Consider the following 115,343-nt stretch of genomic DNA (forward strand, 5'->3'; position numbering starts at 1 on the left):
GTAGGCGGGCGAACCTTTGTCTATGGCTACCACGTTCGAGAGTTTATTCATATCATAATTAATCCCGGTATAATTATAGGTACATTGCGTCACGATGAAACGCACGTTTTTCCGGCTGCGCAGATAGGGAAATTGCGTACACATAAGCGGGATGTGCATTTGTGCGTATTCTTTCAGGCCGAATGCCTCTTCCAGCATTTCGTTGGCTTCGCATTCCCACAAGACGCGTCCCGGCTGCAGCTTTTGGTCGATGAGGCGGAACCCCAGTTGCAATACGTAAGGGGCTTCCGACGATGAGGCACCTAATTCGAGGAACGGTACCTCTTCCATCCGGTTGCGGTTTGCGTTGTAGCGATAGACCGGTTCTTTCAATTTGATAGGATTCGGCCCTACGTAGTCGGGATTTTTGTCGAAGAAATAGAACGTTTGCACCAGCATGTCGGGGGCTTGCAGGTTTCGTTCATATCCTTTTTTTACCATTTCCCGTTCGATGATGCGGTTGAGGTCCATCTCCAGCTCTTGGTTGTTTTCATCTACTTCGGCAAACGAGAAGGTACGGAATTGGGCGAAGTTGACGGTATCGGTAGTGGCTGTATAGACAAATGGGCAGGTGAACGTCCGCGTACAGGTCGTTTCGAGGCTGTACATGTTAAATGCCATGGCAAGCTGGGCTTCTGTGATGGCATCGACCGGCTTGCATTCTTTGACCACGCGCACTGTGCGGGTCGCCCCTTGAGCCGATTGGAAAGTCAGTACCATGTCTGGCCGTGTAGCTGGGTTGAGCAAGATGGCGAGGTCGTCTGCCGTCAGCTCTACCGTTGGGATACCGTCGATTTGTTCGATAATGTCGTTAGGCTGCACGCCGGCCCGTTCAGCCGAGCTATAGGGAATGACTTGGGTCACGACGGGCCGTCCTTTTCCCCAGTTGGCTTTTTGGCTAATTTCATAAGTAAGTCCGATGCGGCACACCTGTGCATTTTCTTTCCCTTTCTGCGCCCAAGCGCTGGAAGCCATCCACAAAAGGAGGAGGCTATAGGATATTTTCTTCAATGGTCGAATCATTTTTTTCTGCTTTTATTTCATGGACGCAAAGATACAACAACCTGCGCCAACGACCAAATTTCCATTTATTTCAAATTTTCTTGACTATTTAATGGCCAGGGCCTCGGAGAGGTCCAATCCTCAGGTAGCTGCGGGTCGGAGCGAAGCGAGGCCTGCAGTAGTTTATACGTCGCGAAATGGATGTCCACGATACGCCGCAGGCCTCGCCGATGGCTTCGACCTACGGCTACCTGAGGATTGGACCTCTTTCGAGGCCCGTTTTTCTGGGGGATTGGGGCTTTTTCATGCTGTAAAGTGTGTTCGCCGAGCGAGATGGCAGCTTGAAAAACGTGGGAAATGCCGTTGCGTATAGCAAAAACACTTCCCACGCGATTGGAAGCCTATTGCGCGAACGCAATTCCATTTCCCACGTGATTGGAAGCCCATTGCGTGGACACAATTCCATTTCCCACGCGATTGGAAGTCCATTGTGTGGACGCAATTCCATTTTCAACGTGATTAGAAGCCCATTGCGTGGACGCAATTCCATTTCCCACGCGATTGGAAGCCCATTGCGCGGACGCAATGGCATTTCCCACGTTTTTGAAGGTCAAATCCTTTCATAAAATCTAAAAATAGAACCAAAAGGAGGGTGTTCAGCTGAAAATACATGCCTTCAAAACCATCCAATGAATGTCTAATCTTAAATTTCAACCGTTAGGAATACGATAGTAAAAGTGTTATTTATTCATTTGTTCCCTGTTTTTACGTATCTTTGTCGGCAACTAAAAAGTAGCATAATATGAAAATACTCTTTTATGATTTGGAAACGACGGGCATTCTCTATTGGCGGAATGGCATTCACCAGATAAGCGGCGAGGTGGTCATTGATGGTGAAACGAAGGAGGTGTTCAACTTCCGGGTGCGCCCCAATCCGCGCTGTGTGATTGATGAGGAAGCCTTAAAGGTATGCCACGTGACGCGCGAACAAATCGAGCAATATCCGCCCATGGAGGAGGTCTACCGGCAGTTGGTCGCGATGCTTTCCAAATATGTGGACAAATACGACAAGCAGGATAAGTTCTTCCTGGCAGGATACAACAATGCTTCGTTTGATAATTATTTCCTGAAGGCGTTCTTTGTGCAGAATGGAGATAATTATTTCTATTCGTGGTTTTGGGTCAATTCCATCGACGTGATGGTACTGGCCACGCAACACCTTCTGGCAGAGCGGCACCGGATGCCCGACTTTAAGCAAGAGACAGTCGCCCGCACGTTGGGCATTCCTTTGGAAACCGAGAAGCTCCACGACGCGTCGTACGATATTTACCTGACGAAGGAGATTTACAAACACATTCAATCAACAGCCCATGTATGTCCGTAGGTTGATATTCGTTGTCAGTTGCCTTCTCTTCTTGTGGGGACATCCCTTGTTGGCCCAAGAAAAAGCCTATCCGAAGAATGGAGAGGGCATTGAATTATTCCTGAAACGTTTCGGGCGGGTAGGATATAGTTACCAAAAGGAGTTCATCCGCCTCAATAAGTCGAAGTTAGGGCGGAATAATATGCTGATTAACGGTGTGCAATATACGTTGCCCCCGTTGCATGACGAGGAGGAGGTACAGACCACTTCCCGCCGGCGTACCCAAACGGAAAAGGCGGGGAAACGCAAGGGCTATGAACCGCTCTTTGGAAAGCAATATGCTGCCTACGAAACCATCTCGTCTGAATTGAAAGGCGCTACCTTTTATTTGGTGAGCGGACATGGCGGTCCCGACCCGGGGGCCATAGGGAAGATGGGAAACCATCGGCTCTGCGAAGATGAATATGCCTACGATATTATCCTCCGCGTAGCACGCAACCTGATGATGCGCGGGGCGAAAGTACATATTATTATACAAGACGCAAAAGATGGTATCCGCGACGGCATGTACCTGAACAATTCGAAACGGGAGACCTGCATGGGCAGCACGATTCCCCTCAACCAGGTAAAGCGGCTCAAGCAGCGGTGCGATAAAATCAACTCCCTCATGAAGCAAGACCCCTCGGCCTATAAACGTGCGCTCTTCATCCACGTAGATAGCCGAAGCCGCAACAAACAGATGGATGTCTTCTTTTATCATGCCGGAAGCCGGGCGGGAAAGAAACTGGCCAATACGGTCCGTGATACCTTCAAACGGAAGTACGCCCATCATCAGCCAGGCCGGGGATTCAAGGGGACCGTGAGCCAGCGCAATCTGTATGTTTTGCGGAATGCCCAGCCGGTGTCGTTGTTTATTGAGATTGGCAATATTCAAAACAAATATGACCTGCAGCGTATCGTTTTAAGCAATAATCGCCAGGCTTTGGCGAATTGGATATGCGAGGGTTTTATCCAAGATTATAAAAATTCGAAGTAATAAGGAAAAGAAAGACCATGAATATTTCTCCATTTGCATCGCCTGTGTATGTGATGCTGAAGCCGGTCGGCTCGGTTTGCAACCTGGCGTGTGATTATTGTTATTATTTAGAGAAGAAGAAATTGTATCCGGACGTGAAGAACTATATCCTCTCCGACGAGTTGTTGGAAAAGTTCATCCGCGAGTATATGGAATGCCAAACGATGCAGGAGGTGTTGTTCACCTGGCACGGGGGCGAGACGTTGATGCGTCCGATTAGTTTCTATAAGCGGGCTTTGGAATTGCAACGCAAGTATGCGGGCGGACGGCGGATTGATAATTGCATCCAGACGAATGGCACGCTCCTTACCGACGAGTGGTGCCGTTTCTTTCGGGAGAACAATTTCCTCGTCGGGATATCTATCGACGGGCCGCAGGAGTTCCACGACGAGTACCGGCGCAACCGGCAGGGCCAGCCTTCGTTCTACAAAGTGATGAAGGGGATTGATTTGCTCAAGAAGCATGGTGTGGAATACAACGCGATGGCGGTGGTGAACGATTACAACGTCGATTATCCGCACGAGTTCTACCAGTTCTTCAAAGATATGGATTGCCATTATATCCAGTTCGCGCCGATTGTGGAGCGCATGGGACGCCATGCCGACGGGACGGTGCTCGCCTCGCCGGAGCAGGGCGAGGAGGTGCAGTTGGCTCCCTTCTCGGTCGATGCGGAGAAGTGGGGTGATTTCCTTTGCGCCCTCTTCGACGAGTGGGTGCAGACGGACGTGGGCATTTATTTCATCCAGTTGTTTGATTCGACGTTGGCGAATTGGATGGGCGTGATGCCGGGTGTCTGCTCGTTGGCGCGGACCTGCGGTCATGCGGGTGTGATGGAGTTTAATGGCGACGTGTATGCGTGCGACCATTTCGTCTTCCCGGCGTATAAGCGGGGAAATATCCGCACGCAGACATTGACCGAGATGATGTACAGCCGGGAGCAGTTGCAGTTTGGTGTAGACAAGCAGGAGAAGCTCCCCGGACAGTGCAAGGCGTGCGAGTTCCTTTTCGCGTGCAACGGCGAATGCCCAAAGAATCGTTTCTTGCGGACGGCGGATGGCGAACCGGGTTTGAACTACCTTTGCCGAGGTTACAAGAAGTTTTTTGCGCATGTGGCTCCGTTCATGGATTTCATGAAGCAGGAGTTGCGAGCCGAGCGTCCGCCTGCCAATATCATGCAGCACGTTCGCAAAGAGAATGGGAAATTAATAATCACGGAATAGATGGAAAAAGTGAATAATAAACCGTGGCAAATGTGCCGCTGTCGGGTCGGGAATGTACTGGTGTCGCGGGAGAATCCGGCGGATTTCGTCGAGTATCCCCAGGGAATCCAAGCGGACTTGGCGCGGTTCTTCGGGGAATGGTTTTCCGACGCTCCGACACTCTCGGTGCATACTTCCGGCTCGACGGGCGAACCCAAAGTGTGGCGCGTGCGCAAGGAGCAGATGATGAACAGTGCCCGCATCACGTGCGAGGCGTTGGGACTTCGTGCAGGCGACCGCGCCCTGCTGTGTATGCCTCTGGATTACATCGCGGGGAAGATGGTGGTGGTGCGCGCGCTGGTTGCCGGGCTGGAGCTGGTGGTGCGCGAACCTTCGGGGCATCCGCTGGCGGATATCGTTGAACCGTTGCATTTTGCGGCGATGGTTCCGCTTCAGGTGTATGATTCGTTGCAAATAGAAGAGGAGGAAAAACGGTTGGCGGCGGTGGGCAACCTGATTATCGGGGGCGGCGCGATCGACCGGGCGCTGGAGGAGAGGCTCCGCGCGATGCCGAACCGCGTCTACTCCACGTATGGCATGACGGAGACGCTCTCCCACATCGCCCTGCGCCGGCTGAACGGACCGGAGGCATCCGCTTTTTACCGCCCTTTCCCCTCGGTGCGCCTTGCGTTGTCGGAGGAACAGACGTTGGTGATCGACGCGCCGTTGGTGTGCGACGAGCTGCTGCATACGAACGATGTGGCGGAGATTCGCGCGGACGGCTCGTTTCGCATCCTGGGGCGGCGGGACAATATCGTGAGCAGCGGCGGCATCAAAATCCAACTGGAGCAGGTGGAGGAGGCGTTGCGTCCCCTCATGCCCGTGCGTTTCGCCCTCACGTCGGTGCCCCATCCCAAGTTTGGCGAGGCGTTGGTGCTTCTGCACGAGGGCGATGCGTTGCCGCAAGAGGTTGTGGCGCGGATGCAGGCGTTGCTCCCGAAGTACCAGCAGCCGAAATACATTTTCGCGGTCGATGCCATCCCGCTGACGGGGACGGGGAAGATAAGCCGCGCCGCCTGCCGGGAGTTGGCCCGGTGCAGTTGGTCGTTGGAAGTCTTCAAAAAGGATTCTCTCCGGTGAGAGTGGTCGTTGAGGGCCTTCAAAAAGGATTCTCTCCGGAGAGCGTGTTCGTTGAAGGTCTTCAAAAGCGGACTTCGCCGGTGCAGTAGGATGAGGAAAAGATAAAATGACATATAAATGCAATGCAAATGAAAAATGTAGTATTACCCATGGCGGTTTGCGCCCTGTTTGCGTGCTTCCCGACGGAAGGAATGCAAGCGGCAGAGGGGCGCGAGGCCGCGTTTGAGCAGGCGGATTGTGTGACGCTGCTCGACAGTACGGCGGTATCGGTGCAGGAGACCGGCTCCGGCTCGTTTGCCGTCTACAAGAAGTTTAAAGTACAGACGATGGCGGGGGGCGTGGCGAACCACGTCATCAAGTATGATTACGATCCGCTCACGGCCTTTGCCGAGTTCAAGCAGGCGACGATTTACCGCGCCAGCGGCGATGTGGTGAACGTGGACGTGACGCAGGCGTGCGACTATGCCGCTCCGGCGCGTGCCATTTATTGGGGTGCCCGGCAGATTATGCTCGACTTGGGCCGTCTGGAGCCGGGTGATGTGGTGGAATATGAAATTGCGAAGAAGGGATTCACCTATGCCCTGTTGGCAGGGCCTGAAGAGGACGAATCGCGGTTCATCCCCCCGATGCGTGGCCAGTTCTACGACATCGTGCCCTTCTGGGTGAGCGAGCCGACGGTGCGCAAGGTCTATCAATTGAGTATTCCGCAGTCGAAAGAAATCCAGTTCCAGTTCTTCCAGGGCGAATGTGCTTCGTCGATGTATTACGACGAGGGACGGAAGGTCTATACCTTCGCGGTAGATGATGCCGTGCCCTTCCGCCGCGAACCGAACATGGTGGATTTGTTCGACTCTGCCCCGAAACTGATGCTCTCCTCTACGCCAGAGTGGAAAGACAAGTCGCTTTGGTTTAACAAAGTGAACGAGGATTACGGCAGCTTCGAACCAATACCTGAAGCGCAGGCAAAAGTGAACGATCTTATCAAGGGAAAGAAGACGGAAATGGAGAAAATCGCTGTCCTCACGCATTGGGTAGCCGACAATATCCGCTATTCCGGCATCTCGATGGGAAAAGGCGAGGGCTATACGCTCCACAACCTGAAGATGAACTACACCGACCGCTGCGGCGTCTGCAAGGACATCGCGAGCACGTTGATTTCCTTCCTGCGCATGGCGGGCTTCGAGGCTTACCCCGCGATGACGATGGCGGGGAGCCGCGTGGAGAAGATTCCGGCCGACCACTTCAATCATTGCGTGGCAGTGGTGAAACTCTCGAATGGGACCTATATCCCGCTCGACCCGACATGGGTTCCCTTCGTCCGCGAAGTATGGAGTAGTGCCGAACAGCAGCAGAATTACCTCCCCGGCGTGCCCGAAGGTTCAGACTTGTGCATTACACCGGTTTCCGCTCCGGAGAATCATTATTTGCGCTTGAAGGCGAAGAACCGGCTGGAGGCAGACGGGACGCTGAAGGGCGAACTCATCGTCGAGGCCGAAGGGCAGACGGATGCCAGCGTGCGCCGCGTGTTCACCTCCGGCTGGCTCTCCGACTGGAAGAACACGATGGAGCAGCAGCTCCTGAACGTATCGCCGAGCGCGAAGATGACGAGTATCGACTGGGGCAAGAATCCGAAAGATTACCAAGCCGCCCCGATACGCCTGGTGTTCCGCTACGAGATTCCGGACTATGCCGTGAAGACGGACGACGCCCTGCTCGTCAAACCAATGGTGATGAACAACCTTTACCATTCCGTGAAGAGCTTCCTGCGCATCGACACGAGCCTGGAAGAGCGCAAGTATGGCTTCAAGGATGCTTGCTCGCGCCTCGTGGAGCAGGAGGAGAGCATCCAGCTCCCGGCGGGATATGGCTGGGACGTTGCGGAAGCTAAGCGTTCGGATGTTTCATCTCCGGTAGCATCGTTTGAGGGTTCCATCCAAGAGGAAGATAATAAAATCCTCCTCAAGCAGAAATTGGAATTGAGGAAGCGGGTGTACGAAGCAGCCGATTGGGACGGGTTCCGCAAGCCGGTCGACGAATTTAAATCCTATGGCGATTATTTGGTAATTAAGAAGAAGTAAGGAGGAAATAATATGAAACATAAAATAGTATCGTATGCAATCGTACTCGTATGCTTGTTGGGTGGCCTCTTTTCTGCGCAAGCAGCCTCTGATGCGGAGTACAAAAAACTCTCGAAGGCCTGGACATGGAACGCCGACGGGAGCCAAGAGTTCCATTACAATATGGAGTTGACGATTTATACCCATACCGCGATGCGCAGCGCGTATGGCGAAACCTTCATCGTCTATAACCCCGAATACCAGACCCTGAAGATTAACGAATCCTATACGAAACAGGCCGATGGGACGATTGTCAAAACGCCCGACAATGCGTTCGTGGAGGTCTTGCCTCGTGCGGCAGCTAATGCACCGGCCTACAATCACCTCAAAGAGATGGTCATCGTGCATACGGGATTGGAATTGGGTGCGACGATTTATTTGGATTACACGCTGACCTCGAAAGCGGGTTATCTTCCGGCGTTGGACATCCTGGAACCGCTCCAGCAGAGCTCGCCGGTCAAGGAATATAACCTTTCTATTTCCGTACCGGAGGGCGATGACCTCTTTTATGGTATGAATCCAGCTCAAAAGGCGAACGTGCAAGTGAAAGAGGGAATGCGCACGGTCTCTTGGCGGTTGCGTAATGTGGAAGCTCGTCCGCATGTGGCAGGATTGAATCCCTTGTTCGACGGTTCCCCGCTTTTCTATGCTTCGAGTTATGATTCGGAAGCCGATGCGCTCCGTTCTTTATACGCGCAGTTCGAAACGAAAGAAAGCATGCCGCTTCTCTCCTTGGCCGAGACGCTGACGGAAGGCAAGACCGGCGAGCGCGAAAAACTGCAAGCTATCCTTTCGTTTGTACAAAAGGATTTCGCGCATTGTGCCCTTTCGTTGGCCGAGACGGGATACCGCATCCGCGATGTCGAAGAGGTGATTCGTTCAGCTTACGGAACGGAAACCGAGCTGCTCAACCTCTTGCAGGGACTGTTGAATGCGGCTCAGATTCGGACGGAAATCGGTGTGCTTTATCCGAAGGATGCTCCGGAGGATAGCTTTGGCCTGGCAGCGGCCCATCTTTTCCTGAAGGCGGAAGCAGACGGCGAAACTTATCTCCTGAATGCTTCGGATCCGACGATGGACCGCGCCGGATGGTTCGCACCTCGTGCACGTGTGGTCGATTTGAAATCGGATAAGCCTCTCGAGCTTCCGGCTGTTTCTCCGGCCTTGCATTATCAATACGCCCTTTCATGGGACGGAGACAAGGTCGTGGCGAAAACAACGTCTACCGTGCCGCCTTGTTTCATTTCCTATTTGGCTGCGTCTGATACGGTTCCGGCGCAAACCCTTCCTTTGGAGAAGGCGGGTGTTTATACCCTGATTGCTTTGCCCGATGCGGCAGACGGAGCATCTCATGCCGGTTATGCTTCGATGAATACGACGCGCCCCTGTAACCTCCTGTTGCCCTACGCGCCCGACGAGACATACACCTACACCCTGACGCTCCCCGAAGGATGCCGCGTGGCCACACCGGTAGGAGAGAAAATGTGCTCGAATGCGGCCGGGACGATGCAATTCATCCTCACTCAAAAAGGCAACGAGGTGACGGTGACACGCTCGCTGAAGGTGAACCAACCGCTCATCACACCGCGGCTCTATGCCGATTTCCACGCATTGATGGCTGCTTGGGTTAATCCGAACTATACGCACTTGCTCGTCCGGTAAGAAAATAGTTTCGAATTTGAAAACAAGAACGCGGAGACAGCTGGGAAATTTCAATTCCCGTGTTTCCGCGTCTTTTTTATAAAAATCATCAGACTGTCCGATGAGGAAAATTTGCATGAAGCTAGAAGCGCTGCATCTAGTTTGCCGCAACGCAGCGAGAAGCAAGAAGCGTTGCATCTAGTTTGCCGCAGCACAGCGAAAAGCAAGAAGCGTTGCATCTAGTTTGCCGCAGCACAGCGTGGAGCTAGAAGCGCTGCATCTAGTTTGCCGCAGCACAGCGAGAAGCTAGAAGCGTTGCATCTAGTTTGCCGCAGCACAGCGAGAAGCTAGAAGCGTTGCATCTAGTTTGCCGCAACGCAGCGAGAAGCTAGAAGCGTTGCATCTAGTTTGCCGCAACGCAGCGAGAAGCTAGAAGCGTTGCATCTAGTTTGCCGCAGCACAGCGAGAAGCTAGAAGCGCTGCATCTAGTTTGCCGCAGCGCAGCATGAAGCAAGAAGCGCTGCTTCTACCCGTTTCTATTATTATTATTTCAATAAAAAATCGTCGATTTGTTTGACAAATTCCTCTTTCGGCAAAGCCCCTTGCGCCATCATGGGCGTCCCTTTGGTGGGGATGAAGAGGATGGTGGGGATGCTGCGCACGCCGAAAGCGGCCGCCAGCTCTTTGTCGAGGTCTACATTTATCTTATAGATGAGAATCTTCCCTTTATATTGCGCCGCTAATTCCTCTAAGATAGGTGAGACGGCACGGCACGGTCCACACCAGTCGGCGTAGAAATCCACAATGCAGGGGAGCGTACCTTCGTATTTCCATTCGTTCGGATTCTTTTCGTAATTGAACACGCGCGTAAGAAATTCGGCTTTGTTCAGGTGGATAACTTTTCCTTCGGCCTCTGTAGCTATTGCGGTCGTTGCGTCTTTGTCCGTGAGTTCCTTCCCGTTGTTGGCTGATAAAGTACAGCTAAACGAAGCGCATAAGGCGAGAAGACATAGCAAATTTCGCGTCTTTTGCATACTAATTTTTTTGTTATAATGAATAGTGAAATGTTCGTTGCATAAATAATAGCGCAAAAATACGAAATCTTTTTGGTTAACTATTGCATAGCGTTTCTTTTTTTGTACCTTTGTTCAAAAATGTAAAATCAACAACATAACAAAAACACAGACAAGTATCATGAAAAAGAAGATTCTTTTTGCAATGACGTTGGCTACAGCGATGGCGTGGTCGACGAATGCCGAGACTTTCGATCCTGTAGAATATGTCAACCCGTTGGTAGGCAGCGAATCTACGTTCGAACTCTCAACAGGAAACACGTATCCTGCTACGGCTCGTCCGTGGGGTATGAATTTTTGGACGCCGCAAACCGGCAAGATGGGTGATGGATGGCAATATCAATACACTGCCACGAAAATCAATGGGTTTAAACAAACGCATCAGCCCAGTCCATGGATAAATGATTTTGGCCAGTTTGCGATTATGCCTGTAGTCGGCAAACCCGTATTCAGCCAGTCAGAACGTGCCAGTTGGTTTTCGCACAAGGCGGAGGTTTCCAAGCCTTATTATTATAAGGTATATCTGGCGGAACACGATGTGGTGACTGAATTTACGCCTACGGAACGTGCGGTAATGTTTCGTTTTACCTTCCCCGAGAATGATTCTTATGTGGTAGTTGATCCATTCGATAACGGTTCGTATGTAAAAGTGCTTCCTGAAGAGAATAAGATTATCGGTTATACGACAAAGAATAGCGGGGGCGTGCCGGAAGGATTCAAGAACTATTTTGTCATCCAATTTGATAAACCTTTTACCTACCAAGCGACCGTATCTGATGGTGTCTTGACTGAAAACAAACTGGAGCAAGAGGCCAAACATGCGGGAGCCATTATCGGATTCAAAACGAAAAAAGGTGAAGTAGTACATGCACGGATTGCCTCTTCATTCATTAGTTATGATCAAGCGGAATTAAACTTGAAAGAGCTGGGCGACGATTCTTTTGAAACCTTGAAAGAGAAAGGAAAGCAAGCCTGGAACGAACTTTTGACACGTGTAGAAGTAGAAGGTGGCAACTTGGAGCAGTATCGTACGTTCTATTCGTGCCTTTACCGCTCGTTACTTTTCCCGCATAAATTCTATGAAATCAACGAGAAGGGAGATATCGTACATTATAGTCCGACTACGGGTGAAGTTTTACCTGGTTATTATTATACAGGAACGGGGGTATGGGATACATTCCGCTGTCTCTTCCCGCTCTTGAACTTGCTTTATCCATCTGTGAATAAAGAAATGCAAGAGAGTTTTCTGAATGCTTACCGTGAGAGTGGTTTCTACCCGGAATGGTCAAGTCCTGGACATCGGGGATGTATGGTCGGAAACAATACGGCTTCGGTTTTGGCGGATGCTTATTTGAAGGGAGTGAAGGTAGAAGATACCGAAACACTCTGGAAAGGACTGATGGCATCTGTAAATGGCGTACATCCTACTGTGTCTTCTTCCGGTCGTTTGGGATATGAATATTATAATGAGTTAGGTTATGTGCCTTATGATGTGAAGATAAACGAGAATGTAGCGCGTACGTTAGAATATGCGTATGATGATTGGTGCATTTATGAATTGGCTAAAGCGTTAAAACGTCCGCAAAAAGAAATCGACTTGTTTGCAAAACGCGCCCTGAACTATCAAAACGTATTTGACCCGGAGCACAACTTGATGCGGGGGAAGAATAAAGACGGAAAATTCCAAACTCCCTTCTCGCCGTTGAAGTGGGGCGATGCTTTTACGGAAGGAAACAGTTGGCACTATTCATGGTCTGTCTTCCACGACCCGCAGGGTTTGATGGATTTGATGGGCGGACGTGAGGTCTTTGTGCAAATGTTGGATTCGGTTTTTGCTGTTCCACCTCTTTTCGATGATAGCTATTATGGACAAGTGATTCATGAAATTCGTGAAATGCAAGTAATGAATATGGGAAACTATGCACACGGGAATCAACCTATTCAACACATGATTTACCTCTACAATTATGCGGGCGAACCGTGGAAGGCCCAATATTGGTTGCGCCAAGTGATGGATCGCATGTACACACCGAATCCGGATGGTTATTGTGGAGATGAAGACAACGGACAGACTTCGGCTTGGTACGTCTTCTCGTCGTTAGGTTTCTATCCCGTATGCCCGGGTACGTCTCAGTACATTATTGGTGCGCCGCTCTTCAAGAAAGCGACATTGCATTTCGAGAATGGAAAGACGTTGGAGATTAATGCTCCACAAAACAGCGCAGAGAATATCTATATCGAATCGATGAAGCTGAACGGACAGACTTATACGAAGAATTACTTGGATTATAACGACTTGATGAAAGGGGGCGTATGGGATGTCGAGATGGGCGACACGCCTAACAAGACGCGCGGAACGCAAGCATCCGACTTACCTTATTCATTTTCAACACAACATTAATTGAATACCGTATCTAAAAGGAAGAAAAGAATGAATACGAAAATAAAATCTATCTGTGCGATATGTGTCTCTGCACTTTGGCTGCTATCTTGTGCTCCGAATACGGGGACACAGGTGCAGACACTATCGCCTATTGAATATGTGAATCCCTATATTGGGAATATTAGTCATTTATTGGTGCCTACCTATCCTACGGTTCATTTGCCCAATAGCATGATGCGTGTTTATCCGGAGCGGGCAGATTTTACAGGAGACCGTTTAGGTGGTTTGCCGTTAATCGTCACGAGCCATCGAGGAAGTTCGGCCTTTAATCTCAGTCCTTATCAAGGTGAAGAGGGTAAACTACTTCCTGTCATGCCGTTGAGTTACGACCAAGAGCAACTGACGCCCTACCGTTACCAAGTCTATTTGGATGAGGAGAATGTGGAGGTTGATTTTGCTCCTTCCCGCCAAAGTGCTGTATATAGTTTGACTTTCGAAGATCAAGATGCGCCGGCTTATTTGGTATTTAATTCTCGCAAGGGGGAAATGCAGGTAGAAGGAAATGTCGTGAGCAGTTATCAATATATAGATGGCAAAACGAGAGTTTATCTTTATGCTGAAATAGATAAAACGCCGGATAAAGCCGGTATGTTGGCAAACGGGGCAATCCAAGCGGCTCAGAAAGCTGAAGGGGAGAATGCAGCCGTAGCATTGGCTTTCCCAGCTCAGGTAGGAGAAGTGGGGATTCGTTATGGTATCTCTTACATTGATGTGGAGCAGGCTAAAAAGAACCTCCAGCGCGAAATTGCGGCCTACGATGTGAACGTGGTTGCCAAAGCCGCCAAGGATGCCTGGAATCGAGCGTTAGGTAAGATTGTCGTGGAAGGCGGAAGCGAGGACGACAAGACAGTCTTTTATACTTCACTTTATCGTTGCTACGAACGTCCTATCTGCATCAGCGAGGATGGCCGTTATTACAGCGCGTATGATGGGAAAGTTCACGACGACGAAGGGCGTCCTTTTTACGTGGATGATTGGATTTGGGATACCTATCGCGCGACTCATCCGCTTCGTTCGATGATCGAAACCGAGTTGGAAGGCAATATCATCCAATCTTATCTTCTCATGGCCGAACAGATGGGTACGAATTGGATGCCTACTTTTCCCGAAATCACAGGTGATTCGCGCCGCATGAATTCGAACCATGGCGTAGCAGCCGTCATCGATGCGTACCGCAAAGGCGTACGTGGTTTCGATTTGGAAAAAGCGTATGAGGCTTGCCGTGCGGGTATTGAAGAGAAGACCCTCATCCCTTGGTCGGCGAAACCGGCAGGTTGGCTGGACGATTTTTACAAAGAGCATGGTTACATCCCTGCGCTTCGTCCGGGCGAAAAAGAAACGGTTCCGAATGTTTCTATCTGGGAGAAACGTCAGCCCGTAGCTGTTACCTTGGGTACGGCCTACGACCAATGGTGTCTTAGCCAGATCGCACAAGAATTGGGAAAAGCCGACGAGGCGGCCCATTACCTGAAGTGCTCTTATAATTACCGCAATTTATTTAATCCGGAGACGCATTTCTTCCATCCGAAAGATAAGGACGGGAAGTTCATTACGCCGCTGGATTACCGTTACGATGGTGGCTTGGGTGCGCGGGATTATTACGACGAGAACAATGGGTATATCTATCGTTGGGACGTGCAGCATAATGTGGCCGATTTGATTGCCCTCATGGGGGGAAACGAAGCTTTTACTGCTGGGCTGGACTCGATGTTCAACACGCCGCTGGGCATGTCGAAATGGCAATTCTATTCCTTTTTGCCTGACCATACGGGGAATGTCGGGATGTTCTCGATGGCCAACGAACCTTCGATGCACATTCCTTACTTGTATAATTATGCCGGCAAGCCTTGGATGACGCAGAAGCGTGTCCGTATGTTGCTCGACCAGTGGTTCCGCAACGATTTGATGGGCGTGCCGGGCGACGAGGATGGTGGTGGTTTGGCTTCCTTCGTGGTATTTAGCCAGATGGGATTCTATCCAGTGACGCCAGGTATGCCGTCGTATAATATTGGCAGCCCGGTTTTCTCGCACGTGAAGATGACGTTGAGTAATGGCAAAGTGTTTGAAATCAAAGCAAATAATGCTTCCGACGAGAACAAATACATCCAGTCTGCCCGTCTGAATGGGAAGCCGCTCGACCAGGTTTGGTTCACGCACGAAGATATCCAAAACGGAGGCGTGCTCGAGCTTGAGATGGGTCCTCGCGCCAACAAGACTTGGGGCGTGGCGGTTCCGCCTCCTTCAGCCGATCCGATGCCATAAGCGTGTTGGTTTCTAATCCAGCCGGATATCCCTTCTCCTCTGCGCGAGGCAAGGGGTATCCGGTTTTCTTTTGCTTTTCTGCTTAAAGAAAAGTCGTTATATACGAAGAAAAATGGTAGAAGCCGGTCGAAAAAGTCGAAAGATACGGGGAATTCTCTATCTTTAGGCTAAAGATATATATCTGCAGCTTAAAGATACATATCTGCAACCTAAAGATATGTATCTTTAACCTAAAGATAGAACTTTCCTCGGAGGTATTTAACTTTTCCTTGGAGCTTAGGAAGTTTTCTTTGGATATATTGATTTATTTCGTAGGTAGATAGGCGGAAAAGTCGTATCTTTGTCAAAAACTTGAAAATATGATGAAAACTCGATTACGTCAATTTGCCGGAGCGGCCTTTTTACTTGTCTTGACAGGCTGCTCGTCTCCCACCGTGGAAGTAGGAAACCTGAAAGTAATCCCTTTGCCGCAAGAGGTATTTCAGCCCATGACGGAAAAACCGTTTGTAATGAATGCGCGGACCGTGGTTTATTGCCAGCCAGACAATGAAGCCTTGGTGCGTACGGCGCATTTCGTAGTCTCGTATGTGAAAGAGCTGACGGGCATCGAGATGGAGGTCGTAGACAAGCGTCCTTCGTCGAATGTGATTGTCCTTTCGGTCTCGAATAATGCCAAAGGGAAAGATGCTTACCGGATGGACGTAGCCGAAAATAGAGTCCTGATAGAGGGCGGAAGCGAAGCGGGCGTGTTCTATGGTGTACAGACTTTATACAAGGCGCTGCCCATCGTGAAAGGGACGGAAAAGGTGGCCGCGCTGCCTGCCGGTTTGATAGACGACGCGCCCCGTTTCCCGTATCGCGGATTTATGATTGACGTGGGCCGGCATTATTTCCCCGTCTCTTATTTGAAGGAGATGATCGACTTGATGGCGATGCACAACATCAATTATTTCCATTGGCATCTGACGGAAGACCAGGGTTGGCGTATCGAGATAAAGAAATACCCGAAGCTGACGGAAATTGGCTCTGTGCGCGATTCGACTCTCATCGACCCCGTTACGCGCGAGTACGACGGCGTTCCGCATAGTGGATTTTATACTCAAGACGAAGCACGGGAGATTGTGCGCTATGCAGCTGAACGCTTCATCACGGTGATACCGGAAATCGACATGCCGGGACACATGATGGCGGCGCTTGCTTCCTATCCAGAATTGGGGTGTACAGGTGGCCCTTATACGATACCAGGACGTTTTGGTGTCCACAAAGAGGTACTTTGCGCTGGTAATCCGAAAACCTTGCAGTTTGCGAAAGATGTGTTGGAGGAGATAATGGATATCTTCCCTTCTCCTTATATCCATATTGGCGGGGATGAGTGCCCGAAGAAGCGTTGGCGGGAATGCCCTAAGTGTCAGGCTAAAATCCGCGAGCTGGGTATAAAGGAGACACCCGAACATACGAAAGAGAACCAACTCCAGACCTATTTCATGGGTGAAATCGAGAAGTTTGTGAACGAACATGGTCGGCAGATATTAGGATGGGACGAGATATTGGAAGGCGGATTGACTCCTAATGCGACGGTGGTCTCCTGGCGAGGTACGGAAGGCGGCATCGCAGCTGCACGGCAACATCATCCGGTCATTATGGCTCCTATTCAATATCTCTATTTTAGCAATCCGCGGTGGAATAAGATACCGGGGGTAAATAGTGTGAAGCGAGTCTATTGTTTCGAGCCTGTTCCGAAAGAACTGACGCCGGATGAGCAGCAATTCGTGATAGGTGTGCAAGGATGTCTTTGGACGGAATGGACAAAAGATAGCCTCAAGATGGAATGGCAACTGTTGCCTCGCATGGCAGCCCTCTCAGAGATTCAATGGACAGAGCCAGATAAAAAAGACTTCGAAAGCTTCAAGAAGCGTTTGCCGGCGATGTTGGAGAAGTATACCGTACGCGGGTATCATTACCGGGAAGATATCCACGACACCACGATTGTAGAACTTCCAGTCGACTCGGTGCTGTATCATGATTGAAATAATAAAGTACATGTGGAGACAAATAGGAGCGGGGCTCCTCTTCATGGCAGGCGGGTGGATCAGCTCGCCTGTCTTGGCACAAGAGCATCCGGTGGATTCGGTCGTGCATTCGCGGGACACGCTTCCCCAACAGACGTTGATGATAGACGGAAAGCCTATGACGGAGAAGCAAATGCGTCGTTACTATAAGCAAATGCGGAAGGATTCCATTCGTGCTACGAAGGATGTCTGGTGGTCTGTCTTGGGTGGTCCGTCTTATACGCCCGAAGCCTCGGTTGGAGTAGGCGGTGCAGTCTTGGCGAGTTTCCGTTTCCATAAGAACGATACCATTACGAAGCGTTCCTTTATCCCGGCAGGCGTTAATTTATCTTTGAACGGGACTATCGTGGTAGCAGGAGCCGGTACTCTTTTCTTTAAGGAAAATCATTTCCGTATTTATTTGAATTATAGCTTCCGCAACGAACCCAGCCATTATTATGGCAAAGGTTACGAGACGATTGAACACGTCGAGCGTGGCGATTCGACCACCAAATACCATCGTACCTATTTCCAATTCTATCCTCGCTTCGTTTGGGAAGTGAAACCTCATTTTTTTGCGGGAACGCTCCTCGACTTGAATTATACCAAGGCGATGGATATCAATCCGGTCATGGCAGCGGATGCTTATTTCAGGAAGTTTAAGTCCAAATATGTAAATGTTGGCATAGGCGGCCTGTTGCAATACGATACGCGCGACGATGTGGCGACTCCTACTCGGGGGGTGCTTCTTAGCGCCATGGCGAAAGTGTATGGTAAATACTTAGGAGGGGCTTACAATTACGAAATGTTCGAGTTGGAATACCGTCAGTTCAAGAATGTGTTCCGTCCGCGAAGTACGTTGGCATGGGTGGCTCGCACGCAGATGAGTGTCGGAGACGTACCCTATTCGGAATTGCCCTCTTTTGGGTCGCCTTTCGACCTCCGTGGGTATTATATAGGCCAATATCGAGATAAGTCGATGGCGTATGCGATATTGGAATACCGCCACATGTTTGGTAGCCCGGCTCAATACCGTAGCGGGAATTTCTGGGCAAAGTGTGGATTTGTCGCTTGGGTCGGAACGGGTACCATTGGTAATGCTCCGCTTGTAGACTGGAATAAATGGAAGCTTAATTATGGAGTGGGTGTTCGTTTCCAAATCCAACCGGGGAAAAACTTCCGTCTTGATTTTGGTAAAGATCCTGACAACAAGGGAATCTCTTTTTATATGAATATGACAGAGGCTTTCTGACGCGTGTCTGGGCTTCCTGAAGTCGTCAGATGCCTATGAAAGTCCCTCGTAGAGCTGCAGGGCGGTTTCGTACATGAAAGCCGTGCGGCAGTTCCCGGTGTATTCAAGAAGTACCGGCAAGGCGAAAGAGACATGAAATGCCCCATCAAATAAGCTGGATTTATGAGATATTTCGTACCTTTGCACCGCGAAAAAGGAATCTATTAGGAAATACATAAAATATAAACATATTACAATGGCAAAAGAACTGAAAGAGCTTACCCCGAGGAGCGAGAATTACTCCCAGTGGTATCAGGATTTAGTAATTAAAGCAGACCTCGCCGAGAACTCGGCTGTACGGGGTTGTATGGTGATTAAGCCTTACGGATATGCTATCTGGGAGAAAATGCAGCACATTCTGGATAGTAAATTTAAGGAAACTGGTCATGTGAATGCCTATTTCCCGTTGCTCATCCCGAAGTCGTTTCTAAGCAAGGAGGCGGAGCATGTCGAGGGTTTTGCCAAAGAGTGTGCCGTGGTGACGCATTATCGCCTGAAAACGAATCACGACGGAACGGGCGTCGTAGTAGACCCTGAAGCGAAGCTGGAAGAGGAACTCATCATTCGTCCGACCTCGGAAACCATCATTTGGAATACCTACCGCAACTGGATTCACTCTTATCGTGATTTGCCCGTGCTGTGCAACCAGTGGGCGAACGTCATGCGTTGGGAAATGCGTACGCGCTTATTCCTTCGCACGGCTGAATTCCTTTGGCAAGAAGGCCACACGGCCCACGCGACTCGCGAAGAAGCGGAAGAGGAAGCAAAGAAGATGCAGGGCGTGTATGCAGATTTTGCCGAGAAGTACATGGCTATGCCTGTTATACGCGGCGTGAAATCGGAAAGCGAACGCTTCGCAGGTGCGCTTGATACGTATACGATAGAGGCCATGATGCAGGATGGAAAAGCGCTCCAGGCGGGGACATCGCATTTCTTGGGGCAGAACTTCGGTAAGGCTTTCGACGTGACGTTTGTAGATAAGGATGGCAAGACGGATTATGCTTGGGCTACGTCGTGGGGAGTATCTACGCGTTTGATTGGCGCTTTAATTATGTCTCATTCAGATGATAACGGACTTGTTCTTCCGCCCCACTTGGCACCGCTTCAGGTGGTGATTATTCCTATTTATAAGAGCATGGAACAACTGAACGAGATTCGCGAACGGGTGAACGGCATCGTGGAGAATCTGAAGAAGAGAGGTGTTTCTGTGAAGTTTGACGATGCAGACAACCGCAAGCCGGGTTGGAAGTTTGCTAACTACGAGTTGAAGGGTGTGCCTGTTCGCCTTGCGATGGGAGGACGGGATATGGAGAACGGCACCATCGAAGTGATGCGTCGCGATACGTTGGAAAAGGAGACGGTTCCTGTGGAAGGCATCGAAGACCGCGTGCAAAATCTTCTCGAGGATATCCAAAATAATATTTTCCAGAAAGCGTTGAAGCGTCGCGAAGAACGTACTATTACCGTGGATTCGTACGACGAATTCAAGGAAAAAATCGAACAGGGTTATTTCATTATGGCTCATTGGGATGGTACGCCAGAAACAGAAGAGCGCGTTAAGAATGAAACAAAGGCGACGATTCGATGTCTTCCGCTGGATGGAGATATGACGCCGGGCCGTTGCATGGTGACGGGCAAACCCTCGGCGCGCCGCGTCCTCTTTGCCCGTGCTTATTGAGAAACTGTATATAAATGAACCTGTTGTTTTAATAATTATTATATGAAAGGTCGCTGCCGTGAGGTGTCGACCTTTTCTTTTACGCGGAAAGTGGGGAAGGCGAAAAAATTTTTTCCAAGCTCGCCACGTCGTGGGGAAGGCAGAAAAATTTTTTCCAGGCTCGCCACGTCGTGGGGAAGGCAGAAAAATTTTTTCCAGGCTCGCCATGTCGTGGGGAAGGCAGAAAATTTTTTCTAGGTCCGCCACGTCGTGGGGAAGGCGAAAAATTTTTTTCCAGGTCCGCCACGTCGTGGGGAAGGCAGAAAAATTTTTTCCAGGTCCGCCACGTCGTGGGGAAGGCATTTTAGGGCTTTTCTTCCATCCCAAGCGAGTGTTTGATGGCTCGGCGGATGACCTCGGCATCCTCTTTTCCCTCTTGCAGAATAGAGAGAATGAATTCAAGGTAATGTTCTTTGGAACTGATGCCGCAGAGTCCGCACAACCGACTTTGTGGAAGTATTCCTTTTTGGTTGTAAACGCGGAGGATACTTTCATAATCTGCTGTGTCAATGTAGGATTGGAACGTTTGCTTGATATGACGGTAGATGGCGTCTGTTTGGATATGTTCGTGAATCTCTTCTACCCGTTCGCTCAGTTGCTCGAAGGAATGGATTTTGACGTTGAGCGCCATCTCCAGTTTTTTCCTTACCTGATGCTTGGCATGAAGAATGACTTGTTCTTCCATGTCTTTAGCGAAGAGGCGGATAACGTTTTGCTTTACGGTTGTGAATATCGCATCGGGTTTCTTCATGAGGCGGGCAGCTACGGTCTTAATAACCTCTTCAAGCAGGAGGAGGTTTTCCACCTCAGCCACGTTCGGAACATAGATATGCTGCTCGTGCAAGTAAGCAATTTCGGCCTCTGTCCTTCTGTCCCTATCCACGATGCCCATGCTTTCGAGCGTATGGAAATCCTTCAAACTATTGAATGCTTTGGTGGTTTCGATGACTTTCTGGCAACCTCCCATGGGTTTTACCAAATAATCCGGAAAGACTTGCGAATAAAGTCGGTTGTCGATGCTGTTCGTTTCCGTCCCTTCGATGAAAAGGATAGGTTTCCGGCTACCTAGTATTTCCATATAAAGTTCTTCGGGCAGGTTGCGGTTGTTTTCAATCAGTTCATAATCCCATAACTGATGGTCTGCATCATACGAACGAATCCATAATCGTTTCGAGGCATGACGCGAGAGTGCAAAGTCGATGTCGTGCGTCAGGTAGACGAACGAACAATCTGGTCGTAACTGTTCTATTCTATTCCAAAGCAAATTCTTGATAGAGGTATGGAGTAACGTCTCCGGCTCTTCCACGATAAGCAAAGCCTCTTGAGGTGCATAAAGGATAGCCCCGATTAGATAAAATACCAGTTTCTCGCTATCGCTCATACGCCCTGCGGTATAAGAATCGCCGGTTCGCGAGGCCGAAGTCAGTTCAATGAATCCAGATTTGCGTACGAGTCGGTTTTGCGGGAACATCTCTTCCCAAAGTGTTTGGATAAGGTCTATCTTGGTGATAGGCGGTGTCAAACCGGGTGTCTTCTTGCACGCCTCTTTATAATCTACGGCTGCTTCAAACTCTTCGTGTTGCAGGCGAAGGATTAGTCGTTCATAGGCTGTCATTCGAGGCAAAAGGAGTCGTTCTTGCAAAAGAGGTTGTTGTTGCATCCAATGCACATCCTCTGATGAATTCGACATGAAGAGCGCGTGAAGCCCTGAAATGTTTTGCGCCCGTTCCGGATAACGCTTTAATAAATCTCGGCCGAAAGAGCTCTTTCCTGCTCCATTCGTGCCGATGACCACCAATGTGCGCGTCTCTACCCGCATTTGCGTCTGGTTGATATGAAGAGGCAATGTTATTTCCATATTATTATACATTATATTATATATTCCTTTTGTGCCCAGATAAACTCCGGAAGCTCCTATGAATACTTTCATTCCTAAGCAGTAATTCTTCACGTATCGACGATGCATGTACAAATATCGTCGATGTTTGTGTAAATATCGACGATACGTGTACAAATATCGACGATATTTATAGAATTGCTGCCTGGAAAAGAAAGTTTTCTTCGGATCTATTTTACTTTTCGTCCGGGCTTTTTTCTTTTCCGCAGGGCAAGTTATCAAGAATATTTGGAATGTGCAAGCGCAAATTCTTTGCAATCTTTTCCATTTAAATGTTTTATACATTCAAAAAAGGTATTAACTTTGTGCGCTGAATTAAAAAGAATGAACAGATTATGATTAAGATTACATTTCCCGATAATTCCGTCAGAGAATATGCTGAAGGGACGACGGCTATGCAAATAGCTGAAAGTATTAGTTCTCGCTTGGCGCAAGAAGTATTGGCTGCCGATGTGAACGGAGAGGTTTGGGATTTAACTCGTCCGATTTATGAGGATGCAAGTGTAAAACTGTTCAAGTGGGATGACCGGGAAGGCAAACATGCTTTCTGGCATTCGAGTGCCCACCTGATGGCTGAAGCTTTGCAGGAGTTGTACCCTGGCATCAAATTCGGTATCGGTCCGGCTATTGAAAACGGGTTCTATTATGACGTAGACCCGGGCGAGGCTGTTATCAAAGACAGTGATTTCCCTGCTATCGAGAAGAAAATGCTTGAATTGGTAGCCAAGAAAGAGTCCATCGTACGAAAAGATATCTCGAAAGCCGATGCGATGAAAATGTTTGGCGAGCGGGGAGAAGTATATAAGGAAGAATTGATTAGCGAGCTGGAAGACGGGACTATTACGACCTATACGCAAGGCGCGTTTACGGATTTGTGCCGTGGTCCGCATATTCCGAATACCTCTTATATTAAGGCGGTGAAGATATTGAGCGTGGCTGGCGCGTATTGGCGTGGCGATGAGAAACGCAAACAGTTAGTCCGCCTCTATGGCATTACCTTCCCGAAGAAGAAGATGCTTGATGAATATTTAGCGGTATTAGAAGAAGCGAAGAAACGCGACCACCGGAAGATAGGCAAGGAGCTGGATTTGTTTATGTTCTCGGATACAGTGGGAAAGGGCCTTCCTATGTGGTTGCCTCGAGGCACGGCGCTTCGCCTTCGTTTGCAGGACTTTTTGCGTCGCATCCAAGCCCGTTATGATTATCAGGAAGTAATGTGTCCGCCGATTGGTAATAAATTATTGTATATTACATCGGGTCACTATGCTAAATATGGGAAGGATTCTTTCCAGCCTATCCATACTCCTGAGGAGGGAGAAGAGTATTTCTTGAAGCCCATGAATTGCCCTCATCATTGTATGATTTATAAGAATTCGCCGCGTTCGTATCGCGACCTGCCTTTGCGTATTGCCGAGTTCGGTACCGTGTGTCGTTATGAACAGAGCGGAGAGTTGCATGGATTGACGCGTGTACGTAGTTTTACGCAAGACGATGCTCATATCTTCTGCCGTCCAGACCAGGTGAAAGATGAATTTATCCGTGTGATGGATATCATCTCAATAGTGTTTAAGGCTATGGATTTCCAGAACTTTGAGGCTCAAATCTCATTGCGCGATAAAGTAAATCGCGATAAATATATCGGTAGCGACGAGAATTGGGAAAAAGCTGAACGTGCTATTATTGAAGCTTGTGAAGAAAAAGGGTTGCCTGCTACTATTGAATATGGCGAGGCTGCATTTTATGGGCCTAAACTTGATTTTATGGTGAAAGATGCCATTGGTCGTCGTTGGCAATTAGGAACTATCCAAGTGGATTACAACCTTCCTGAACGTTTCGAACTGGAGTATACAGGAGAAGATAACCAGAAGCACCGTCCAGTGATGATTCATCGCGCACCGTTTGGTTCGATGGAACGTTTCGTAGCTGTACTGATTGAGCATACAGCAGGGAAATTCCCGTTGTGGTTGACACCAGATCAAGTCTGCATTCTTCCAATTAGCGAACGTTTTAATGACTATGCATGGGAAGTGGCTCGCGAATTGAAGAAGCAAGATATTCGTGTTCTGGTAGACGATCGAAACGAGAAGATTGGACGCAAAATTCGCGATAATGAGATGAAACGAATCCCTTATATGCTCATTGTAGGCGAAAAAGAAGCAGAAAATGGTGAAGTTTCTGTAAGAAAACAGGGCGAAGGTGATAAAGGTTCGATGAAAATTACTACCTTTGCGGCGCAAATACACCAAGAGGTTGAAGAAATGATTAATCGTTGGTGATTGCATAGCGTAAATAATAAAAAATAGAGGAGAATAAATAATCGTTTGAATGAAGATTGACAATTCGAAAGAGCAGTACAGAACGAACGAACGGATTCGTGTTCGTGAAGTTCGATTAGTCGGTGATAATGTAGAGCAGGGAGTTTATCCCATATCGCAGGCCTTGAAAATCGCCGAAGATCAAGGATTGGACCTGGTTGAAATTTCGCCCAATGCTGCGCCGCCTGTTTGTAGAGTGATTGATTATCAAAAATTTCTCTATCAGCAAAAGAAACGTCAGAAAGAACAGAAGGCAAAATCGGTTAAGATTGTGGTGAAGGAGATTCGTTTCGGACCTCAGACAGATGATCATGATTATGCATTCAAGTTGAAACATGCAAAAGGTTTCTTGGAAGAGGGAGCAAAAGTAAAAGCATACGTGTTCTTCAAAGGGCGTTCTATTTTGTTTAAAGAACAAGGTGAAGTGTTGTTGCTTCGTTTTGCTAACGATTTAGAAGAATATGGTAAGGTGGAACAAATGCCTGTATTGGAAGGAAAACGGATGATTATCCTGATTACTCCGAAGAAGGGCGCGGGTTCGAAAGTGAAAAAAACGGCTCCGTCTGAAAAGATGGAGACTAAGAAAGTTGCTCCTCAGACAGAAGAAAGCAAAGAAGAATAAATAAAACTATCCCTCCTAAAGAGGAATAGACATGGTTTAATTAATTAAAAATAGATTGGAAAATGCCTAAGATGAAGACTAATTCCGGTGCCAAAAAAAGATTCGCTCTTACCGGAACAGGTAAAATCAAGAGAAAACATGCTTTTAAGAGTCACATTTTGACGAAGAAGACAAAGAAACAAAAACGTAATTTGACTCACACAGGTTTGATTGCTTCTGTGGATGTGCCAAACGTAAAGAAATTACTTTGTATCTAAATCAATTATTTAAAGCGAGTTTTTTAGATTTTTATTAACCGAATTATTAGCAAATAAGTTCATCTGTAAGAAGATGGCGCTAACATTCAAAAACAAATTAGAATTATGCCGAGATCAGTAAATCATGTTGCTTCAAGAGCAAAAAGAAAACGGATTTTGAAACTTACGCGTGGATATTATGGTGCACGTAAGAATGTATGGACTGTAGCAAAGAATACGTGGGAAAAAGGTTTGACGTATGCATTTCGCGACCGTCGTAACAAGAAGCGTAATTTCCGCGCATTGTGGATTCAACGTATTAATGCAGCTGCTCGTTTGGAAGGTTTGTCTTACTCTCGTTTGATGGGTGCTTTGCATACAGCAGGTATTGAAATTAATCGTAAGGTGTTGGCTGATTTAGCCGTAAATCATCCGGAAGCTTTTAAAGCTATCGTTGCGAAGGTAAAGTAAGAGGTGATTCTTCTTGCTGAAACATAGAATAAACTTATCCAAGCACGTTTGGATAAGTTTTTCTTTTTATATCCTATTACAATGTGATGAAATTTTCTTGGATTTTTTTTCGAGAAAAATTTGCATTATTGAAAAATAGGTTCTATATTTGCAGTACACAATTGAAAAGTTTAAAGAGTTAAGCCGCACTTGTTCGATTGGGAAACTCATCAATTTATTATAATTCCGAGACATTGCTTTTGTCGTCAATGGCGGGCCGCGCCCTTCGGGGTATGTTTAGCACGGCGGATTACAAAGATGGCGAGGCGCTCAAATCCTGTCATACGGAGTTTATTCATATCTACGGTGCGGCTTTCCCACATTATAAGAGGTTATCGAGCTTTCGATAACCTCTTTTTTTAAATATACCTAAAGAATGAGCAAAAGCTTGGTTTATTCGTATAAAGGTTATATATTTGTCTAAATCGAAAAATAGGTACAATTATGGACTTCAATAATTATTTATATATAGCCATCAGGGCTGCTTTGGATGCAGGAAAATCAATTATGGATATTTATTCGGATCCAAATGCTGATTTTGGTATTGAGAAGAAAGCAGATAATTCTCCGTTGACATTGGCAGATAAGGCTTCAAATCGTTTGATTGTGGCAGCACTTTCAGTAACAGTTTTCCCTATTTTGAGCGAAGAGGAAAAGCAATGTTCCTATGAAGAACGTAAAAATTGGGAGACGCTTTGGGTCGTTGATCCGTTGGATGGAACTAAAGAATTTATTAAACGGAATGGAGAATTTACGGTCAATATCGCCTTGGTGCATAAAGGGGTTCCGGTGTTGGGTGTGATTTATGTCCCTGTCAGAAAAGAGCTGTATTTTGCTTGTGATACAATAGGAGCTTACAAGTTGACTCATATAGATAGTGAAAACCAGCCATCTATGAAAGGCATGCGCGAACGGGCGACCCGCTTGCCTTCCGCTTTGGTACATCAAGGGATTGTGGTGGTAGCTTCTCGTTCGCATCAGACAGAAGAGACGACGCGTTATATAGATAATTTGCGAAAAAAGGGACAACCTGTTACGCTTATCAGCAGCGGAAGTAGTTTAAAGATCTGTTTAGTGGCTGAAGGTTCGGCTGATATCTATCCTCGTTTTGCTCCAACTATGGAATGGGATACAGCTGCTGGGCATGCAATTGCACGAGCTGCAGGATGCGACATTTACCATATTGATGAAAAAACACCTTTGACTTACAACAAGGAGGATTTGTTGAATCCTTGGTTCGTGGTAAAACCAGTATCGTCTATTTTGTAGAAGTAGTGTTCTGTATGGCTTCTCTTGGCGATTTTACAGGCATTTTTGCGGGATGTATGTCATTATCTTATTATCTTTGCACCCTGTCTGAAAAGTCTTAAAGGGAAAGTGTACATGAATTTCGAGATATTATTTGTACTTTGTGCTTTAATAGGCATGATTGCGGCGTTGATATGGGATAAGATGCGCCCAGGAATGGTCTTGTTCTCTGTGGTAGTCTTGTTTCTATGCGCGGGCATTATTTCGCCGAAGGAAATGTTGGAAGGCTTCAGTAATAAAGGTATGATTACTGTAGCCTTACTTTTTTTAGTGAGCGAGGGGGTTCGGCAATCGGGGGCGTTGACGCAGATAATCAATAAAGTCTTGCCCCAAGGAAAGACGACGGTTTTCAAGGCACAATTGCGCATGCTGCCGTCGATTGCTTTTATTTCTGCCTTTTTAAACAACACGCCGGTCGTGGTGATTTTCGCGCCGATAATCAAGCGGTGGGCGAAGTCGGTACAGCTTCCGGCTACCAAGTTCTTGATTCCACTTTCTTTTGTTACGATATTGGGTGGTATATGTACCTTGATAGGGACTTCTACCAATCTGGTCGTGCATGGGATGATGATGGATGCGGGTTATCGGGGGCTGAGCATGTTTGAGCTGAGTTTGATTGGCGTCCCCGTCACGGTGGCAGGTATTTTGTATCTTTTTTTGGTTTCCAAACGATTGCTTCCTGATGAGCGGGAGAAGGATGAGGTAATGGAAGACGAAACGGATATCGCGGAGAACCTGCATCCCGTGGAAGTCGTCCTGGGGCCACGTTTCCCTGGCATCAACAAGCGGTTGAGCGAGTTCGATTTTCGTCGGCATTATGGCGTGGAAGTCAAAGAGATTAAACGGAACGGGCGGAATCTGACGAAGAATATGGACCGCGTAGTGCTTAATGAGGGGGATACCTTGGTGGTGATGGCCGACGATTCGTTTGTGGCGGCATGGGGCGAGTCTTCCGTCTTTCTTATGATTGCGAATGGAAAGGATGCCGCTTCGCAATCCAACCACAAGAAGCGCACGTTTGTACTGATTCTCTTGGCGTTGATGATTATCGGCGCGACCATTGGCGAGCTTCCTTGGACGCAGGAACGTTTCCCGAACATCAAGATGGATATGTTTTTCTTTGCAGCGGTGACGACCGTCGTCATGGCGTGGGCCAATATTTTTCCCGCCAGGAAATATACGAAATACATCTCGTGGGATATTTTGATTACCATCGCGTGCGCTTTTGGCATTAGCAAAGCGATGGTCAACTCCGGATTGGCCGACATGATTGCCAATTTTATCATTGAAATGAGCCATAGCCACGGACCCTACGTCCTGTTGGCTATCCTTTATATTATTACCAATCTGATTACAGAGCTGATTACGAACAATGCGGCAGCGGCGTTGGCTTTCCCGCTTGCGCTTTCGATTTCGAACCAGCTGGGCGTGGACCCGATGCCGTTCTTCATCGTGATTTGCATCGCGGCTTCGGCCGGATTTTCGACGCCGATTGGATACCAGACGAACCTGATTGTGCAGGGTATCGGTAATTATAAGTTTACGGACTTCGTGCGGGTGGGCTTGCCGCTGAACATCTTGGTTTTTCTCATTTCGGTGTTCCTCATTCCGCATATTTGGCCGTTTGAAGTGAATTAAGATAAAAAAGATATGAGAATCTGTTGCCTTAAGGGACAATCCGGATTGGGAAGGAGAGGAGACGGCGTTTCTTGGCTGTTTCCGTTCGGGAAGAGGGAAGAGACGGCGTTTCTTGGCTGTTTCCGTTCGGGAAGAGGGAAGAGACGGCGTTTCTTGGTTGTTCCCGTTCGGGAAGGAGGAAGAGACGGCGTCTCTTGGTTGTTCCCGTGCGGAAAGAAGGAAGAGACAGCGTCTCTTGGTTGTTCCCGTGCGAAAATAGGTTCTTAAATAGGAAGATTGAACGAATATATGGAAAAAACGAATCATATTTATCCGATTTTCGACCGGATGATGACGCGGACAGACAAAGAAGAGCTGCTCCGCCAACGTGGGTTGATGATTTGGTTCACAGGACTGAGCGGTTCGGGCAAAAGCACCGTCGCCATAGCCTTGGAACGCGAGTTGCATCGCCAGGGTTTCCTTTGCCGTATTTTGGATGGCGACAATATCCGGACGGGCATTAACAATAACTTGGGTTTTTCGGCGGCCGACCGCGTGGAGAACATCCGGCGCATTGCTGAGGTGGGCAAACTGTTTGTCGATACGGGCATCATCACGCTTGCGGCCTTTATCAGCCCGAGCAACGAGATGCGGCAGATGGCGGCGTCGATTATCGGGGAACAGGATTTTGTGGAAGTTTACATCAACACGCCCATCGAAACGTGTGAGGCGCGCGACGTGAAAGGCTTGTATGCCAAGGCGCGGCGTGGCGAGATACGGGATTTTACCGGCGTATCGGCACCGTTTGAGGCACCCGAACATCCCGCTTTGTCGTTAGACACGTCGGTCTTGAGCCTCGAAGAGTCCGTCAATCGATTAATGGAAATTATATTACCGAAAATACGAAAATAAAATAGCTTATGTCTGATTATAAATTAAGTCATTTGCAGGAACTGGAGGCAGAGTCGATTTATATCATCCGCGAGGTGGCTGCCGAATTTGAGAATCCAGTCATGTTATATTCCATCGGGAAAGATTCGTCCGTGATGGTGCGTCTGGCCGAGAAAGCCTTCGCGCCGGGCAAAGTGCCTTTCCCGTTGATGCACATTGATTCGAAATGGAAGTTCAAGGAGATGATTCAATTTCGCGACGAATATGCGAAGAAATATGGATGGAACCTGATTGTCGAATCGAACATGGAGGCGTTCAAAGCAGGCGTCGGCCCGTTCACACACGGGAGCAAGGTACATACTGATTTGATGAAAACGCAAGCCCTCCTCAACGCATTGAACAAGTATAAGTTTGATGCCGCGTTCGGAGGCGCGCGCCGCGACGAAGAGAAGAGCCGTGCGAAGGAACGCATCTTCTCGTTCCGCGACAAATTCCAGCAATGGGACCCGAAGAACCAACGTCCGGAGTTGTGGGACATTTATAATACGCGCGTCCACAAGGGGGAAAGCATCCGTGTGTTCCCGCTTTCGAACTGGACCGAGCTGGATATCTGGCAGTATATCCGTTTGGAGAATATCCCCATTGTTCCGCTTTATTTCGCGAAAGAGCGTCCGATAGTCGAAATCGACGGCAACCTGATTATGGCCGACGACGACCGCCTGCCGGAAAAGTACCGGGATCAAATCCGGATGCGTAAGGTGCGGTTCCGTACATTAGGCTGCTGGCCGCTGACGGGTGCGGTGGAAAGCGATGCCGACACGATAGAGAAGATTGTAGAAGAGATGATGACCACGACGAAGAGCGAACGCACGACGCGCGTCATCGACTTCGACCAAGATTCCAGCATGGAACAAAAGAAACGCGAGGGATACTTTTAAAATGAAGAATGAAGAGTTAAGAATGAAGAATCTTATGGAAGACAATAATACGAAATTGGATATAAAGGCTTTCCTTGACAAGGATGAACAGAAGGATTTGCTCCGTTTTCTGACGGCCGGTTCTGTCGACGACGGAAAGTCCACGCTTATCGGACGTTTGTTATTCGACAGTAAGAAATTGTACGAGGACCAATTGGTGGCTTTGGAACGAGACAGCAAACGCATGGGGAATGCCGGCGAACACATCGACTATGCGCTGCTCTTGGACGGCTTGAAGGCGGAACGCGAGCAAGGTATCACGATTGACGTGGCTTACCGCTATTTCAGTACGAACAACCGTAAGTTTATCATAGCCGATACGCCGGGGCACGAACAATATACGCGCAACATGATTACGGGTGGTTCGACAGCGAACTTGGCGATTATCCTCGTGGATGCACGGGCAGGAGTCATTACGCAGACGCGCCGCCATAGCTATTTGGTGTCGTTGTTGGGCATTCGTCATGTGGTCTTGGCGGTCAACAAGATGGACTTGGTCGATTACGACAAGGCTGTATTCGATAAGATCGTGGCGGATTATAAAGCATTTATCGCTCCATTGGGTATTGAGGATGTTACTTGCATTCCGCTTTCAGCTCTGGAAGGGGATAATGTCGTAGAGAAGAGCGACCGCACGCCTTGGTACGAAGGGCCTTCGTTGTTGGAATATTTGGAGACGGTGCCTATCGACCGCGACCGCAATTACGAGAATTTGCGTTATCCGGTGCAGTATGTCTTGCGTCCGAACCAAGACTTCCGTGGATTCTGCGGGAAAGTGGCGAGCGGTGTCGTGCGTAAGGGAGATACGGTAATGGCATTGCCTTCGCGAAAGACATCGAAGGTGAAGAGCATCGTGACATACGAAGGCGAAATCGAGGAGGCTTTCCCTCCGTTGAGCGTGACGCTGACGTTGGAAGATGAGATTGATATTTCGCGAGGCGAGATGTTGGTGCATCCGGACGACCTGCCTATCGAAGGACGTTGTTTCGAAGCGATGTTGGTGTGGATGGACGAGGAAGCGATGGATCGCGACAAACATTTCTATTTGAAACAAACCACCAACACGACCCGCGCCCATATCGACGGCATCCGTTATAAGGTGAATGTAAACACGATGGAACAATCTGCAGCGGAGCATTTGGTGCTGAATGAAATCGGCAAGGTCGTGATTTCGACGAGCAAGGAGCTTTTCTTCGACCCGTACGCAGTGAATAAGCAAACTGGTTCCTTTATCTTAATCGACCCGATTACGAACAATACTTCAGCGGTCGGGATGATATTGAATCCGGTGGACGACAACCAGGCCGCTTCCGAGTTTGAAAGCATCATTACATTGAATTTGCCGGAGCTGGGTATCTCGCCTGAGCATTATGAAGCTGTCGAGAAGGTCTGCAAAGAAATCGAACGGCGCGGCGTCGAATTGCGAATCATCAAATAAGTCGAGATATGGGATTGCTTCAATTTGATAAACTTCCGATTAATACGTTGGTCGGTGCGGATTGGGATACTTTCAAGAAAATAACCTCCGGGCAGGTGATAGGTGCGGATTATAAAGGAAAGTATCGCCTGACGAAGGCCGTAGGGCGTTTACTGAGTCTTTTGGTGCCGTTGCAGGATAAACGTTACGAGAAGCTGTTGGAGAATAAACCGCTCGAAATGGATCCGCTTTTCATCCTGGGGCATTGGCGGAGCGGCACGACCTTTGTGCATAACGTGTTTGCTTGCGACAAGCATTTCGGTTTTACGACGACTTACCAGACCGTTTTCCCGAATCTCATGCTCTGGGGGCAACCTTTTTTTAAGAAGAACATGTCGTTCCTCATGCCGGACCATCGTCCGACCGACAACATGGAACTGAAGGTAGATTTGCCGCAAGAAGAGGAATTCGCCCTCTCGAACATGATGCCTTATACCTATTATAACTTCTGGTATTTCCCGCAGCGTATGTTGGAATATTGCGACAAGTATCTGTTGTTTAATGATATTACGGAAGAAGAGCGGCAGATTTTCAAGGATGCTTTCCTGAAATTGGTGAAAATCTCCTTGTATAACACGAAGGGCAGTCAGTATCTGAGCAAGAATCCGCCGCATACGGGCCGCGTCCGCACGTTGGTCGAGATGTTCCCGAATGCAAAGTTCATTTATCTGAAACGGAACCCTTACACCGTATTCGAGAGTACACGTAGCTTTTTCACGAATACTATCAAGCCACTCATGCTCCAGCCCATTTCCAACGAAGAGCTGACGCGCAACTTCGTGGAGGTTTACAAGCGTCTTTTCTATAAGTTCGAAGAGGAGAAGCACCTGATTCCGGAGGGAAATTTGGTAGAGATTAAATTCGAAGATTTCGAGAAAGACGCGTATGGCATGACGGAGGATATTTACCACCGCCTGAATCTCCCGAATTTCGAGGCGTCGAAAGCCGCCATCGAGGCTTATTTGGGCAAGAAAAAAGGATATAAAAAGAACCGTTACAAATATGAGGATGCTACCGTCCGCACCGTCGAAGAAAATTGGGGTATGGCGCTCGATGCGTGGGGCTATCATTTAAATGAGGAGTAAGGTGATGAAGATGAACGAATGGAAGAAGGGTAGAGGGCTACTGGTTTTCGCGTTAGCCTTCATTGTCAATTATCAATTCTCAGTTGTCCATTCTCAGGAGCAGGTCGTTCCTTTCCGCTACGGGGATTTGGATCAATGGGTCGTGCGCGAGATTCATGAGTCGAGTATCATTGGCGGGGCGACGAAACTGCTCTACGAGGTGGGACCGCGTGATACTATCGTGGGGAACATCGCTTATACGAACCAGGGCGGTTCGCCGTGGGCCAACTCGAACGTGATGGCAAAGGTGGCGGGCGTTGTCAAGACGAACGTCTCCGTGTTTCCCGAACGGCGTGGCAGCGGTTGGTGTGCTCGTATGGAGACGCGCATGGAGAGCGTTAAGGTGTTCGGGTTAATCGATATTGAAGTGGTAGCGGCCGGTTCGGTCTTTTTGGGGACGATTCACGAGCCGATTAAAGGAACCAAGAATCCGCAGAGCATGTTGATGAGCGGCGTGCCTTTCACCAAGCGTCCCAAGGCTTTGCGGTTCGATTATAAAGTGAAAGTGATGCCGCAACACGAGCGCGTCCGTAGCACAGGGTTCAGCCGGAAGACGACAGTCGCGGGGCAAGATTCCGTCGCGGTAATCCTTTTGCTTCAGAAACGCTGGGAGGACAAGGAAGGGAATGTCTTCTCGAAGCGCGTCGGGACGATGGTGCAACGTTATTCCAAGTCGAGCAATGGCTGGGTGAACGAGGCTACTTATCCGATTCTTTATGGCGACATCTCGCATCATCCGGATTACCGCGATTACATGCGCATCCAGGTAGAAGAGCGTTACACGACGAACAGCCGAGGTGAGAGCGTCCCGATTCAAGAGGTCGGTTGGGCGGACGCGAACGACACGCCTACCCACATGGTGCTCCAGTTCGTCTCCAGCCACGGCGGCGCTTATATTGGTTCGCCCGGTAATACGTTCTGGATCGACAACCTCAAGCTCGTTTATTGAATGGACAATGGAGAATTGACAATTAGGGAGGCATTCTCCATTGTCAATTGTCAATTCTCCATGGTCCATTCGTTTATTCCCACTTGTACATTATTTTATAGTTTTCAGGCCGGTGCGCTTTCCGGTATTTCGTGGGCGAGACGCCCGTGGCTTCGAGGAACGTACGCGAGAAGGTGCCGTGAGAGGTGAATCCGCTCCGTTTCGCCACTTCGCTTATTGGCAGGTCGGTGCAGGCGAGCCATTCGCGCGCCGTTTTCAGCCGGTACTGTTTGAGGAAAAGGTCTATCGGCTCGCCAGTTTGGTACTGGAATAGGGCATAAGCGATTTTCGGTTTGATTTTCGCCTCGCGGGCAATTTGCTGGGGCGTCGTGCCGCAGTCGCGCGCCAGGAGGCGGGCCACCTCGTTCATGAAGGGCGAATCCGTCTGGGGCGGGGTGGGGCTGACCGGCTCCATGCGCATCCATCCCTCCGCATTCGTCACCATTTTCGCTTTCAGGGGCGAAACGTAAATATCGTCTACCGTGATTTTCTTGTTTTCCATGCCTTTGTTTTTTGGTTGTTTTCGCAAAAATAACTTTTCCCGCCTTCCCTGCCAATTCTTTTTGCATAAAAAAGCATTATAGGAGAAGAAAACTGGCTTTTCTTCTCCTTTCTTGTCTGCAAGGATAAGCCTACGTTCTAGGCTTCTCCTTTCTTGTCTGCAAGGATAAGCCTACGTTCTAGGCTTCTCCTTTCCTGTCTGTAAGGATAAGCCTACGTTCTAGGCTTCTCCTTTCTTATCTGCAAGGATAAGCCTACGTTCTAGGCTTCTCCTTTCTTGTCTGTAAGGATAATCCTACATTCTAAGCTTCTCCTTTCTTGCCTGTAAGGATAAATTTCAGGTTTAAATTTCTCCTTACATACATTATAAGAGAAATTGGCGTATTTTTCTTCTCCTATAATTTCCTCAAAAGGCTCCTGCCGTTGGCGGGGACGCAATTCTTTCCCGTTTCGCTTGCGCAAAAGCGGCGAGAAGGTTAAATTTGTATCGTTTTTTAATCCAGAAAAAAGATAAAAGATGACCGTAAAAGAAGAAATAGAACAACTTAGGACGGAATTAGACGAGCACAATTATCGGTATTATGTGCTTTCGGCTCCGACCATTTCCGATAAAGAATTTGACGACAAGATGCGGCGGTTGCAGGATTTGGAGGCGGCGCATCCGGAATATGCCGACCCGGCTTCGCCCACGCAGCGCGTCGGGAGCGACATCTCGAAGGAGTTTGTGCAGGTGACGCACCGCTACCCGATGCTTTCGCTGGGCAATACCTATTCGGCGGACGAAGTGCGCGATTTTTACGAACGGACGGCACGCCTCTTGGGTGAACCTTTCGAGATTGTGGCCGAGCTGAAGTTCGACGGTACCTCTATCTCGCTGATTTACGAGGAGGGCGTGCTGGTACGGGCCGTGACGCGCGGCGACGGGACACGCGGCGACGATGTAACGGCCAACGTGCGCACCATCCGCAGCATCCCGCTCCGGCTCCGGGGCGACGACGTCCCGGCGGAGGTGGAAATCCGCGGCGAGGTGCTCCTCCCTTGGGCCGAGTTCGACCGCATCAACCGCGAACGCGCCGCGCAAGAGGAGCCGCTCTTTGCCAATCCGCGCAATGCCGCCTCAGGGACGCTCAAGCAGCTCAACCCCGCCATTGTGGCAGCCCGCCGCCTGGACGCCTATTTATATTATGTATTGGGCGAGGAGCTGCCCGCGGATACGCACTACGGAAATTTGCAGGCGGCGCGACGCTGGGGACTGAAGGTTTCCGACGCGATTCAGGTATGCCACTCGCTCGACGATATCTATACCTATATTAATACCTGGGACACGGCGCGGAAGAACCTCCCCGTGGCGACCGACGGCATCGTGCTCAAGGTAAATTCGCTCCGCCAGCAACGTGCCCTGGGCTATACGGCCAAGAATCCGCGCTGGGCAATCGCTTACAAATTCCAGGCCGAGCGCGAAGAGACGCGCCTGAATTCGGTCTCCTATCAAGTGGGAAGGACGGGAGCTGTCACGCCGGTGGCCAACCTGGAGCCGGTCTTGCTGGCCGGGACGATGGTAAAACGCGCTTCGCTCCATAATGCCGACATCATCGAGGGATTGGATTTACATATCGGTGATCAGGTATATGTAGAGAAAGGCGGGGAAATCATCCCGAAAATCGTAGGCGTGAACAAAGAGGCGCGCTCGATGCTGATAGGCGAGAAGGTACGCTTCATCACCCGGTGTCCTGAATGCGGCACGCCGCTCGTCCGCACTGAAGGCGAAGCTGCCTATTATTGTCCGAACGATACCGGATGCGCGCCGCAGATAAAAGGCCGCATCGAACATTTCGTCACCCGCAAGGCGATGAACATCAATATGGGACCGGAGACCGTGGAAGACCTCTACGAAGCGGGACTGCTCCATAATGCCGCCGACCTTTACGAGCTGCAAATGCACGACCTCGTCCGTCTCGAACGACGCGGCGAACGCAGCGCGCGTAATTTGCTGGATAGCCTCGAAGCCTCCAAGCAAGTGCCCTTCGAGCGGGTACTCTTTGCGTTAGGAATCCGGTATGTAGGCGAGAGCGTGGCGAAACGGTTGGTGCAAGCATTCCATTCGATGGAGGCGCTCCGGGCGGCTACGTTCGAACAATTGGTCGCTACCGAAGATGTCGGCGAACGCATCGCGCAAAGCTTGGTCGATTATTTCGCGAATGAAACGAACCAGATCCTCATCCAACGCCTCGCCTCCTATGGCTTGCGAATGGAAAGCGCGGAAGAGGAAACCGGCACGAAGAGCGAGAAGCTGAAAGGACAGACCGTCGTCATCAGCGGAACCTTTAGCCATCATTCGCGCGACGAATACAAAGTGCTCATCGAACAACACGGAGGGAAAAACAGCGGTTCCATCTCCAGCAAGACGAGTTTTATCCTCGCAGGCGAGAATATGGGACCCGCCAAAATGGAGAAAGCCGCGAAGCTCGGTATCCGCCTGATGCACGAAGAAGAGTTTTTGAAACTATTGGAAGACTAAAAAATATTGATTCTGTATTTGTTTGACTTTCAGACGGGTGTGAAATCGGTGTAATTTTATTGTAATATTTCTTCCCAAATAATTTGGTGGTTCTCATTTTTATGTGTAAGTTAGCGGTACAATTAACAGAGTATTAACCTTCAAAAAACAAACAACCATGACAAAGACGATCACGTTTAATGAATTACGTAGAATTAAAGATAGTTTGCCTGATGGCAGTATGCATCGCATTGCAGACGAATTAGGTGTTTCAGTGGAAACTGTCCGTAATTATTTTGGCGGGCAAAACTTTCAAGACGGCAAGAGTTGCGGTATTCATATCGAGCCGGGTCCTGACGGAGGGCTGGTAGTCTTGGATGATACTACAATTTTGGAACGTGCTCAGCAGATTTTGGAAGAAAGCCAGGCATCTGCGGCACCGGAAGCGTAAAAAGGCTTTTGCTCTTAAGAAAATCCTAAGGTAAGTTGAACAAATAAGGGAGATTTACCTTGGGATTTCTTTTCTACAATCATTTTTAGAATTACATTAAAATGGAGGAATGGATATGGAAGACAAGTTAATTACATTAGCTATTCTGACTTTCGAGAAGGCGCAAATGCTTAAAATGATGTTGGAAGCGGAAGGAATAGAGGTATATATCCATAATGTCAATCAGATACAACCGGTCGTTTCGGCGGGCGTCAGGGTGCGCATCAAAGAAAGCGATTTGCCTCATGCGCTTCGCCTGATTGAAGATAACAAATGGTTTGAATCGCCTAAACCGGAAAAGAAAGACAAGGAAGCGGGGGAAACACGTGTTTTAGTCCCTATCGACTTTTCGGATTATTCTTTGAAAGCTTGCGAGATAGCTATCAATTATGCCCATAAGCAAGGAGCCGAAGTCATGATTATGCACGCTTATTTTAGCCCCTATTTCCCATCTGCTATTCCATTGGGGGATACGATGGCATATCAAGCCAACGAGGAAAGCACCCGGAACATGGTAAACCGTGTACAAGGTGATATGGCGCAATTATGTGCTGAGATAGATAAACGGATGGAAGAAGGTATCCTTCCGAAGGTGAAATATGATTATACCTTGCGTGAAGGTTTGCCTGAAGAGGAAATCATTGCGTATGGGAAAGAATACCGTCCCGACCTGATTGTGATGGGAACGCGCGGTAAAGACCAGAAAGATATTGATTTGATTGGAAGCGTGACAGGCGAAGTTATTGAAATGAATAAAGTCCCCGTCTTGGCGATTCCGGAGAACGTACCTTTTCATGATTTGGGCGAGGCGAAGCACATCGCGTTTGCAACCTCTTTCAGTCAGCGGGATTTGATAGCTTTCGACCGTTTCATGGATGTAATCAAAGGGTATGACGTACAAATTCATCTCTTTAATATCTCTACAAGCCGGGATGAATGGAACGAAATCCGTTTGACGGGCGTCCGTGAATATTTCCAAAAGCAATATCCTGAGGCATCTATTTCCTATACGGTGCTCGATGATGGCGATTTGCTTTTGGCTATCGAGAAATTCGTGCGTGACCAGCACATTGATTTGATTGCATTGACCACGTACCGACGGAATATTTTAGCTCGGATATTGAATCCAAGCATCGCCAAGAAGATGTTGTTCCATACGGATACGCCCCTTTTGGTTATGCATGCCTAAAAGGAGGAAGTTGCCAGTTTCGTCGGAAACATAGGCATAAACAAAAACGATTATAGTTATAAATGCCGGCGATTATAACGAGAAACCAAATCGATTATAGGCATGAATTTTTTAATCTAAGCCTTGGCTTTTGCAGGGCGAGGCTTAGATTATTGTGCCTGAGCCGAATGTCTACTTGAAATGAAACTTTAATGTGGATTTTTGAGAAAACGCATCGGATTGTAAAAAATATGTTGTATATTTGTTTGTAAAACGACACAAGTAAAAAAAGTAGAAGCGATGGATCGATATTTAATCATTAAAACGAGGGATGAACTACTTCGAATTCGAATAGGTCAAATCCTTTATTTTGAAGCAGATCGAAATTATACCAAATTACTCTTATCGAATGGTATACAATTTACATTTGCCATCAATATTGGGAAAATCGAAGAGCTTTTGGAGAAGCAAGTGAATGGAAGTAATGAAATACTAATCCGCGTAGGGAAAAGTCATATCCTGAATAAAAATCATATATTGCAAATCAATTTGCCGAAGCAAAAGTTGCTCTTGCTCGCAGAGACAGGGAAACCCATTGAATTGAATATTTCGAAAGACCCTTTGCGTGTGTTGAAGGAGACTCTCGAACAGGATATGGATAAAACGATAGAAAGTTAACAGATGGCGATTACAATAGGAAAATCATCTGACAATGATTGCGTCGTAAACGATTTATCCGTCAGTCGTCATCATGCACGATTGATACGCGAACAGGATTGTTGGTATTTGGAAGATTTGAATTCCTCGAATGGTACTTATATTAATGATGTTCAGATTTTAAAAAAGAAGGTGTCAACAACGGATAAGATTCGTTTCGGTGCAACGTATGAAACGGATTTGGAAAGTTTGTTGAAAAGCCAGAATGACTATAGTGAAGAGTTTAATGCGTTAAAACAAGTATATGATGATTATGTGCGGGAGAAGGTGAGAATACAATCTTCGAACCAATTCAAGACGCGCTTGTTCCAATCTCTGCCTTTTGCTTTGTTGGGAATTATCGGTATGGTAGTTGGTTTCGTAGGGAAAAGCAGTTCGGTGTGGATGATGTTTAGTCTGTTGTTGGCCGTCCTGGCTCCTGTCGTAGGAGTTTATTTGGGAGCACGCCAATCAGCTAAAATACCCCAACAGTTACAAGATTTGACGAACCAGTTCAAGATTGATTATGTTTGTCCAAAATGCGGTACATTTTTGGGTGACATACCTTGGGAATCGTTACGAAAAAAGAAAAAATGTCCGGTTTCGACTTGTCAAGCTAAATGGACGAATGAGTGATTTCGTCCTACAAAGTGCCTTGTTTTGTACAGAAACCTCAAACGTTTGATTAGCGGAGGTTATTAGAGTGGGAATATTACAAATCCTTTTCTTACTTTTGCGCTATAATTATAATAACCTAATAGCAATGAGGAAGGGATAGTATTATGCATGAGAATGATTACACATTCGTTACGATCGACAATGGTCCGGAGGCAGTAGACTTGGGCGATGTCGTAGTGGTGGATGTAGAAGGAGAAGACAGCGTCTTGGATGCTGTGATGCTTGACGATGGAGAGACGGATACTACAGACTTTATTACCCTGTCGGATGATACGGTAGTTATGTCGGATGGGGACGTCGTGGATAATTATTCAATTGATATTGATGGAATGGATATTTCATTTATGATATGATTGCAATAAAATGTCCATATTGTCAGGTTGGTTTGAAAGTAGACGAGGGGAAACTTCCCCTCGGCATTACTTCTTTCAAATGTCCTAAATGCAAACAAGCTATCCCAATATCCTTAGTAACATCTAAAGTAAAGGAGGAAGAAGCTGAAACCCAGCTTCTTCAACCTGTAAAAAAAAGTGTAGGTAAGTTGACCGTAATGGCTAATCCGGATACGGAAACGCAAACATTTCTTTTACATGAAGGTATATTTATCATCGGTCGACAATCTTCTGCCTCAAAAGCAGATTTGGCGATTCAAACAAATGATCGTTCTATGAGTCGTGAGCATTTACGATTGGAGGTAAAAAAAGAAGAACGGGGCGGATATAAACACTTTCTCTCAGACAATAATAGCAAAAATCATACGTTATATAATAACAAATATTTAGAAGAAGGAGAAATAGTAGTGTTGCAAGATAATGATGAGATCATTATTGGCCATACAATTCTTCGGTTTAACTTATAACGTATAAATGTGCGATGAATATCCTATTAGGACAACCTTTTGCTGCATCAGAAAAAGGTAAACGCAAAAATAATGAAGATGCGGTTTATCCTTTGCCGGAAGTTGTATCTTCAGAAGATAGTTTGTTTTTGGTATGTGATGGCGTAGGAGGAGAAAATAAGGGGGAGATAGCCAGTTGTTTAACGTGCGAAATGATTCCAGCTTTTTTTCGAACTTTTTTAATAGGAGAGATAAATAGTAGTTTTATCCAAAAAAGTGTACAATATGTAGAGACATGTTTCGACCAATATGTAACAGAACATCCTGAAGCAATTGGTATGGCAACAACGATGGCTATGCTCTATGTAGAACGAGGTACGGTCGTAATAGCTCATATCGGTGATAGTAGAGTGTATCAAATACGTGAAGGACATATCATCTTTCAAACGGAGGATCATTCGTTGGTTAATTCGTGGGTAAAGTTAGGACGTATTACGGAAGAAGAAGCAAGGATTCATCCGCAAAAAAATATTATTCTACGGGCTATCCAAGGAAAAAATCACCCTACTGAGGTGGACGTTTCTTTTATTACGGATGTGAAAGATGGAGATATTTTCTTTATGTGTACAGATGGCGTAATAGAAAGTTGGCGTAAAAAAGACTTAGAAAATTTATTTGCCGAGCCATTCTCTTTGGAGAAGATAAAGGATACATTGGTGGAAGTTTGCTCGGAAAATAGTCGTGATAATTTCTCATTTTACCTTATACCTGTGAAGAATGTGCAAAAAAAGGAGAGTTTAACGGAAAATTTCCTCACATTTCTTTATTCTTTTATTTAAATGGTGTATTTTTGGCAAATTAAATGGGAATCATTATTGACGATATGAATTTGCCTAATGGATATATACTTCAAAGAGGAAAGTACAAGATTGCGCAAGTGATTGGGCAAGGCGGTTTTGGCATAACTTATAAAGGCTTTTGGACTACGGAGGTCAAAGGTTCTTTGGGAGCTATGCGAACGGAGATACCCGTGTGCATCAAGGAATATTTCTTTAAGGATTATTGTAGCCGAGACCCTCAATCGTTGATTGTGCGTGTCCATTCAGATACCGGAAAGCTTCTTTTCAATAAATTCAAAGAGAAGTTGATTAAAGAAGCCAAGATCCTTTCAGAGGTTCATCATCCTTATATAGTCAATGTGTTGGAAGTCTTTGAAGAGAACAATACGGCTTATATTGTAATGGAATACATTGCAGGTAGTTCTTTGAAGGATAGATTGTCGAAAGAGGGTGTGCTTCCTGAGGCTTTGGTGTTACGTTATATTAAGCAAATTGGTGAAGCATTAGCTTTTGTGCATCAGAAAAATATTCTCCATTTGGATATAAAGCCAAGTAATATCTTGATAGATCGGAATAATAATGCGCGTCTAATTGATTTTGGTGTAAGTAAGCGGTACGATATTCAGGAAGAGGAGACAAGTACTACGATGTTGACGCTATCCAAAGGATTTGCGGCTATCGAACAATATGATAGTGAAGGTATACAGACTTTTTCTCCTTGCCCAGATATCTATTCACTGGGGGCTACGATGTACAATTTGCTGACGGGAAAGATTCCGACCGAATCTATTTTAAGAGCTACGCGGTTATTAGAGAAACCAAGCGTATTGAATCCGCATATTTCGCCTCAAATAGAGCAAGTGATATTGAAAGCTATGGAGATTGTTCCAGCGGATAGATATCAAAGTGTTCGGGAAATGTTGGATGCATTGGCTTTATCGGATGTAGAACCCTCTTCAAATATTTCGAATTCTTTGCCTCAAGATGGTATGAATGAAGAAGAGGAAACAACTCTTTTGCCTCCAAAAACCGGAGATATTTCAGAAAAGGAAGAAGAGACGGTTTTAAATCATAAAGGAGAAGATGAGATTTCGAAACAAACAGATACTTCGAATCTGAAGCCTAAAAAGCGTAATGTTGGGGTAGTGGTGATAACGATTGGGACTATCGTTCTTTTTGGTGGAAGTGCTGCTGGATGGTATGTATATACTAAGAATGAGCATCATTTGCCTCAGACGAATGTGGGTGCCGTAAAGGAAATCTCGGAAATAGAGAAGATTGATTCGATTGCTATGGTGAATCTGCAACCTTCTGAGGCTGAGATGAAAATGGATTCAGTACCTCAAAAAGAAAATATAGTTGTAAATTCGAATAAATATAACGATAATCGGACGGATTCACAGGCTAAAAATGAGGAAAAAACGGTTATAAAAAAAGAAGAGAAGCCGAAGGTTTCTTCGGAAGTGCAATCGTCGCGCAAAGAAGAAGTAGTAGAAGCAAAAAAAACTCTTGCAGAAGAGGATAATAAGTTGTTTTTGTATGAAAAATGGCTTGCTTCGGGAAAGGAAAAAATAAATCAGAAGGACTATCAAACAGCTAAAGCAGATTTAAATAAGGCAAAGGAGTTTGAAGTAACGGAAGAGGTCATTCGCTTATTGGTGTTTTGTGATCAACAGATAGAGGAAGAAGCTGTCGTTGAACGTAAAAATGGCTATGAGGAGAAGATGCCTTTCGGGACTTATATGATTGTTCGGAAGAAAGCAAACAACCGTTATGGGGCGATTGACGAAGAAGGAATTGAGCGCATCCCTTGCAAATACTTGAGTGTAGGTAAAGCAGAAGATGGCCGGGCTTTTGAACGAGAAGATAAATTGTTTGATATTTATGCCTCCGATGGTACGTTGATTACCCAAGGGGCAACAGGTTATTGATGATTGATATATGAAAACGATTTGGTTATTAATATGTTGCATGGTTTTTCCAATAGGAGTATGGGCTCAACAACGAGCAGAATATAATCGAAAGGGAGATGAGGCCATGAAACGCCAAGATTATCGGGATGCCAAAATGTGGTATGAAGAGGGTGTCTCGTATTGTGATATGTATAGCATAGATAAGTTAACAGAAATTTGGCTAAAAGATGAATCATCGCGTTCTTCTATGCGCAGTTTGATGAGTAAATGTCTGAATTGCTTGAATGTATTAGGTACAGAGCAAGATACGACGGCTATTCATCAATTGATACTTTATTATCAAAAAGGTATAGGTACGCCAGTAAGTGATGAATTGGCCGAATATTGGACAGAGAAATTAGAGCAAGTTCGAAACCAAATGCTTTATGTACCTTCGGATGAAGTTGTATCTTTTGAAGAAAAAAAAGAACGGATGAAGTTTTTCATTGGGTATCAATATGCGATCGAAGCTCCTTATGGCTTGACTGTTGGAGGCGTAGGAAAGCGTTTAGGTTGGTACGTACGTTTTAAAACGAATATGTCGTTCGACAAATATTATACAGCTGAGTGTAATAGCCAGAATGGAGGCGAGTTGATAGAGGCACTTTCTGAGGATGCGTATTATTTTACGAACGAACGGAAAAAGAGTCTTTATGCGTTTACGGGTGGATTGGTGATTAAATGTACCAATTGGCTTTATACATCGGTGGGCGTAGGTTATGGTGAACGGACATTATTATATGAGTATTATACGATTGACCATCAAACGGGGACACTTGGTTCTCAATCATGGGCTAAACATTTAGATGCATCTTATGTAGGTGTGGCAGGTGATATTGATGTGATGTGTAAGTTAGGACCTGTTTATCTCAGTGTAGGATGTAATACGATTAATTTTAAATATGCAGATTTGAATGCAGGTGTGGGTGTATTCTTTTAAGGAGGAAAGTCTATGTCGAAATATATACGTTGGATAATTTTGTGTTTACCTCTTGTGATGGGGTATGGTTGTATGGATGAGCCAGACATGGATACAAATGTGCGGAATGCAGCTCCGCCTTCCATTCGTTTGTTAACAGGTACATCCGAAGAATATATATTAGGAACTACGGCTACTACAATAACTCTTCAGGCGGAAGTCTTAAGTGCAAATGGACTTCCTGTAGAGGCGTATGGTGTCTGTTGGGGATTAGATCCTTCGCCGGTCGTAGAGTCGGGTGATACGGTGATTTCAGGAACAGGCATAGGTGAGTATGAGTCGACAGCAGTTGGTTTGGAAGCAGATACGACATATTATATTCGTCCGTATGCAACTAATGAGAAAGGGACGAGTTATGGTGAAGAACTGTCTGTTTCAACTCAGACGGGTTTGGGTGTGGTACAGACTTTGGATCCGGCTGATGTGAAAGCCGAATCGGCTTTTTTAGGAGGGCGTCTCTTGGCGTTGGGTGAGGGGGATATCGTCAAAAGAGGCGTGTATCTTTATGAAACGTCATTGAACGATCCGTCGCCTCGTACGATAGAGATGGAGGCACAGACGGATTCTCTTTTCTCGGCCACGGTTGAGAATTTGGAGCCATCCACGCGCTATTATGTCCAAGCCTTCGTAGAGAATCGTTTTGGTATGTTCCCGCTTCCGGCTGTCAAATCGTTCTATACAACCAGTGGTAAGCCGGAGTTCAAGTCGATGGAACCGATTGCAAGAGATTATTCTTCTATTACTTTCCGAGCTGTTTTTGCGACATTGGGAGATGCCGATATCGAGGAAGCGGGTTTTTGTTATCGGAAGGGAGAAGAACCTGCTTGGACGGATACCTCTGCAGTACAGGTACCGTGTGTCATTACGAACGACTCGATAATGATAGGTGTACTCGACGGTTTGGAGCAACAGACGCAATATTTTGTCAAAGCGTATGCTCGCAATAAATATGGTGAAGTCTATTTTGGCGAGGATTATACCTTCTACGCTCAGAGTAGTGCGCCTACAGTGTCGACTTCTGCTATCGATGCTTCAGACATGGATGCGGGGACGTTACGCGTCGAGGGGTCTATCTTGGATAAGGGCGAGACGGATATCGTGGGGGCTGGCTTTGTCTGGTCTTCTACTAATCAGCAACCGACGATAGGAGATGCGGCGTGCGATTCTATCATGGCCTATCAGGGAGATAGCATTTTTGTGGGAAACATTACCGAACTCCGAGGCGGTACAACCTACTACGTTCGTGCCTTTGCTTATAATGCGTCGAACGTTTATTCGTATGGCGCGGTGCAAACCGTCGAGACGCCGGCTATCCTCACTTCCCTCACGGCCTATCCAGGTGAGGCAGTGACCGAGGCTTCTTATTGTGTGTTGAATAACATAGGTTATATTTTAGGGGGAGACTTAGGCCGACAACGTTCTGCTTCGTTGTTCATGTATAATATGAGTACAGATGAATGGGCGCAACGGAATCCCATCCCGGAAGCCGTAAAGAGTTCCTCTTTCTTTGCCTTGAATGACTTTACAGTTATATCCTTTGGTGGAAAGGATGATAATAATCACGTTACAAACGGTTTCTATGGGTACGCATGGATGACCAACGAATGGACAGAGTTAAATAGTGGAGGTTATTCGCTCTCCGACGCGGCTGGCATTTCGCTGGATAACGAGGCTTACATTTTGGGCGGTTTTGGAGTCAATGATACTATCAATGATAAGGTATTGCAGTTTATCCCAAGCGGCAGTGGTTCGTGGACGGAGCTCCCTTCTCGTTTCCCTGATGAGCAAGTGAAGAGCATCTTGGTGCGGATAGGTGACCGTTTCTATGCCGGTCTGGGTCGTACGAGTATCGGTTTGTCGGGTATCTCGTATAGCAAAGATCTCTGGTCGTCGGCGGATATGTCGTCGTGGAGCAGCGAAGAGGAGTGCCCGACTGAAGCGGAAGGTGTGGTAGCCGGTGTCGCGTGTGGCGACAAGCTGTATGTGTTGGATACGAACTTGGATTTGTACGTTTTCGACCCGGCCACGGATTCGTGGGCAAAGCAACCAACCTCCATCCGCTCGTCGTTGCAAAGCAGTAACCTGACGAACATCTTTATGTTTGCCTATAATGGGTATCTCTATATAGGGCAGACGAGCGGTAGTAAGCATTTCGTCCGCTATAACCCAGGGTGGGATCATTGACCCACGTCGGAGCCCTCGAAGTCAAGTGTCAGACTTAACGAGGCTGGGTGTCGGACCCAGGCTACCTAACTGTCGGACCCAGCCTACCTGGGTGTCGGACTTAACTGAGTTAACTGTCGGACCTAACTTTTTTAACAATATAAGGAATCAATATAAACATAGAAAGGCGTCTAAAATGGATAAGTCAGCAATCTTAAAACGCATTCAGGAGAACGTGGCGCAGCTCTCGGCAGCCGGCGACGCGCGATACCGGTACATCCCGCTGCATCGGCGGCCTACGCCCTCGGTGGAGCGGGTGCGGGAGGTGATGCATCTCCTGCGGGCAGTCCTGTTTCCCGGCTTCTTCGACGAGGTGCATGAACACAGCCTCGAGTCCCTTCCCTATTATGTAGGGGTTTATTTAGAAAGGATTTATGACCTCTTGCAAGAGCAGATTTACCACAGCCTGGGCTTCGAGGCCACGGAAGGAGAGGGGGTATCCCGTGCGCGGGCATCCGACCTCACGATCGCATTCATAGACCGTATCGCTCACATTAAGTACTTGTTGTCTACCGACGTAAAGGCTATACTGGACGGTGACCCGGCCGCCAAGAGCGAGAGCGAGATTATCTTTTGTTACCCGGCTATCTCGGCCTTGTTGCATCAGCGAGTAGCGCACGAGCTGTTCCGGCTGGAGATTCCGGTCCTGCCACGGATGATGACGGAAATGGCGCATTCGCTGACCGGTATCGATATACATCCAGGGGCTGAGATCGGGGCTTACTTCAGCATCGATCACGGTACGGGCGTAGTGGTAGGGCAGACCGCTATCATTGGGAACCATGTCCGTCTGTATCAGGGAGTGACGCTGGGCGCGAAGAGCTTTACGCTCGACGAGGAGGGGCTGCCGATGGACGTCCCGCGGCATCCTATCATCGAGGACGATGTGACTATCTACTCGAACGCGTCTGTGTTGGGACGGATTACGATTGGTCGCGGTTCCATTATCGGTGGGAATATCTGGTTGACACACAGCGTGCCACCCGGTTCGAAGATTGTACAGAGCCATGCCGTCCATGAGTAAGTTAGCTTGGTGGAGCCTGTTAGGCTCCTTTTTTATTGTCCTGTGGGGAGCTATCCGGTTGTGGGTGCCATCTCCTCTCTTTTCCTCTCCCTATTCCACCCTATTATACGCACACGACCATACGCTTTTAGGGGCACGCATTGCCGACGACGGGCAATGGCGTTTCCCTACAGATAGCCACGCCCCCTCGAAATTCGTCACCTGTTTGCAACTCTACGAAGACAGGCGTTTCCAGTATCATCCGGGGGTCGACGTGCTGGCTTTGGCACGAGCCATGATGTTGAATATTAAGCATCAGCGCGTAGTGAGCGGCGGAAGTACACTGACCATGCAACTGGCCCGCATGGCCCGCGGGAACCAACGGCGCACCCTCTGGCAGAAGGCGATGGAAATCCTCTGGGCATTCGGCATCGAGTCTCGCTACAGCAAGGAGGAGATTCTGGATCTTTATGCCTCGAATGCACCTTTCGGAGGGAATGTAGTTGGCATCGAGGCCGCAGCCTGGCGTTACTTTGGGCGCAGCGCTTCCGAACTTTCCTGGGCTGAGCAAGCCACTTTGGCCGTCTTGCCGAACGCCCCCGCCTTGATTCATCCCGGACGAAACCGGGACGCCTTACGGCAGAAGCGCGACCACCTCTTGCTTTCCCTCTACGAAGAGGGCTATCTGGACCAGGAAACCTATGAGCTTTCCTGCCTCGAACCCTTACCCCAGAAACCCCATCCTTTACCCCATCAGGCACCTCATCTCTTAGACCGTATATCACTGGGTAATAGAGATGTTCATATACATCATACGACCCTTCGCCCAGCCTTGCAACAGCAGGTGCAATCTATCGTCAATAGCTATGTCGCCGAGTATCGCTCGAACTACATCTACAATGCGGCCGCGCTGGTGGCGGATGTCGAGACAGGAGAAGTATGGGCCTACGTCGGGAATGCGACGGACGGCGGCTCTACCGGGCAAGGGGAACAAGTAGACATCATCGCCTCACCCCGCAGTACCGGTAGCATCCTGAAGCCTTTCCTGTATGCCGGCATGTTGAGCGACGGCTCGTTGCTCCCCGATATGCTGGTACCCGATATCCCTTTGAACATACGTGGCTTTACGCCCCAGAACTACTCCAAGACCTATAGCGGCGCAGTAGCGGCACGAGAGGCCGTATCCCGCTCCTTGAACGTGCCGTTGGTACGGATGTTATCCGATTATAAGACAGGGCGATTCATGGCTTTGCTCAAACAATTGGGCATGACGACCCTCCGTTTCCCCGAGTCGCATTACGGGGCATCCCTGATTTTAGGCGGAGCGGAGGGAACCTTGTGGGACTTGACCGGCATGTATGCGTCGATGGCCCGCCAGTTGGCACACTATTCCCGTTATAATGGGCGTTACGACGAGGCCGACGTGCATCCGCTCCGCCTCACGCCAGCGGAGGAAGCAGAAGAGAAGAGGCTTACGCTTGCCAGTAACCCGTCGTACGGCGCGCTTTGGTTCATGTTCGAAGCTATGGCCGGCGTGAATCGCCCCGAAGAGGAGGCCGATTGGCAACAATTCTCATCGATGAAGCGAGTAGCCTGGAAGACCGGTACGAGCTATGGCGGACGGGATGCCTGGGCGATTGGCGTCACGCCGCGGATGGCCGTCGGCGTCTGGGTAGGGAATGCCAACGGGGAGGGACGCCCCGGACTGACCGGTGTCGGGAACGCAGCTCCTATCTTATTCGATATCTTCTCCTTGCTCCCAGACTCACCCTGGTTCGACGAGCCACTCGACGATATGGTACGTCTGCCCATCTGCCGGACCAGTGGACACAAGGCTACGGCTGCTTGTACGCTGGTCGACACGCTCTATGTCCCTCGTGCCGGCATGCAGTCGGAGGTATGCCCGTATCACCGTTGGGTCCATCTCTCGGCAGACAGACAGTACCGGGTAAACAGTTCCTGTGCAACCCGGGCAGAGATGGTACGCAGCTCCTGGTTCGTACTGCCACCTGCCCAAGCCTACTATTACCGCCAATACCATGTAGACTACCAGCCTTTGCCACCCCTTAAGCCAGGATGCGAGGAAGAACCCGCCACGCAAATCGCCATCCTGTATCCCGAACAAGGGGCTATCTTGTACATCCCTCGCGGTCTATCCGGCGAGCCGGAGCAGGTCGTAATGCGAGCGACCCACGTCCGTCCAGACGCTACCCTCTATTGGCACTTGGACGAAGTCTACCTGGGCGAGACGCACCACGAGCACCAGTTAGCCTGCACCCTTACACCCGGTCAGCACCTCCTGACGCTCGTCGACGAACAGGGTCACCGCCGCTCCGTCCTTTTTGAAGTGAAAGCGTAAGATTCACTTCGGCTTCCATAGGAGATTCAGGGCAAAATCTGTACCTTTGTGCCTTCATTAAATTTACAAGACATGAAAATAGGAATAGCAGCTGCCCTGATGTGTGCCGTCGGTATGGCACAAGCGCAGCAAAGTTTTTAGAAAGAGGATTTTACCTCGGGTAAATTGCCGTCCGGATGGGCGGTAGTCGACTCGACGGAGTCGGCTAAATGTGAATGGATAGTGACCGACCAGCCCTATCCGGGTTCATTCCAATTCGAGCAACAGGCACCTCCGATTGCCTCGACCAGCCGCGGCTATCACATGCAGTATCAGCCAGGCGTAGTGACGGGCGAGGAGATTACGAAGTGGAACCAACGGCAGGAATACCCCAACGGTTACTTTCAGACGTCGGCTATCGATTGCTCGGCGCATAGTGATGTCATCCTCAAGTTCGAGCACCTCTTCCGCTGGAACGACTGGTTTACAGGGCCACGCGCTGGCTTATGGGTAGGCGTAAGTTCCGACGGAACGCATTGGACGGAATACAACGTGCGAGACCGCATCCCGGCAGCGACCCAGCTGCATACGCCGATCAAAGAGGAAATCAACATAAGCGAAGTGGCCGCCAGACAGAAAACCGTCTACCTGCGCTTCTTCTGGCGTCATATCTTCTCGTGGTACTGGATGATAGACGATATCGAACTGACTGAGCCTTATGCTCACGACTTGGCTATTGAGGGCATTACTTCCCACCAGGAAACAGGCAATACGTTCACCCAAGAGGACGTCATCAAGCTCAAGCTGAAGAACGTCGGTTCGCAACCTGTAGGTAAAGACTTTACCGTGACAGCTACGTTGAACAACGGCGTAACGTTGACCGCAGACGTAAAGGCTTCCACATCGCCTATCGAGAAGCAGCAAACCTACGACGTAGCCTTCCCTAAGACCGACCTAACGGGTATGGGTTCCTATAAGCTCTCCTTTACGGTAGATTATGCTGAAGATGAGCGGCAAGAGAACAATACATGGAAAGCCAACCTCTATGCCGCTAAGATGAGTTTAGGCAGCGTGACGAAGGTCAATAAGTTGAGCGGGCATGAATATGAGTTCGTCTCTGGCTATTCAAAGATGAAGCTGATATTCTACCAGGATGACATATTCCGAGTATGGTTAGCGCCCGACGGCGAGTATACCAATCCGGCAGGAGACGAAATCGTAGTGGATTACGGCATTAAGAACCCAAAAGTATCGATGAGTAACGCCGGGGACTACTACAAGTTCACTACGCCTAAGTGTGTGGTCCGCGTCTATAAAGACCCCATACGCCTAGCCCTGTATGATAAAACCAACAGGAAAGCCCTGTTTGAAGAAGCTGAGCCCCTGAGCTTTGGCCTAAAGACCAGCCAGACCTTACGACGCAGTGCCGACGAGGACTTCTATGGCGGCGGGATGCAACAGGGAAACTTCTCTCACCGAGGTAAGGAAATCGACATAGCGGTCACCGGATGGGACGAGGACCAAGCCTCGAACCCCGCGCCCTTCTTCATGTCTACCAAGGGATACGGTGTGTTCCGCAATACGTTCGCACCCGGACACTATGCGTTCAACGGAACCTACATGCCGGATAAGGTCTATGATGACGGCTACAAGATGCAGGGTTTCACCAGTACCCTTACGCACGACGAGAACCGTTTCGATGCCTTTTACTTCTACGGTCCTTCCCTGAAAGAGATATTAAACAGCTACACGGATATCACCGGGAAACCCTTCATGCCCGCCATGTGGATGCTCACGATGGGCGACGCAGATTGCTACAATAAGCCAGAGCAACGCACGGGATGGCCACAGTCGACACCCGACGTCATTACGCAGGTGGCAGATAAGTATATCGAATATGATATGCCGCGTGGATGGATTCTTCCGAACGACGGCTACGGTTGTGGGTACGTTAAGCTGGATTCTGTCGTAACGGAGCTAAGCAAGCGAGGTTTCCATACCGGCCTGTGGACCGAGAATGGCGTAGATAAGATCGCCTATGAGGTAGGGACATGCGGGACACGCTTATGCAAGCTCGACGTAGCTTGGGTAGGAGAGGGGTATGAGTTTGCCCTGAATGGATGTAAATCTGCCTATGAAGGCATCACGAGCAATACAAACGAACGCGGATTTATCTGGTCGGTCTGCGGATGGGCTGGCACACAGCGATACTCTACCATCTGGAGCGGCGACCAGGTGAGCAACTGGGATTATATCCGCTATCATATCCCGACCGTCACGGGTGCCGGGCTCTCTGCCTTCAATGCCGCTACCAGTGATATAGACGGTATCTTTGGAGGTTCCCCCAAGACTTACACCCGCGACTTGCAGTGGAAGGTCTTCACGCCTATTATGATGACCATGAGCGGGTGGGCAGACGCGGACCGTCAGCCTTGGGTATACGGTCATCCCTATACGGATATCAATCGAAAGTTCCTGCGGCTCAAGATGCGGTTGAACCCTTATACATACACTTACTGTTATGAGGCTCACCAGACAGGCGTCCCAATGGCACGCGCTATGGTATTGGAATTCCCAGAGGATATCGTCACGCGCGACACCACGACCCAATATCAGTTCATGAGCGGTGAATGGCTCCTCGTGGCACCTGTCTACGAGCGTCGGGGACCGCGCAAGGATATTTACTTCCCTGCTGGTGAATGGTACGACTATTGGACGGGCGAGACTTATCAAGGGGGACAATGGCTGGATAAGTATGAGGCGGCGCTTGATATCATACCGGTATTTGTTCGTCAGGGTGCGATTATCCCGATGTATCCAGACATGAACTACGTAGGCGAGAAGCCCGCCGATGAGCTCACGCTCGACCTTTATCCTTATGGCGACTCCTCGTTCAACCTCTATGAAGATGACCTTCTGACACGCGACTACGAGCAGGGTGCTTTGGCTCGCACACTCATCTCCATGTCGGCAGCCGATGGGGCACAGGGGAAGGTCTCTGTGACGATTGCCAAGGCAAAAGGAGATTACAAAGGACGCTATCAGGAGCGCACTTACCTCTTAGATATGCGTTATCTGAAGTCGCCGGCATCGGTGAAAGTAGGGGGCGAAGCGCTGTCGGCTATCTCTGCGGAAGAGTTTAAGTCCGGAAAGTGTGGTTGGTATTACGATGCAAACGATCGCAAGGGACGACTTAAAGTCCGCACTGCTCGCCTCTCGACGAATGTCGACCAGACCATCGTAGTGGAATAAGGTAATTTCCTATATGGATTTATATAATAGGTAAGCAGGGGAATCCATTCCTCTGCTTATTTTATGTCCTGACGTGTCGGGGGAAAAATAATACCGCTATCCTTTCGGACAGCGGTATTCAGCGATATAAATAGGATATACATGATGCTTTACGTCTATCAATTGCTGGTAATCACCTGGCCTACGCCGCGATAAAGTTTGATGGGACCATCGAGCAGGACCGCCAGCACAGTGATGTTCTTATCCTGTACCCATTCCGGCACGTCGATGTAGAGGTTGCCAGGGACTTCGCTCCAATAGTTCTTGTTGTGTATTTTGTAGGGGAGCATCGTCCCATTTCCTACGACCCATACGCGGTTCACCTTATTCATCAATCCCTTGATTTCAATCGGTCCATTTGGCTTGTAGGGGAGATAGAGGTATAGGATGTCACCTGCCTTGTTGAGCGTCGTGTATCCTTGGAAATGCTCCGTGGGGATGCCGGCCCGTGTTTCGTACACCGCTTCCTTATGCTTCTTAATCCAGCGGCCGAACTCTTTTAGAATAGCTACTTGCTCGTCAGGGATGGTGCCGTCTTCACGCGGGCCAATGTCGAGCAGGAGATTTCCGCCCATACTCAGACAATCCACGAAAGTACGCAGGAGTATCTGCGGCGTCTTATAGTTGGTATCGGCTTGCTGGTAACCCCACGAGTCGTTCATCGTCATGCACAATTCCCAATATTTGTCTTGGGGCCGCACGACGGGCACGCCCTGTTCCGGTGTGGCATAATCGCCGTAGCCTTGGATACGCGAATTGAGGATGACATCCGGGTTGTCCGAACGCAACAGGTCAACAATCCCCTTCGCGTTCCACGTCTCCGCACTCTGCTCCCAGTCTCCATCGAACCAATAGAGGTCCGGCTTCCACGTTTTGTTTAACTCTGTCAGCTGCCCGAAGTTGAATTTCTGGAACTTGGCCCAACGTGCCGGGTCGTCTTTGTAGCGAACCTCTGTGCGGGTCTTATTCGGATAATCGGGATGAGACCAGTCGAGGAGCGAATAGTAGAAGCCCAGCTTCAATCCTTGGTCGCGCACCTCCTTCACGAACGGAGCAATGAGGTCTTGTTTTGCCGGAGTGGATTTCACCACGCTTAAGTCGCCCACCTTTGTATCCCACAATGCTACGCCATCATGGTGCTTCGTAGTAATGACGGTATATTGCGCACCGCTCTCCTTAATCAAATTCACCCATTGCTTCGGATCATATTTCGAAGCCGTAAAGCCATCGAGCTGTTTCATGTATTCCTCATAAGGCAGGTAGTTGTTGAAGAACGACCAACTCTCCGAAACGCCATTCACTGCATAGATGCCCCAATGGATAAAGATACCCAGCTTCGCCTCCGAGAACCACTCCATGCGTTTTTCATACCCTGCGTCTTTTGTCTGTTCTGCCGTTTCTTGCGCGGACAATTGCCCCCCAGCACCCATCAGTGCCGCCAAGGCTAAAGTAATCAGTTGCTTTTTCATGTGTGTTATGTTTAATTTGTTTAGGGCAAAAATACGGATTTCTACCTATATAACAAGCAAAAATCCCTACTAATCTGCATTTGTTTCCTTTTTTTTGTAATATATGCGCTAAAATTTGGTTTTCTCATCTATTCTACCTACCTTTGAGACGACAATAAATATGTATTAATCCCTAAAATCGTACCGACATGCCACTGAACGTTAAACCGACAGAATTATTTTCTTGGCCAGCTATCTTACAAGAAAATCCATTAACGGAAGACAAGAACGACCGTATTGTAACGTTGCAAAAAAACAATGCGACGAAGACTGTAAACGACCTCGCGTCCGGCATTGCCCGCGAACGCACGGAGTATCGGGAAGAAACTCTAATTAATAATGCTTCGCTGCTCGAGCAGAAGATGGTATCCTTCCTTTTGTCGGGGGAAAGCTTCGCCAGCGAGTTTTTCCGGTATGAACCCGCTATACAGGGTGTTTTCAATTCGAAGGGCGAGCCTATCGACCCTACGAAGGTGAAATTCTCTATTAACGTATCTCCCATCGGCGAGCTACGCAATATCTTAGCCAACCAAATTAAGGTGAATATCATGAAGAGCCAGACGTTGGGAGGCGCCGCTATTACACGTGTCCTCAACCTCTATACAGGGGAAGAGAACGTGGCGAGCCGGACAGATATGGTAGCTATCGAAGGCTCGAAACTCAAGTCCGTCGGTCCGAATGGCGAAAACAAAGGCGGGGAAGTCTCTATCATCAATTCGCTCGACGCGAAGATCGTAATCGAGAAAATAGCCGACAATACCCCTTCCCGCATCACCTTCATGATTCCGAATGACATTACAGAAGGAGAGTACAGGGTGCAGATAGAAACTTACTTTGCCGGTAGCGCCTTACTGAAGGAAGCGAGAGTCATTACAAGCAGTTTTACCATTTATATTTCATAAACTAAGAAGTAAACCGGTTTAAAACAAACAAAAAAACGAATGCGGCGTACAGTATGTCCAAGTGGCACTGTACGCTTTTTTTATGCCCCTCTTTTTTGTGCACGACCTCTGCACCGTACAGTGGAGGACCCCTACACCGCTCGGTGCACGACCTCTACACCATACAGTGGAGAACCCCTGCACCGCTCGGTGCACGACCCCTGCGGCGTACGTCGCACGACCCCTGCGCAAAAAAAGAAGCCCTATTTATAAGGTACGGATGGAATAGTTTCACTACCTTTGTGGAGAATCATAAATATACATAAGATATGAACAAAAAATGGATTAAAGATGCCCTTATCATCAACGAGGGGCGCCACTTTCAAGGCTCAGTCTTGATAGCAGGAGATACCATCGAAGCCGTATATGAGGGCCCTGTGCCGCCTGAAGTCGATATAACACCTTACGAGCAGATAGATGCCCAAGGGAAATGGCTCCTACCGGGCTGCATCGACGACCAGGTGCATTTTCGCGAACCGGGACTCACACACAAGGCAGACATTGGGAGCGAGAGCCGGGCAGCCGTAGCCGGAGGTGTCACCTCGTTTATGGACATGCCCAATACGAAACCGCAGACGACTACCCTCGAAGCCTTGGAGTGGAAATTCAAGCGGGCAGCACAGACCTCCGTGGCCAATTACTCCTTCTTCTTTGGCGGAACCAATGATAATTTCAAAGAGATACAGCAGGTAGACAAAACACGGGTGCCAGGATTGAAACTGTTCTTAGGCTCCTCGACCGGCAACATGCTCGTCAATGACAAAGCCGCCCTGGAGCGTATCTTCTCCGAATGCGGGATGCTCATCGCCATCCATGCCGAGAAGGAGGAAATTATCCAGCGGAACATCGCCCATTATACAGGGCTATATGGCGAGGACCTCGACATCTCGTTCCATAGTCTCATCCGAAGCGAAGAGGCCTGCTATGCCTCCTCCGCCGAGGCCGTCGAACTCGCTACGCGGCTGGGCGCACGACTACACATCCTGCACCTCTCGACAGCCCGCGAGACGACCCTCCTCGATAATACGCTCCCCCTATCCGAAAAGCAAATCACAGGCGAAGTGTGCGTGCATCACCTTTGGTTCCACGATGGGGATTACGCCCAGTTCGGCAATCGCATCAAATGGAATCCCTCTATCAAGACGCTGGCAGACCGCAATGCCCTGCGCCAGGCTGTCAACGAAAACAAAATAGATATCGTCGCGACCGACCACGCCCCACATCTACCCGCCGAGAAGGAGGGAAGCTGCCTGAAGGCGGCATCCGGCGGACCGCTCGTACAGCATTCGCTGGTAGCCATGCTGGAGTTGGCCGGCGAAGGACATTTCACCTACGAAAAGGTAGTCGAGAAGATGGCCCATGCCCCCGCGACGCTGTTCCACATCGACCGGCGAGGCTATATCCGCCCCAGATACTATGCCGATTTAGTGCTGGTAGACCCACAACACGCATGGACCGTATCGCGCGAGAATATCCTCTCGAAGTGCGGATGGTCCCCCTTCGAAGGCTATACCTTCCACCACGCCGTAGACACGACCTTCGTGAACGGGGAAATCGCCTACCAACGGGGCCAAGTGAATGATGCACTCCGCGGGCGGGAGTTGAAGTATCTGAATTAACACAGAAATGGGGCTGTGTCAAAATGCTATCTAAAAAGCTCCCCTGCCCTTAGGGGAGCTGGCTCGCGTAGCGAGACTGAGGGGTTAAATCTCTCATAACAAGAAACAACCCCTCACCCCTGCGGGGAGCTCCCCTAAGGCAGGGGAGCTTTTCAGTTACTTTCAGATAACATTTTCTTATTTATGACACACCCTCATGCGACGAAGCGTTGCCCTTAGGCAAGCGTAGGTTGGTAGAGGAACCGCTTAATACTCCGCTTGGGCGTCTTCTCGAAAGGCTCTTCACGCAACTGGAAGAGGGAGAGTTTGCAATACCGCGGGACGACGCGGTTGACCGCCTTTAGGTATTGACCCATGATTTCCTCCACCTGCTTGTGCGAGAGATGCGCCTCGCGGATATGCTCCCAATCGGGGTAAATCAAAGCCGTCAGCTTCTTCCCGTCCGACACGACCAACGACTCGACGATGAGCGGGAGGTTGTTTAGCTTATTCTCGATTTCCTCCGGGTAAATGTTCTGTCCATTCGGGCCGAGTATCATCGTTTTGTTTCTCCCCCGGATATAGAGATAACCCTCTGCGTCGAGCGTGCCTAAATCGCCGGTGCGCATCCAGCCGTCGGGGAGCATCACTTCGGCCGTAGCCTCCGGGTTCTTGAAGTATCCTAGCATATTGTTCGCACCACGGACGAGTATTTCGCCCACTGTATGTTGCGGGTCGTTCGAGTCGATTTTGATTTCCATGCGATCTACCGCCTTCCCGACGGAGCCAGCCCTCGACTCATTCCAATGTGCGAAGGCGACGAGCGGACCACATTCCGTCATGCCATAGCCCACGGTGAAGCGGAACCCAATACGCCGCAAGAAGCGTTCGATGTCCTTGTTGAGGGCAGCACCTCCCACGATAATCTCCTCGAAATTCCCCCCGAAGCCTTGCGTCAACCCCTCGGCAGCTTTACGGAAGATGAGCTGGTTGATGCCAGGGATCCATAAGAGGAGGCGCGCCAAAGGCTTTAAGAAATGCGGGAATATTTTGTTCTTTACGGCCCTTTCCAAGATAAGCGGTACAGCCAGGATGAGGCGCGGACGATATTGGGCGAAAGCATCCTGGCAGAGTTGCGGTGCTGGGCGGCGCGTGATGAAATGCACATGGCAACCTTTGTTGACCGAGTTCAGTACCTCGAAGGCCAATCCATACATGTGCGCCATGGGCAAGAGACACACGATATTATCACCTGCATGGATAAAGGGTAAATGGTCTGCTGCAAATTGCGTGTTGCTCCATAAGCTTCGGTAGGGGAGCATGACGCCTTTCGAAGAGCTGGTCGTCCCCGATGTGTAGTTGAGTACCGCTAACTTCTCAGGTTCTTCTATGTAATAATGTATATCTTCCGGAGAGAAAGCAGGGTACTTTTGTGTCATAAGTTCAGCTAATTGTGGAGCGGTTGCTTGTGCCTCTTGCGAATGAGATCTGAGGAGTGCCCAATCGTCGAGGCGAACCGTCAAGCGGATAGCCGGAATCATTGCCTCATCCAACCGCTCCCACACGGAAGCTGAGACAAACAATCCTTTCGCTTCGCAGTGCCGAATGATATGGTGGATATTATCCGCCTGAAATTCATGCAAAATCGGTACAGCCACCGCGCCATACGTCATGATACCAAAGAAGCAAATCGCCCAATTGGAAGAGTTTCCGCCTACGATAGCAATCTTGTCTTCCGGACGTATTTCTGCTTTTTCCAGCAAGAGATGAATTTCTTCTATTTTCCGAGCTACCTCTGCATAAGAATAGGTCTTGCCGCCTATGTCTGAGAAGGCGGGCAAGTTCCAATGCGTTTTCACGCTTTTTTCGATGAGTCCTAAAAAACGATTCTCCATAATGCCACCTTTTTAGAGAGTTATCACGCCTACAAATATATTATATTTTTGTTTAATTGTGATAAAAGAAGGTGGCATTATTTTGTTAAATACTCTTTAATCGCATCGATGCCGACAGCAACCTCCGTGTCGGTAGTCCCGTTGGGTGTGATGTCGGTAATGATGTGTGTCTCGTCTGCGGTCGTTTTCGTGGCAACATCCCACATTTTCTTCCACGTCGCAATGCCGTACTTCGCAAAATTCACAATAGGCACGCTCTCCACAATCGTCACAATGTTGGCATCCTCTTTCGCATTCGCATGTTTCGCATGTGCATTCCACACAGCAACAACGTGCTTTCTCATCTTTCGGTTCGCTTTCGTTCGCGGCAAATGCATTGAATGCCCAAAGCGAAGTGCCTACTAAGGCGCTAATCCATAACTTTTTCATCTGTTTTCTCATTTAAATGTCCACATAGGCAAAGGTACGCATTATTTCTCCAATACTTGCCAAAAACGGGCGGGTAAATGGATATTTAACACGGGGATAGCTTTTTCGAAGAGCGGAGCGATATCTTTTGGTTCGAATCCTGCAATGCCACATCCGATTTCCGTCACTAAAAATGTCAATTCCGGGTGCTCAATGGCAAAACGGATGAACTCATCTACATAAGGACGAATTTCTTCCGGTCCGCCATGCATCGTAGGGATTCCATACGTCTGTCCTTGTAATCCAACGCCTTGTCCCCATATAGCACCCCATTTTCGATGTGCAAGCCATGCAGCACCTCCGCCATGAGCCCCTTCCAAATTGCTACCAAATACGAAAATTTCGCCCGGTTTTAATTCCTCAATACGATTGCTCGTTATACGATTTTCTTCCATGTCTTCTATTTTTTATAGTTATCCTTCTTATTATTTATAGTTATAATCTTTGTCGTTTATCGGTATAAAAACGTCCAAATATACGATTTTTATCAAGAAGGAATCCCCTTTTTCTCAGCTATTTTTGCCATTCATCAAGAAAAGGGTGATTCAAGCTATTTTTCTTATCCAAAAGTATTCCAGTAAAGAAAAAGACAGTACTTTTGTGCTGTAAAACATAATTCGAGGACATGATTATGGTGAAAAGATTGTTTAGATTGTACTTCGAAATGCTGGGAGTACGTTTGTAAGCCGAAAGGCAAAGTGTTTAGGTTATGAAATGAGTTGACGAAGAAAAGAAAGTTAGAATAAGGATTGTTTAGGGTTTGTTTGGTTACATGTGTGTTTAGTTTAGGTTTGTTTGGCTGAGATTTTCTTTTCGGAGTCTGGTTTTAATTAAATTAGAGAAGTATGAAAAAGTTGTTTTTGAATTTGATGAGACGCTATTCAGTGTATTTATCGATTATCGGTAAATCTGAATTGATGAAGTGGGGCTACAGTAAGTAACGGATAGCCCCTTTTGAAACGACTTTATTTACGGATGGCTATTTTAGGCCTCCGTAAATTCATGGAGACTCTACAAGTTTGATACCTTAAAGGTATTGAAACTTGTAGTTTTTTTGTTTACAACGGTTTTGTTTGCTGCTTTTAGGTTCTCGGATGTAATATCGAAAGTTATAGATTCTTCTCTTTCAGTGTGAATAAGGCATTGTATTCCAATATGTAAATGCTTGATATGTCCCATAATGAACATAATCATGCCATTTGAGTAGGGTTGTATATGTGATTTAGAGTCCTTATATTTGCATATTGGTATTATATCTTGTGGGATGGTTGTGGGAATCATGTGGGATGATTGTTGGAATCATGGGTGATGATTTCATGAATGATGTACCTTGATTTTTGGTTTTGTAGGGGAATCAATGGGGTTGTTTGTGTAATTCATTGGGATTTAGTGTGTAACTTTATATTATTTGTAGTTATGTTTTATAAGAAACAGAAGCAGGGGGATAAGTGGTTTCCCCGGTCTTTTACGGCAGGTACATTCTGTACGGAGGATGTGGCTAGGCGGTTGTCTCAGATATCGACGGTAAGCAAGGCAGATACGTATGCCGTACTGCTTGCCCTTGGAGATGTATTGGGCGATATGATGGAGACGGGTAATTCAGTAAAGCTTGACGGATTGGGGACATTCTACCTCGTAGGTAAAGCCAATGGGCAGGGAGTAGATACGCCAGAAGAGGTCAGTCCGGAACAATTTAAGAAGGTAACAGTGGCCTTTATCCCGGAGTACCGTAGGTCGCACAACCGGCAAGTGACCAAGAAGACCCTTGTGCCTAAAGACATCGAATGGATAGAGATGGATACGGTGAAGTAGGGACTGAGGAAGAGAGATAGCGTCATCTCGGTAGGGGCATTGTCTGTTGGAAGGTAGTCTACTTATTTACAAAAAGCTGTAAAATGGGTAACTTTATCCGTTATATGGGTATACGGAGTAAGGAACTTAGTGACTACCTTTGTCATTAAATCAGGATAGTATGCAGGGAAACTGTCGATACTATTATCAGATTTAGTGCGGCAAGACTATGCTTTATTAGTAAATAAATCAGGATGATGAATACAGCAAATGAAGTTCCCTCCGTGAAGGAACCAGGGCGGGTTTCGATACTGGATATGCTTTGTGGCATTACCTTGATGGGTATCTGTATGGATAATTTCCAGGAGATGTATGTCCATGCTAACCTTTCTCAGGAGATGAACCAGGGGATACGTACAACCATACAAGATGCTATTACTCAGTGGATGCTATCTATATTTATAGAAGGGAAGTTCTATACGCTATTCTCTCTTCTTTTTGGCATAGGCTTTTGCAGGCTCATCCGTAATATGGAGCAGAGAGGAGCACATCCTTACCCTCGCTTCTACCGACAGATGACGATGCTGCTTTACGTAGGATTTCTCAATCTGTTACTTATCTGGCATGGCGATATCCTAATACTTTATACATTGGCAGGCGGGATGTTCCCACTGTTTCGTAACCTATCAGGTAAATGGCTGCTACGCTGGGCTGGGTTCTTCCTACTACTGCCCCTAATGATAGACTGCACCTGTGAGATTACATATAGATACCCAGCCTATTGGATACCCAATATAGATGGGGAGGGGAGCCTATTCCAGTTTAGGATATATAGGGTTTTCATGTGGATGAGAGAGATAGTGGAGGGGAATCATTTCTGGAGGATATTAGGCTTATTCCTAATAGGCATTTGGATAGAACGTAATAAATTCTACATCCACTTAGAAAAGAGACAGAAGATGCTGACTAAAGTGTTTCGATATAGTTTGGCAGTTGGATTGCCTTATTCCCTCCTTTATGCCTGGAGTGTGCTAGAAAAACAGCCAGTTGGTCTTACTATGCAGAGTGCTTTCTACCTGATGGGAACCTATCTACTTAGTGTAGCCTATGCGGCTGGGGTGACGCTCGTTTACTTGAAAACTAAGGAAGGACGTGGTTGGAAGTGGCTTTCCATGATGGGACGTATGGTCTTGACCAACTATATAGGACAGTCTATTTTAGGTATACTCCTATTTTATACTATAGGTTTAGGTAAAGATATTCCTATAGGACTGCTACAGGTAGAGCTGATGGCATTTATTGTTTACCTTGTTCTGTTAGTCTTGAGTGTAGGCTGAATGTCGAAGTTCACGTATGGTCCTTTGGAAAGGATTTGGGAAATATCCCAGCCAAGAGGAGAGAGCCGATGAGAGAACCTTTGAATTTGTCTATCTCACACCCTTCTTCAAATTCTCTACAAACTCATAGTCTACCTTTGCCGAACAAAAAGGAAATAGACTATGATGCGAATAAAGTTATCTATCTTGCTATCTCTTCTGTGCTTATGCACGTATGGGCAAAAGACAGACAGATCGCTGCCCGATTATGTGGAAGCAGCCAAGCAGTACAGCCCCTTGCTCCACGATTACCGCAACCAACTGCAAATAGAGCAGGCGGAACTCAGGCGGCTAAAGGCGCTGTACACCCGTTCACGGCTGGAGCTGAACGGGGATTACCTGTTCGTACCCGTCCTGACCAAAGACGGGGGACAAACCTCTTTCCGATGGAACGCACAGGATGCCACGGATTATTACGGCTACGACTTGGGCGAGAGCAGCGGGCACCTGCATACCGGAGCCACGTGGACACAGCCGCTCTTGGGACATTCGTCTTACAAAGTGGCACAGGAACAATCCCGCATCAATATGGATATGGTTCGCAACCACATCCGCTTGGAAGAGAACCAACTGGAACGCGCGGTGACGGAACAGTACCGGTTGGACAGCCTGAACACGGCGGCATCGCTGCGTTCTTTCAACTTGCAGTACAAGCCGCGGCTGGACCTGTTTGTGGACGGAGGCATACAGACGGGCAGCTTCTCGCAATGGTACAGGCATTTCGGCTGGAGCGCAGGACTGACATTTACGTGGACGCTCTTCGACGGCAGGCAAAAGCGTTGGAAGGAGCGTCAGGCGGAACTGTAGCAGCAAAGCATACGCATCTACCGGGACCATGCCGAATACCAACGCAGCATGAGGCTCTGCCAATGCCTGTCGGAGTTGGAGAAATATGACCGGAGGGAGAAGGCTCTGACGGAGCAACTCGCCGGATACGAGCGTGTCCTGTCCGATTACGCGCGGGAGGTGGAGGCCGGGCAGGTGTCCGTGTTGGATTACCTGACCGTGCTCCGCAACAAGATACAGACGGAACGGGATGCCCTGCTGATGCGCACGAACCGGCAGCTTGTCATTGCCGCCTACAATTACTGGAACCACTAAACACAACTTGGATATGAAAGCAACTCTTTCGATTCATCAACTCTACGCCAAGCCCATCCTCTTCGTGGGCTTGCTGCCCCTGCTGCTGGTGGTGCTTCCGGCGCTGAGGCGGAGGATTTACCGGTGAATGGTGAGCTTGGTGTTTGCCAAGCTTGCTGATTTTTTATACCTTCGCAAACAAACTCCAAAATTTAGATATGATTACCGAAAAAGATGCTATTGATTTAATCATGCTTGCCGAAGAATTGGAGATAAATGTTTTCATTGACGGCGGCTGGGGTGTAGATGCATTGTTAGGCGAACAAACGAGAGAACATCAAGACATTGATTTGTTTGTGGAAGAAAGGCAGGCAGTGCGTTTCATTCATGCTTTACATCAACAGGGATTCAAGGAACAGACAGAAACATATTCCACTCCGCAGCACATCGTTTTCGCAGATGCGGATGGGCGGACGGTGGACTTGCATTTGTTTACATATACTTCGGAAAGGAAGATTGTTTTTGAAGGAGCAATTTATCCGGCGGACACGTTCAATGGAGAAGGCTGTATCGGCAGAAAGAAAGTGTCGTGTATTCCTCCCCAGGTACAGGTCGCTTTCCACACAGGATATGTTTTTGATGAAAACGATATTAAAGATGTGCTTGCCTTGTGTTATCATTTCCATATTCCTATCCCTGAAGAATACAAGCCTTATGCTAAGTAATCCGTCTCGATAACCGCCATCCCCAGCGGGGACAACACAAATCCTGCCGGAGAAGCACTATTCTCAGCGGGGACAGCATCAATCCTACAGGATAACCGCTTTCCCCTGCGGGGACGATGCCAATCCTGCAGGATAAGCACTTTCCCCGCTGGGAACAGGCAAAATCGGGACGGATTGCCACTTTCCCCGCTGCGAGCTTGGATCGCCGGAAAGATTTAGCTACATTTGTTACAGAAATTCTAAAATATTACGGATATGAAAAAAATTCTCACATTGAACATCAAGCAACTCCGCACCGAAGAATCGTTCGGTTATCTGAAACAAGTTGAAACGGAAACGGCGAACCTGCCGGGCGAGGAACCGGCTGCCGCCCTTACCGCTGCAATAACCACCTTTACAACCAATGTAGACGCTTTCGATGATGCGCTGAAAGCATCTGCCACCAATCCTGCCACCGCCACGGCGACCGTAGCAGACGATGCTCGCGATGCCGCGTGGCGTGGCGCGAATAACTACGCGGCAGCCATGTGCGCCTATCCCGATGCCGACCTCCGTGCCATCGCGGAACAATGCAAGGCGGTGTTCGACAAATACGGCGATCCCACGAAGCTGGCGCAAACCGAGGAAAGCGGCGTGCTGCACAACCTCCTGCAAGACCTTGAGGCATTGCCCATCGCCGAAATCAACTTTTCTGTCTGGGTGGAAGACCTGAAATATAAAGAAGAACAATTCCTTGCCGCAGCCGCCGAGCGCACGGAAGCCGATGCAGCCCGTCAGGTGGGCATCGTGAAGGAGACCCGCACCGCCGCCGAAGCTGCCTACCGCTCGCTGGTTGATACGGTGAACGCCCTGGCAATGATAAACGGTGATGCGGAATACGCTACGTTTATCGACCATGTGAACGCGATGATTGAGCGTCAGAAAGCCATCTCGAAAGCGCGTGCCACTCGTGCGAAGAAGGAGGACGAGAAGCCGGGCGAACTTTGATGACGGACGATAATCTGAAAGTTCTAAAAGCGCCATGAGTCCTAAGTTCAGACAAGAAGAATCGGTAAGCGTGCTGATGATTAATGCGCAGGGCATGATGCTGTCCGTGTTGGGGCAGGATTATTTCGTGTCGTACAACCGGGTGCCGTGGCTGCGCGATGCCCGCGTCAGCAGTGCGCTCAACGTCCGCATGGCAGGCCCGAATGCCATCGAATGGCCGGAACTGGACATCGACCTGGAGATTGAGAGCCTGAAACATCCGGAGCGTTACCCGCTGGTGATGAAGCGGTCGCCGCTGGACATAGTATGAGCCTCATCTTTAGAGGAAGATTCCTTTAGAAACATCAAGAAGCACTGTCGGCATGTCCAGCGGTGCTTCTTCTGCAAAAGAAGCCGTGTGGAAGGCATGGAAAGCGCTTCTTTTCCTCAAGAAGCGGTGTGGAAGGCGTAGACGGTGCTTCTTTTCGTCAAGAAGCGGCGTGGAAGGCGTAGACAGCGGTTCTTGGGCAAAAGCGACGGCGTGGAAGATATTTCCGGCGTTTCTGCTTGATTTTTAACGCCAAAAGCCTATCTTTGCGCTACGTACAACCCAAAACTAACAGATTATGAAAAAGATTAAATCCTTCGGCATCTCTGCCCTCCGAGGAAACGACGCCCGTCGGTCTCACCAACGCCGTCGCCGCCCTCGAAACGGCTTACAACCAGTTCGACATCGCCCTCGAAAGTGCGGCTGCCAACCCCGATGTGGCCACCGCTGCCGCTGCCGACACCGCCCGAGACCAGGCCTGGCGCGGTGTGAACAACTATCTCACCGCCATGTTGGCGCATCCCGACGAGGAGAAACGGACGCTCGCCCGCATGTTCAAGGACGAGTTCGACAAGTACGGCGACCCCACCAACCTGTCGCAGACCGAGGAGAGCGGCGTGCTGCACAATCTCCTGCAAGACACCCGTTCCTATGCCTCGCACCTGACGGAGCCTATCTACCTGGATGCTTGGCTGAACGACCTCAATGCCAAAGAGGAAGCCTTCCTCGAAGCCGTCGCCGCGCGCAACCGCAGCGAAGCCTCCCGCGCCGCCCGCATCGGTCAGGTGAAGGAGACCCGCACCGCCGCCGAGACCGCCTACCGCACGCTGGTGGACACGGTGAACGCCCTCGCCCTGCTGAACGGCGATGCGGATTATGCCGACTTCATCGACCACGTGAACGCGATGATAGACCGACAGAAGCAAGTGATAAAGACGCGGGCGACCAACCATGCGAAGAAGAAGGAGGACGAGAAGCCGGGCGAACTTTCATGACGGACGATGAACTGAAAGTTCTAAAAGCCACAAGGTCTATGAGAAAATGCCGGTCTCTATTTCATGCTCCAGAAAATCATAGACGTAGAGCGGGCTTTGGAAATAAAGCCCCGTGCGGCTGTCGTTCAATTTAGCGAATGTATCCGAAGTGTACAAGGTGTCGAGCGCCGTTTCCATATCCATGTGGCGGCGCTCCATCAACAAAAGTACCAAGTCTTTCGTCAGGCACTCTTTCATATATTCTGTCCCAGTCATAGCTTTCTTAATAATTTGATGGCACGTTCTGTCCCGAAGAAATATTGGAAGGTTATCCCCCGCATGTATTTCAAACGTTCGAGAAACGTGGGTAGGTCGATGTTATGTTCTATATAATTTCGTATTTGCAATCCCACACGGTCATTGGCGATGGGACCATATACAATGTCATAATCGTGTACAGGCGTATTGGGATTAGGATTGTTACGGTTGGCGAATATAAACTCAGCCCATTCTTCATTATATGCCGCAAAGTACTTGGTCCGGAGTGAGGCGGAGGCTTGTTCGTCAAACTCAAAGACATTCACCACCGGTTCCATGTCCAATTGTATGGCTTTATAGGAAGCCATCTCGAATGCCTGCTGCCTGTCTTCCGAAAGGTAGAAGCCTTTGCCGAAGTCCTTGTTAGGCTTCGAACGGGACAAGTCGATTTCCGTTATCTCCATTGTGGAGCCATGGTACAAGAGCTTCATGCGATGGCCCCTCCCTGGCGGCGGCAATAGGCTGTAAGGTCATCCAGCACGTCTTCCATTCGCAGCGTGTGCATAATATTATAATGTAAGTTGATGAGGCTGATGCCTTTAAACCGTCGTAAATAACGGAACGCCTGGCTTTGCGTCAGGTGTTTGGCTTTAGCAAATTCCGAAATAATGGCAACGACGTATTCTACTTTATTGTGAATTTCTTTATCCATGCTACATGCTGATTTCGTGTTCTGTGCACAAAAATACACAAAAGAAATGAAACGGAAACAGTTTTCTAATTGTATTTTAGAAGAGCAGCTTGTGATACCGATGAATTATGGGGTCTCTTCAAAATTCCTACAAAATCCGCTCCTACCTTTGCGCAGATACAATAACTTTGCAACCGACTTAAAAACAGGAAAGCGATTATGTGGAAATACTATGCACTGCTGTCCGCCCTCTTTGCCGCGCTGACCGCCATCTTCGCCAAGGTGGGCGTGAAGGACATTAATTCAGATTTGGCTACGGCTATCCGCACCACCGTCATCCTGCTGCTGACGTGGGGCATCGTGCTCTTCGGACAGCACGTGGGCGAGATAAGGGAGATACCGCGTCATGCCTAGCTCTTCCTCGTGCTGAGCGGCGTGGCGACGGGACTGTCGTGGCTGTTCTATTTCAAGGCACTGCAGACAGGCGACGTGTCGCGCGTGGCGCCGATAGACAAGCTGAGCGTCGTCATCACCATCTGCCTGTCGTTCCTGTTTCTGAAGGAACCGGTCAGCCTGCGGGTGGTGGCGGGCACGCTGCTGATTACGGGCGGAAGCATCATCATGTTAATCAAGTAAGCGCAGGTCAGATGCTGTTGGTTATCTGTTCTTTTACCTTACTCCATGCATTTGTATTGAAGAGACAACAACGGTCCATTGTCTGATACATCTCTTTAAAACGGCTTGCCGGAATCACAAAACTCAGCACATTGCTTTCTACATAAGGGCGCACGGAAGGGTCAAGCAGACCTATAAACGTACGACGGCCGCCTGTTCTGTTTTCTTTTACGGCTTGGGCTACAACTGATGAACAGCCTGAGCCGAAAATGCAGGAGACAGCATCATCGGCGTTATTGTCGAAGAATGCCCAAGTTGCCAGTCCTGACAGCATGTCGGGAGTAGCAAAAAACAAAATCCCTTCCATGGGTTCAAAACTCTCTACGCGGTCAATCCGTATGAAATTAAGATACTTTTTAGCAGCCGGCCGTATATCAAGCCGTTCAATGCACGTTATCACATCTTCCGGAGAAGCCTTGTAGCGTTCTTTATGTGACACAAAGCCGGGCACATGCTCAGGCATCGGCGCAAAGGCGGTATAGAGCTTGCCACCGCCACAACCGATGGTCTCGGCATTCAGGCTAAGCCCTTTCCCTTTTCTCGCGGCATCCATTCCCTTAAAGAGACAACCGTTTATCTTATCTGTATCTGCCACCGGTTCGTTATCATAATAGAACAGAAGCGGAAGTTCCGCCGTTTCACCAAAAGCCTGGCGGTATTTGCTGATGAATGTCTGAGTATCCATATCTTTTTCAGTATAAGTAGTTTTGTGGGTAAATATAGTGAAAAATCCTATCCTTCTTCAATATATCTTCAAATTTCCCTATTACCTTTGCTTCCATGTTTATTCATCAAACGCAATGAAACTGCTGATAATCGAAGACGAAAGGGAGCTGTCGGCCAGCATCGTGACCTATCTCAGTTCCGAAAACTATGTGTGCGAGCAGGCTTTCACCTACGCTGAAGCGCTGGAGAAGGTCGGGCTCTACGACTACGACTGTGTGCTGCTCGACCTGATGCTGCCCGGCGGCAACGGGCTGGACATCCTGCGCGAGATACGGAAGCGGCAGAATCCGGTCGGGGTTATCATCGTATCTGCCAAAGACTCGCTGGACGACAAGGTGCGGGGACTGGAAATCGGGGCGGACGACTACCTTGCCAAGCCTTTCCACCTGCCCGAACTCTCGATGCGTATCTACGCCATCATCCGCCGCCGTGAGTTTGCCGGAGGAAACCTACTGCACAGCAACGGCATCGAAATCAACCTGCCTGCCAAGTTGGTCAGCGTGAAGGGTCGCCCCGTCGTACTGACACGCACGGAATACGAACTGCTGCTCTTCTTCATCGGCAATGCGGGCAAGGTGGTGTCGAAGGCAGCGATGGCAGAGCACCTCAGCGGCGACATGGCGGACATGCTGGATAGCCACGACTTCGTTTATACCCACATCAAGAACCTGAAGGCAAAGCTGGCGGAGGCGGGCGTGAGGGACTGCGTCAAGAATGTGTATGGGACGGGGTATAAATGGATAGAGTTATGAAAAGTCTTTCCCGTAAGATGCTGACGCAGTTTGCTGCTTGCCACGCCGCTGTTTTATTTCCTGACGAAACATTATTATGCCGAAGACATGATAGACATCATCGAGGCGGTGGGACAAGGACAGCCCATCCCCGCGCTCGACTTGGAGGAGGACATCATGCACGGCATCATGATACAGTTCGGTGTCATCACCGTGGTCTTGGCAGTCGCTATTGTGCTGACCGTGCGTTTCATCTCCCGTCGGCTGTGGAAACCTTTCGACGAGATGCTTCTCCGGATAGAAGGCTTCCGGCTGGAGGACGGCAAACTGCCCGCCTTGCCCGAAAGCGATGTAGAAGAGTTTGCCCGGCTGAACCGCACGCTGACGGCCTTGATGGAAGGCAGCCTCGCCAGCTATCGTACGCAGAAAGAGTTCACCGAAAACGCCTCGCACGAGTTGCAGACTCCGCTCGCCGTCTTCCAAAGCAAACTCGACCTCCTGCTTCAGCAGCCCGACCTGACCCGGCAGCAGGCGGAACTGATGCAGATCCTGTACGAGACTTCCAACCGCCTCTCCCGGCTGAACCGTAACCTGCTGTTGCTTGCCAAGATAGACAACCGCCAATACGGACAGATGGAAGACATCAACCTGACCCGTTTTCTCGAGGAGCAGGCTTCCTATCTGCAAAGCATCACGGGCGACATCTTCTTTTATGAAGAGTTTACGAACAGCGGCCTGACCGTCCGTGCCAACCGCACGCTATTAGAAAGCCTCGTGAACAACCTTGTGGTCAACGCCGTCCGATACAACCGCCCGGGAGGTGAAATATACCTTACCGTGTCGGATCGGGAACTTACGGTATCGAACACCTCTGATGAGCCTGCGCTGGATGCCCGGCTGATATTCAACCGCTTCTACCGTCCGTCTGAAAAGGTGAAGGGCAACGGGCTGGGGCTCGCCATCGTCCGTGCCATCTGCGAATATCATGGGTGGAAAGTGGAGTATCAGTATAGAGATAACAGGCACTGTTTCATAGTGAACTTCTGAAAAACAAATTTCAGAAATGAAAGGGAAAAGAAAATTTTCTATCAGAGATAGACTCAAAAGTTTTAGATATGCTGTAAATGGATTAAAACTATTGGTGTTTCGAGAACATAATGCACGAATACATGTACTTGCAACAGTCATAGCTATACTTGGAGGTTTTTTTCTGAAACTTGGTAGTATGGAGTGGATTGTTATATTGATAGTCATCGCCATTGTGTTTATTGCAGAGTTATTCAATACTGCTCTTGAACATTTATGTGACTTTGTTAAGCCAGAATATAATCAAGTAATAAAAGAAGTAAAAGACTTAGCTGCAGGTGCAGTCCTGGTAAGTGCGATGTTGGCTGTGACAATCGGAATTATATTACTATTTGCATAATCATTCCTTAATGAATGGGAGGCATTCTTGTCTCGTAACTTCAAAATATCCCCAAATTCGTAGACTATTTTTGCCTCAGCTTAAACAATGAAAGTTATGGCAAAAAGAATATGGATTATCATAGCCTGTTGCTTATGTCGGCAGTTCTTGTATGGCGTAGATAGCAAGCATAGTGTAGTAGGATTGATCGTCGATGGTATTTCCGGCCAGCCGCTGGAGTTTGCCGATGTCGCTTTCTACCGGGCGGCAGACAGCGTGTTTGTCCGCGGAAACGTCACCGACGCGGACGGCCGATTTGCTTTTGCCGCGGTAGAGGCAGGGACGTATTACGTGGAATACAGCTTTGTAGGATATGAGACGCACCGTTCGCCTTCCTTCAAGGTGGAGGAACAGCGGACGCTGGATGTAGGCACGTTCTACCTACACCCATCTTTAGAAGAGTTGGGCGAGGTGGTGGTCCGGGGCCGCCGCTCCACCTATGAGCAACACATCGACAGACGGGTGTTCAACGTGGGCAGCGATCTGATGAGCACATCCGGCTCGGTCAGCGACCTGATGCGCAACATTCCCTCCGTGCAGGTGGATGTGGAAGGGCACGTCAGCCTGCGGGGCAGCGAGAATGTCAATATCCTGATAGACGGCAAGCCCTCCACGCTGATGAATGCCCGCACCCGTGCCGATGCGCTCCGCCAGATTCCCGCAAGCGAGATAGAGCGGATTGAAGTCATCACCAATCCCTCGGCCGCCTACAAGCCCGACGGGGTGAGCGGCATCATCAACCTCATCCTGAGAAAGGAAAAACAAAAAGGATGGAGCGGAAATGTGTCTGCCAATGTAGGAACGGGAGGCCGGAGGAATGCCACGCTCTCTACTGCCTACAATGCGGGAAACGTCACTTTGTCTGCCAGCTATGGCATACGGCGCGATTTGTACGAACCCCATATCTCGGATAACCGTACGAGGGATGACAGCACGTTGGCCTATACTTCCCAACTGACTACGGGCAGGGCACATCCGGTTTCGCACATCGTCCGTGCCGGGGTGGATTGGAAAATGGACCGCAACGACCGCCTGCAAGTGAACGGGAACTATACCCGTACACACTTCATCCGTACCGAGAATATCTATACCACAGACCTGAACGCCCGGCAGGACATTACCTATCAGGGCGTCCGTTACCGCTACGACAACGAGAATGTGAAAGGTTGGGAAGTTGGTAGCAGTTATACGCACACCTTCGGCAAAGACCACGAGCTGACGGCAGACTACAGCTATTCCTCGCTCGAAGGTTTGGAGGACAACCAATATGCCACGTATTCCACCGACAGCACGACAAAGGACAATACTCAAATCTGGCAGGCGTATTACCAGCATCTGTTTCATCTGATTTATCACCGTCAGTTCAATGAGCACCTGAAGCTGGACATCGGTTATGAACTGGATGCCTTGCAGACCGACCTGAATTTCCACGTACAGAACTTGGAAGGGGATGTCTTCGTACCTGACAGAAACCGCACGAATGACTTCACCAATAACGAAACGAACCACGCCCTGTACGCTACGATGGAATATAAGCAAGGGGCATGGGGCTTGTTGTTCGGTATCAGCCCGGAACTGATGCGGATAAAGTCACATCTTCACAGCCTGGACAGCATCGTAACAAATGATTATTGGATGGTGTACCCGACGCTGCATGTTTCGTATGCCATAGACGAGCAGAACGAACTGCAACTGAATTACAGCCTTCGCGTGAACCGTCCTGAAGCGGACGACCTAAATCCCTTCCCCGAATACCAGAACCCTCTGACACTAAAAGCCGGAAATCCTTACTTGAAGCCGGAAAAGGTACATTCCGTTGAGGCTGGTTACCAATGGCGGAAAGGCGGCACAACGGTGCTTGGGACACTCTATTACCGTTATGTGACCCACAAACTGACAGCCGTGACCCGCTATCTGCCTACGGGTGTGCTGCTCACTACCAAGGAAAATCTGAACAATGGTTCATCGGCCGGCGCGGAATTTATCTTGAACACAGCCGTCGGCAAATGGCTTACGCTCAATATGAACGGTAACTTGTTTTACGACCAGATAGACGCAACCCGCCTTGGATATGGCAGCCGGAAAGATGCTGTGGCATGGAGTGCCTCGCTGAATGCTGATTTCACACCTTTCAAAAATGCCTTGATTCAACTGAACAGCCGTTATCTGTCTCCTTCGCTGTTGGCGCAAGGCAAGCGCGAAGGCACATTCACTACGGACATTGGTGCCAAATATGAGATACCTCGCCTGCACCTTTCGTTTACAGCAACGCTGTCGGATGTATTCAATACGTTCAAGAAAGTATATACCATAGACACTCCTCAACTTCAGCAACGCTTGGAGCAAAAAATGAATACACGTGTATTCTATATTGGAATCGCATGGAATTTTAATACCTTAAAGCAAAAGTGAAATGAAAGGATTGAACATATTGGTTTTGTCGTGCCTTTTATGCTTGTTTCTATCTGTGAGAGCACAAACAGACACCCTTCATCTTTGGCAGAGGGACGGGAAGTTCATCGACCGGTTGGCCGATTCGCGAGCCTTCCGTACGACCTACGTCGGCTTGCCCTGGTGGCAGGAGGACTCCTTATTAAAAGCGAGGATGACCATTTCCGCCATCTCCGCAACGATTACCTTCCTCATTTCAACCGTCACGCGGACGATTACCTGCAATACCTTCCGGCTGCCGTCATGCTGGGGATGAAGCTGGGCGGCGTGGAAGGACGAAGCTCGTGGGGGCGAATGCTGGCATCGGATGCTTTCTCGGCCCTGCTGATGGGAAGCGTGGTCTATTCCCTGAAACAGTCCACCCACGTGATGCGTCCCGATGGCTCCAACGACCATTCCTTTCCTTTGGGACATACCGCCACAGCCTTTATGACCGCCACCATGCTGACCAAGGAATACGGGCACAAAAGCCCGTGGATAGGTATTGGTGCCTATTCTGTAGCCACTGCCACGGGACTGATGCGTATGGCGAACAACAAACATTGGCTGAGTGATGTGCTGACGGGAGCAGGCATCGGCATCCTTTCTACGGAGCTGGGCTATTGCCTGGCAGACCTTATCTTTAAGGAGAAGGGCATCCGCAGCTTTACGGATAATGAAGCGTTCGACCGTTGGGACAAGCCGTCTTTCTTCGGCCTCTACATCGGGATGAACATTCCTCTGAGCGGATATGACATCGACGAGCAACACGAGTTCAGTACCTCCTCCGGCAGTACGGCAGGTGTGGAGGGGGCGTGGTTCTTCAGTCCTTACATCGGGCTGGGCGGACGCTTTACCGTGTCCAATACAGCCATCATTGTCAACGGGACGGAGGCTGAGGCGAATACCTTCGATGCCGTTTCCTTGAGCGGCGGCTGCTATTTCTCCTATCCCCTGTCTTCGCGTTTCCTGGTAGGAAGCAAGCTGTTGGGCGGGTTCGTCCATTATCCCAAGCTACAGTTTCATGACATCACCGTCCCGCAGCGCAACGGTTTCAGCTTTGGCAGTGGTCTGTCCCTGACCTTTCGGGCTACGGGGCATTACGGAATGAAGCTGTTTCTGGATTACAACCTGATGCCGTCGCACAGCAGGAGACATGCCGAATGGATGAATACACTTGTGGCAGGTTCTTCGTTTCAGATTTTGTTCTGATTTGATTTGCCGGAGCTTTCCAAGGGGTTTGCAATGCTCCTGCAAACGTGCGCGGAGTTTTCCAAGGGGTTTGCAACGCTCCTGCAAACGTGTGCGGAGCTTTCCAAGGGGTTTGCAACGCTCCTGCAAACGTGCGCGGAGCTTTCCAAGGGGTTTGCAATGCTCCTGCAAACGTGCGCGGAGTTTTCCAAGGGGTTTGCAATGCTCCTGCAATATGTGCGGAGCTTTCCAAGGGGTTTGCAACGCTCCTGCAAACGTGCGCGGAGTTTTCCAAGGGGTTTAGCAAGCCCCCTGCAAACTCCGCAAAATTTGTTATTGTATATTTAATTCAATTCCCGTATCGGGTCATCATACATGATTTGCAAACTATCCAGTTCGTGATGCATTTGTTTCTTTACCTCTGCATAGGCAGGGTCAGAATAAACATTATGAAGTTCATGTGGATCTTCTTTTAAATCATACAACTCCCATTCATCGATATCGTTATAGAAATGGATGAGCTTATAGCGGTCGTTACGGACGCCATAATGCCGTTTTACCATGTGTTCTGCAGGATATTCGTAGAAATGATAATATAAGGAAGTACGCCAATCCGCCGGATTTTCGCCTTTCAGGAGGGGCAGGAGAGATACGCCCTGGATGTCTTCCGGAATAGGCGCGCCTGCCAATTCGAGGAAAGTGGGGGCATAGTCGATGTTTTGCACCATCTGGTCGATAGTACCTTTTTTACCGCCAGGCAATCGCATGAGGAGCGGCGTATGGAAACTCTCTTCGTACATGAAACGTTTGTCAAACCACCCATGTTCACCCATATAGAAACCTTGGTCGGATGTGTATATAACGAGTGTATTCTCGGCCAAACCTGCTTTGTCGAGGTAATCCAACACACGACCTACGTTATCGTCGAGCGACTTCAACGTTTTCAAATAGTCACGCATGTAGCGTTGGAATTTCCATTCGTAAAGGGCTTTGCCTGTCAGGTGCTGCTTCTTGAAGTCCTCGATGATAGGATTATAGAATGCATCCCAGGCAGCCCGCTGTTCAGCATCCATGCGGTTCAACATGCCTTCGTAGCCTTGGGCTAATCCTTTGTTACCTTCCGCGCCCGTCATTTTCAAGTCGTAGACCAAATCCATATCTTTCAGGATACTCATCTCTTGGGCTGCAGCAGCAGGTCGACCTTCATAATCATCGTAGAAGGTATCAGGTAAGGGGAACGTCTTATCTTCATAGAGCCGTAGATTGCAGGTATCAGCCATCCAGTTGCGATGTTGTGCTTTATGATGGATAAGAAGGCAGAACGGTTTGTTTTTATCGCGTTGGTTCTCCATCCATTCAATACTCTTGTCTGTAATAATGTTTGTCAGATACCCATGTACCTGTACGGTATCATTCTCCTGCGTAATGAAGTCAGGATTGTAATAACTACCTTGTCCTGGCAGGATTTCCCAATGGTCGAAACCGGTAGGAAGGGTTTCAAGATGCCATTTGCCAATGAGGGCAGTTTCGTATCCAGCTTGTTGAAGGAGCTTAGGGAAGGTCTGTTGTGTGCCATCAAATTTGCAATGGGTGTTGTCATAAAAACCGTTCTTGTGGCTATGTTTGCCTGTAATCATACAAGCCCGGCTGGGACCACTCAGGGAATTGGCTACGAAACTATTCGTGAACAATACGCCCTCTTGCGCGATGCGGTCGAGATTGGGCGTATGCGCATAACGCTGGTCGTAGCAACTCATCATTTGGGCGGTGTGGTCGTCCGTCATGATGTAAACGATGTTAAACGGCTTTTGCTGTTCTTGTTTCTGCTGCTTGGGTTGGCAAGCCGTAAAGATAGCTCCACCTGCCAAAGGGAGAGCTGCGGCGGTAAGTAAATGTACCTTTTTCATGGGTTGTATCTATTTAAAATGTAAATTTCTTAACGGTAAAAAGATAGGTCAACTTCGCGCTGATGACTTGCGACGCCGACCGTGAGAAAGGGTTTTCCCTCCGGCTATTGAAGATGTCTCCCAAGGCATAATAATATCGCCCTTCGAGGAGGAAAGAACCAATGCCTGTACGTACTTCCAGTCCTGGTCCACCACATAATCCCCAATCGAACCGTTTTTGCACAGGAATATCGTGCTGTTCGTTATGGCGGTTGGGTGCATCATCCGGACCGAGGTTACTATGTGTACTTTCATTTAGGGCATATCCTATTTTGGGGCCGAGGTTAAAGAAAAAACGTACACGGTCGCTTCCAAAATAGATATGCGTCATAAAAGGCAACTCTATATAATTAATGGTACGGCTATATTCGAATTGAGGCTGTTCCTCGAATTTCTCCTTCCACCCCTGCTGTACATAGTTTAATTCCGCTTGCAGGCCGAGGTTTTTTTCGGTAATCCAACGAGCTATGACTCCTCCTGTATAGCCTTGTTTCATACCTTTCGATACGCTGGGTGAGAAAGAAACGCTCGAAAAGGTCATACCGAACGAACCACCTACCGCAACCTCTTGTGTGAAGTTTTTTTTCTGCCCCCACGCATTCGCCACGCACGTCAAGCTACACAATCCCAACAGTACTATCTGTATGTTTCGTTTCATCTTATTCACGCGTTACGGTATAATCTTTTTGGTAGTGGACGATAAAGATGTTTGTATTGATGAAACCACCCCAATTGTTCACCCGGTGGAAGTCGAAACCGGTTTGGATGGGTTGGTAGCGGATATCATCCAGCCGCTCCTCGAAGTTAGCTCCATAACGGTTCATCGCGCTAAAGAAGAACATGCCCGTATCGAACCCTAAGATGCCATATTTCGGATAAGTATTAATCAAATCCTTGCTATACCAGGTCTTAAACTTATTATAAAAGTCGTGCATGGGTTGTCCCAAGTTGTCTGCGTAGAAATTACTGTAAATATAAGTGTCGAGTACGTAGAAGTCCTCTAAGGCTTCGCGGACGTAGGTTTGCCATTCTGGATATCCGAACATCGCTACCATATAGTCTGTTTGCGTTTCAGCCAGCATCCTGAGCGGTGTTTTAATCTGTTGCAACGCTTCCAAAGAAGAAGAGGTCGGGATAATTACATTCCTTCGTCCATCTTCCATATAGAGCGAATCAATGTCAATGGCGAAGGTTTCGCGGTTATAACCCATCTCTTTATAGGGTATTTTATGCTCCTTCAACTCGGCTTGAAAGGTTTGGATAAACTCTTTCTTTTCTTCCTTATCCGGCGTGTGGACGAAGATAATGTTATCTCCGGCAAAAAGTTTACGCCCTCGTTCTGCCGCTTTCGAATAAAGATAGGAGTGGGGCGTATTGACTTGGAAGACGCAAGCATTCGAAAGCACGTCGTCGTTTTTCGAGGTGAATGGGATGACGTATTTGATGTCGTGTGCTTTGGCGAAGTCCGCTACCAATTTGATTTGGTCGTTCTGCACGGCTCCGATAATCAAATTGACATTCGGGAGCGTTTCGCCTGTCAGGATTTCTTGGATACGTTTCGTTCCGTTTCCCGTATCATATACGGACAAATCCAACGAATATCCTTGGTTCCGAAGGCTATCAATCGCTAATAGCATTCCTTCGTAATATTCGATGAATCGAGACGATGCGGCTCCCCCCTGGCTTGGATTGAATGGAAGCAACAACGCTACCTTCAACCCATCTAACCGCTCGACCGTTTTCGGGACGTCCAATAGGGCATTCACGGCTGTTTCCGATTCAATAATCATTTCTGCCGGCTTTGCAGAGGATGAAGCCATCGAGGCAGAAGATACTGGAACGCGAATGACCATTCCCGCCTTCACTCCTTTTTTCAGGGCCGGGTTTAGGCGAATCAGTTCGTAACTCGACACTTTGAACTTTCGGCAAAGGCTATACATGGTCTCTTTGCGCTGTACTTCGTAAGTAATTTCTTTCGTGGTCTTTTCGCCCGGTATAGTGGTCTGTTTGTTTATCGAGTCGTCCGTCTCGACGGGAATGCGGATAGTTCGTCCCGCTCGGAAGGTCTTCGTGGATAAACCCGGATTGGCCTCGACGATATGTTGTGCAGGTACTTTGTACTTCATCGATACCGCATACAACGTCTCTTTGGGCTCGATCGTATGAAAGGTGTAGGTTTCTGTCTCTACGCCTTCTTGGAAGGAGGCTTTCCCTTGTGGAATGAGTAACACCTCGCCGGCTCGGATCCCCTCCTGGCTACCCGGATTGAGGCGGTAGATTGCTTCCGTCGAAATACCATACATCGTTGCGATGGCATATACCGTTTCGCCCGCCTCGATGGTATGGCGGAACGTCTGCTCGTTTTGAGCTGAAAGACTCACGCTTGCCAATCCAACGAGACAAGCCACTATATACGTTTTGAATTGCATCATTTTCTTTCTGTTTATGCCGACAAAGGTAATCATTTAGCTTCAAACAACCGTATCTTATGCGGCTTTTTACGCGTCGGACGGGTCAAAAACTATTTTTCTCTTTCCACACCAGATGTGCCGGTTTTTACTTCTTTTTCCGACTTCGGTTGGTGCTTATGGATTTACCGGAGGACTTACGTCCTCTTCCGGAGTTCTTCTTGTGGCTGGCCGGGTCGTAAGTCGGAATTTGTCCATATTGCGGGTCGATAGGAATCTTATATACCTGCTTTCCCAGGAATTTTTCGATACGGCTGAAAGCGGGTTGTTCTTCCGGTCCGACAAAGGTAATGGCCAGTCCTTCACCGTTTGTTCCGCGTGCGGTACGGCCGATGCGGTGTACATAATCTTCCGGGTCGTGAGGAATATCGAAGTTCACCACTAAGCGAATATCATTGATGTCAATGCCTCGTGCGACGACATCGGTAGCCACCAGAATGTCCACTTTCCCATTCTTAAAGTCTCGCATGACCTCCTCCCGTTGGCTCTGTTCTAAGTCGGAGTGCATCGCCGCTACGTTGAACTTGAGGCGCAAGAGCGTTTTCGCTAGTTCCTTCACTTTTTGTTTGGAGGAAGAGAAGATAATGACGCGCTGGGGCCGGCTGGCGGCAAATAAATCTTCAAGAATCTTCAGTTTCTGTTCGTCATAACAAATATAAGCTGTTTGCATGATGGATTCTGGTGGTCGGGAGATGGCAATTTCAACTTCCACTGGATTCTTCAAGATATTGCTGGCCAATGTACGGATTTTAGGTGGCATAGTGGCTGAAAACATGATGGTTTGGCAGGTGGCAGGCAGCTGTTTGTATATTTGCATGATGTCGTCGTAAAAACCCATGTCGAGCATGCGGTCTGCCTCGTCGAGTACGAAAAAAGAGACCTTCGAGAGGTCTACGGCGTCGAGCTTAATATAAGATAATAATCGGCCTGGCGTTGCGATGACCAAATCCGCACCCATTTCCAAACCTCGGCGTTGTTGTTCCCAAGCGGTACCGTCTGTTCCTCCATAGATGGCTACAGCAGAGATAGACACAAAGTAAGAGAAACCCTCAATTTGCTGGTCGATTTGCTGAGCCAATTCGCGTGTAGGTGCCATGATAACCGCATTGACAGCATTCTCAGGATAGCCCCCCTTGCTTAGTTCATTAATGATAGGCAATACGTATGCTGCCGTTTTGCCCGTGCCTGTTTGCGCACAGGCAATCACATCTTTACCTTCCAATATGACTGGGATGGTCTTTTCCTGTACCGGGGTAGCCTCTACAAAATTCATGGCATCCAAACCATCCAGAATCGCATCTTCTAATTGTAATTCATCGAATCTCATAATCTCTTCTTGTAATAACGGCGATAGATATCCGCATAAATACCTTTTTCCTTCAACTTATTAAACCACATGTTGAGGCTGTCGCAGAGAACGGGCGTGTTTCGGCGCGTAGCCCACGACTGTAGTTGTGTAAAACTGATATCCGTCTGGATGTCTATCTCTGGGTATTGTTTCTGCATTTGCTCGGCGTTTTGCTGATCGCATACGGCGAAGTCAATGTCACGGTTCGCCACCATGGCAATCAGCTGTTCATCCGAGTATAAATCATTTTCTATTACATATATGGTATCACCTATCTCATGCTCCAGATTCCGGATACGGAGAAGGGCAGGAGAGTCTTTGGGTACATAAAGTGTCATTCCACCTAAAAGCAATTGATTACGGATAGGTTTTAGCCCCTCGTTGGCCTTTTCCGTACGTTGGACAAGAACCTGTTTGTTTAGGAGAATCGGCTCAGTAAAAAGAAAATCTGTCTTATTTTCAGCTGTGATAGGGATATTTCTTGCGATTACATCTGCCTCTTGATTGGCTAACGAGGCGAAGCTCTTTTCTAAATTCATCTCTAACAATAGTTGCACTTCTAAACCGGAAATTTCGGCAATGGCTTGTGAAAGTTCATATTGAAATCCGCAGATAGTGTCTCCATTGATAAAATACCCAGTCGGACTATACTCTGTGATGATCCGTAATATACCCTCTTGTTGGATTTCAGGGTAATCCCGTACGGGTAGAACTTTGTGATCTCTCCGGTACGACCACAAAGAGACCATCCAGGCAAGTACGATGCCTAAGAGCACTATATATAGGAATAATAACTTCTTATGCTTCTTCATCATCGTCAATTATTAAATCGGACGGCAACCCCCATCTTTATCATCATTGGATTCAGAGGATAGTGCGCCAGCGAAAAGTAGTTGGGACGTACGAATTGGCTACTAAGATTGTATACCATCACAAAGAACCGTGCTTGTTTGAGGTTGAAGTTGGCATAGGCATTGATAAGAGGATAATTACCCACCTTGACTTCGTCTTGCACCTGAAATTGTTGTGTCGCCGCTTCGTAGTAGGGAGCATAATAAGCGGTATTATAGTGGAGGTCAGCTCCAATTTGGATATTTAATACTTTGGCCAATTTGAACTTTAGGTACAGGTTTGAATAGACACTTAAATCAGGAAGCGGCAAGACGTTTTGATTGCTACTAATTTGATAGGCCAATTCATTTTCCCAGCCCAAAGCCCGGTAATAAAAATTTTGCTTTAGCCGTGCGGTGACGACCTGCAGGTTATTTTCGTGTTGAACAGGCATCCCGTCTTTTCCAAAATAGACATAGTTCTGGATGCTTTCAACACCGGCAGAGAGTGTGGTTTGAGTTGATTCTACATTTACTTCACCACCCACATAAAACTGTTGAATCATGTTGAAGTCGTTATCCCACCAGAAGTAACGCGAATGATAGTGACGTTGGAAAAAAGCCGGGGTCATGTTTTTGATATAGGCGTTCGCTTTAACATACGCTTCTTTCTGGAAAAGGTTGAAAGTCGTACGAAGCTCTCCCGACGCACGAAACTCACCCACATCGTCTCCTAAAATACAAAGTTCTCCACGAGCGTTATATGTGAATAACTTTCCTGTCCGTTTAGATAACTCTGCCCCAACGTATGTCGACAATTCATCATATGTACGTATGGTGGAACTCTGAAAGGTAGGAGGAATGAACGAATAATCAGGGTCAGGAATCACTATCTCCGTAGAGGCATCTCGTTTACCGTCTTGCATGCGATAGCGCCGCTTTTCTATATCAATAAAAGCCGTTAATCCGAACTTGACCCAATTTTGGAAACCCTCTCGCAGTGAGAGAGCGATAATATTTTTCATGCTCCAATACGACATGACGTCGTTGAGTTTATCGTCATAATTAAAAGGTAGTCCTTGGTTAAAGAGCGTGTCTGTAGCCACGCTTGAACTTTCGGAAGTGGTGAAACGTCTTTGATTATCTTCGTATTGAAATGTATGGATAATACTTGATACAGGGATAAACACCTCTTTGGCGTAACCATCTTTGTCTGTCTCTTCTAATGTTCGAGTGAATCCTAGATTGTACCGATGAGTCAAAAAGTACTGCTTACCTTTTACTCTATTGAATACGTTGGTATACAAGACGGGGTAATCTGTTGATACCATATTTCTTCGGCCTTCAGAATAATCTTCCGGATGAGTCAATACATTATCGTCAGCTAATCCTCCATTTTCGTGAAGGACAAAGTTATAATTGCTTGCATACGCGTTAAGTTCATAGCGGTCAGAACGATAACTTCCGAATATTCGATAGCTAATCAATTTGTTGCCATTAGAGGAGTAGAAACCTCGCCCATAGATATAGTCAAAATCTCCACCAATGTTAATCTTCTTTCCGAAGTTAATGCCTATCGTGCCGGTTAATTGTTCTTCCTTGCTGACGCTTCCTCCGGCAGTGGTGTACATCACATTTGTAAAGGGTGTTTTAGCGTCATAAAATTTAGCATTTTCAGGGGTAGTGATATAATAGTCGAAAGCATCAGCAAAGATAAAATCCCGCGCTTCTTTTCTTTCCGAGAAAATGCGAGTTTGGGCTGGAGAACCCAGATTTGCCAAATACCCAATAGCCAATCCCTTTCCTTCTGTCAATGTACGGTTAGATGTATTATATATACTGGTATCCATTGGAGCTATATAAGCATCTCCTAACAGAGGGGTTAGTTGGTATGCTATAATCTTTTTGCTTTTTAATTCAGCGCTATCTACTACCAGCAGGCTATCGGGAAGTTTGGTATTGCTTCCTGAAAGATTGGATAGAGAGAATCCACTTCTGCCTCCTCGTCGGGTCTGCGCAAAGAGGTGAGTGGATATCATTAATAACATTAATATATAAAGCGTATATTTCATTGGCTGCAAAGATAACAAAAAGGCGTTTCTTACGGAACGAAACGCCTTATCTTTATCATTTTTTGTGGAGAAATCATACTTTCTGGATAATTTCCATACCTTTTTGAATGGCTGCTTCATTCATTGGAATCAAATTATGATGGCGTGCAGGTAAAGATTTCTTTAATCCTAATAATACGTTTTCCATCTTTACCATGGGAGCTACTTTCAATAAACCACCCAGAATTAGCATGTTGAATGATTTCGCGTTTTGCATTTCGGCAGCTGTATCCATCGCATCTACTCGATAAACTTGAATATCGTTTCGTTTGATTTCGGAGTGAATGCCATATCCATCGTAAATCAAAATGCCGCCTGGTTTTATTTTACTTTCGAACTTGTCTAACGAGGGTTGATTCAATATGACGGCAATGTCATATTCATTCAAAATAGGCGAACTAATAGGATCATCACTTAGGATGACCGTCACATTAGCTGTTCCCCCGCGTTGCTCTGGTCCATAGGAGGGCATCCAAGTAACTTCTTTACCTTCCATTAATCCGGAGTAAGCCAATATTTTACCCATCGAAAGTACACCTTGACCTCCAAATCCGGCAATAATTATTTCATGTTTCATTACTTCTACGTTGTTTTTAAGATTCCACATTCTTTAAATCGCCTAATGGATAGAAAGGGAACATATTTTCTTCCATCCATTGGTTGGCCTGTTCGGGCGACATTTTCCATCCCGAAGAGCAAGTTGATACAAACTCTACCACTGATGTGCCTTTTTGTGCCATCGAGTTTTCAAAAGCCTTCCGCAATGCTTTCTTCGCTTTTCGTACGGCAGCTGCGTTTTGTACGCTTTGGCGGGTCACATAACATGTTCCGTCGAGCTGAGCCAAAATATTTCCAATCTTAAGCGGGAAACCGTTCAGGGCTACGTCTCTTCCGTAAGGGCAGGTTGAAGTCTTCATGCCAATTAAGGTCGTAGGTGCCATTTGTCCACCTGTCATTCCATAAATCGCATTGTTGACGAATATGATGACGATATTTTCGCCTCGGTTGGCAGCATGGATGGTTTCGGCTGTTCCGATAGCGGCTAAGTCTCCATCACCTTGATAAGTAAATACCATTTTGTTTGGATTCAATCGTTTGATGGCTGTAGCCAAAGCAGGAGCACGTCCATGAGCTGCTTCTTCCCAATCAATATCTATATAATTATAGGCAAAGACGGCACAACCTACAGGTGAAACGCCGATAGTCTCTTCTTCCATACCCATATCGGCAATTACTTCGGCAATTAATTTATGGATAACACCATGGCTACATCCTGGACAATAGTGCATGGCATTATCGTTCATCAACTTGGGCTTTTCATACACCAAGTTCTCTGGTTTTATAATTTCATTTTCCATTTTCGAATGCTTTTAATTAAAATACCTGAGTACATATTGGATAAGACGAATCACAACCGCAATTCCTCCGAGGGTAAGCGTTATGCTACGGTCTACTGAACTAATGCAAAAGCATACCACAGTAGCTAATGCTAATAGCATAAATACCAACGTCATGATTTCGTCTGCTTTACTTCCGCGTCTCATTCTCTATGCTTGATTATTTTGTCGGATTGATGATTAATCTCTTTAACGCATCCAATACCTCATCGGGAGTAAAGACAATTCCGCCTAAACGTCCGAAGTGTTCTACCTTCACGCGTCCTTCGACGGCCAATTGTACATCCTCTACCATTTGTCCCGCATTTAATTCGACTACGAGCATTCCTTTTACTTGGTATGCGTATTGAGAAAGAATCTCGGAAGGGAAAGGCCAAAGCGTAATAGGACGCAACAATCCCAGCATGATACCTTCCGCACGAGCTATCTCGACGACTTTCTGGCAAATGCGGGCAGATGAACCAAACGCCACCAACATATATTCCGCGTCTTCACAATGATATTCTTCGTAGCGTACCTCTTGAGCTTCGATATCTTTGTATTTGGCTTGGAAGCGTTCGTTGTTTACCTCCATAGCTGCTGGGTCAAGTTCGAGCGAGGTAATGACGTTGCGTTTCCGTCCTGCTTTCTTTCCGCGGGCAGCCCATGGGCATTCCGCATCTACTTCGGCATCCGTACGGCGTGGGTGGAAAGGCGGAAGAATCACCTTTTCCATCATCTGTCCGATGATACCATCTGCTAAAATAACAGCCGGATTCCGGTATTTGAAAGCCAATTCAAATCCTAAACCCACGAAGTCCGCCATCTCTTGCACCGAAGCAGGCGCTAAGGTAATCAAACGGTAGTCGCCATGGCCTCCTCCTTTCACCGTTTGGAAGTAATCCGCCTGGCTGGGCTGAATAGTACCTAATCCAGGACCACCCCGCATAACATTCACTACTACACAGGGCAGTTCGGCACCTGCCATATATGAGATGCCCTCTTGCATCAAACTCACGCCCGGACTCGACGAAGAAGTCATGACGCGTTTGCCTGTACCAGCTCCTCCGTATATCATATTGATAGCAGCCACTTCGCTTTCTGCTTGAAGTACTACCATACCGGTTGTTTCCCATGGCTTCTCGGCCATGAATGTTTCCAATACTTCTGATTGTGGTGTGATTGGGTAACCGAAGTATCCATCCACACCGTAACGAATGGCTGCGTGGGCAATCGCTTCGTTACCTTTCATTAGCTTTACTTCTTCTGCCATATCACTCTATTTTCATTTTATAAACTGTTAAACATCCATCCGGACAAACTAATCCGCAGCTTGCACAACCAATGCATGCGTCCGGAGACTTCATATACACGTAATGATACCCTTTGTTGTTGACCTCCCTCGGGTGCAATTCCAATACATCTGAGGGGCAAGCCACCACACACAGGTTACAACCTTTGCAACGCTCTGTATTCACTACAACGGCGCCTCTAAATTTTGCCATATCTTTCTATTTAATGTAACACTTTTCTTTTCCATGTTTGCTTCCAATGATTCGTTTCGAATCTGCCAAAGGTAGTAAAAATCTTTGGAAAACATACCCCTTCCGGCCTGTTTAATTATCTATATTTCTTCTATCCGCTGTATAATAGTGTGTTATGGGTAGGGAGAATCAGGCTTTTCCCTGCCTGATAAAATCGAAAGGATGCCGGAGAATAATTCGTAAACTGCTTGTCGATTCTATAAATATCGTCGATATTTGTGTAAATATCGACGATATTTATATATCTTTAGCTTAAAGATGCAAAAATATCGACGATACGTGAAGAATAGGTAGGCATAATCGGAAGTTTTCTTGCTTTATGCGGAGATTTTTCAAAGGGTTTTCTGCCGTATGGACCGGGACTGGAGCGGAAAGAAAGGGCGATATAAAATTTTTTTTGAATATTCTTTCAAATATGCTTAGCGCTATTCAAAAAAAGCATTAACTTTGGGGCATTCAAACCATGGAAATAATTATATACATTATATATTATGGACACAAAAATTCAAGAGCTGACCGACAAGATTTATAAGGAAGGCGTAGAAAAAGGTAACGAAGAAGCTGCTCGCATCATCGCGGACGCGGAATCGCGCCAGAAGGCACTGTTGGCGGAAGCAGAAGCGAAAGCCCAAGAAATCGTAGCAGCGGCTGAGAAGAAGGCGGCAGAACTGAAGAAAAACACGGAAGCTGAGTTGCGACTTTTTGCGGCTCAATCGGTGGAAGCGCTCAAGAGCGAAGTGGCAAACCTCATTACGGGAAAAGTCGTTTCAGACAATGTGAAGGCGGTTCTTACCGATGCAGCGTTTATGCAAAAGGTTATTTTGGCGTTAGTGAAAGGCTGGCAAGAAGCTGGTGGGTTGATTATTCAAACGGCTGATGCCGAAGCACTCCGTTCGTATTTCCTCTCGAATGCAAAAAGCTATTTGGACAAAGGATTGAAGATTGAACAGGTGAATGGCAAAAAGACCTCGTTTGCTATTCTCCCGGCCGACGGTTCGTACAAGGTTTCGTTTGGAGAAGAGGAATTTGTTGAATTCTTTAAAGAGTTCTTGCGCCCGCAATTGGTAGAGGCTCTTTTCTAAACGAGACGCGCTATGAGTAAGTATTATTGCTTGATAGCAGGACTTCCCAACATAGCCCTCGACGATAGCAAGCTTGCCTATACGGTATCTGGATTTAGGGAAGAATTGGATGGCATATTGACCAGGAAGGATAAGCGGTTCATCGACCTCTTTTTCCTTAAATTTGATAATGCCAACTTGATTCAATTCCTGAAGAATCCGGAGGCGGAACCTGATGGGCGAGGAGTGATATCCTTAGGGGATTATCGCGCTGCACTCAGGGCTTTGCGGGATGAAGAGGCGATACCGAAGGCAACGGAAAAACGTTTGCCCGCTTATGTGGTGGATTTCTTGAGACTTTACCTACAGAGTGAAGAAAAAGGTGAAGCCATGGAAAGCGTTTCGTGGTATGATCGTTTGGCTGCCCTTTATTATGCGTATGCCATGAAGTGCGGAAATCAATTTGTGGGCGATTGGTTCGAATTGAATTTAAACATTAATAATATGTTGGCGGCTATTACTTGCCGGAAGCATGGATTGGATAAGGCGGGTTATATCGTGGGCACGAATGAAGTGGCTAATGCGTTGCGGACATCCAATGCGCGCGATTTCGGATTGGGCGATACGGTGGAATATCTTCCAGACTTGCAACGAGTGGCAGAAGAAACCGACCTGATGGCTCGAGAGAAGAAAATAGATCTCTTGAAATGGGGATGGCTTGAAGAAAATACGTTCTTTAAGACATTCGATATTGAGAGTGTCTTTGCCTATATACTCAAACTGGAGATGATTGAACGCTGGGTAACTTTGGACAAGACGACTGGCGAAAAAACTTTCCGCGAAATAGTGGGCGCCATGAAGAAGGGGAGCGAGAATGCCCTGGATGAATTTAAAAGAAATAATGAAAGATAAATAATATGGCTACAAAAGGAATTGTAAGAGGAATTGTATCCAATCTGGTAACAGTAGAGGTTGATGGACCGGTTTCCCAGAATGAAATCTGTTACATTTCTGTGGGGGGCGTCCGGTTGATGTCGGAGGTCATCAAAGTAATAGGAAAGAATGCCTATGTGCAGGTATTCGAGAGTACACGTGGTATGCGTGTAGGAGATACAGCCGAGTTTCAGGGACATATGTTGGAAGTAACGTTGGGTCCAGGTATGTTGTCACGTAATTACGACGGTTTGCAAAACGATTTGGATAAAATGCAAGGCGTGTTCTTGAAGCGTGGCGAATATACTTATCCTTTGGACGAGAATAAGAAATGGCCTTTTAAACCGTTGGCTCAAGTGGGAGACACGGTAGAAGCCGGCTCTTGGTTAGGTGAGGTAGACGAGAACTCTCAACCCCATAAGATTATGGTGCCTTTTACCTTCGAAGGAACTTATACCATCAAGAGCGTTGCCCCAGAAGGTGAATATACCATTCATGATACGATGGCCGTACTTTCGGATGCGAAGGGTGAGGAGGTAAAGGTCACCATGGTACAGAAATGGCCGGTAAAGAAAGCCATTACGTGCTATAAAGAGAAGCCGCGTCCTTTCAAGCTCTTGGAGACAGGTGTCCGTACGATTGATACTGTGAATCCTATTGTAGAAGGTGGTACGGGATTTATTCCTGGCCCGTTTGGAACGGGTAAGACGGTGCTCCAACATGCGATCTCTAAACAGGCGGAGGCTGATATTGTGATCATCGCAGCGTGTGGTGAGCGTGCAAACGAGGTGGTAGAAATCTTTACAGAGTTCCCCGAATTAGTCGACCCGCATACCGGACGTAAGTTGATGGAACGTACCATTATCATTGCCAATACTTCGAACATGCCGGTGGCTGCGCGTGAAGCTTCGGTATATACGGCTATGACTATTGCGGAATACTACCGGAGTATGGGGTTGAAGGTATTGTTGATGGCAGACTCAACATCCCGTTGGGCACAGGCTTTGCGTGAGATGTCCAATCGCTTGGAAGAGCTTCCTGGACCAGATGCTTTCCCAATGGATTTGTCGGCTATCATCGCGAATTTCTATGCACGTGCCGGATATGTTGTATTAAATAATGGTAAGACAGGTTCTGTTACGTTTATCGGTACCGTATCTCCGGCTGGTGGTAACTTGAAGGAGCCGGTGACGGAGAACACCAAGAAGGTGGCTCGTTGTTTCTATGCCTTGGAACAGGAACGTGCGGATAGGAAACGCTATCCGGCAGTCAACCCGATCGATAGTTATTCGAAATATTTGGAATATCCGGAATTCCAGGAATACATAGCTAAGCATATCTCTCCGACTTGGATTGATAAGGTAAATGAAATCAAGACACGTATGCTTCGCGGTAAGGAGATTTCGGAGCAAATCAATATTTTGGGTGATGATGGCGTGCCGGTAGATTACCATGTTACGTTCTGGAAGTCTGAACTTATTGACTTTGTTATCTTGCAGCAGGATGCGTTCGACCCGATTGATGCCGTAACGCCATTGGTTCGTCAGGAGTTCATGTTGGATAAAGTCATCGCTATTTGCCGCGCCGACTTTCAATTTGAGACTTTCCTTGAGGTAATGGATTATTTCAAGAAAGTCATCAATATCTTCAAGCAGATGAACTATTCGGAATATGAAAGCGAACAGTTCAAGAAATTCAACGAAGAGTTGGATGCTTTGTTAAAAGAAAGAATGAAATAAATAGATAATCAGTATGGCAACAAAAGCATTTCAAAAGATATATACAAAGATTACCCAGATTACGAAGGCGACCTGTTCGTTGAAAGCGACGGGTGTTGGGTATGACGAGTTGGCTTCGGTAGATGGCAAGTTGGCTCAGGTGGTAAAGATTATCGGCGATGAAGTAACGCTACAAGTATTCTCAGGAACGGAGGGTATTCGCACGAATGCCGAGGTCGTGTTCATGGGAAAGGCTCCTTCGCTTAAGGTGGGCGATCAGTTGGCAGGCCGTTTCTTTAATGCATATGGCGAGCCGATTGATGGTGGTCCTATTCCGGAAGGACGTGAAGTGGAAATTGGCGGACCTTCGGTGAATCCGGTGCGTCGTAAACAACCTTCTGAATTGATTGCGACTGGTATTGCGGGCATTGACCTGAACAATACGTTGGTAACGGGACAGAAGATTCCGTTCTTTGCTGATCCAGACCAGCCTTTCAACCAAGTTATGGCATTGGTGGCCATGCGTGCGCAGTCGGATAAAATCATCTTGGGCGGCATGGGTATGACGAATGATGATTATCTTTTTTTCAAGAATACATTTAGTAATGCCGGGGCATTGGACCGTATCGTGAGTTTCATCAATACCACCGAGGATCCGTCTGTAGAGCGTATCTTGATTCCAGACATGGCACTTTGCGCCGCCGAATATTTTGCAGTCGAGAAACATGAGAAGGTATTAGTGTTGTTGACGGATATGACGAACTACGCTGACGCTTTGGCCATCGTTTCAAACCGTATGGATCAGATTCCTTCGAAAGACTCGATGCCGGGTTCGTTGTATTCCGATTTGGCAAAGATTTACGAGAAGGCGGTACAGTTCCCGGATGGCGGTTCTATCACGATTATCGCGGTAACTACGCTTTCGGGTGGCGATATTACGCACGCTGTGCCGGATAACACGGGATACATCACGGAAGGCCAGCTCTACTTGCGCCGCGATAGCGATGTGGGTAAGGTCATCGTCGACCCGTTCCGCAGTTTGTCTCGTCTGAAACAATTGGTGACTGGAAAGAAGACGCGCGAAGATCATCCGCAAGTGATGAATGCTGCCGTTCGTCTGTATGCTGATGCGGCAAATGCCAAGACGAAGATGGAGAATGGTTTTGACCTGACCGACTACGATAACCGTGCGTTGGCCTTTGCGAAGGATTACTCTTCGAAACTTTTGGCTATTGACGTGAATTTGGATACGACCGAGATGCTCGATGTAACGTGGGGCTTGTTTGGTAAGTACTTTAGCCCGGCCGAGGTGAACATCAAGCAGAATCTGGTCGATAAGTATTGGAAGAAATAATAGGCTTATGGAATACGGAAATTTCCAAAGTTTGGAATCGAGATTACCAAATATTGGTACTGATATTACCAAAGTATGGAAGTGATGCTCCCAAAGCGTGGTAATGAGACTCCCATAGGTTGGTATTGAGATTACTAAAGGAAGGAAATTGTCTGGTATAGCAAACCTGTTAATCATTAGCAAGATAAATATTATGGCTATAAAGTTTCAATATAACAAAACATCACTTCAGCAATTGGAAAAGCAGCTGAAGATGCGTGAACGGTCGCTCCCTACGATTAAAAGCAAGGAGAGTGCGCTGCGTATCGAGGTAAAGCGTACCAAAGACGAAGTGAATAAGTTGGAACTTCAGCTGGAACAAGAGATTCAGAGCTATGAGCACATGGTGGCTTTATGGAACGAGTTCGATCCTGCCTTAATCCGGGTGAAAGACGTTACTTTGGCTACCAAAAAGATTGCAGGGGTGATTGTCCCGGTCTTAGACGAGATACAGTTTGAGATAGGACGTTACAGCCTCTTTAGCTCCCCTTCGTGGTTTACCGATGGCATCGACTTGCTGAAGAAACTAGCACGTACGGGTATCGAGGCTGAATTCTCTACCATGAAGCTGGAGTTGTTGGAACATGCCCGGAAGAAGACTACTCAGAAGGTGAACCTCTTCGAGAAGGTACAGATTCCGGGATACAAGGATGCAATCCGTAAAGTGAAACGCTTTATGGAAGATGAGGAGAGCCTTTCGAAGTCTTCGCAGAAGATTATGAGGGCGAACCAAGAGAAACGTAAAGCTAAGACAGAGGAGGCAAGCGTATGATAGTAAAAATGAGTAAATATGCCTTCATGGTATATCATAAAGAGTACGATGCGTTCCTGAAGGAATTGCGGGAATTGGGCGTCTTACATGTCAAAGAGATTAACTCGATTAAGGACAATGCCGACCTACAAACGTTACTGGCAATGCGGAGACGCCTTGCTTCGGCGTTGCGCTTCTGCGCGGGTCTAAACAAGCAGTCTAAAAGGGTGTTGGCTCTGGGGCATGCAGACAAGGAACAGGGCTTACGGCTGGCTGAAGAGTTGGAGGCTCTACAGGAAAAGAAACTCAAGCTCATGACCCAGAAGGCCGCCCTCGAAAAGGATATGGCTTATATGGATATATGGGGTGATTTCGACTTCACGAATATTCGTCTTCTCCGGGATGCAGGATATGCGGTGGACTTCTATAGTTGCCCTACGTCGCACTACGAACCTAAGTGGGGCGAAGAGTATAATGCTTTCTTGGTGAACAATGTACAATCAGTAACCTACTTCGTCACTGTGACCAAGGTCGGTACTCCTATCGAGGTCGATGCCGAACGTGCTAAGATGCCGGCTAAAGGACTCAAAGAGCTTCAGGCCGACTACTCACAATTGATTGCTGCGACGAAGGATTTAGAGGAAGAGATGGATGTCTTCGCGGCCCAGCATTACAATGACTTCGTAGAGGCGGACAAGCTCATTCAAGACGAGTTTAACTACCAAAACGCATGGGCACAGACGGACCACGAAGCAGCAGACCGCTTGCTCATCTTGGAGGGGTTCGTCCCGTCTGAGGAGGCTCAGTCGCTCGAACAAGCACTCGCGGCTAAGGGGTATTATTACCAACCGTTGGAAATCAACGAGGAGGAACCTGTCCCCATTAAGCTACGTAACAATGCCTTCTCGCGTCTCTTCGAACCGATCACACGTATGTTCTCCCTTCCGAATTATACAGAGTTCGACCCGACACCTTTCTTCGCTCCCTTCTTCATGCTCTTCTTTGGGCTTTGTTTTGGTGATGGTGGATATGGGTTGTTGGTCATATTGGTCTGTGCTTACTTCAAAAGGAAGGCGAGCCAGCAGGTCAAGGACTATCTTTCCCTCTTCCAATATTTCGGATTGGCAGCACTCATCGTGGGTACGTGTACAGGGTCTATATTCGGTGTGGCGTTGGCTACAGTACCTGCGTTGGCAGCCGTTAAGGACTACTTCGTCAGCAGTGATAATCTCATGACTTTCTCTATCATTATAGGGTTGGTACAGATTGTATTCGGGAAGACAGTGGCAGCTCTTAAGACCATGCAACAAAAGGGCACGAAGTATGGCATCGCTCCTATGGCATGGGTCTTTGTCATCATTGCGTTACTCTGTGCATTAGGGCTCCCCATGCTCCACGTCCAGCTTCCTTCTATGGTTGTGAACGTATGCTTTGGTATCGCAGGGTTGGGGCTCATCGTGGCCTTCCTCTACAACTCACCAGGGAAGAATGTCTTCCTCAATCTGGGGACAGGACTCTGGAACACGTACAACATGGCCTCTGGTCTATTAGGGGATACTCTTTCCTATATTCGTCTGTTTGCTATCGGACTTACCGGGTCTATCCTGGGAGGTGTATTTAACTCGTTGGCCATAGACATGACGGAGGGCATGAACGTCTTCTTGCGCATCATCGTGATGCTCCTTATACTCTTGTTGGGACATGCCATTAACTTTGGTCTTTGCACCATAAGCTCATTGGTACATCCGCTACGTTTGATCTTCGTTGAATACTATAAGAATGCCGAGTTCGAAGGTGGCGGTAAGGATTACCAGCCCTTCAAGAAGGCATAAAGGGGAAACCCACAAACAGGAACAATAACAAATAATAATAACATAAACATTCATCATTATGGAACCTATTTTATTAGCTTACTTAGGAATTGCATTTATGACAGGTTTAACCTTCATTGGCAGTAGTTATGGAGTCACTATCACAGGTAATGCTGTGGTGGGGGCCATGAAAAAGAACCCGGATGCTCTTGGGTCATATATAGGCTTAAGTGCACTCCCTTCGTCACAAGGGTTGTATGGCTTCGTGGGGTATTTCATGATGCAACCGTTTGTCACGGCTGACATCTCTTTACTCAATGCGATCGCCATCTTCGCGGCTGGCTTAGTTCTGGGATTTTCAGGTCTCATCTCAGCTATTCGTCAGGGACAGGTCTGCGCTAACGGTATCGCAGCGATAGGTGCTGGTCACAATGCCTTCGGATCCACGATGGTCATGGCCGTATTCCCTGAATTATATGCCATCTTAGGTCTTCTTGTCACCATTCTGATTAGCACGAGCCTTTCAGCTTAAAGGTGTTCATGGATAGAATAAACGGATTGCAGTGGGGGCGGACAGTGTCCGCCCTTATTTTTTGGTCGCCGGTCACGATGGGCGGCGGTTACAAAAAAAGGCGGATGTGAATCCGCCCTTATAATGACCCTTGATTATGGGTTATTAAGAGATAGGGGTCTCTCCCTATATCAGGGTAATCTTCTCTGGATATTCGATGACTCTTTCCTCCTCGAGGATGCCTTCCTCTTCGTCATAATAGGTCTTGAAGCGGAGGGTATATGACCCTTCTGTCAGGTCCTCTACCATCTTAAACAATACCTTATTAGGCTCATTCAATGTGATGCTTGCGTCATCGACTACTTCAGGTATACCGGAGTCAGGTTCCAACTCTATCGTGCCCTTACCTACACCTCCTGCACCCACGAGCTTGATACCCCTACCATCTACTTCCGCATAGCTACTGCGGTTCACCTGGTTAGGTGTTTTAGAGTACAGGTCGCATACTGCCGTGATGGCGGGTCCTTCCCCTGTGCCATCCTTGTTTACGACCAACTGTACGGAATTAGCAGCATCCTTCATGGCTTGCTTCGGCGTGAATAGAATCTTCGGTGTCTTGAGCGCTTTAGAAGCAGTTACATCATCCTTCTTATCCATCATCTTCGAGGGTACAACAAGACGAAGTGAACCCAACTCACCCAAGTCTACATTCCTCCCCTCGGACAATGCCTCACAGATAATATTAGTCATACTGGTAAGTGCATTTTGAACATCACCAGCGGTCAAAGAGGTTTCCCTCTCAATACGTTTTTTAAGTGTTTCCACACTTACTTTGGATTGTGCAATAGGCTGCGCATAATACACTTGTTGTCCCTTACGTTCACCTACATTTAAAATCTTACTTTTGATTTCAAATTTTATCATAGCTTACCACATTTAAATTGTTTATAAAATCATATATTACTTCCTTCGTAAGGCTAATACTCACGCGTGAGTATCCCTAAATAAGATGCACGCGTGGGGTACTGTTATGACCCACGCGTGGGGTCCAATGCATATCCACGCGTGGGTATTTATAACACCCCACGCGTGGGGTCTTTTCATCATCCTTCATGATATCTTTTTATCATCGCTTAAGGATTACTACAAAGGTACTATAATATCTACAAAATCAATCCACAAGGGAGGTATTTTATGGATATTTAACATCCTGTGCCATCCAAGTTACATGCAGGGCCCTCTTCCTCCATCGTGCGGGACTTCAATCCGGCATCTTCAGGCTTCAGGGTGACCCTTCCGTCTTCCAACACGAAGCAAGGAATACCCACAGCACCTATGCGCTTACAGGTATCAAAGCAACTGTTCTTGTCTCGCAACCGTAGGAACTCTTTGAGGTACTTCACATGTGTACCTATATCGATTACCTCATACATCGTGTTCCCCTTTACTTGTTCCTCTACATACGTGCAGTCGGGGCACGTACCCATTCCATAAATCTTAATCATGACAATCTCCTATATATATTAATGTATAACAAAGATAGGTATTTTCGCATCAGACTGGAAACTTTTCGTGGAAAATCATACGCATCTATAAATATTTTCCTACCTTTGTCCTGATAACATAAAATGAAAAGCTATGAACGTCATTGATTCTATTACAAATAGTACCCAGACGGCATTTACTTTTGAGATATTGCCGCCACTCAAGGGGAACAGCATCCAGAAGGTATATAATGTCATCGACAAGCTCCGCGAGTTTGAACCTAAGTATATCAACATCACCTCCCACCATAGTGAATATATCTACAAGCCACAACCCGACGGTAGCCTGCGCAAGGTAAATATTCGTAAGCGGCCGGGGTCGGTCGCCATTGCAGCTGCCATACAGAATAAATATGGTATACCTGCCGTCCCTCATATCATCTGCAAGGGATTCACGAAGGAGGAGACCGAATATGCATTAATAGATTTGAACTTCCTGGGCGTACACAATCTGTTGCTCCTGAGCGGAGATATCAAGACACTCGAAGTAGAGCAGCAACCGGAACTATACCATGCGCATGCCACCGACCTACAAGGACAGGTAAACCAGTTCAACATGGGTGTGCTATTAGATGGTTCACCAATAGAAGGGATTGATACTCCGTTCTCGTATGGCATGGCCTGTTACCCTGAGAAGCATGAGGAAGCACCAAACATGGAGTCGGACCTTCATTATGCCAAGATGAAGGTCATGAATGGGGCCAGTTACCTGGTAACGCAGATGTTCTTCGACAACACGAAGTATTACGACTTCGTCTCACGATGCAGGGCAGAAGGCATCCAAGTACCCATCATACCCGGTATCAAACCGATTGTCTTCCGCAATCAATTAACAGTCTTGCCCAGGGTCTTTCGTTCCGATATACCGGAACCCTTAGAGAAGGAGCTTCGTAAATGTAAAACAGATGAAGAGGCGAAGGAAGTAGGGGTAGAGTGGAGCATCATGCAATGTAAGGACCTCATGGCACACGAGGTACCCAGTCTCCACTTCTATACCATGATGGCATCGGATAGCGTGAGGAGGATAGCAAGCGCTATATACTAATTGACAATGGACAATGAACAATTGACAATGGGGGTCACTTTAATTGTCAATTGTCAATTATCCATTGTCCATTGAATCACTGTTTAACGACCGGCAGGATGACCCGCGATGGCGCATCGGCCTGATGGTAAATGCGGATGCGTTGCTGCATCTCGAAGTCCTCGGTCGTGCAGGTATATGTATCGATGAAACGCTGTGGGTTGCGGTCGATGATGGGGAACCATGAACTTTGAACCTGAATCATTAAGCGGTGCCCCGGTAGGAATACATGGGCCACGTCCGGAAGTGTATAGGACACCTCGGTCCGTTCGTTCGGGACGAATGCCTTCGGGTATTCAAAGCTCTCCCTATAACGTCCCCTAAAGAGTTCACCACGGACCATGAGTTGGTATCCCCCCATGGGATAGTGGCTGTTCTTCAAATAGGACGTAGCCTCTTCAGGATACTTGTAGTTAGCCGGGAACACATCAATCACTTTGACCATAAAGTCTGCATCCGTACTACTGATGGCTGTCTGCAATTGTACCTCAATAGGACCGGCCAATGTGAGCGTGTCTTCCAGTATAGGTGAGACGAAGGTCAAGACATCAGGTCGGGACGACGCAAAGCGTTGATCATCCACCATGAACTCCAATGTACGATAGGTAACGGGATTCGCCGTGAAGGGCACCGGATGCTCCATATCGGAAATATATTCACTGTATGAAGAGGTCTCGGTCGGGGCCATCGTGGAGACCTTCCCTCCTTCATGAAGATAGAACGGAGTAGGGGATATAGAGGGAGCAGGCCACTCGTCCATGAACTCCCACCGGTTCGCACCCGTATGGAAGACACTGACCCTATGTGAGGGCTTCTCGCCCTTCCCCTCGAGGTAATACCGGAAGAAAGGGTACTCGATGTGGTCCTTGTAATAGGCCGAGGTACTCTCCCCAAAATAGATGTTGCCGAAACCCTCGAAGGAACGCCGTGTCCAGGCACCATGCCACCAAGGGCCAAATGCTAAATAGAGTTCGGTCTCCGGAGATTGAGTCTTAATAGCCTTGTATGTATGCCAGGCACCATAACAGTCCTCGGAGTCGAAGAGTCCCCCCGTTACGAGGACAGCCGGACGTATATTATAACAAGCCTTGCGGGCATCGCGTGCTTGCCAGAAGGAGTCATAATGAGGATGCTCCCGGATGCTATTCCAGAGTGTCTCGGTAGTATCGTTGACCAAGAGGTCCGCATCACGAAAGGTGCCCAGGGCGAGGAAATCGGTATAGACGTCATGCTTCACGATAGAGTCCATCACACCCTCACCTTGATGTCGCCCTTCGAGCCACGGTAAGAAGTTAGTGGTTTGCAAGAAGGTAAAAGCCCCATTGTGATGGCGATCGTCACCCAAGAACCAATCTGTCACAGGACCCTGAGGCGACACGGCCTTGAGGGCAGGGTGATTAGAGGCCGCCGTCATGGTTGCCTGAAACCCATCGTAGCTGATACCCCATGTCCCCACCCGCTGGTTACTATGGGTGTTGTGGATGAGCCATTCAATCGTATCATAGGTATCTGTAGATTCATCGATAGCCTTACCCTTCATGCGGTCCGGGTGCAAGGGACGAACCTGTACGAACTCACCCTCGCTATGATGGCGACCGCGGATATCCTGGAACACCAAGATATAGTTATGCATGAGGTACTGTTTCATGCTACCATCGAAGTCCTTCACGCTCCTATTAAACCCATCCCCATAAGGCGCGCATGAGTAAGGAGTACGCATCATGAGGATCGGATGCCGCTCCCCATTATCCTTCGGCTCGTAGATAGCGGTATAGAGCTTGACGCCATCCCGCATAGGAATCATCACTTCCCGCTTTGTATAATGCTGCTTGGCCTTCATCTCCAAGCTATCTACCGGTTCATGACTCTTTTGGGCAAGTGCTGTTAGCCCCGCGAAGCCCATCGCGGCGGCCAATAAGATAAGTCTGCTATACTTCATGATTATTCTTGATTAGGATTCATCTTCTCGTTTAGATAAGCTATGCGCTTAAGGGCCTTACGCTTCATCTCTACCATCTGATGAATATCCGTAAGGGCAGAGGCTAAATGATAGGTAGCCACGAGTGCTTTCTTATCGGCGTCGGCCATATAAATGATGTAGGGTTTGCCTCCTTTATATTCTACCTTGATACGTTCCTTTGCATGGTCGTAGACGAACTTAATGGCTTCCCGTCCGTGATCACCTTTATATGTGACCACCTCCGTAGTAGCTCCCATGTCCTGGAAATGGTAGTTGACGCCTCCGTCATACGGTATAGAGGCAGTCTCGGCGAAGAGGCCCTCCGATGTACTCAGTTTAATAGATGTATGATCAATAGGGCGTGACCCATAATAGACACTGGCTATGTACATCTCCCCATTCTCATCTACGCCACTCCTCACATAGCAACGTTGGACATTACGCTCAATCGTTTGTCCCTTCCAGATATAGTGTCCTATCTCCTCATAGAGGGTATCCTTTTCAAAGGTGAAACCCGCCTTCAAGGAGTCCGCCTCGTGGAGACGAATAGGCATTAGGCTGTCGCAAAAGGCTATGTTTCGAGTGGCTTCTTTGAGGTCGACTTCGCGCATCAGGGTAAGCGCATCTCTCAGTATACTATACTCTTTGGGGTACTTCGCCCGCAGACTGTCTATCTCCGTACGGGCTGCAAAGAACTCATTCCGTTCGTAGTGGGCACGGGCTTTGTCTAAGTGTAGCTGTGCCTCCTTCGCGGACTGGTTGCATCCTCCCATGAGGGTTGCCACCAGCATACATGCAATCGTTTTCTTCATATTCATTCATTATTTATGTTTGCAAAGGTACGTTATAATTGGGTAATACCCACCCGGATTCACCTAAAAACTTAGCTAATGGGAAAAGAAATACCGGAAAGGAGGGAACGCTCCAGCAAGAAAGCGAGTAGTCATAGCTGGTTATCCGCTACGAAAAAGGGAACCCGTTAGAGTTCCCCTTTCAACATCTTCCCAGCGATACGGGCAGCGGTCGCGACGTACCGGCTACAGGGTCGCTTGGCATAATATGCGGCGGTGCGGAGGGAGGGCGAGGGGTCTGTCTTGGCTGCCTCGGCCGCGGGTAACAGTTCCCGGCAGACGAGGGTCCCATACTGCTCTCGGAACGCGCCTCCTACCCGTTGCACCATGGCATAATTGCGGGTGCGGGCCTCTTGGTCTGCCGGATCTTCTACCGGGCAATAGAAGCCCGCGAGCATGACCATCGCACTTACCGTGCCGCAGGTCTCGCGCATACGTCCCATGCCTCCCCCGAAGGAGACGGACATCTTCTTCGCCAATTCGAAATCCAACCCGACAATATCAGCAAACGCCAGGAATACCGACTGCGCGCAGTTATAGCCGGATTCGAAGTTACCCACGGCTATTTTCACCCGTTCCTCTATGTCAAAGTCCTTCATCATACGCGTCTGTATTAGTATTCATAATCAACGCATGCGCGGTCTGCCTTCACCGGGCCGATAATACCCTTGGCTACGGCTACATGTTCCGGGTGATTGGCATACGTGTTGACATCGGCCAGGGTGTCCAGCTCCGTGAGGAGGAGGAGGTCCCAAGTCTCGTCCGGGTTCATGTTGAAGTGCACCTCTATGCGACGGAGCACGCTGATTTTCTCTTTTAGAGCCTCGAGGCGGGTCTTGATCTCCACCATCTTGGCCTCCTTGGCTGCGGGAGTGTCGAACTCCTTCAGCTTGAACATAACGATGTGTCTTACCATATATAATCTATTTAATAGTGATATAAGTTTTCTTGCAAGTAGGAGTCTTTGTAACCCAAGAAGTAGAGAATTCCGTCCAGACCTATGGTCGAGATGGACTGCTCGGCGGTGGCTTTCACCTTAGGCTTCGCGTGGAAGGCAATACCCAGGCCTGCAAGGCTAATCATCGGGAGGTCGTTGGCACCGTCGCCCACGGCTACGGTTTGCCGGATATCTACATTTTCCACCTGGGCTATGAGTCTGAGCAGCTCTGCCTTACGCTTCCCGTCCACGATTTCACCCACGTAGCGTCCCGTAAGCTTCCCATCTTCTACTTCCAGCTCGTTGGCATAGACGTAGTCGATGCCGTACTTCTGCTTCAGATAGTTGCCAAAGTAGGTAAATCCACCCGAGAGGATGGCTATCTTGAACCCTACCTTTTTCAAGATACGCATGAGTCTGTCGGCACCTTCGGTAATGGGTAGGTGCTCGGCGATGTCCTGCATGACGGAGACATCCAGTCCTTTCAGCATCGCGCACCGCCGGGTGAAGCTCGTGCGGAAGTCTATCTCGCCCCGCATGGCCGACTCGGTAATGGCTTTCACCTCATCGCCCACGCCGGCCCGCATCGCCAGCTCGTCGATGACCTCTGTCTCAATAAGCGTCGAGTCCATATCGAAGCATATCAGGCGGCGCATCCTCCGGTACATGCTATCCTCTTGGAATGAGATGTCTACCTGCAGTTCCGAGGAGAGCTTGAGGAAGCTCGCCTTCATCAGCTCCTTGTCTCGGGGCGTGCCGCGAACCGAGAATTCTACACTTGCCTTCGGGGTGCGTTCGCGCTCTTCTAGGGGGATACGTCCGGTGAGCCGCTTGATGGCGTCTATGTTCATCCCTTGCTCGGCGATGATGCGGCTCACTCCGGCTATCTGTCTGGCCGTGAGCTTCCGGCTCAGGATAGTCACGATGTAGCGATTGCGTCCCTGCATATTCACCCACTCACTATACTCCGTCTCCGCGATGGGCTTGAAGCGGACGTTCACGCCCAGCTCATAACTTCGGAACAGCACCTCCTTCAGGATGTTCCCCGAAGTCGAGGCGTCGCTTTGGAACAGGATACCGAGCGACAGGTTGTTGTGTATGTCGGCCTGGCCAATATCCAGGATAATGGCGTTGTGCTGCGCCAGTATCTCCGTCAGGGCAGCGGTGACGCCCGGACGATCTGCTCCATTAATGGTCAGCAGAATCAATTCTTCGTTTGTCTTCATATCCGTGTTTTTAATATTATATAATCAATCGTTCCAAATTGCCTGGTCAGGTAGCGTTTGCTACCCGGTCAGGTAATTTTTACTACCCGGTCAGGTAGCATTTGCTACCCGGTCAGGCAATCCAAACTCCCTGGGCAGGCAATTTAAATTCCCTGGGCAGGCAGTTCAAATTCCCCGGGCAGGCAATTTTTACTGCCCGCGCGGGTAGCATTTACTATCCGCGCGGATAGCCGTCACTACCCGCGCGGGTAATATTCGCTACCCGCGCGGACAATTTTTACTACCCAGTTGGGTAATTTTTACTACCCAGTTGGGTAGCCATCGCTACCCAGTTGTGTAGTCGTCGCTACCCAGTTGTGTAGTAATCGCTACCCAGTTGTGTAGTTTTGACTACACAGTTGTGTAATATCAGAGGGAGGATTGGATAGCTTCCAGAAAGGCACGGGTCGCCTCGGCGGGGTCGGTTGCGCGGACAATCGCGCCCGATATGGCTATGCCGGTGATACCCGTATGCATCAGCGCGGGGACGTCCGCCAGCTCGATGCCGCCTATGGCATAAACCGGAAGCGTGATACCGGCTTCGCGGCATTGCGCCAGGATGCGCCGGTAGCCCTCCAGCCCCAAGGTGGGACTTAGGCGCTGCTTCGTCTCCGTAAAGCGGAAGGGGCCGAGGCCGATATAGGAGGCGCCGAGCGAGGCCGCCCGCCGGATGTCCTCGAACGTATTAGCGGTCGCCCCCACGAGGAAGCCTGTCTCTGCCCGCGCGGACCGCACTCGCCGCCAGGCTTCGTCCACGGGCATGTCCTTCTGCCCCAGATGCACGCCGGAGGCACCCACGCGGAGGGCTATCTCCAGGTTATCGTCTACCGTGAGGCACGCCCCCTTCGCCTGGCAAATCTCTACTAATGCGAGGGCCACAGATTCGGTCAGCCCCTCTTTTTTACGCAGTTGCACCCACGAGCCTCCTCCCTCGAGGAAGAGGCGCGCCTCGCTCGCTTCGTCCCATTTATCCGTCTGGTGCGTGATGAGCATCAGGCGGTTCGTTCCTTCGTACTTCATGCGATATCGTTTAATATCCTACTTAATGTCTGAAAATTCTTCCTCACTTGTTCCCACGTAGGCACCCCTTCCGTTCCCCATAGTGCACCGAGGACAGCAGCTCCGCCGAATCCCCAGTGTCGCAAACAGGGTAGGGTGTCTTCGGAAATTCCGCCCAAAGCTACGACTTTTTCGGTAATTATGCCCAATTCCGTGGCTGTTTTTAGCTGGCTATCCGATAAAATAGGCGCATACCCCTGCTTGGAGAGGCTGGGAAAGATGGGGCTGAGGAAGAGATAATCCAGCGAGGCGAAGCGGGAAAGCTCCTCGAGCGTGTGGCACGAGCGGCTGACCCGTCCGCACCACCCGGGCGGGGGCGTGGGATTACGCCCGTTTAGATGGACACCTCCCAAGGCATACGCCTCGGCCAGCTCGAAGTGGTCGTGGAGGGCGATACGAGGGTAAAATACAGGAGGAATGGCGCGTAGGAGCGATTCGAGGGTTTCGCGCGGGGCGTCGGGTTTGCGGAGGTGAAGGCGCATCAAGCCCTCGGAAAAGAGACGGGTAATCAGGGAGGCCTCTCCGGAGAAGCAGTCCGGACGGGTAATGGCCACGAGTAGTTTCATGCCTTGGCCTCCTCTTGCGCGATTAGATAAGGATGGAAATCGTGGCAGACGGGTCCGTGCCCGTGCCCCACCGCGATGCCGGCTCCCCGCTCCAGCGCATCGTGCAAGTAGCGCTTAGCCAGCCGGACGGAGGTGCTGAGGTCTTGGGTCTCTGCCAGATAGCAGGCAATGGCCGACGAGAGGGTGCAGCCCGTCCCGTGGGTATTGCGGGTATCGACACGCGGTTCCGTGTAAGTTTCAGGTTGCTGGCCCGGGCGGAAGAGCATATCCACCATATCCGGCCCGGTCCGATGCCCGCCCTTGAGTAAGACCGCCCGGCTGCCCATCTCGAGAAGCCGTTCGCCCGCGCGGACCGCCTCCGCCTCTGTGTCGACCGGCAGATGGGTCAGGTATGTCGCCTCCGGGAGGTTGGGCGTGACGAGGTCCGCCTGTGGAAACAACTCCTCTACCAGACAACCGACCGCCTCCGCCTCCAGCAGACGACTCCCACTGGTAGAGAGCAGCACCGGGTCGACTACCACCCAGCGCGGACGATACCGTCCCAAGAGTTCCGCAACCGCATGTACGTTCGCCTCGCTATGCAACATCCCGACCTTGACCGCGTCAATAGTCAAATCCGCTAAGACAGCCTCGAGCTGCTCCCGGACGATGCGCGGCTCGATAGCCTGTATGGCCCGCACGCCGCACGTATTCTGGGCGGTGACGGCCGTGACGACCGACGCCCCATATCTTCCCAGTGAGGCAAAGGTCTTCAGGTCGGCCTGGATACCCGCCCCGCCGCTACAATCCGAACCGGCTATGCTGAGCACCGTCAGATACCGGTAATGCATTTCTTTCTCCATGACTTGATACGAAAAAGCGGAGGCGCAGAGCGCCCATCTCTCCCGATGAGGCGGCTCCGAATCTCCGCGTTGATGAAAGCAACTGGGCTATATATTATTTGGAAGTTTTCTTCCGGTCAATTTGTTCTTGAACGATAGCATCTACCACCGCGACGGTCGTCAGGTTCAGGATATCCCGCGTCGTGCTTTCGACATCGGTAAAGTGTATCGGCTTGTTCAAGCCCATCTGAATCGGACCGATTGTCTCCGTAAAGCCCAGCGTATCGAGGAGTTTGTACGCGCTGTTGGCCGAGCTCAGGTTCGGGAATACCAGTGTATTTACATCCATCCCCTTGAGTTTGTTGAACGGGTACATCTCGTCGCGGAGCTTGCGGTCGAGGGCAAAGTTGACTTGCATCTCACCGTCGATCATCATCTCAGGGCAGTTCTTGTGGAGATACTCGATAGCATCGTGGACTTTCTGCGGGCTCCCTTGCTTGTCCGAGCCGAAGTTGGAGTAGGAGAGCATGGCCATAACCGGCTCGTGAGCGAAGAACTTCACGGCGTCGTGGGTCAGGCGGGCGATATCAATCAGTACTTCCGTCGAAGGATGACGGTTAATGAGTGTGTCGGCGATGAAGAAGGTTCCCTTCTTACACGTGAGGATATTCAACGTTCCAAAGTGAGAGTAAGGAGCACGGATGCCGATGATCTGCTCCGCGAGCTTCGTTACTTCCGAGTAGCGACTATAGACGCCCGTCACGAAGGCATCGGCATCTCCCGTCGCGACCATCATCATACCAAAGGCGTTACGGTCGACCATTTTCTCACAGGCCTCGGCATAGGTGACGCCCTCTCGTGCTTTCTTCTCGGCCAGGATGCGGGCGTATCGATGCCGACGCTCTGTCTCCCGGTCGTGGCGGAGGTTGACAATTTCAATCCCCTCGAGGCTGATGTTCTCTTCTGCCGCAATCTTGGCTAGCCGCTCCTCGTTCCCCAAGAGGATAGGATAGCAGATACCTTCCGCTTTAGCTTCGGCAGCAGCCTTCAGCATATTGATGTGGTTGGCTTCGGCAAATACCACACGTTTCGGATTAGCCTTGGCCATATCCGTGAAGGAGCGCAGGAGTTTGCTATCATATCCCATCATTTCACGCAAGTGATTTGCGTATCCGTCCCAGTCAGTGATTGTCTTCCGTGAAACGCCCGATTCGATAGCAGCTTTCGCTACGGCACAAGATACACGCGTCAGGAGACGTGGGTCGAGAGCCTTCGGGAGGATGTATTCACGTCCGAATGTAGTCCGTTTCAGTTTATAGGCTGCATTGACCACGTCGGGCACAGGCTCTTTTGCCAGTCCGGCAATAGCATATACGGCCGCCAGCTTCATTTCTTCGTTGATGGCCTTGGCGTGAGTATCAAGCGCACCCCGGAAGATGTAAGGGAATCCCAATACATTATTAATCTGGTTTGGGTAGTCGGAACGTCCTGTAGCGAAGATGATATCCGGACGAGACTCCATTGCGTCGGCATACGAAATCTCCGGATTCGGATTAGCTAAGGCGAATACGATCGGGTTCTCGTTCATCGTGCGTACCATCTCTTTCGTTAATACGTCTGCCACCGACAAGCCCAAGAACACGTCGGCTCCGCGTACGGCCTCTTCGAGCGTATCAACGGGAGCATCGGTTGCAAACTCTTTCTTTTGTTCGGTGAGGTTTGCCCGGCGAGTTGAGATGACACCCTTGCTATCGCACATGATGATGTTCTCTTTGCGTGCCCCCAACATGACATATAAGCGAGTGCAGGAGATGGAAGCCGCGCCAGCACCGTTCACCACTATTTTCACCTCCTCAATCTTCTTGCCTGCGATTTCAAGCGCATTCAAGAGGCCGGCAGCCGAGATGATAGCTGTTCCGTGCTGGTCGTCGTGCATGACCGGGATATCCAGCTCTTCTTTCAGGCGTGTCTCGATTTCGAAGCATTGTGGTGCCTTGATATCTTCGAGGTTGATACCTCCAAATGTAGGCGCAATAGCCTTTACCGTATCGATAAACTTCTGCGGGTCTTTTTCGTTCACTTCAATGTCGAACACATCAATACCCGCGAATATCTTAAAGAGTAATCCTTTACCTTCCATGACGGGCTTGCCTGCCATGGCGCCAATATCACCTAATCCAAGGACAGCGGTACCGTTCGAAATCACAGCTACCAGATTCCCTTTATCTGTGTATTTATAAACATCCAATGGTTTTTTTTGGATTTCCAAACAAGGCTCTGCCACACCCGGAGAATAAGCGAGCGAGAGGTCGGTTTGCGTACTGTAGGGCTTCGTAGGGATAACCTCAATCTTTCCAGGTTTGCCTTCGGCATGATACCGAAGGGCATCTTCTTTTGTTATCTTTGCCATATATAAATTATTTCTGATTAGCAGTTAAATCAATACTTGTAGGATATAGTGTTTCTAATTCCCCCCGCAAAAGTAATAAATTATTACATACAGTGTATCTGGGGTAGCATGAAAAATACGTGAATTATATCTTCGTTCCTTTTAGCTTTCGTTTCATGGTTCGCGAAGTTATTTCGTTTGTTTCCACCTGTCAAAAAACGCGCAATCCGAATACTTGTAGAGTCCGATAATAATATAGTAAGCCTTAACGGCCCTCCTTATCGTAATAGGCCTCCACCCGTGCCCGGATGTTCTCGCGCAGGCATTCCTCGTAGAGCCACGGCTCGGCGCTGTGGAAGTCGCCCACATTGAGGAAGCCCAGGATGGGCTGGTATTCCGAGCCGCTGTAGCCTTTCACTACCAGTACGTGGTGCTCGGGCGAGACGCTGACGGTGATGGTGTCGTGCAGCGTGGCGGGCGTGGCATCGGTGCGCCAGTTCACGGGGTTGATGCACATCGCGCAGGGGGCTGCCACCACGGGCTGGATGTAGCGCACGTCGGACACGGAGTTGTAGCAGATGGTCACCCCCGTGTCCGTGGCTCCCCGCGCCGGACGGATGTTCTCCGTGGCGAGCGTGTCGGCGGGTGTCACCTTATAGCCCAGCACGTAGGCCGCCACCAGACGGCGCGCCACGTCGGCTGGCATCGTCTTCAGCAGCTCCACCACCGCCTTGCCGCCCTGACTGAAGCCCGCCAATACGAAGGGACGGTCGGGGCGTTGCTCAAGGAAGGTTTCGAAGGCCGCCTGTACATCGCTGAAGGCGGTGCGGAAGCGGTTGTTGATGGTATCCTCGTTCTGCGTCGCCCAACCCTCGATGGTGATGTGGCGGTAGTAGGGCGAATAGAAGTCGCCTGCCTCACCCATATAACCGGCGATGCGGGAAATCTCCTTGTCCATGTTGGCGCGGTGCGTGGCGTTATGCACGTCGGCATAGTGGCAGGTGCGCCCGTCCTCCGTAGTCCAGTCGGTCTCCCAGGTGGAGACGAGGTAGAACACGTCCGCACTCCTGTCCGCCGTACTGTTCTCGCGGGTGTACCACATGGTGTCGTCGGCATAGTCGGGCGCCTCGGGGATGTAGGTGGCGGCATCCGTGCCGGCACCTTTGTCATTTTGGCTGCACGAGGCGAGCAGGAGTGCCGCCATAAATAGCAATGCTGTATGTTTCATATCGCTCATAAATAATATTCGTTTTATGGGAGTGCTTCGGAAGAAAGGCATAAAGGGAAAAGATTATTCCAACGGATAAAGATTGTTCTTCACCCAATCGTAGAAAGCAGCTACAAGCTTTCGTGTATCGGAATTATCCCGATGTAGGTACAATGACACATATAGCATGTAGTCGTCCGTGGTCGATGATGCATCGTATTTCTGTATGCTTCCATCATTATAGCACATAAACCAACTTTCATGCGCGCAAAGATAATGCTTTTCTCCAAGAATCTTTTCTCTTTTTATTTCAATCTTTCAAAGAACGTTCTTGTTTATTACATTTCGGCATTCACGTCACCTTCCGACAGCGAGGTTTCACGCACGATGCGTTCGATGAGCGTGTCGTTGTCCATTTTCAACTGCGATTTGGGGGCAGCATAGTAAACGGTCTGCCCCTTGCGTGTACCGATGTTCAGTACTTTCGATTTAACTTCTTGTTCAAACATAACATTTATTTTTTGTTGGTTAATGAAGCCCTTCTACAGCCCCTCCTGAGAGGGGTTTTGCACCCCCACTCGTGGGGTACCTCAAGGGGTCACTCGTGGGGTCCTCCCATACCCCACGAGTGGGGTATCTTGAGGGGTTACGAATACCCTTTATCATGGGTCACCGTAACTGTTCCGTCCCGTTGCCGCCGATGCTGTCAGCCGAGACTGTGCGCCCTCGTTGTTCACCGTCCAGGTGATGGTGTGCAGCGCTCCGGCTATCAAGGTTATGGGAGATGTAATTTTACCCCAATAGTTAGACGGCATGCCTGAAGTGGTAACTATGAAATCCTCTATCTGATTATTAGCACTCGGTGGCAGGTTGATTTCCCAACAGGTATCTATGTCTTCATAATGGGTTTTATATGAATCAAGATAGTTCGAAAGTCCGCCAGATGTTACTATTCCTTCATTAACGGAACAAAGCTCTGGATACAGAATGGAAATACTTCCCACATTGTCCTATCCGTTGCATCAGGCCTTTTCTGCGACCAAGTTCCGCGCCATATTTCAATTCTGCTGCCGTGATTTCCGAGATATAACAATGTTCAAGCCCTACTTTATCCAACTTTTTGTCTATGTCATATTGTCCGCGTAGCAGAAAGACACATATATTCGTATCAAGTAAATATTGCTTCATACTCATCATGTTATCGATTTCTTCTTAAACTTCCGACTTTCCCTTATTTCCTTAACCATCTCGTCCGCACTTACCTCCGGAAAATCCTCGTCTTTCCATACGCCATAAAATCGGCTTGCCGATATAGGGGCAGATTGGGTTTCCTTCCGTGCTTCTTCTATCAGCTTTTCGCCCAGCCACCGCTTATTGCTTGCACTGAGTGAAAGTCCATGGATAAGTGCCAACAGTCCTTCTAATGAAATCGTTGATTTTATACCGATATTCCTCCTTATTATTGAATATAACACATTGTAAAATAAGGAATTAATCGAATTATTCCTCATCATTTCATCTCTTTTGTTTCCCAGTCTGTCAAAGAACACTTCCAATTATTCCCTGGCAGGCCGGAAAACAAGCGTTCCGCCCTTCTCCTGCGGGGAGAGGGGCAGGACGAAATAATGGGGACATATCTTGTAAGTGTTACTTTTCGTTGATTTCCATGCGGGCGTAGGTGGTCATGTGTTCTTTCTTCAGCGGAAGAATCTGGATGTAGAACTCATCTTCGATGGCTGCCACCATTTCTTCCGCTGTCTTCCAGCGTTTAGAGCACAAGCCCTTGTTGCGGTAGCCCACAATCAGTTCGCGTACGGATTCTGCACTCATATAGAGCACGGCATCCGGCTTTTCTATAAGGGCTGATACGTCTTTACTCAACAATCCGGTGTCGAGAGCCAAATAAACAAAAATATTCGTATCTATAAGATAGCGAATAACTACAACAAGAATTTAGGATCGTTTACTATCAAGCTGCCTTTCAATCTCATCATGGCTTCCCATGTTTTACTTACTTTCTTGCCTTGCTTCTTGGCTTCTTCATCCATTTCTTCCATCAGGCTTTTCTTTGCTTCCGGTTCTTTCTCTCTCAGCTTTTCTTCTTTTGTTTCCATACTGTTTCCTTTCTTTAAGTGATAATACCGCAAAGGTATATAAAAAAGGGTTACCCAGTATGTTTCATCCCATCATTTCGTTGTTTCCCAGTCTGTCAAAAAACGCTCTTGTTTTACTGGTCCACCGGAGACTGCGACGTCTCCCCATGCCGGGCTTACGCTCCTGCCCGGCGGTGATACCCTAAGGCATTCGCATCGTATCCTGCTTTTGTTGCAGTTCCTTCAGCCATGAGTCTGTCTCCATCATCCTTTCCCTTGCCTGTTCTTCCTTCTGCAAGTGGAAGTAGAGGATACCTCCAACCACGATACAGACAATAATCAGCGAAAAACATAACCCGATGAAAAACTTGTCTATCAATTCCGGATTTTCGTATCTCAAGTATATTCTTATCCGCTCAAACATGCCTTCTTTCTTCATTAAATAGGGTGTTCTACCGAGCCTTCTCCATCTACGCCGTCGCCCCATGTCATGCTACCGGTATCGACCGATACCTGAAGGCCGTAGAGGGTAATGGTAACATTGTAGGTGTACTTATAGCCGGCTTTCCATTCGGTGTCTTTCTGTAGCATGTAATAGAATGGACCGTAGCTGTTGTCGTTCTTCGTGGCGGTGAAAGTCAGTACAGCCCCCTCAATTCTCCCCGAGGGGGAGCTTTCTTCCTGCGTGCAGGCGGTGAGCAAGACCGCAGCTGCCAACAAAGATAATGTATGTTTCATATCGCTCATAAATCTAAATCGATTCTTTATGAGCGCACTTTGAGAGAGGAAATTGGGTTAGAGATTCAGATATTCGTCCGGTGTAAATATAGGCAAGGCAGATAGTTGATAGTCTTTTTTATTGCGGGTGATAATCATCGTTGCTCCCGCATTTACTGCCGAATGGTATTGAAGTGCATCCTCAAAATCCGAAAAAGAAGATTGCAATGCTTCGTTCACCACTGCGGCATCTACGTTGGTAATGCGGCACAGTGTATTAAACTTCCTCATCTTTTCCAAGATTATTGCCTTGGGGTTATAGCGCATCAATATATAACTTGCCGTAGCATAAGAAAGGGAAGAAACCAGCAATTCGATTTCTTTCCTATCCGCCCGGCTCACAATACGCGCTGCCGCTTCATAGAATGGCTCCCGCTCACCCAAGAAATCAATCAGGATATTGGTATCGATAAAGACTTTGTTCATGAGTATTTCTCTTTGAGATGTTCATCACGCAAAGCCTTTACTTCCAAATCGGCAGGCAGCTTGACACCTACTTTCATGCTCTGCACAAAAGGGGTTATCTCGTCTGTACGCTCTTTCGCATTCTGCCGGATGATACTTTTTACCGCAGCCACTAACTTTTGCAGTAAGTCCGTATTTCTTTCGTCGATGTTGTCAATCGTCGATAACAGAGACTGCTTCAATTCTATCGCTTCCATACCTTTGCTTTTTTAATTTCCGCAAAGTTACGTCTTTTTCTCTAATCTACAATCCAATCTGTCAAAGAACGCTCTTGTTTTTACATATACTACCGGCGGTTGCAATACCATCCGCTACACCTGTTGGGTGTTACTTCCGGACATTACGCACGGTGTCCGGCAGTAGCTTGGAATTGCGGCTCTTCCGCTAATGCCGGGTTGGATGTTTTTCAGTTTACCGTACCGGCTTGTTCCCGAAGCGGCGCGTTTGCCGGGCAGAGCGTAAGGCTGGCGACTCCTCCTTCCCCGCCTCGCCCGGGATGAAATAGGCATGCTCCAAGGTGTATTGGATGCGCTCCACCTGGTCGGGCGTGAAGCCGGTCAAGAAGCTATAGTCGTAGTCCATGACGTTGTCGGACCAGAAGAATTCCCCGGTCTCGCCATCCGTGCGCCCGAAGTCGATAGTGTTACCGCCATCCGTGTATTCCACGTAGGCATCGCGGTCGTACCATCGCGTGTCGGCGCAGTAGTCGCCTTGTTCCTCGAACACGTGCCTCAATCCCAGAAAGTGACCCGCCTCGTGAGCGAAGGTCTGCACGTAATTGGCTTGCGGGATGACGTTTGAATTCAGAAATATACCTGTTTCAATACCGGGCTTATAGGTAGCGCAGCCCTCCAGCAACTCGTCGGCATCGAAGTAGGGAAAATCGGTGACGAAACCAACGACTGGGGTGTACTCATCCACATAGGCGTTGAGAATCGGGCAGACCCACACGTTCAGCGCATACTCCATGTCCCAGATGTATTGGTCGTCTATCTGGAGGTTCAGAAAGTCCACCTCCACCGCCTCCTTCTCATGGACAATACCCGGCGTTTCGAGCGGCGTCCCATCGGGCGTGTGGGTGGCGGCTACGAAACGCACGCCGGTCTCCGTCTGCTCGGGGAGGTTGTAATAGTTGCCATACACGTGGTTGGCATAGTCCAGCTGTTCCTCGATCATCCAGTCCTTGACCGGATAGTTGCCCTCGGCATCCGGGAAGAGGTGGAAGACCACGGGGATCTCGTAGGCGTCGGGATTCTCCGCCAGTGGCTCGGTGAAACTGGAGCGGACCGCCACCGTGTTGGAGTAGTATTCCCCCTTGTCCGTCCGCACGTAGCCCCGCAGATAGTAGGTCGTGCCGGGCAGCGGATGGAGGAAATTTATGCACTCCCAAATAAGCGGCTCCGCCTCCCAGTCCCAGTTCTGGAACGTGTCGTTATCCGATAAGTCGTAGATGAGGGTGCAGTCGCTGATGTCGGGCACCGTATCCCCGATTGAGTAGCAGCCACCCTGGTAGAGGATCTTCTCGTCGGCGGGCAGGTCCTCCATAACGAGATAGGCCGTGTACTGGGGCGGGTAATAGTCCGGAAAATCCTCCCACCGCACGACGTTTCCCTCGCCGATGTGCAGCTTAAAGGTAGAGGCCGGCTCCGGTTCGGGTTCCGGCTCCACTGGGTCGTCATCGCCGCAAGCCGCCATGCCGAAGGCCAGCAAGACCGCCGCCAAAAGTTTATACCCGTGCGACAGGAAGTCGCATTCTTCCAAATAATCCTTGATTTTCTTTCCAAATATATTCATAAATAGATCTTTTATATGATAAGTTAATTAAGTGCTTCTATCGGACGGGATTCTTCCCGAACTTCCGCGTCTGCGGGGCAGAGCGTAAGGCTGGCGCCTCCTCCTTCCCCGCCTCGCCCGGGATGAAATAGGCGTGCCGCAAGGTATATTGGATGCGCTCCACCTGGTCGGGCGTGAAGCCGGTCATGAAGCTATAATCGTAGTCCATGACGTTGTCGGACCAAAAGGTTTCCCCTGTAGTGCCATCCATACGAATGAAATCGATGGCGCCCTGCGTGTATTCCAAGTGGACCTCGCGGTCGTACCATCGCGTGTCATCGCAGTAGTCACCGCCCGGTTCAAAAACATGTTCCAATCCCAGGAAGTGGCCCGCCTCGTGCGCGAAGGTCTGCACGTTATTGGCTTGCGATTGGACGTTTGAGTTCAGGAATATGCCTGCGAAAGCACCGGGCTCATAGGTATTGCAGCCCTCCAGCCGCTCGTCGGCATCGAAGAAGGGGGAAAGCGTTCTTCCAGCTAAGTCCTCCGCATTCTTGATCGGGCAAACCCACACGTTCAGCGCGTACTCCATGTCCCAGAGATAGGCATCGTCAATAATATCATTGATGCTATCAAACATCTGACCGGCCGGGTCGTTTATCTCCACCGCCTCCTTCTCATGGACGATACCCGGTGTTTCGAGCGGCGTCCCGTCGGGCGTGTGGGTGGCGGCGACGAAACGCACGCCGGTCTCCGCCTGCCCGGGGACGTTGTAATAGTTGCCATACACGTGGTTAGCATAGTCCAGTTGTTCCTGGATCAGCCAATCCTTGACCGGATAGTTGCCCTCGGCATCTGGGAAGAGGTGGAAAACGACGGGGATCTCATAGGCGTCGGGATTCTCCGCCAGCGGCTCGGTGAAGCTGGAGCGGATCGCCACCGTGTTGGAGTAGTATTCCCCTTTGTCCGTCTGCACGTAGCCCCGCAGGTAGTAGGTCGTGCCGGGCAGCGGATGGAAGAAATACATGCACCACCAGATGAGCGGCTCCGCCTCCCAGTCCCAGTTCTG

General features: G+C 48.6%; 104 protein-coding genes and 2 pseudogenes (2 of these 106 cut by a window edge). 60 read left to right on the plus strand and 46 right to left on the minus strand.

Translation table 11 applies throughout. The annotated features are described in order from the left end of the window. Positions 1 to 1,062 carry the 5' portion of a PDZ domain-containing protein gene (locus tag B5F77_RS00230; RefSeq protein ID WP_204244932.1) on the minus strand. It extends 393 nt beyond the left edge of the window, so the window shows 1,062 of its 1,455 coding nt (coding positions 1–1,062); the start codon lies at positions 1,060 to 1,062; its stop codon lies beyond the left edge, outside the window. Positions 1,063 to 1,843: 781 nt separating this feature from the next. On the opposite strand from B5F77_RS00230, the gene B5F77_RS00245 reads away from it, so the two are divergent. The 6 genes from B5F77_RS00245 to B5F77_RS00270 all read left to right on the plus strand — a co-directional run bounded on the left by B5F77_RS00245 (position 1,844) and on the right by B5F77_RS00270 (position 9,597). Beyond that, the gene (locus tag B5F77_RS00245) at positions 1,844 to 2,425 is read left to right on the plus strand and encodes a 3'-5' exonuclease (RefSeq protein WP_087326030.1); all 582 of its coding nucleotides are present in this window, start codon (positions 1,844 to 1,846) and stop codon (positions 2,423 to 2,425) included. Further along, positions 2,412 to 3,440, plus strand: a complete 1,029-nt coding sequence (locus tag B5F77_RS00250) for an N-acetylmuramoyl-L-alanine amidase (RefSeq protein WP_087326032.1) — start codon at positions 2,412 to 2,414, stop codon at positions 3,438 to 3,440. The genes B5F77_RS00245 and B5F77_RS00250 overlap by 14 nt, the downstream gene beginning before the upstream one ends. A gap of 17 nt (positions 3,441 to 3,457) precedes the next feature. Further along, positions 3,458 to 4,699: an anaerobic sulfatase-maturation protein gene (locus B5F77_RS00255; RefSeq protein ID WP_087326034.1), complete on the plus strand. Its 1,242-nt coding sequence runs from the start codon at positions 3,458 to 3,460 to the stop codon at positions 4,697 to 4,699. A gap of 105 nt (positions 4,700 to 4,804) precedes the next feature. Next, a complete protein-coding gene (locus tag B5F77_RS00260; RefSeq protein ID WP_239445696.1) occupies positions 4,805 to 5,818 on the plus strand; it encodes an AMP-binding protein in 1,014 nt (337 codons plus the stop codon). Between the two features lie 191 nt (positions 5,819 to 6,009). Next, complete coding sequence (locus B5F77_RS00265; protein WP_239445697.1) at positions 6,010 to 7,896, plus strand: DUF3857 domain-containing protein; 1,887 nt, start codon at positions 6,010 to 6,012, stop codon at positions 7,894 to 7,896. A 12-nt stretch (positions 7,897 to 7,908) separates the two neighbouring features. Then, on the plus strand, positions 7,909 to 9,597 hold the full coding sequence (locus B5F77_RS00270) for a DUF3857 domain-containing protein (protein ID WP_087326038.1): 1,689 nt from the start codon (positions 7,909 to 7,911) through the stop codon (positions 9,595 to 9,597). Positions 9,598 to 10,121: 524 nt separating this feature from the next. Here B5F77_RS00270 and trxA read toward each other — a convergent pair. Further along, positions 10,122 to 10,610, minus strand: coding sequence for a thioredoxin (gene trxA, locus B5F77_RS00275; protein ID WP_087326255.1), 489 nt, complete (start codon positions 10,608 to 10,610; stop codon positions 10,122 to 10,124). A 160-nt stretch (positions 10,611 to 10,770) separates the two neighbouring features. Here trxA and B5F77_RS00280 point away from each other — a divergent pair, with 160 nt between their 5' ends. The 5 genes from B5F77_RS00280 to proS all read left to right on the plus strand — a co-directional run bounded on the left by B5F77_RS00280 (position 10,771) and on the right by proS (position 20,371). After that, positions 10,771 to 13,050 carry a GH92 family glycosyl hydrolase gene (locus tag B5F77_RS00280; protein WP_087326040.1) on the plus strand — a complete coding sequence of 760 codons (2,280 nt, stop codon included), beginning with the start codon at positions 10,771 to 10,773 and terminating at the stop codon, positions 13,048 to 13,050. Positions 13,051 to 13,080: 30 nt separating this feature from the next. Beyond that, a complete protein-coding gene (locus B5F77_RS00285) occupies positions 13,081 to 15,354 on the plus strand; it encodes a GH92 family glycosyl hydrolase (RefSeq protein WP_087326042.1) in 2,274 nt (757 codons plus the stop codon). A 362-nt stretch (positions 15,355 to 15,716) separates the two neighbouring features. Next, the gene (locus tag B5F77_RS00290) at positions 15,717 to 17,381 is read left to right on the plus strand and encodes a beta-N-acetylhexosaminidase (protein ID WP_087326257.1); all 1,665 of its coding nucleotides are present in this window, start codon (positions 15,717 to 15,719) and stop codon (positions 17,379 to 17,381) included. Positions 17,382 to 17,394: 13 nt separating this feature from the next. Beyond that, entirely contained in the window at positions 17,395 to 18,654 is a 1,260-nt protein-coding gene (locus B5F77_RS00295) for a BamA/TamA family outer membrane protein (protein ID WP_087326259.1), read from the plus strand. Positions 18,655 to 18,889: 235 nt separating this feature from the next. Then, positions 18,890 to 20,371, plus strand: a complete 1,482-nt coding sequence (gene proS / locus B5F77_RS00305; protein ID WP_087326046.1) for a proline--tRNA ligase — start codon at positions 18,890 to 18,892, stop codon at positions 20,369 to 20,371. 343 nt (positions 20,372 to 20,714) lie between these two features. On the opposite strand, the gene B5F77_RS00310 is transcribed toward proS, so the two are convergent. Continuing rightward, positions 20,715 to 22,268 (minus strand): DUF4435 domain-containing protein, encoded by a 1,554-nt coding sequence (locus B5F77_RS00310; RefSeq protein WP_087326261.1) that lies wholly within the window; start codon positions 22,266 to 22,268, stop codon positions 20,715 to 20,717. 374 nt (positions 22,269 to 22,642) lie between these two features. Here B5F77_RS00310 and thrS point away from each other — a divergent pair, with 374 nt between their 5' ends. The 11 genes from thrS (at position 22,643) to B5F77_RS00370 (ending at position 34,333) form a co-directional block, all read left to right on the plus strand. Continuing rightward, positions 22,643 to 24,583, plus strand: coding sequence for a threonine--tRNA ligase (thrS, locus tag B5F77_RS00315; RefSeq protein WP_087326048.1), 1,941 nt, complete (start codon positions 22,643 to 22,645; stop codon positions 24,581 to 24,583). A gap of 49 nt (positions 24,584 to 24,632) precedes the next feature. Then, on the plus strand, positions 24,633 to 25,244 hold the full coding sequence (gene infC / locus B5F77_RS00320; protein ID WP_087326050.1) for a translation initiation factor IF-3: 612 nt from the start codon (positions 24,633 to 24,635) through the stop codon (positions 25,242 to 25,244). Positions 25,245 to 25,306: 62 nt separating this feature from the next. Continuing rightward, complete coding sequence (gene rpmI / locus B5F77_RS00325) at positions 25,307 to 25,501, plus strand: 50S ribosomal protein L35 (RefSeq protein WP_087326052.1); 195 nt, start codon at positions 25,307 to 25,309, stop codon at positions 25,499 to 25,501. A gap of 105 nt (positions 25,502 to 25,606) precedes the next feature. Next, positions 25,607 to 25,951, plus strand: coding sequence for a 50S ribosomal protein L20 (rplT, locus tag B5F77_RS00330; protein ID WP_087326054.1), 345 nt, complete (start codon positions 25,607 to 25,609; stop codon positions 25,949 to 25,951). Between the two features lie 483 nt (positions 25,952 to 26,434). Continuing rightward, positions 26,435 to 27,259: a 3'(2'),5'-bisphosphate nucleotidase CysQ gene (gene cysQ, locus B5F77_RS00340; RefSeq protein ID WP_204244933.1), complete on the plus strand. Its 825-nt coding sequence runs from the start codon at positions 26,435 to 26,437 to the stop codon at positions 27,257 to 27,259. Between the two features lie 114 nt (positions 27,260 to 27,373). Next, the gene (locus tag B5F77_RS00345; RefSeq protein ID WP_087326058.1) at positions 27,374 to 28,936 is read left to right on the plus strand and encodes an SLC13 family permease; all 1,563 of its coding nucleotides are present in this window, start codon (positions 27,374 to 27,376) and stop codon (positions 28,934 to 28,936) included. Between the two features lie 288 nt (positions 28,937 to 29,224). Beyond that, the gene (gene cysC, locus B5F77_RS00350) at positions 29,225 to 29,827 is read left to right on the plus strand and encodes an adenylyl-sulfate kinase (protein ID WP_087326263.1); all 603 of its coding nucleotides are present in this window, start codon (positions 29,225 to 29,227) and stop codon (positions 29,825 to 29,827) included. A gap of 8 nt (positions 29,828 to 29,835) precedes the next feature. Beyond that, positions 29,836 to 30,744, plus strand: a complete 909-nt coding sequence (gene cysD / locus B5F77_RS00355; RefSeq protein ID WP_087326060.1) for a sulfate adenylyltransferase subunit CysD — start codon at positions 29,836 to 29,838, stop codon at positions 30,742 to 30,744. Positions 30,745 to 30,778: 34 nt separating this feature from the next. After that, positions 30,779 to 32,221 carry a sulfate adenylyltransferase subunit CysN gene (cysN, locus tag B5F77_RS00360; protein ID WP_087326265.1) on the plus strand — a complete coding sequence of 481 codons (1,443 nt, stop codon included), beginning with the start codon at positions 30,779 to 30,781 and terminating at the stop codon, positions 32,219 to 32,221. Positions 32,222 to 32,229: 8 nt separating this feature from the next. Continuing rightward, on the plus strand, positions 32,230 to 33,345 hold the full coding sequence (locus B5F77_RS00365) for a sulfotransferase (protein WP_087326062.1): 1,116 nt from the start codon (positions 32,230 to 32,232) through the stop codon (positions 33,343 to 33,345). A 4-nt stretch (positions 33,346 to 33,349) separates the two neighbouring features. Beyond that, the gene (locus B5F77_RS00370; protein WP_239445698.1) at positions 33,350 to 34,333 is read left to right on the plus strand and encodes a PCMD domain-containing protein; all 984 of its coding nucleotides are present in this window, start codon (positions 33,350 to 33,352) and stop codon (positions 34,331 to 34,333) included. Between the two features lie 73 nt (positions 34,334 to 34,406). On the opposite strand, the gene B5F77_RS00375 is transcribed toward B5F77_RS00370, so the two are convergent. Next, entirely contained in the window at positions 34,407 to 34,874 is a 468-nt protein-coding gene (locus B5F77_RS00375) for an AraC family transcriptional regulator (RefSeq protein WP_087326064.1), read from the minus strand. Positions 34,875 to 35,390: 516 nt separating this feature from the next. Here B5F77_RS00375 and ligA point away from each other — a divergent pair. The 14 genes and pseudogenes from ligA to B5F77_RS00445 all read left to right on the plus strand — a co-directional run bounded on the left by ligA (position 35,391) and on the right by B5F77_RS00445 (position 53,826). Beyond that, positions 35,391 to 37,391, plus strand: a complete 2,001-nt coding sequence (gene ligA / locus B5F77_RS00380; protein ID WP_087326066.1) for an NAD-dependent DNA ligase LigA — start codon at positions 35,391 to 35,393, stop codon at positions 37,389 to 37,391. 157 nt (positions 37,392 to 37,548) lie between these two features. Beyond that, positions 37,549 to 37,821 carry a DNA-binding protein gene (locus B5F77_RS00385; RefSeq protein ID WP_087326068.1) on the plus strand — a complete coding sequence of 91 codons (273 nt, stop codon included), beginning with the start codon at positions 37,549 to 37,551 and terminating at the stop codon, positions 37,819 to 37,821. A 115-nt stretch (positions 37,822 to 37,936) separates the two neighbouring features. Further along, positions 37,937 to 39,049 (plus strand): universal stress protein, encoded by a 1,113-nt coding sequence (locus B5F77_RS00390; RefSeq protein WP_087326269.1) that lies wholly within the window; start codon positions 37,937 to 37,939, stop codon positions 39,047 to 39,049. Positions 39,050 to 39,328: 279 nt separating this feature from the next. Next, complete coding sequence (locus tag B5F77_RS00395) at positions 39,329 to 39,706, plus strand: LytTR family DNA-binding domain-containing protein (RefSeq protein WP_087326070.1); 378 nt, start codon at positions 39,329 to 39,331, stop codon at positions 39,704 to 39,706. Between the two features lie 3 nt (positions 39,707 to 39,709). After that, positions 39,710 to 40,360, plus strand: a complete 651-nt coding sequence (locus B5F77_RS00400; protein WP_087326072.1) for an FHA domain-containing protein — start codon at positions 39,710 to 39,712, stop codon at positions 40,358 to 40,360. 146 nt (positions 40,361 to 40,506) lie between these two features. Beyond that, entirely contained in the window at positions 40,507 to 40,755 is a 249-nt protein-coding gene (locus tag B5F77_RS00405; protein WP_087326074.1) for a hypothetical protein, read from the plus strand. After that, positions 40,752 to 41,261, plus strand: coding sequence for an FHA domain-containing protein (locus B5F77_RS00410; RefSeq protein WP_087326076.1), 510 nt, complete (start codon positions 40,752 to 40,754; stop codon positions 41,259 to 41,261). The genes B5F77_RS00405 and B5F77_RS00410 overlap by 4 nt, the downstream gene beginning before the upstream one ends. A gap of 14 nt (positions 41,262 to 41,275) precedes the next feature. After that, positions 41,276 to 42,079: a protein phosphatase 2C domain-containing protein gene (locus B5F77_RS00415; protein WP_087326078.1), complete on the plus strand. Its 804-nt coding sequence runs from the start codon at positions 41,276 to 41,278 to the stop codon at positions 42,077 to 42,079. Between the two features lie 23 nt (positions 42,080 to 42,102). Next, positions 42,103 to 44,010: a serine/threonine-protein kinase gene (locus B5F77_RS00420; RefSeq protein ID WP_239445669.1), complete on the plus strand. Its 1,908-nt coding sequence runs from the start codon at positions 42,103 to 42,105 to the stop codon at positions 44,008 to 44,010. Between the two features lie 106 nt (positions 44,011 to 44,116). After that, the gene (locus tag B5F77_RS00425) at positions 44,117 to 44,971 is read left to right on the plus strand and encodes a hypothetical protein (protein WP_239445672.1); all 855 of its coding nucleotides are present in this window, start codon (positions 44,117 to 44,119) and stop codon (positions 44,969 to 44,971) included. A gap of 12 nt (positions 44,972 to 44,983) precedes the next feature. Beyond that, positions 44,984 to 47,194 carry a hypothetical protein gene (locus tag B5F77_RS00430; protein ID WP_140392778.1) on the plus strand — a complete coding sequence of 737 codons (2,211 nt, stop codon included), beginning with the start codon at positions 44,984 to 44,986 and terminating at the stop codon, positions 47,192 to 47,194. Positions 47,195 to 47,369: 175 nt separating this feature from the next. Beyond that, on the plus strand, positions 47,370 to 48,257 hold the full coding sequence (epsC, locus tag B5F77_RS00435) for a serine O-acetyltransferase EpsC (RefSeq protein ID WP_087326084.1): 888 nt from the start codon (positions 47,370 to 47,372) through the stop codon (positions 48,255 to 48,257). Further along, on the plus strand, positions 48,250 to 50,595 hold the full coding sequence (gene pbpC / locus B5F77_RS00440; RefSeq protein WP_087326086.1) for a penicillin-binding protein 1C: 2,346 nt from the start codon (positions 48,250 to 48,252) through the stop codon (positions 50,593 to 50,595). Before epsC ends, pbpC begins: the two co-directional genes overlap by 8 nt. Before the next feature lie 72 nt (positions 50,596 to 50,667). Further along, positions 50,668 to 53,826: pseudogene (locus B5F77_RS00445) on the plus strand (TIM-barrel domain-containing protein). A 158-nt stretch (positions 53,827 to 53,984) separates the two neighbouring features. Here the strand turns inward: B5F77_RS00445 and B5F77_RS00450 are convergent. After that, complete coding sequence (locus tag B5F77_RS00450; RefSeq protein ID WP_087326088.1) at positions 53,985 to 55,334, minus strand: alpha-L-fucosidase; 1,350 nt, start codon at positions 55,332 to 55,334, stop codon at positions 53,985 to 53,987. A 188-nt stretch (positions 55,335 to 55,522) separates the two neighbouring features. On the opposite strand from B5F77_RS00450, the gene B5F77_RS00455 reads away from it, so the two are divergent. Together B5F77_RS00455 and B5F77_RS00460 are read left to right on the plus strand one after the other, a co-directional pair. Then, complete coding sequence (locus tag B5F77_RS00455; RefSeq protein ID WP_087326090.1) at positions 55,523 to 56,275, plus strand: DNA-binding domain-containing protein; 753 nt, start codon at positions 55,523 to 55,525, stop codon at positions 56,273 to 56,275. A 308-nt stretch (positions 56,276 to 56,583) separates the two neighbouring features. Further along, positions 56,584 to 57,933, plus strand: coding sequence for a dihydroorotase (locus B5F77_RS00460; protein ID WP_087326093.1), 1,350 nt, complete (start codon positions 56,584 to 56,586; stop codon positions 57,931 to 57,933). A 215-nt stretch (positions 57,934 to 58,148) separates the two neighbouring features. Here B5F77_RS00460 and B5F77_RS00465 read toward each other — a convergent pair whose 3' ends face one another. From B5F77_RS00465 to B5F77_RS00475, 3 genes are all read right to left on the minus strand, one after another. Continuing rightward, a complete protein-coding gene (locus tag B5F77_RS00465; RefSeq protein ID WP_087326095.1) occupies positions 58,149 to 59,807 on the minus strand; it encodes an AMP-binding protein in 1,659 nt (552 codons plus the stop codon). Positions 59,808 to 59,884: 77 nt separating this feature from the next. Further along, positions 59,885 to 60,151 (minus strand): hypothetical protein, encoded by a 267-nt coding sequence (locus B5F77_RS00470; RefSeq protein WP_140392779.1) that lies wholly within the window; start codon positions 60,149 to 60,151, stop codon positions 59,885 to 59,887. Positions 60,152 to 60,277: 126 nt separating this feature from the next. Continuing rightward, entirely contained in the window at positions 60,278 to 60,670 is a 393-nt protein-coding gene (locus B5F77_RS00475; protein WP_087326098.1) for a hypothetical protein, read from the minus strand. A gap of 1,021 nt (positions 60,671 to 61,691) precedes the next feature. Between B5F77_RS00475 and B5F77_RS00480 the strand changes: the two genes are divergently transcribed. The 8 genes from B5F77_RS00480 (at position 61,692) to B5F77_RS00515 (ending at position 67,536) form a co-directional block, all read left to right on the plus strand. Then, entirely contained in the window at positions 61,692 to 62,087 is a 396-nt protein-coding gene (locus B5F77_RS00480) for an HU family DNA-binding protein (protein WP_239445677.1), read from the plus strand. Positions 62,088 to 62,320: 233 nt separating this feature from the next. Next, positions 62,321 to 63,403 (plus strand): DUF418 domain-containing protein, encoded by a 1,083-nt coding sequence (locus B5F77_RS00485; RefSeq protein ID WP_087326100.1) that lies wholly within the window; start codon positions 62,321 to 62,323, stop codon positions 63,401 to 63,403. A gap of 162 nt (positions 63,404 to 63,565) precedes the next feature. Next, positions 63,566 to 64,249, plus strand: coding sequence for a TolC family protein (locus B5F77_RS00490; RefSeq protein ID WP_239445679.1), 684 nt, complete (start codon positions 63,566 to 63,568; stop codon positions 64,247 to 64,249). Positions 64,250 to 64,297: 48 nt separating this feature from the next. Then, a complete protein-coding gene (locus B5F77_RS15930; protein WP_239445680.1) occupies positions 64,298 to 64,543 on the plus strand; it encodes a hypothetical protein in 246 nt (81 codons plus the stop codon). A gap of 197 nt (positions 64,544 to 64,740) precedes the next feature. Then, the gene (locus B5F77_RS00495; RefSeq protein WP_087326274.1) at positions 64,741 to 65,247 is read left to right on the plus strand and encodes an aminoglycoside nucleotidyltransferase; all 507 of its coding nucleotides are present in this window, start codon (positions 64,741 to 64,743) and stop codon (positions 65,245 to 65,247) included. A 255-nt stretch (positions 65,248 to 65,502) separates the two neighbouring features. Then, the gene (locus B5F77_RS00500; protein WP_087326102.1) at positions 65,503 to 66,234 is read left to right on the plus strand and encodes a DUF6261 family protein; all 732 of its coding nucleotides are present in this window, start codon (positions 65,503 to 65,505) and stop codon (positions 66,232 to 66,234) included. Between the two features lie 76 nt (positions 66,235 to 66,310). Beyond that, on the plus strand, positions 66,311 to 66,544 hold the full coding sequence (locus B5F77_RS00505) for a DUF2442 domain-containing protein (protein WP_087326276.1): 234 nt from the start codon (positions 66,311 to 66,313) through the stop codon (positions 66,542 to 66,544). 434 nt (positions 66,545 to 66,978) lie between these two features. After that, positions 66,979 to 67,536, plus strand: a complete 558-nt coding sequence (locus tag B5F77_RS00515; RefSeq protein WP_087326106.1) for a DUF6261 family protein — start codon at positions 66,979 to 66,981, stop codon at positions 67,534 to 67,536. Positions 67,537 to 67,572: 36 nt separating this feature from the next. Here the strand turns inward: B5F77_RS00515 and B5F77_RS00520 are convergent, their stop codons facing one another. Genes B5F77_RS00520 through B5F77_RS00530 form a run of 3 tightly spaced genes read right to left on the minus strand, consistent with a single transcriptional unit; the run spans position 67,573 to position 68,485 of the window. Next, entirely contained in the window at positions 67,573 to 67,791 is a 219-nt protein-coding gene (locus tag B5F77_RS00520; protein WP_087326107.1) for a hypothetical protein, read from the minus strand. Further along, positions 67,788 to 68,264: a DUF3990 domain-containing protein gene (locus tag B5F77_RS00525; protein WP_087326109.1), complete on the minus strand. Its 477-nt coding sequence runs from the start codon at positions 68,262 to 68,264 to the stop codon at positions 67,788 to 67,790. Before B5F77_RS00525 ends, B5F77_RS00520 begins: the two co-directional genes overlap by 4 nt. Further along, the gene (locus tag B5F77_RS00530) at positions 68,261 to 68,485 is read right to left on the minus strand and encodes a DUF3791 domain-containing protein (RefSeq protein WP_087326111.1); all 225 of its coding nucleotides are present in this window, start codon (positions 68,483 to 68,485) and stop codon (positions 68,261 to 68,263) included. The genes B5F77_RS00525 and B5F77_RS00530 overlap by 4 nt, the downstream gene beginning before the upstream one ends. A gap of 198 nt (positions 68,486 to 68,683) precedes the next feature. Between B5F77_RS00530 and B5F77_RS00535 the strand changes: the two are divergent. Beyond that, positions 68,684 to 69,100 (plus strand): annotated as a pseudogene (locus B5F77_RS00535) (EamA family transporter). A 7-nt stretch (positions 69,101 to 69,107) separates the two neighbouring features. Here B5F77_RS00535 and B5F77_RS00540 read toward each other — a convergent pair. Next, positions 69,108 to 69,824, minus strand: a complete 717-nt coding sequence (locus tag B5F77_RS00540; RefSeq protein WP_087326113.1) for a DUF169 domain-containing protein — start codon at positions 69,822 to 69,824, stop codon at positions 69,108 to 69,110. Between the two features lie 115 nt (positions 69,825 to 69,939). Between B5F77_RS00540 and B5F77_RS00545 the strand changes: the two genes are divergently transcribed. The 5 genes from B5F77_RS00545 (at position 69,940) to B5F77_RS00565 (ending at position 75,703) form a co-directional block, all read left to right on the plus strand. Further along, entirely contained in the window at positions 69,940 to 70,617 is a 678-nt protein-coding gene (locus B5F77_RS00545) for a response regulator transcription factor (protein ID WP_087326115.1), read from the plus strand. A gap of 87 nt (positions 70,618 to 70,704) precedes the next feature. Further along, positions 70,705 to 71,643, plus strand: coding sequence for a HAMP domain-containing sensor histidine kinase (locus B5F77_RS00550; protein ID WP_239445684.1), 939 nt, complete (start codon positions 70,705 to 70,707; stop codon positions 71,641 to 71,643). Between the two features lie 16 nt (positions 71,644 to 71,659). Then, positions 71,660 to 72,022, plus strand: a complete 363-nt coding sequence (locus tag B5F77_RS00555; protein WP_087326117.1) for a diacylglycerol kinase family protein — start codon at positions 71,660 to 71,662, stop codon at positions 72,020 to 72,022. Positions 72,023 to 72,118: 96 nt separating this feature from the next. Continuing rightward, complete coding sequence (locus tag B5F77_RS00560; protein WP_162607928.1) at positions 72,119 to 74,473, plus strand: outer membrane beta-barrel family protein; 2,355 nt, start codon at positions 72,119 to 72,121, stop codon at positions 74,471 to 74,473. 84 nt (positions 74,474 to 74,557) lie between these two features. Beyond that, positions 74,558 to 75,703 (plus strand): phosphatase PAP2 family protein, encoded by a 1,146-nt coding sequence (locus B5F77_RS00565; RefSeq protein ID WP_239445687.1) that lies wholly within the window; start codon positions 74,558 to 74,560, stop codon positions 75,701 to 75,703. A 323-nt stretch (positions 75,704 to 76,026) separates the two neighbouring features. Here B5F77_RS00565 and B5F77_RS00575 read toward each other — a convergent pair whose 3' ends face one another. From B5F77_RS00575 to B5F77_RS00620, 10 genes are all read right to left on the minus strand, one after another. Beyond that, entirely contained in the window at positions 76,027 to 77,589 is a 1,563-nt protein-coding gene (locus B5F77_RS00575; protein WP_087326124.1) for a sulfatase, read from the minus strand. A gap of 13 nt (positions 77,590 to 77,602) precedes the next feature. Beyond that, on the minus strand, positions 77,603 to 78,286 hold the full coding sequence (locus B5F77_RS00580) for a porin family protein (RefSeq protein ID WP_087326278.1): 684 nt from the start codon (positions 78,284 to 78,286) through the stop codon (positions 77,603 to 77,605). A 1-nt stretch (position 78,287) separates the two neighbouring features. Next, positions 78,288 to 80,060, minus strand: a complete 1,773-nt coding sequence (locus tag B5F77_RS00585; protein ID WP_087326126.1) for a LysM peptidoglycan-binding domain-containing protein — start codon at positions 80,058 to 80,060, stop codon at positions 78,288 to 78,290. A gap of 124 nt (positions 80,061 to 80,184) precedes the next feature. Then, complete coding sequence (locus tag B5F77_RS00590) at positions 80,185 to 81,423, minus strand: DEAD/DEAH box helicase (RefSeq protein ID WP_087326128.1); 1,239 nt, start codon at positions 81,421 to 81,423, stop codon at positions 80,185 to 80,187. Then, a complete protein-coding gene (locus B5F77_RS00595) occupies positions 81,420 to 82,259 on the minus strand; it encodes a transporter substrate-binding domain-containing protein (protein ID WP_239445689.1) in 840 nt (279 codons plus the stop codon). The genes B5F77_RS00590 and B5F77_RS00595 overlap by 4 nt, the downstream gene beginning before the upstream one ends. Before the next feature lie 2 nt (positions 82,260 to 82,261). Continuing rightward, positions 82,262 to 84,313, minus strand: a complete 2,052-nt coding sequence (locus tag B5F77_RS00600) for a putative porin (RefSeq protein ID WP_343225029.1) — start codon at positions 84,311 to 84,313, stop codon at positions 82,262 to 82,264. Positions 84,314 to 84,419: 106 nt separating this feature from the next. Next, complete coding sequence (locus B5F77_RS00605; RefSeq protein ID WP_087326282.1) at positions 84,420 to 84,962, minus strand: 2-oxoacid:acceptor oxidoreductase family protein; 543 nt, start codon at positions 84,960 to 84,962, stop codon at positions 84,420 to 84,422. 16 nt (positions 84,963 to 84,978) lie between these two features. Further along, positions 84,979 to 85,743, minus strand: coding sequence for a thiamine pyrophosphate-dependent enzyme (locus B5F77_RS00610; protein WP_087326132.1), 765 nt, complete (start codon positions 85,741 to 85,743; stop codon positions 84,979 to 84,981). Between the two features lie 199 nt (positions 85,744 to 85,942). After that, complete coding sequence (locus B5F77_RS00615; RefSeq protein WP_087326134.1) at positions 85,943 to 87,034, minus strand: 3-methyl-2-oxobutanoate dehydrogenase subunit VorB; 1,092 nt, start codon at positions 87,032 to 87,034, stop codon at positions 85,943 to 85,945. A 1-nt stretch (position 87,035) separates the two neighbouring features. After that, complete coding sequence (locus tag B5F77_RS00620; protein ID WP_087326136.1) at positions 87,036 to 87,266, minus strand: 4Fe-4S binding protein; 231 nt, start codon at positions 87,264 to 87,266, stop codon at positions 87,036 to 87,038. A gap of 530 nt (positions 87,267 to 87,796) precedes the next feature. On the opposite strand from B5F77_RS00620, the gene B5F77_RS00625 reads away from it, so the two are divergent. The 7 genes from B5F77_RS00625 to B5F77_RS00655 all read left to right on the plus strand — a co-directional run bounded on the left by B5F77_RS00625 (position 87,797) and on the right by B5F77_RS00655 (position 95,504). Then, positions 87,797 to 88,387, plus strand: coding sequence for a hypothetical protein (locus tag B5F77_RS00625; protein WP_087326138.1), 591 nt, complete (start codon positions 87,797 to 87,799; stop codon positions 88,385 to 88,387). Positions 88,388 to 88,399: 12 nt separating this feature from the next. Further along, positions 88,400 to 89,278 carry a DUF2764 domain-containing protein gene (locus B5F77_RS00630; protein WP_087326140.1) on the plus strand — a complete coding sequence of 293 codons (879 nt, stop codon included), beginning with the start codon at positions 88,400 to 88,402 and terminating at the stop codon, positions 89,276 to 89,278. Between the two features lie 5 nt (positions 89,279 to 89,283). Continuing rightward, positions 89,284 to 91,038 (plus strand): V-type ATP synthase subunit A, encoded by a 1,755-nt coding sequence (locus B5F77_RS00635; protein WP_087326142.1) that lies wholly within the window; start codon positions 89,284 to 89,286, stop codon positions 91,036 to 91,038. Between the two features lie 13 nt (positions 91,039 to 91,051). Next, the gene (locus B5F77_RS00640; protein ID WP_087326144.1) at positions 91,052 to 92,371 is read left to right on the plus strand and encodes a V-type ATP synthase subunit B; all 1,320 of its coding nucleotides are present in this window, start codon (positions 91,052 to 91,054) and stop codon (positions 92,369 to 92,371) included. Positions 92,372 to 92,564: 193 nt separating this feature from the next. Further along, entirely contained in the window at positions 92,565 to 93,182 is a 618-nt protein-coding gene (locus B5F77_RS00645) for a V-type ATP synthase subunit D (RefSeq protein ID WP_087326146.1), read from the plus strand. Further along, complete coding sequence (locus tag B5F77_RS00650) at positions 93,179 to 94,993, plus strand: V-type ATPase 116kDa subunit family protein (RefSeq protein WP_087326148.1); 1,815 nt, start codon at positions 93,179 to 93,181, stop codon at positions 94,991 to 94,993. The genes B5F77_RS00645 and B5F77_RS00650 overlap by 4 nt, the downstream gene beginning before the upstream one ends. Positions 94,994 to 95,051: 58 nt before the next feature. After that, positions 95,052 to 95,504 carry an ATPase gene (locus B5F77_RS00655; RefSeq protein WP_087326150.1) on the plus strand — a complete coding sequence of 151 codons (453 nt, stop codon included), beginning with the start codon at positions 95,052 to 95,054 and terminating at the stop codon, positions 95,502 to 95,504. 165 nt (positions 95,505 to 95,669) lie between these two features. Here the strand turns inward: B5F77_RS00655 and B5F77_RS00660 are convergent, their stop codons facing one another. Both B5F77_RS00660 and B5F77_RS00665 read right to left on the minus strand, forming a co-directional pair. Continuing rightward, positions 95,670 to 96,407, minus strand: a complete 738-nt coding sequence (locus tag B5F77_RS00660; protein ID WP_087326151.1) for an HU family DNA-binding protein — start codon at positions 96,405 to 96,407, stop codon at positions 95,670 to 95,672. 278 nt (positions 96,408 to 96,685) lie between these two features. Further along, positions 96,686 to 96,988: a glutaredoxin-related protein gene (locus B5F77_RS00665; protein ID WP_087326153.1), complete on the minus strand. Its 303-nt coding sequence runs from the start codon at positions 96,986 to 96,988 to the stop codon at positions 96,686 to 96,688. A 133-nt stretch (positions 96,989 to 97,121) separates the two neighbouring features. Between B5F77_RS00665 and B5F77_RS00670 the strand changes: the two genes are divergently transcribed. Next, positions 97,122 to 98,072 (plus strand): methylenetetrahydrofolate reductase, encoded by a 951-nt coding sequence (locus B5F77_RS00670; protein ID WP_087326155.1) that lies wholly within the window; start codon positions 97,122 to 97,124, stop codon positions 98,070 to 98,072. 76 nt (positions 98,073 to 98,148) lie between these two features. On the opposite strand, the gene B5F77_RS00675 is transcribed toward B5F77_RS00670, so the two are convergent. The 22 genes from B5F77_RS00675 to B5F77_RS00765 form a co-directional block, all read right to left on the minus strand. Beyond that, entirely contained in the window at positions 98,149 to 100,050 is a 1,902-nt protein-coding gene (locus B5F77_RS00675; protein WP_087326157.1) for a CocE/NonD family hydrolase, read from the minus strand. Between the two features lie 2 nt (positions 100,051 to 100,052). After that, positions 100,053 to 100,883: a hypothetical protein gene (locus B5F77_RS00680; protein WP_087326284.1), complete on the minus strand. Its 831-nt coding sequence runs from the start codon at positions 100,881 to 100,883 to the stop codon at positions 100,053 to 100,055. A 167-nt stretch (positions 100,884 to 101,050) separates the two neighbouring features. Further along, the gene (locus tag B5F77_RS00685; RefSeq protein ID WP_087326286.1) at positions 101,051 to 101,521 is read right to left on the minus strand and encodes a C-GCAxxG-C-C family protein; all 471 of its coding nucleotides are present in this window, start codon (positions 101,519 to 101,521) and stop codon (positions 101,051 to 101,053) included. A 14-nt stretch (positions 101,522 to 101,535) separates the two neighbouring features. Beyond that, positions 101,536 to 101,838, minus strand: coding sequence for a Dabb family protein (locus B5F77_RS00690; RefSeq protein ID WP_087326159.1), 303 nt, complete (start codon positions 101,836 to 101,838; stop codon positions 101,536 to 101,538). A gap of 11 nt (positions 101,839 to 101,849) precedes the next feature. Further along, the gene (gene serB / locus B5F77_RS00695) at positions 101,850 to 103,085 is read right to left on the minus strand and encodes a phosphoserine phosphatase SerB (protein ID WP_087326161.1); all 1,236 of its coding nucleotides are present in this window, start codon (positions 103,083 to 103,085) and stop codon (positions 101,850 to 101,852) included. A gap of 408 nt (positions 103,086 to 103,493) precedes the next feature. Then, complete coding sequence (locus tag B5F77_RS00700) at positions 103,494 to 104,144, minus strand: thiamine phosphate synthase (protein WP_087326163.1); 651 nt, start codon at positions 104,142 to 104,144, stop codon at positions 103,494 to 103,496. Then, a complete protein-coding gene (locus tag B5F77_RS00705) occupies positions 104,141 to 104,749 on the minus strand; it encodes a thiamine phosphate synthase (RefSeq protein ID WP_087326165.1) in 609 nt (202 codons plus the stop codon). Before B5F77_RS00705 ends, B5F77_RS00700 begins: the two co-directional genes overlap by 4 nt. Further along, positions 104,746 to 105,591: a bifunctional hydroxymethylpyrimidine kinase/phosphomethylpyrimidine kinase gene (thiD, locus tag B5F77_RS00710; protein WP_087326167.1), complete on the minus strand. Its 846-nt coding sequence runs from the start codon at positions 105,589 to 105,591 to the stop codon at positions 104,746 to 104,748. The genes B5F77_RS00705 and thiD overlap by 4 nt, the downstream gene beginning before the upstream one ends. A 94-nt stretch (positions 105,592 to 105,685) precedes the next feature. Beyond that, positions 105,686 to 107,980 carry an NADP-dependent malic enzyme gene (locus tag B5F77_RS00715; RefSeq protein WP_087326169.1) on the minus strand — a complete coding sequence of 765 codons (2,295 nt, stop codon included), beginning with the start codon at positions 107,978 to 107,980 and terminating at the stop codon, positions 105,686 to 105,688. 244 nt (positions 107,981 to 108,224) lie between these two features. After that, a complete protein-coding gene (locus tag B5F77_RS00720) occupies positions 108,225 to 109,196 on the minus strand; it encodes a DUF3089 domain-containing protein (protein WP_087326171.1) in 972 nt (323 codons plus the stop codon). Positions 109,197 to 109,250: 54 nt separating this feature from the next. Then, complete coding sequence (locus B5F77_RS15650) at positions 109,251 to 109,415, minus strand: hypothetical protein (RefSeq protein WP_162607929.1); 165 nt, start codon at positions 109,413 to 109,415, stop codon at positions 109,251 to 109,253. 89 nt (positions 109,416 to 109,504) lie between these two features. Further along, positions 109,505 to 109,675: a hypothetical protein gene (locus B5F77_RS15655; RefSeq protein ID WP_162607930.1), complete on the minus strand. Its 171-nt coding sequence runs from the start codon at positions 109,673 to 109,675 to the stop codon at positions 109,505 to 109,507. A 451-nt stretch (positions 109,676 to 110,126) separates the two neighbouring features. Beyond that, on the minus strand, positions 110,127 to 110,354 hold the full coding sequence (locus B5F77_RS00725) for a hypothetical protein (protein ID WP_239445691.1): 228 nt from the start codon (positions 110,352 to 110,354) through the stop codon (positions 110,127 to 110,129). A gap of 5 nt (positions 110,355 to 110,359) precedes the next feature. Then, positions 110,360 to 110,680 carry a hypothetical protein gene (locus B5F77_RS00730; protein WP_239445692.1) on the minus strand — a complete coding sequence of 107 codons (321 nt, stop codon included), beginning with the start codon at positions 110,678 to 110,680 and terminating at the stop codon, positions 110,360 to 110,362. Between the two features lie 133 nt (positions 110,681 to 110,813). Continuing rightward, complete coding sequence (locus tag B5F77_RS00735) at positions 110,814 to 111,119, minus strand: PIN domain-containing protein (RefSeq protein ID WP_343225030.1); 306 nt, start codon at positions 111,117 to 111,119, stop codon at positions 110,814 to 110,816. Next, the gene (locus tag B5F77_RS15825) at positions 111,107 to 111,280 is read right to left on the minus strand and encodes a hypothetical protein (protein WP_204244934.1); all 174 of its coding nucleotides are present in this window, start codon (positions 111,278 to 111,280) and stop codon (positions 111,107 to 111,109) included. The genes B5F77_RS00735 and B5F77_RS15825 overlap by 13 nt, the downstream gene beginning before the upstream one ends. Positions 111,281 to 111,461: 181 nt before the next feature. Continuing rightward, on the minus strand, positions 111,462 to 111,698 hold the full coding sequence (locus tag B5F77_RS00740; RefSeq protein ID WP_087326175.1) for a hypothetical protein: 237 nt from the start codon (positions 111,696 to 111,698) through the stop codon (positions 111,462 to 111,464). Beyond that, on the minus strand, positions 111,698 to 111,997 hold the full coding sequence (locus B5F77_RS00745; protein WP_140392781.1) for a hypothetical protein: 300 nt from the start codon (positions 111,995 to 111,997) through the stop codon (positions 111,698 to 111,700). Before B5F77_RS00745 ends, B5F77_RS00740 begins: the two co-directional genes overlap by 1 nt. A 57-nt stretch (positions 111,998 to 112,054) precedes the next feature. Beyond that, positions 112,055 to 112,462: a PIN domain-containing protein gene (locus tag B5F77_RS00750; protein WP_087326178.1), complete on the minus strand. Its 408-nt coding sequence runs from the start codon at positions 112,460 to 112,462 to the stop codon at positions 112,055 to 112,057. Next, the gene (locus B5F77_RS00755; protein WP_087326180.1) at positions 112,459 to 112,698 is read right to left on the minus strand and encodes a DUF6364 family protein; all 240 of its coding nucleotides are present in this window, start codon (positions 112,696 to 112,698) and stop codon (positions 112,459 to 112,461) included. The genes B5F77_RS00750 and B5F77_RS00755 overlap by 4 nt, the downstream gene beginning before the upstream one ends. A 214-nt stretch (positions 112,699 to 112,912) precedes the next feature. Continuing rightward, the gene (locus B5F77_RS00760) at positions 112,913 to 114,295 is read right to left on the minus strand and encodes a M43 family zinc metalloprotease (RefSeq protein WP_087326182.1); all 1,383 of its coding nucleotides are present in this window, start codon (positions 114,293 to 114,295) and stop codon (positions 112,913 to 112,915) included. Between the two features lie 37 nt (positions 114,296 to 114,332). Then, a protein-coding gene (locus B5F77_RS00765) for a M43 family zinc metalloprotease (protein WP_162607931.1) crosses the window boundary here: on the minus strand, positions 114,333 to 115,343 show its 3' portion. The gene runs 357 nt beyond the window's last position; only the last 1,011 of its 1,368 coding nucleotides appear in the window; its start codon lies beyond the right edge, outside the window; it ends in the stop codon at positions 114,333 to 114,335.

Source organism: Parabacteroides sp. An277, from assembly GCF_002159645.1.
Taxonomy (GTDB): Bacteria; Bacteroidota; Bacteroidia; order Bacteroidales; family Tannerellaceae; genus Parabacteroides.

Coding starts and splice junctions, on each gene's coding strand:
- B5F77_RS00540 (WP_087326113.1), bottom strand. CDS start 69,824: ATGGATACTCAGACATTCATCAGCAAATACCGCCAGGCTTTTGGTGAA.
- B5F77_RS00705 (WP_087326165.1), bottom strand. CDS start 104,749: ATGAAACTACTCGTGGCCATTACCCGTCCGGACTGCTTCTCCGGAGAG.
- B5F77_RS00255 (WP_087326034.1), top strand. CDS start 3,458: ATGAATATTTCTCCATTTGCATCGCCTGTGTATGTGATGCTGAAGCCG.
- infC (WP_087326050.1), top strand. CDS start 24,633: ATGAAGATTGACAATTCGAAAGAGCAGTACAGAACGAACGAACGGATT.
- B5F77_RS15655 (WP_162607930.1), bottom strand. CDS start 109,675: ATGTTTGAACAAGAAGTTAAATCGAAAGTACTGAACATCGGTACACGC.
- B5F77_RS00475 (WP_087326098.1), bottom strand. CDS start 60,670: ATGGAAGAAAATCGTATAACGAGCAATCGTATTGAGGAATTAAAACCG.
- B5F77_RS00625 (WP_087326138.1), top strand. CDS start 87,797: ATGGACACAAAAATTCAAGAGCTGACCGACAAGATTTATAAGGAAGGC.
- B5F77_RS00760 (WP_087326182.1), bottom strand. CDS start 114,295: ATGAATATATTTGGAAAGAAAATCAAGGATTATTTGGAAGAATGCGAC.
- B5F77_RS00600 (WP_343225029.1), bottom strand. CDS start 84,313: ATGATATCCACTCACCTCTTTGCGCAGACCCGACGAGGAGGCAGAAGT.
- B5F77_RS00630 (WP_087326140.1), top strand. CDS start 88,400: ATGAGTAAGTATTATTGCTTGATAGCAGGACTTCCCAACATAGCCCTC.
- cysD (WP_087326060.1), top strand. CDS start 29,836: ATGTCTGATTATAAATTAAGTCATTTGCAGGAACTGGAGGCAGAGTCG.
- B5F77_RS00635 (WP_087326142.1), top strand. CDS start 89,284: ATGGCTACAAAAGGAATTGTAAGAGGAATTGTATCCAATCTGGTAACA.
- B5F77_RS00485 (WP_087326100.1), top strand. CDS start 62,321: ATGATGAATACAGCAAATGAAGTTCCCTCCGTGAAGGAACCAGGGCGG.
- cysC (WP_087326263.1), top strand. CDS start 29,225: ATGGAAAAAACGAATCATATTTATCCGATTTTCGACCGGATGATGACG.
- B5F77_RS00670 (WP_087326155.1), top strand. CDS start 97,122: ATGAACGTCATTGATTCTATTACAAATAGTACCCAGACGGCATTTACT.
- B5F77_RS00495 (WP_087326274.1), top strand. CDS start 64,741: ATGATTACCGAAAAAGATGCTATTGATTTAATCATGCTTGCCGAAGAA.
- B5F77_RS00500 (WP_087326102.1), top strand. CDS start 65,503: ATGAAAAAAATTCTCACATTGAACATCAAGCAACTCCGCACCGAAGAA.
- B5F77_RS00280 (WP_087326040.1), top strand. CDS start 10,771: ATGAAAAAGAAGATTCTTTTTGCAATGACGTTGGCTACAGCGATGGCG.
- B5F77_RS00555 (WP_087326117.1), top strand. CDS start 71,660: ATGAAAGGGAAAAGAAAATTTTCTATCAGAGATAGACTCAAAAGTTTT.
- B5F77_RS00470 (WP_140392779.1), bottom strand. CDS start 60,151: ATGAGAAAGCACGTTGTTGCTGTGTGGAATGCACATGCGAAACATGCG.
- cysN (WP_087326265.1), top strand. CDS start 30,779: ATGGAAGACAATAATACGAAATTGGATATAAAGGCTTTCCTTGACAAG.
- B5F77_RS00530 (WP_087326111.1), bottom strand. CDS start 68,485: ATGGATAAAGAAATTCACAATAAAGTAGAATACGTCGTTGCCATTATT.
- B5F77_RS00420 (WP_239445669.1), top strand. CDS start 42,103: ATGGGAATCATTATTGACGATATGAATTTGCCTAATGGATATATACTT.
- B5F77_RS00650 (WP_087326148.1), top strand. CDS start 93,179: ATGATAGTAAAAATGAGTAAATATGCCTTCATGGTATATCATAAAGAG.
- B5F77_RS00365 (WP_087326062.1), top strand. CDS start 32,230: ATGGGATTGCTTCAATTTGATAAACTTCCGATTAATACGTTGGTCGGT.
- B5F77_RS00430 (WP_140392778.1), top strand. CDS start 44,984: ATGTCGAAATATATACGTTGGATAATTTTGTGTTTACCTCTTGTGATG.
- proS (WP_087326046.1), top strand. CDS start 18,890: ATGGCAAAAGAACTGAAAGAGCTTACCCCGAGGAGCGAGAATTACTCC.
- B5F77_RS00425 (WP_239445672.1), top strand. CDS start 44,117: ATGAAACGCCAAGATTATCGGGATGCCAAAATGTGGTATGAAGAGGGT.
- thiD (WP_087326167.1), bottom strand. CDS start 105,591: ATGGAGAAAGAAATGCATTACCGGTATCTGACGGTGCTCAGCATAGCC.
- B5F77_RS00400 (WP_087326072.1), top strand. CDS start 39,710: ATGGCGATTACAATAGGAAAATCATCTGACAATGATTGCGTCGTAAAC.
- B5F77_RS00285 (WP_087326042.1), top strand. CDS start 13,081: ATGAATACGAAAATAAAATCTATCTGTGCGATATGTGTCTCTGCACTT.
- B5F77_RS00640 (WP_087326144.1), top strand. CDS start 91,052: ATGGCAACAAAAGCATTTCAAAAGATATATACAAAGATTACCCAGATT.
- rpmI (WP_087326052.1), top strand. CDS start 25,307: ATGCCTAAGATGAAGACTAATTCCGGTGCCAAAAAAAGATTCGCTCTT.
- B5F77_RS00455 (WP_087326090.1), top strand. CDS start 55,523: ATGCCACTGAACGTTAAACCGACAGAATTATTTTCTTGGCCAGCTATC.
- B5F77_RS00465 (WP_087326095.1), bottom strand. CDS start 59,807: ATGGAGAATCGTTTTTTAGGACTCATCGAAAAAAGCGTGAAAACGCAT.
- B5F77_RS00655 (WP_087326150.1), top strand. CDS start 95,052: ATGGAACCTATTTTATTAGCTTACTTAGGAATTGCATTTATGACAGGT.
- B5F77_RS15825 (WP_204244934.1), bottom strand. CDS start 111,280: ATGGAAACAAAAGAAGAAAAGCTGAGAGAGAAAGAACCGGAAGCAAAG.
- B5F77_RS00615 (WP_087326134.1), bottom strand. CDS start 87,034: ATGGCAGAAGAAGTAAAGCTAATGAAAGGTAACGAAGCGATTGCCCAC.
- serB (WP_087326161.1), bottom strand. CDS start 103,085: ATGAAGACAAACGAAGAATTGATTCTGCTGACCATTAATGGAGCAGAT.
- thrS (WP_087326048.1), top strand. CDS start 22,643: ATGATTAAGATTACATTTCCCGATAATTCCGTCAGAGAATATGCTGAA.
- B5F77_RS00545 (WP_087326115.1), top strand. CDS start 69,940: ATGAAACTGCTGATAATCGAAGACGAAAGGGAGCTGTCGGCCAGCATC.
- trxA (WP_087326255.1), bottom strand. CDS start 10,610: ATGCAAAAGACGCGAAATTTGCTATGTCTTCTCGCCTTATGCGCTTCG.
- B5F77_RS00480 (WP_239445677.1), top strand. CDS start 61,692: ATGTTTTATAAGAAACAGAAGCAGGGGGATAAGTGGTTTCCCCGGTCT.
- B5F77_RS00250 (WP_087326032.1), top strand. CDS start 2,412: ATGTATGTCCGTAGGTTGATATTCGTTGTCAGTTGCCTTCTCTTCTTG.
- B5F77_RS00405 (WP_087326074.1), top strand. CDS start 40,507: ATGCATGAGAATGATTACACATTCGTTACGATCGACAATGGTCCGGAG.
- B5F77_RS00490 (WP_239445679.1), top strand. CDS start 63,566: ATGATGCGAATAAAGTTATCTATCTTGCTATCTCTTCTGTGCTTATGC.
- B5F77_RS00375 (WP_087326064.1), bottom strand. CDS start 34,874: ATGGAAAACAAGAAAATCACGGTAGACGATATTTACGTTTCGCCCCTG.
- B5F77_RS00645 (WP_087326146.1), top strand. CDS start 92,565: ATGGCTATAAAGTTTCAATATAACAAAACATCACTTCAGCAATTGGAA.
- B5F77_RS00685 (WP_087326286.1), bottom strand. CDS start 101,521: ATGAAGGACTTTGACATAGAGGAACGGGTGAAAATAGCCGTGGGTAAC.
- epsC (WP_087326084.1), top strand. CDS start 47,370: ATGGATAAGTCAGCAATCTTAAAACGCATTCAGGAGAACGTGGCGCAG.
- B5F77_RS00700 (WP_087326163.1), bottom strand. CDS start 104,144: ATGAAGTACGAAGGAACGAACCGCCTGATGCTCATCACGCACCAGACG.
- B5F77_RS00720 (WP_087326171.1), bottom strand. CDS start 109,196: ATGAGCGATATGAAACATACAGCATTGCTATTTATGGCGGCACTCCTG.
- B5F77_RS00520 (WP_087326107.1), bottom strand. CDS start 67,791: ATGACTGGGACAGAATATATGAAAGAGTGCCTGACGAAAGACTTGGTA.
- B5F77_RS00605 (WP_087326282.1), bottom strand. CDS start 84,962: ATGAAACATGAAATAATTATTGCCGGATTTGGAGGTCAAGGTGTACTT.
- B5F77_RS00715 (WP_087326169.1), bottom strand. CDS start 107,980: ATGGCAAAGATAACAAAAGAAGATGCCCTTCGGTATCATGCCGAAGGC.
- B5F77_RS00385 (WP_087326068.1), top strand. CDS start 37,549: ATGACAAAGACGATCACGTTTAATGAATTACGTAGAATTAAAGATAGT.
- B5F77_RS00270 (WP_087326038.1), top strand. CDS start 7,909: ATGAAACATAAAATAGTATCGTATGCAATCGTACTCGTATGCTTGTTG.
- B5F77_RS00290 (WP_087326257.1), top strand. CDS start 15,717: ATGAAAACTCGATTACGTCAATTTGCCGGAGCGGCCTTTTTACTTGTC.
- B5F77_RS00725 (WP_239445691.1), bottom strand. CDS start 110,354: ATGAAGCAATATTTACTTGATACGAATATATGTGTCTTTCTGCTACGC.
- B5F77_RS00245 (WP_087326030.1), top strand. CDS start 1,844: ATGAAAATACTCTTTTATGATTTGGAAACGACGGGCATTCTCTATTGG.
- B5F77_RS00580 (WP_087326278.1), bottom strand. CDS start 78,286: ATGAAACGAAACATACAGATAGTACTGTTGGGATTGTGTAGCTTGACG.
- B5F77_RS00505 (WP_087326276.1), top strand. CDS start 66,311: ATGATTAATGCGCAGGGCATGATGCTGTCCGTGTTGGGGCAGGATTAT.
- B5F77_RS00265 (WP_239445697.1), top strand. CDS start 6,010: ATGCAAGCGGCAGAGGGGCGCGAGGCCGCGTTTGAGCAGGCGGATTGT.
- B5F77_RS00755 (WP_087326180.1), bottom strand. CDS start 112,698: ATGGAAGCGATAGAATTGAAGCAGTCTCTGTTATCGACGATTGACAAC.
- pbpC (WP_087326086.1), top strand. CDS start 48,250: ATGAGTAAGTTAGCTTGGTGGAGCCTGTTAGGCTCCTTTTTTATTGTC.
- B5F77_RS00585 (WP_087326126.1), bottom strand. CDS start 80,060: ATGATGCAATTCAAAACGTATATAGTGGCTTGTCTCGTTGGATTGGCA.
- B5F77_RS00680 (WP_087326284.1), bottom strand. CDS start 100,883: ATGAAGAAAACGATTGCATGTATGCTGGTGGCAACCCTCATGGGAGGA.
- B5F77_RS00415 (WP_087326078.1), top strand. CDS start 41,276: ATGAATATCCTATTAGGACAACCTTTTGCTGCATCAGAAAAAGGTAAA.
- B5F77_RS00460 (WP_087326093.1), top strand. CDS start 56,584: ATGAACAAAAAATGGATTAAAGATGCCCTTATCATCAACGAGGGGCGC.
- B5F77_RS00395 (WP_087326070.1), top strand. CDS start 39,329: ATGGATCGATATTTAATCATTAAAACGAGGGATGAACTACTTCGAATT.
- rplT (WP_087326054.1), top strand. CDS start 25,607: ATGCCGAGATCAGTAAATCATGTTGCTTCAAGAGCAAAAAGAAAACGG.
- B5F77_RS00410 (WP_087326076.1), top strand. CDS start 40,752: ATGATTGCAATAAAATGTCCATATTGTCAGGTTGGTTTGAAAGTAGAC.
- B5F77_RS00610 (WP_087326132.1), bottom strand. CDS start 85,743: ATGGAAAATGAAATTATAAAACCAGAGAACTTGGTGTATGAAAAGCCC.
- B5F77_RS00345 (WP_087326058.1), top strand. CDS start 27,374: ATGAATTTCGAGATATTATTTGTACTTTGTGCTTTAATAGGCATGATT.
- B5F77_RS00740 (WP_087326175.1), bottom strand. CDS start 111,698: ATGAAGAAAGAAGGCATGTTTGAGCGGATAAGAATATACTTGAGATAC.
- B5F77_RS00620 (WP_087326136.1), bottom strand. CDS start 87,266: ATGGCAAAATTTAGAGGCGCCGTTGTAGTGAATACAGAGCGTTGCAAA.
- B5F77_RS00690 (WP_087326159.1), bottom strand. CDS start 101,838: ATGGTAAGACACATCGTTATGTTCAAGCTGAAGGAGTTCGACACTCCC.
- B5F77_RS00660 (WP_087326151.1), bottom strand. CDS start 96,407: ATGATAAAATTTGAAATCAAAAGTAAGATTTTAAATGTAGGTGAACGT.
- B5F77_RS00750 (WP_087326178.1), bottom strand. CDS start 112,462: ATGAACAAAGTCTTTATCGATACCAATATCCTGATTGATTTCTTGGGT.
- B5F77_RS15650 (WP_162607929.1), bottom strand. CDS start 109,415: ATGTGCTATAATGATGGAAGCATACAGAAATACGATGCATCATCGACC.
- cysQ (WP_204244933.1), top strand. CDS start 26,435: ATGGACTTCAATAATTATTTATATATAGCCATCAGGGCTGCTTTGGAT.
- B5F77_RS00665 (WP_087326153.1), bottom strand. CDS start 96,988: ATGATTAAGATTTATGGAATGGGTACGTGCCCCGACTGCACGTATGTA.
- B5F77_RS00370 (WP_239445698.1), top strand. CDS start 33,350: ATGAAGATGAACGAATGGAAGAAGGGTAGAGGGCTACTGGTTTTCGCG.
- B5F77_RS00295 (WP_087326259.1), top strand. CDS start 17,395: ATGTGGAGACAAATAGGAGCGGGGCTCCTCTTCATGGCAGGCGGGTGG.
- B5F77_RS00590 (WP_087326128.1), bottom strand. CDS start 81,423: ATGAGATTCGATGAATTACAATTAGAAGATGCGATTCTGGATGGTTTG.
- ligA (WP_087326066.1), top strand. CDS start 35,391: ATGACCGTAAAAGAAGAAATAGAACAACTTAGGACGGAATTAGACGAG.
- B5F77_RS00745 (WP_140392781.1), bottom strand. CDS start 111,997: ATGAAACATACATTATCTTTGTTGGCAGCTGCGGTCTTGCTCACCGCC.
- B5F77_RS00525 (WP_087326109.1), bottom strand. CDS start 68,264: ATGAAGCTCTTGTACCATGGCTCCACAATGGAGATAACGGAAATCGAC.
- B5F77_RS00575 (WP_087326124.1), bottom strand. CDS start 77,589: ATGAAAAAGGTACATTTACTTACCGCCGCAGCTCTCCCTTTGGCAGGT.
- B5F77_RS00560 (WP_162607928.1), top strand. CDS start 72,119: ATGGCAAAAAGAATATGGATTATCATAGCCTGTTGCTTATGTCGGCAG.
- B5F77_RS00675 (WP_087326157.1), bottom strand. CDS start 100,050: ATGAAGTATAGCAGACTTATCTTATTGGCCGCCGCGATGGGCTTCGCG.
- B5F77_RS00730 (WP_239445692.1), bottom strand. CDS start 110,680: ATGATGAGGAATAATTCGATTAATTCCTTATTTTACAATGTGTTATAT.
- B5F77_RS00595 (WP_239445689.1), bottom strand. CDS start 82,259: ATGATGAAGAAGCATAAGAAGTTATTATTCCTATATATAGTGCTCTTA.
- B5F77_RS00450 (WP_087326088.1), bottom strand. CDS start 55,334: ATGAAAAAGCAACTGATTACTTTAGCCTTGGCGGCACTGATGGGTGCT.
- B5F77_RS00310 (WP_087326261.1), bottom strand. CDS start 22,268: ATGGAAATAACATTGCCTCTTCATATCAACCAGACGCAAATGCGGGTA.
- B5F77_RS00550 (WP_239445684.1), top strand. CDS start 70,705: ATGATAGACATCATCGAGGCGGTGGGACAAGGACAGCCCATCCCCGCG.
- B5F77_RS15930 (WP_239445680.1), top strand. CDS start 64,298: ATGAGGCTCTGCCAATGCCTGTCGGAGTTGGAGAAATATGACCGGAGG.
- B5F77_RS00390 (WP_087326269.1), top strand. CDS start 37,937: ATGGAAGACAAGTTAATTACATTAGCTATTCTGACTTTCGAGAAGGCG.